Origin of the sequence: Novosphingobium chloroacetimidivorans (assembly GCF_014204535.1) — a bacterium.
Lineage (GTDB): Bacteria > Pseudomonadota > Alphaproteobacteria > Sphingomonadales > Sphingomonadaceae > Novosphingobium > Novosphingobium chloroacetimidivorans.
In genome coordinates, this window is the sequence record NZ_JACHLR010000008.1 from 56,936 (window position 1) to 171,679 (window position 114,744).

104 protein-coding genes and 2 riboswitches (2 of these 106 only partly in view) are annotated in these 114,744 nt (G+C 65.6%); of the genes, 44 read left to right on the forward strand and 60 right to left on the reverse strand.

The window, feature by feature from the left end:
• The 14 genes from HNO88_RS10550 to HNO88_RS10615 all read right to left on the reverse strand — a co-directional run.
• A protein-coding gene (locus tag HNO88_RS10550) for a hypothetical protein (RefSeq protein WP_184244878.1) crosses the window boundary here: on the reverse strand, nt 1-418 show its 5' portion. Its footprint begins 17 nt before the window's first position; 418 of the gene's 435 nt are visible here — the first part of the coding sequence; the start codon lies at nt 416-418; its stop codon lies off the left edge, out of view.
• A 75-nt stretch (nt 419-493) separates the two neighbouring features.
• Entirely contained in the window at nt 494-952 is a 459-nt protein-coding gene (locus tag HNO88_RS10555) for an endonuclease domain-containing protein (protein WP_184244880.1), read from the reverse strand.
• 99 nt (nt 953-1,051) lie between these two features.
• On the reverse strand, nt 1,052-1,366 hold the full coding sequence (locus tag HNO88_RS10560) for a hypothetical protein (protein WP_184244881.1): 315 nt from the start codon (nt 1,364-1,366) through the stop codon (nt 1,052-1,054).
• Nucleotides 1,367-1,426: 60 nt separating this feature from the next.
• A complete protein-coding gene (locus tag HNO88_RS10565; protein ID WP_184244883.1) occupies nt 1,427-1,693 on the reverse strand; it encodes a hypothetical protein in 267 nt (88 codons plus the stop codon).
• A gap of 90 nt (nt 1,694-1,783) precedes the next feature.
• On the reverse strand, nt 1,784-2,563 hold the full coding sequence (locus tag HNO88_RS10570) for a DUF6683 family protein (RefSeq protein WP_184244885.1): 780 nt from the start codon (nt 2,561-2,563) through the stop codon (nt 1,784-1,786).
• An 80-nt stretch (nt 2,564-2,643) separates the two neighbouring features.
• Nucleotides 2,644-3,246, reverse strand: a complete 603-nt coding sequence (locus HNO88_RS10575) for a hypothetical protein (protein ID WP_184244887.1) — start codon at nt 3,244-3,246, stop codon at nt 2,644-2,646.
• 175 nt (nt 3,247-3,421) lie between these two features.
• Nucleotides 3,422-3,781 carry a helix-turn-helix transcriptional regulator gene (locus HNO88_RS10580; RefSeq protein WP_184244894.1) on the reverse strand — a complete coding sequence of 120 codons (360 nt, stop codon included), beginning with the start codon at nt 3,779-3,781 and terminating at the stop codon, nt 3,422-3,424.
• On the reverse strand, nt 3,778-4,563 hold the full coding sequence (gene sctT, locus HNO88_RS10585; protein WP_312857051.1) for a type III secretion system export apparatus subunit SctT: 786 nt from the start codon (nt 4,561-4,563) through the stop codon (nt 3,778-3,780). Before sctT ends, HNO88_RS10580 begins: the two co-directional genes overlap by 4 nt.
• 1 nt (nt 4,564) lies before the next feature.
• On the reverse strand, nt 4,565-4,834 hold the full coding sequence (sctS, locus tag HNO88_RS10590) for a type III secretion system export apparatus subunit SctS (RefSeq protein WP_184244896.1): 270 nt from the start codon (nt 4,832-4,834) through the stop codon (nt 4,565-4,567).
• Nucleotides 4,835-5,002: 168 nt separating this feature from the next.
• Entirely contained in the window at nt 5,003-5,653 is a 651-nt protein-coding gene (sctR, locus tag HNO88_RS10595; RefSeq protein ID WP_184244898.1) for a type III secretion system export apparatus subunit SctR, read from the reverse strand.
• A 4-nt stretch (nt 5,654-5,657) separates the two neighbouring features.
• Complete coding sequence (locus HNO88_RS10600) at nt 5,658-5,984, reverse strand: FliM/FliN family flagellar motor switch protein (RefSeq protein WP_184244900.1); 327 nt, start codon at nt 5,982-5,984, stop codon at nt 5,658-5,660.
• Between the two features lie 3 nt (nt 5,985-5,987).
• Entirely contained in the window at nt 5,988-6,638 is a 651-nt protein-coding gene (locus tag HNO88_RS10605) for a hypothetical protein (RefSeq protein ID WP_184244902.1), read from the reverse strand.
• The gene (locus tag HNO88_RS10610) at nt 6,635-6,967 is read right to left on the reverse strand and encodes a FliO/MopB family protein (protein WP_184244904.1); all 333 of its coding nucleotides are present in this window, start codon (nt 6,965-6,967) and stop codon (nt 6,635-6,637) included. The genes HNO88_RS10605 and HNO88_RS10610 overlap by 4 nt, the downstream gene beginning before the upstream one ends.
• Before the next feature lie 30 nt (nt 6,968-6,997).
• Entirely contained in the window at nt 6,998-8,125 is a 1,128-nt protein-coding gene (locus HNO88_RS10615; protein WP_184244906.1) for an EscU/YscU/HrcU family type III secretion system export apparatus switch protein, read from the reverse strand.
• Nucleotides 8,126-8,847: 722 nt separating this feature from the next.
• Between HNO88_RS10615 and HNO88_RS10620 the strand changes: the two genes are divergently transcribed.
• From HNO88_RS10620 to HNO88_RS10675, 12 genes are read left to right on the forward strand one after another with little or no spacing between them, the layout of a single operon-like run.
• On the forward strand, nt 8,848-9,393 hold the full coding sequence (locus HNO88_RS10620; RefSeq protein WP_184244908.1) for a lytic transglycosylase domain-containing protein: 546 nt from the start codon (nt 8,848-8,850) through the stop codon (nt 9,391-9,393).
• Nucleotides 9,390-11,360 (forward strand): flagellar biosynthesis protein FlhA, encoded by a 1,971-nt coding sequence (locus tag HNO88_RS10625; protein ID WP_246381546.1) that lies wholly within the window; start codon nt 9,390-9,392, stop codon nt 11,358-11,360. The genes HNO88_RS10620 and HNO88_RS10625 overlap by 4 nt, the downstream gene beginning before the upstream one ends.
• Nucleotides 11,357-13,195, forward strand: a complete 1,839-nt coding sequence (sctC, locus tag HNO88_RS10630) for a type III secretion system outer membrane ring subunit SctC (RefSeq protein ID WP_184244910.1) — start codon at nt 11,357-11,359, stop codon at nt 13,193-13,195. The genes HNO88_RS10625 and sctC overlap by 4 nt, the downstream gene beginning before the upstream one ends.
• Nucleotides 13,195-14,364: a SctD/MshK family protein gene (locus HNO88_RS10635; protein ID WP_184244912.1), complete on the forward strand. Its 1,170-nt coding sequence runs from the start codon at nt 13,195-13,197 to the stop codon at nt 14,362-14,364. The genes sctC and HNO88_RS10635 overlap by 1 nt, the downstream gene beginning before the upstream one ends.
• 41 nt (nt 14,365-14,405) lie before the next feature.
• The gene (locus HNO88_RS10640) at nt 14,406-14,711 is read left to right on the forward strand and encodes a hypothetical protein (RefSeq protein WP_184244914.1); all 306 of its coding nucleotides are present in this window, start codon (nt 14,406-14,408) and stop codon (nt 14,709-14,711) included.
• A gap of 2 nt (nt 14,712-14,713) precedes the next feature.
• Nucleotides 14,714-15,112, forward strand: coding sequence for an EscF/YscF/HrpA family type III secretion system needle major subunit (locus HNO88_RS10645; RefSeq protein ID WP_184244916.1), 399 nt, complete (start codon nt 14,714-14,716; stop codon nt 15,110-15,112).
• 5 nt (nt 15,113-15,117) lie between these two features.
• Nucleotides 15,118-15,876 (forward strand): type III secretion system inner membrane ring lipoprotein SctJ, encoded by a 759-nt coding sequence (sctJ, locus tag HNO88_RS10650; RefSeq protein ID WP_184244918.1) that lies wholly within the window; start codon nt 15,118-15,120, stop codon nt 15,874-15,876.
• A complete protein-coding gene (locus tag HNO88_RS10655) occupies nt 15,873-16,367 on the forward strand; it encodes a hypothetical protein (RefSeq protein WP_184244919.1) in 495 nt (164 codons plus the stop codon). The genes sctJ and HNO88_RS10655 overlap by 4 nt, the downstream gene beginning before the upstream one ends.
• Nucleotides 16,364-16,969, forward strand: coding sequence for a FliH/SctL family protein (locus HNO88_RS10660; protein WP_184244921.1), 606 nt, complete (start codon nt 16,364-16,366; stop codon nt 16,967-16,969). The genes HNO88_RS10655 and HNO88_RS10660 overlap by 4 nt, the downstream gene beginning before the upstream one ends.
• Nucleotides 16,959-18,269, forward strand: a complete 1,311-nt coding sequence (locus tag HNO88_RS10665; RefSeq protein ID WP_184244923.1) for a FliI/YscN family ATPase — start codon at nt 16,959-16,961, stop codon at nt 18,267-18,269. Before HNO88_RS10660 ends, HNO88_RS10665 begins: the two co-directional genes overlap by 11 nt.
• Nucleotides 18,269-18,736, forward strand: a complete 468-nt coding sequence (locus HNO88_RS10670; RefSeq protein WP_184244924.1) for a hypothetical protein — start codon at nt 18,269-18,271, stop codon at nt 18,734-18,736. Before HNO88_RS10665 ends, HNO88_RS10670 begins: the two co-directional genes overlap by 1 nt.
• On the forward strand, nt 18,730-19,353 hold the full coding sequence (locus HNO88_RS10675) for a hypothetical protein (RefSeq protein ID WP_184244926.1): 624 nt from the start codon (nt 18,730-18,732) through the stop codon (nt 19,351-19,353). Before HNO88_RS10670 ends, HNO88_RS10675 begins: the two co-directional genes overlap by 7 nt.
• A gap of 334 nt (nt 19,354-19,687) precedes the next feature.
• On the opposite strand, the gene HNO88_RS22020 is transcribed toward HNO88_RS10675, so the two are convergent.
• Nucleotides 19,688-20,440: a TetR/AcrR family transcriptional regulator gene (locus tag HNO88_RS22020; protein ID WP_221419952.1), complete on the reverse strand. Its 753-nt coding sequence runs from the start codon at nt 20,438-20,440 to the stop codon at nt 19,688-19,690.
• A 172-nt stretch (nt 20,441-20,612) separates the two neighbouring features.
• Between HNO88_RS22020 and HNO88_RS10685 the strand changes: the two genes are divergently transcribed.
• The 3 genes from HNO88_RS10685 to HNO88_RS10695 are packed head-to-tail and all read left to right on the forward strand — an operon-like array spanning nt 20,613 to nt 23,320.
• On the forward strand, nt 20,613-21,365 hold the full coding sequence (locus HNO88_RS10685; protein ID WP_184244930.1) for an SDR family NAD(P)-dependent oxidoreductase: 753 nt from the start codon (nt 20,613-20,615) through the stop codon (nt 21,363-21,365).
• Nucleotides 21,366-21,422: 57 nt separating this feature from the next.
• Nucleotides 21,423-22,460, forward strand: coding sequence for an NAD(P)H-dependent amine dehydrogenase family protein (locus tag HNO88_RS10690; RefSeq protein ID WP_312857052.1), 1,038 nt, complete (start codon nt 21,423-21,425; stop codon nt 22,458-22,460).
• Between the two features lie 47 nt (nt 22,461-22,507).
• Nucleotides 22,508-23,320 (forward strand): SDR family NAD(P)-dependent oxidoreductase, encoded by an 813-nt coding sequence (locus tag HNO88_RS10695; RefSeq protein WP_184244934.1) that lies wholly within the window; start codon nt 22,508-22,510, stop codon nt 23,318-23,320.
• Between the two features lie 48 nt (nt 23,321-23,368).
• Here the strand turns inward: HNO88_RS10695 and HNO88_RS10700 are convergent, their stop codons facing one another.
• Nucleotides 23,369-24,040, reverse strand: a complete 672-nt coding sequence (locus HNO88_RS10700) for a TetR/AcrR family transcriptional regulator (RefSeq protein WP_184244936.1) — start codon at nt 24,038-24,040, stop codon at nt 23,369-23,371.
• 151 nt (nt 24,041-24,191) lie between these two features.
• The gene (locus HNO88_RS10705) at nt 24,192-25,736 is read right to left on the reverse strand and encodes a cytochrome P450 (RefSeq protein WP_184244938.1); all 1,545 of its coding nucleotides are present in this window, start codon (nt 25,734-25,736) and stop codon (nt 24,192-24,194) included.
• A gap of 107 nt (nt 25,737-25,843) precedes the next feature.
• Here HNO88_RS10705 and HNO88_RS10710 point away from each other — a divergent pair, with 107 nt between their 5' ends.
• On the forward strand, nt 25,844-27,316 hold the full coding sequence (locus HNO88_RS10710; RefSeq protein ID WP_184244940.1) for a CoA transferase: 1,473 nt from the start codon (nt 25,844-25,846) through the stop codon (nt 27,314-27,316).
• On the opposite strand, the gene HNO88_RS10715 is transcribed toward HNO88_RS10710, so the two are convergent.
• The 6 genes from HNO88_RS10715 to HNO88_RS10740 form a co-directional block, all read right to left on the reverse strand.
• Entirely contained in the window at nt 27,313-28,290 is a 978-nt protein-coding gene (locus HNO88_RS10715) for an alpha/beta hydrolase (protein WP_184244942.1), read from the reverse strand. The genes HNO88_RS10710 and HNO88_RS10715 overlap by 4 nt on opposite strands.
• 82 nt (nt 28,291-28,372) lie before the next feature.
• A complete protein-coding gene (locus HNO88_RS10720; protein WP_184244944.1) occupies nt 28,373-29,158 on the reverse strand; it encodes an SDR family oxidoreductase in 786 nt (261 codons plus the stop codon).
• A 31-nt stretch (nt 29,159-29,189) separates the two neighbouring features.
• Nucleotides 29,190-29,957 (reverse strand): SDR family NAD(P)-dependent oxidoreductase, encoded by a 768-nt coding sequence (locus HNO88_RS10725; RefSeq protein ID WP_184244946.1) that lies wholly within the window; start codon nt 29,955-29,957, stop codon nt 29,190-29,192.
• Nucleotides 29,954-30,784, reverse strand: a complete 831-nt coding sequence (locus HNO88_RS10730; RefSeq protein ID WP_184244948.1) for an NAD(P)-dependent oxidoreductase — start codon at nt 30,782-30,784, stop codon at nt 29,954-29,956. Before HNO88_RS10730 ends, HNO88_RS10725 begins: the two co-directional genes overlap by 4 nt.
• A 33-nt stretch (nt 30,785-30,817) precedes the next feature.
• The gene (locus HNO88_RS10735) at nt 30,818-31,600 is read right to left on the reverse strand and encodes a carboxymuconolactone decarboxylase family protein (protein ID WP_184244950.1); all 783 of its coding nucleotides are present in this window, start codon (nt 31,598-31,600) and stop codon (nt 30,818-30,820) included.
• A 25-nt stretch (nt 31,601-31,625) separates the two neighbouring features.
• A complete protein-coding gene (locus HNO88_RS10740; RefSeq protein ID WP_184244952.1) occupies nt 31,626-33,098 on the reverse strand; it encodes an aldehyde dehydrogenase family protein in 1,473 nt (490 codons plus the stop codon).
• Between the two features lie 159 nt (nt 33,099-33,257).
• Here HNO88_RS10740 and HNO88_RS10745 point away from each other — a divergent pair, with 159 nt between their 5' ends.
• The gene (locus HNO88_RS10745) at nt 33,258-33,965 is read left to right on the forward strand and encodes a FadR/GntR family transcriptional regulator (RefSeq protein ID WP_184244954.1); all 708 of its coding nucleotides are present in this window, start codon (nt 33,258-33,260) and stop codon (nt 33,963-33,965) included.
• Between the two features lie 116 nt (nt 33,966-34,081).
• On the opposite strand, the gene HNO88_RS10750 is transcribed toward HNO88_RS10745, so the two are convergent.
• The 5 genes from HNO88_RS10750 to HNO88_RS10770 form a co-directional block, all read right to left on the reverse strand.
• Nucleotides 34,082-36,499, reverse strand: coding sequence for a TonB-dependent receptor (locus tag HNO88_RS10750; protein ID WP_246381550.1), 2,418 nt, complete (start codon nt 36,497-36,499; stop codon nt 34,082-34,084).
• Nucleotides 36,500-36,978: 479 nt separating this feature from the next.
• Complete coding sequence (locus HNO88_RS10755) at nt 36,979-37,764, reverse strand: DeoR/GlpR family DNA-binding transcription regulator (RefSeq protein WP_184244958.1); 786 nt, start codon at nt 37,762-37,764, stop codon at nt 36,979-36,981.
• Nucleotides 37,765-37,782: 18 nt separating this feature from the next.
• Nucleotides 37,783-39,027, reverse strand: coding sequence for an MFS transporter (locus tag HNO88_RS10760; RefSeq protein ID WP_184244960.1), 1,245 nt, complete (start codon nt 39,025-39,027; stop codon nt 37,783-37,785).
• Nucleotides 39,024-40,178 carry an FMN-dependent L-lactate dehydrogenase LldD gene (gene lldD / locus HNO88_RS10765; RefSeq protein WP_184244962.1) on the reverse strand — a complete coding sequence of 385 codons (1,155 nt, stop codon included), beginning with the start codon at nt 40,176-40,178 and terminating at the stop codon, nt 39,024-39,026. Before lldD ends, HNO88_RS10760 begins: the two co-directional genes overlap by 4 nt.
• On the reverse strand, nt 40,175-41,593 hold the full coding sequence (locus HNO88_RS10770) for an FGGY-family carbohydrate kinase (RefSeq protein ID WP_184244964.1): 1,419 nt from the start codon (nt 41,591-41,593) through the stop codon (nt 40,175-40,177). Before HNO88_RS10770 ends, lldD begins: the two co-directional genes overlap by 4 nt.
• Nucleotides 41,594-41,690: 97 nt before the next feature.
• Between HNO88_RS10770 and HNO88_RS10775 the strand changes: the two genes are divergently transcribed.
• From HNO88_RS10775 to HNO88_RS10790, 4 genes are all read left to right on the forward strand, one after another.
• Nucleotides 41,691-43,811: a bifunctional rhamnulose-1-phosphate aldolase/short-chain dehydrogenase gene (locus HNO88_RS10775; RefSeq protein WP_184244966.1), complete on the forward strand. Its 2,121-nt coding sequence runs from the start codon at nt 41,691-41,693 to the stop codon at nt 43,809-43,811.
• A 104-nt stretch (nt 43,812-43,915) separates the two neighbouring features.
• Nucleotides 43,916-45,205: an L-rhamnose catabolism isomerase gene (gene rhaI, locus HNO88_RS10780; RefSeq protein ID WP_184244968.1), complete on the forward strand. Its 1,290-nt coding sequence runs from the start codon at nt 43,916-43,918 to the stop codon at nt 45,203-45,205.
• A gap of 102 nt (nt 45,206-45,307) precedes the next feature.
• Nucleotides 45,308-46,177, forward strand: a complete 870-nt coding sequence (locus HNO88_RS10785; protein ID WP_184244970.1) for a 2-dehydro-3-deoxygalactonokinase — start codon at nt 45,308-45,310, stop codon at nt 46,175-46,177.
• Nucleotides 46,174-46,809: a 2-dehydro-3-deoxy-6-phosphogalactonate aldolase gene (locus HNO88_RS10790; RefSeq protein ID WP_184244972.1), complete on the forward strand. Its 636-nt coding sequence runs from the start codon at nt 46,174-46,176 to the stop codon at nt 46,807-46,809. Before HNO88_RS10785 ends, HNO88_RS10790 begins: the two co-directional genes overlap by 4 nt.
• A 112-nt stretch (nt 46,810-46,921) precedes the next feature.
• On the opposite strand, the gene HNO88_RS10795 is transcribed toward HNO88_RS10790, so the two are convergent.
• From HNO88_RS10795 to HNO88_RS10810, 4 genes are all read right to left on the reverse strand, one after another.
• Nucleotides 46,922-47,401 (reverse strand): VOC family protein, encoded by a 480-nt coding sequence (locus HNO88_RS10795; RefSeq protein WP_184244974.1) that lies wholly within the window; start codon nt 47,399-47,401, stop codon nt 46,922-46,924.
• A gap of 154 nt (nt 47,402-47,555) precedes the next feature.
• Nucleotides 47,556-48,374: an SDR family NAD(P)-dependent oxidoreductase gene (locus tag HNO88_RS10800; RefSeq protein ID WP_184244976.1), complete on the reverse strand. Its 819-nt coding sequence runs from the start codon at nt 48,372-48,374 to the stop codon at nt 47,556-47,558.
• A gap of 57 nt (nt 48,375-48,431) precedes the next feature.
• Entirely contained in the window at nt 48,432-48,752 is a 321-nt protein-coding gene (locus tag HNO88_RS10805; RefSeq protein WP_184244977.1) for a 2Fe-2S iron-sulfur cluster-binding protein, read from the reverse strand.
• Between the two features lie 27 nt (nt 48,753-48,779).
• A complete protein-coding gene (locus HNO88_RS10810) occupies nt 48,780-50,021 on the reverse strand; it encodes a cytochrome P450 (protein WP_184244979.1) in 1,242 nt (413 codons plus the stop codon).
• A gap of 247 nt (nt 50,022-50,268) precedes the next feature.
• Between HNO88_RS10810 and HNO88_RS10815 the strand changes: the two genes are divergently transcribed.
• Nucleotides 50,269-50,802: a TetR/AcrR family transcriptional regulator gene (locus tag HNO88_RS10815; RefSeq protein ID WP_184244981.1), complete on the forward strand. Its 534-nt coding sequence runs from the start codon at nt 50,269-50,271 to the stop codon at nt 50,800-50,802.
• A 5-nt stretch (nt 50,803-50,807) separates the two neighbouring features.
• Here HNO88_RS10815 and HNO88_RS10820 read toward each other — a convergent pair whose 3' ends face one another.
• Nucleotides 50,808-54,218 (reverse strand): glycosyl hydrolase, encoded by a 3,411-nt coding sequence (locus tag HNO88_RS10820; protein ID WP_312857053.1) that lies wholly within the window; start codon nt 54,216-54,218, stop codon nt 50,808-50,810.
• Nucleotides 54,219-54,791: 573 nt separating this feature from the next.
• On the opposite strand from HNO88_RS10820, the gene HNO88_RS22025 reads away from it, so the two are divergent.
• Both HNO88_RS22025 and HNO88_RS10825 read left to right on the forward strand, forming a co-directional pair.
• The gene (locus HNO88_RS22025) at nt 54,792-55,019 is read left to right on the forward strand and encodes a hypothetical protein (RefSeq protein ID WP_221419954.1); all 228 of its coding nucleotides are present in this window, start codon (nt 54,792-54,794) and stop codon (nt 55,017-55,019) included.
• 183 nt (nt 55,020-55,202) lie between these two features.
• Nucleotides 55,203-57,761, forward strand: coding sequence for a TonB-dependent receptor (locus tag HNO88_RS10825; protein ID WP_184244984.1), 2,559 nt, complete (start codon nt 55,203-55,205; stop codon nt 57,759-57,761).
• A 608-nt stretch (nt 57,762-58,369) separates the two neighbouring features.
• Here HNO88_RS10825 and HNO88_RS10830 read toward each other — a convergent pair.
• Nucleotides 58,370-60,934 (reverse strand): beta-glucosidase, encoded by a 2,565-nt coding sequence (locus HNO88_RS10830; RefSeq protein ID WP_221419955.1) that lies wholly within the window; start codon nt 60,932-60,934, stop codon nt 58,370-58,372.
• A gap of 308 nt (nt 60,935-61,242) precedes the next feature.
• On the opposite strand from HNO88_RS10830, the gene HNO88_RS10835 reads away from it, so the two are divergent.
• A complete protein-coding gene (locus tag HNO88_RS10835; protein WP_246381555.1) occupies nt 61,243-61,572 on the forward strand; it encodes a hypothetical protein in 330 nt (109 codons plus the stop codon).
• Between the two features lie 38 nt (nt 61,573-61,610).
• Here the strand turns inward: HNO88_RS10835 and HNO88_RS10840 are convergent, their stop codons facing one another.
• Genes HNO88_RS10840 through HNO88_RS10850 form a run of 3 tightly spaced genes read right to left on the reverse strand, consistent with a single transcriptional unit; the run spans nt 61,611 to nt 65,186 of the window.
• A complete protein-coding gene (locus HNO88_RS10840) occupies nt 61,611-63,026 on the reverse strand; it encodes a mannitol dehydrogenase family protein (RefSeq protein ID WP_221419956.1) in 1,416 nt (471 codons plus the stop codon).
• 17 nt (nt 63,027-63,043) lie between these two features.
• A complete protein-coding gene (gene uxaC / locus HNO88_RS10845; protein ID WP_184244988.1) occupies nt 63,044-64,444 on the reverse strand; it encodes a glucuronate isomerase in 1,401 nt (466 codons plus the stop codon).
• Nucleotides 64,445-64,448: 4 nt separating this feature from the next.
• Nucleotides 64,449-65,186 (reverse strand): FadR/GntR family transcriptional regulator, encoded by a 738-nt coding sequence (locus tag HNO88_RS10850; protein ID WP_184244990.1) that lies wholly within the window; start codon nt 65,184-65,186, stop codon nt 64,449-64,451.
• A 126-nt stretch (nt 65,187-65,312) separates the two neighbouring features.
• On the opposite strand from HNO88_RS10850, the gene manD reads away from it, so the two are divergent.
• Nucleotides 65,313-66,521: a D-mannonate dehydratase ManD gene (manD, locus tag HNO88_RS10855; protein ID WP_184244992.1), complete on the forward strand. Its 1,209-nt coding sequence runs from the start codon at nt 65,313-65,315 to the stop codon at nt 66,519-66,521.
• 12 nt (nt 66,522-66,533) lie between these two features.
• A complete protein-coding gene (locus HNO88_RS10860; RefSeq protein ID WP_246381557.1) occupies nt 66,534-67,442 on the forward strand; it encodes a sugar kinase in 909 nt (302 codons plus the stop codon).
• A gap of 39 nt (nt 67,443-67,481) precedes the next feature.
• Here HNO88_RS10860 and HNO88_RS10865 read toward each other — a convergent pair whose 3' ends face one another.
• A complete protein-coding gene (locus tag HNO88_RS10865) occupies nt 67,482-69,005 on the reverse strand; it encodes a GH39 family glycosyl hydrolase (protein WP_184244994.1) in 1,524 nt (507 codons plus the stop codon).
• Complete coding sequence (locus HNO88_RS10870; protein ID WP_184244996.1) at nt 68,998-70,263, reverse strand: MFS transporter; 1,266 nt, start codon at nt 70,261-70,263, stop codon at nt 68,998-69,000. The genes HNO88_RS10865 and HNO88_RS10870 overlap by 8 nt, the downstream gene beginning before the upstream one ends.
• Before the next feature lie 408 nt (nt 70,264-70,671).
• On the opposite strand from HNO88_RS10870, the gene HNO88_RS10875 reads away from it, so the two are divergent.
• The gene (locus tag HNO88_RS10875) at nt 70,672-72,018 is read left to right on the forward strand and encodes an ABC1 kinase family protein (protein WP_184244998.1); all 1,347 of its coding nucleotides are present in this window, start codon (nt 70,672-70,674) and stop codon (nt 72,016-72,018) included.
• 69 nt (nt 72,019-72,087) lie between these two features.
• Here the strand turns inward: HNO88_RS10875 and HNO88_RS10880 are convergent, their stop codons facing one another.
• Nucleotides 72,088-73,446, reverse strand: a complete 1,359-nt coding sequence (locus HNO88_RS10880; RefSeq protein WP_184245000.1) for a DUF6683 family protein — start codon at nt 73,444-73,446, stop codon at nt 72,088-72,090.
• Between the two features lie 325 nt (nt 73,447-73,771).
• Here HNO88_RS10880 and HNO88_RS10885 point away from each other — a divergent pair, with 325 nt between their 5' ends.
• From HNO88_RS10885 to HNO88_RS10920, 8 genes are all read left to right on the forward strand, one after another.
• The gene (locus tag HNO88_RS10885; protein WP_184245002.1) at nt 73,772-74,743 is read left to right on the forward strand and encodes a hypothetical protein; all 972 of its coding nucleotides are present in this window, start codon (nt 73,772-73,774) and stop codon (nt 74,741-74,743) included.
• The gene (locus HNO88_RS10890) at nt 74,740-75,222 is read left to right on the forward strand and encodes a hypothetical protein (protein WP_184245004.1); all 483 of its coding nucleotides are present in this window, start codon (nt 74,740-74,742) and stop codon (nt 75,220-75,222) included. The genes HNO88_RS10885 and HNO88_RS10890 overlap by 4 nt, the downstream gene beginning before the upstream one ends.
• 54 nt (nt 75,223-75,276) lie before the next feature.
• Nucleotides 75,277-76,365, forward strand: coding sequence for a DUF11 domain-containing protein (locus HNO88_RS10895; RefSeq protein WP_184245006.1), 1,089 nt, complete (start codon nt 75,277-75,279; stop codon nt 76,363-76,365).
• 63 nt (nt 76,366-76,428) lie between these two features.
• Complete coding sequence (locus HNO88_RS10900; protein WP_312857054.1) at nt 76,429-81,453, forward strand: carboxypeptidase-like regulatory domain-containing protein; 5,025 nt, start codon at nt 76,429-76,431, stop codon at nt 81,451-81,453.
• A gap of 8 nt (nt 81,454-81,461) precedes the next feature.
• The gene (locus HNO88_RS10905; RefSeq protein ID WP_184245008.1) at nt 81,462-82,487 is read left to right on the forward strand and encodes a spore coat protein U domain-containing protein; all 1,026 of its coding nucleotides are present in this window, start codon (nt 81,462-81,464) and stop codon (nt 82,485-82,487) included.
• A 122-nt stretch (nt 82,488-82,609) separates the two neighbouring features.
• Complete coding sequence (locus HNO88_RS10910) at nt 82,610-82,879, forward strand: GlsB/YeaQ/YmgE family stress response membrane protein (RefSeq protein WP_184245010.1); 270 nt, start codon at nt 82,610-82,612, stop codon at nt 82,877-82,879.
• A 558-nt stretch (nt 82,880-83,437) separates the two neighbouring features.
• Complete coding sequence (locus tag HNO88_RS10915; protein ID WP_184245012.1) at nt 83,438-84,016, forward strand: ATP-dependent Clp protease proteolytic subunit; 579 nt, start codon at nt 83,438-83,440, stop codon at nt 84,014-84,016.
• Between the two features lie 125 nt (nt 84,017-84,141).
• Nucleotides 84,142-84,441: a hypothetical protein gene (locus tag HNO88_RS10920; protein ID WP_184245014.1), complete on the forward strand. Its 300-nt coding sequence runs from the start codon at nt 84,142-84,144 to the stop codon at nt 84,439-84,441.
• A gap of 2 nt (nt 84,442-84,443) precedes the next feature.
• On the opposite strand, the gene cobU is transcribed toward HNO88_RS10920, so the two are convergent.
• From cobU to HNO88_RS10965, 9 genes are read right to left on the reverse strand one after another with little or no spacing between them, the layout of a single operon-like run.
• A complete protein-coding gene (gene cobU / locus HNO88_RS10925) occupies nt 84,444-84,977 on the reverse strand; it encodes a bifunctional adenosylcobinamide kinase/adenosylcobinamide-phosphate guanylyltransferase (protein ID WP_184245016.1) in 534 nt (177 codons plus the stop codon).
• Nucleotides 84,977-86,434, reverse strand: coding sequence for a cobyric acid synthase (locus tag HNO88_RS10930; RefSeq protein WP_184245018.1), 1,458 nt, complete (start codon nt 86,432-86,434; stop codon nt 84,977-84,979). The genes cobU and HNO88_RS10930 overlap by 1 nt, the downstream gene beginning before the upstream one ends.
• The gene (gene cbiB / locus HNO88_RS10935) at nt 86,422-87,387 is read right to left on the reverse strand and encodes an adenosylcobinamide-phosphate synthase CbiB (RefSeq protein ID WP_184245019.1); all 966 of its coding nucleotides are present in this window, start codon (nt 87,385-87,387) and stop codon (nt 86,422-86,424) included. The genes HNO88_RS10930 and cbiB overlap by 13 nt, the downstream gene beginning before the upstream one ends.
• Complete coding sequence (locus HNO88_RS10940; RefSeq protein ID WP_184245021.1) at nt 87,380-88,345, reverse strand: threonine-phosphate decarboxylase; 966 nt, start codon at nt 88,343-88,345, stop codon at nt 87,380-87,382. Before HNO88_RS10940 ends, cbiB begins: the two co-directional genes overlap by 8 nt.
• Nucleotides 88,342-89,052, reverse strand: coding sequence for an adenosylcobinamide-GDP ribazoletransferase (locus HNO88_RS10945; RefSeq protein ID WP_184245023.1), 711 nt, complete (start codon nt 89,050-89,052; stop codon nt 88,342-88,344). Before HNO88_RS10945 ends, HNO88_RS10940 begins: the two co-directional genes overlap by 4 nt.
• Nucleotides 89,049-89,618, reverse strand: a complete 570-nt coding sequence (locus HNO88_RS10950) for a histidine phosphatase family protein (RefSeq protein ID WP_184245025.1) — start codon at nt 89,616-89,618, stop codon at nt 89,049-89,051. The genes HNO88_RS10945 and HNO88_RS10950 overlap by 4 nt, the downstream gene beginning before the upstream one ends.
• Nucleotides 89,615-90,631: a nicotinate-nucleotide--dimethylbenzimidazole phosphoribosyltransferase gene (gene cobT, locus HNO88_RS10955; RefSeq protein ID WP_184245027.1), complete on the reverse strand. Its 1,017-nt coding sequence runs from the start codon at nt 90,629-90,631 to the stop codon at nt 89,615-89,617. Before cobT ends, HNO88_RS10950 begins: the two co-directional genes overlap by 4 nt.
• Nucleotides 90,628-91,035, reverse strand: coding sequence for a DUF1636 domain-containing protein (locus HNO88_RS10960; protein WP_184245029.1), 408 nt, complete (start codon nt 91,033-91,035; stop codon nt 90,628-90,630). Before HNO88_RS10960 ends, cobT begins: the two co-directional genes overlap by 4 nt.
• Nucleotides 91,036-92,958 carry a TonB-dependent receptor plug domain-containing protein gene (locus HNO88_RS10965; RefSeq protein ID WP_246381559.1) on the reverse strand — a complete coding sequence of 641 codons (1,923 nt, stop codon included), beginning with the start codon at nt 92,956-92,958 and terminating at the stop codon, nt 91,036-91,038. It abuts the gene before it with no gap.
• Nucleotides 92,959-93,170: 212 nt separating this feature from the next.
• Nucleotides 93,171-93,361: riboswitch (cobalamin riboswitch) on the reverse strand.
• A gap of 207 nt (nt 93,362-93,568) precedes the next feature.
• Nucleotides 93,569-93,776: riboswitch (cobalamin riboswitch) on the forward strand.
• A gap of 234 nt (nt 93,777-94,010) precedes the next feature.
• Between HNO88_RS10965 and HNO88_RS10970 the strand changes: the two genes are divergently transcribed.
• The 5 genes from HNO88_RS10970 to paoC all read left to right on the forward strand — a co-directional run bounded on the left by HNO88_RS10970 (nt 94,011) and on the right by paoC (nt 100,248).
• On the forward strand, nt 94,011-94,598 hold the full coding sequence (locus HNO88_RS10970; protein WP_184245033.1) for a hypothetical protein: 588 nt from the start codon (nt 94,011-94,013) through the stop codon (nt 94,596-94,598).
• Between the two features lie 179 nt (nt 94,599-94,777).
• Nucleotides 94,778-96,070, forward strand: a complete 1,293-nt coding sequence (locus tag HNO88_RS10975; RefSeq protein WP_184245035.1) for a cobyrinic acid a,c-diamide synthase CobB — start codon at nt 94,778-94,780, stop codon at nt 96,068-96,070.
• Between the two features lie 379 nt (nt 96,071-96,449).
• On the forward strand, nt 96,450-97,085 hold the full coding sequence (gene paoA, locus HNO88_RS10980) for an aldehyde dehydrogenase iron-sulfur subunit PaoA (protein WP_184245037.1): 636 nt from the start codon (nt 96,450-96,452) through the stop codon (nt 97,083-97,085).
• The gene (locus HNO88_RS10985; RefSeq protein WP_184245039.1) at nt 97,082-98,032 is read left to right on the forward strand and encodes an FAD binding domain-containing protein; all 951 of its coding nucleotides are present in this window, start codon (nt 97,082-97,084) and stop codon (nt 98,030-98,032) included. The genes paoA and HNO88_RS10985 overlap by 4 nt, the downstream gene beginning before the upstream one ends.
• Entirely contained in the window at nt 98,029-100,248 is a 2,220-nt protein-coding gene (paoC, locus tag HNO88_RS10990) for an aldehyde oxidoreductase molybdenum-binding subunit PaoC (protein ID WP_184245041.1), read from the forward strand. Before HNO88_RS10985 ends, paoC begins: the two co-directional genes overlap by 4 nt.
• 42 nt (nt 100,249-100,290) lie before the next feature.
• On the opposite strand, the gene epsC is transcribed toward paoC, so the two are convergent.
• A complete protein-coding gene (epsC, locus tag HNO88_RS10995; protein ID WP_184245043.1) occupies nt 100,291-101,280 on the reverse strand; it encodes a serine O-acetyltransferase EpsC in 990 nt (329 codons plus the stop codon).
• Between the two features lie 226 nt (nt 101,281-101,506).
• Here epsC and HNO88_RS11000 point away from each other — a divergent pair, with 226 nt between their 5' ends.
• Nucleotides 101,507-102,151 carry a TetR/AcrR family transcriptional regulator gene (locus HNO88_RS11000; RefSeq protein ID WP_184245045.1) on the forward strand — a complete coding sequence of 215 codons (645 nt, stop codon included), beginning with the start codon at nt 101,507-101,509 and terminating at the stop codon, nt 102,149-102,151.
• Nucleotides 102,152-102,209: 58 nt separating this feature from the next.
• A complete protein-coding gene (locus HNO88_RS11005; RefSeq protein WP_184245047.1) occupies nt 102,210-102,914 on the forward strand; it encodes a glutamine amidotransferase in 705 nt (234 codons plus the stop codon).
• A gap of 3 nt (nt 102,915-102,917) precedes the next feature.
• Here the strand turns inward: HNO88_RS11005 and HNO88_RS11010 are convergent, their stop codons facing one another.
• From HNO88_RS11010 to HNO88_RS11040, 7 genes are all read right to left on the reverse strand, one after another.
• Entirely contained in the window at nt 102,918-103,667 is a 750-nt protein-coding gene (locus HNO88_RS11010; protein WP_184245049.1) for an ABC transporter ATP-binding protein, read from the reverse strand.
• Between the two features lie 8 nt (nt 103,668-103,675).
• Nucleotides 103,676-104,581: an ABC transporter permease gene (locus HNO88_RS11015; protein ID WP_221419959.1), complete on the reverse strand. Its 906-nt coding sequence runs from the start codon at nt 104,579-104,581 to the stop codon at nt 103,676-103,678.
• Between the two features lie 54 nt (nt 104,582-104,635).
• Nucleotides 104,636-105,712 (reverse strand): ABC transporter substrate-binding protein, encoded by a 1,077-nt coding sequence (locus HNO88_RS11020; RefSeq protein ID WP_184245051.1) that lies wholly within the window; start codon nt 105,710-105,712, stop codon nt 104,636-104,638.
• A gap of 236 nt (nt 105,713-105,948) precedes the next feature.
• Nucleotides 105,949-106,392, reverse strand: coding sequence for an RrF2 family transcriptional regulator (locus HNO88_RS11025; RefSeq protein ID WP_184245053.1), 444 nt, complete (start codon nt 106,390-106,392; stop codon nt 105,949-105,951).
• 137 nt (nt 106,393-106,529) lie between these two features.
• Nucleotides 106,530-106,946, reverse strand: a complete 417-nt coding sequence (locus tag HNO88_RS11030) for a rhodanese-like domain-containing protein (RefSeq protein ID WP_184245055.1) — start codon at nt 106,944-106,946, stop codon at nt 106,530-106,532.
• Nucleotides 106,947-107,292: 346 nt separating this feature from the next.
• Nucleotides 107,293-108,291, reverse strand: a complete 999-nt coding sequence (locus HNO88_RS11035; protein ID WP_184245057.1) for a TauD/TfdA dioxygenase family protein — start codon at nt 108,289-108,291, stop codon at nt 107,293-107,295.
• Between the two features lie 33 nt (nt 108,292-108,324).
• Nucleotides 108,325-109,689 (reverse strand): LLM class flavin-dependent oxidoreductase, encoded by a 1,365-nt coding sequence (locus HNO88_RS11040; protein WP_184245059.1) that lies wholly within the window; start codon nt 109,687-109,689, stop codon nt 108,325-108,327.
• A gap of 377 nt (nt 109,690-110,066) precedes the next feature.
• Between HNO88_RS11040 and HNO88_RS11045 the strand changes: the two genes are divergently transcribed.
• Nucleotides 110,067-112,484: a TonB-dependent receptor gene (locus HNO88_RS11045; RefSeq protein ID WP_246381593.1), complete on the forward strand. Its 2,418-nt coding sequence runs from the start codon at nt 110,067-110,069 to the stop codon at nt 112,482-112,484.
• 59 nt (nt 112,485-112,543) lie between these two features.
• Here HNO88_RS11045 and HNO88_RS11050 read toward each other — a convergent pair whose 3' ends face one another.
• The 3 genes from HNO88_RS11050 to HNO88_RS22850 all read right to left on the reverse strand — a co-directional run.
• A complete protein-coding gene (locus HNO88_RS11050; RefSeq protein WP_184245063.1) occupies nt 112,544-113,593 on the reverse strand; it encodes an NAD(P)H-dependent amine dehydrogenase family protein in 1,050 nt (349 codons plus the stop codon).
• Between the two features lie 118 nt (nt 113,594-113,711).
• Complete coding sequence (locus tag HNO88_RS11055; RefSeq protein ID WP_184245065.1) at nt 113,712-114,596, reverse strand: hypothetical protein; 885 nt, start codon at nt 114,594-114,596, stop codon at nt 113,712-113,714.
• Nucleotides 114,593-114,744 carry the end of an isopenicillin N synthase family dioxygenase gene (locus tag HNO88_RS22850; protein ID WP_312857055.1) on the reverse strand. 868 nt of this gene lie beyond the right edge of the window, so the window shows 152 of its 1,020 coding nt (coding positions 869-1,020); its start codon lies off the right edge, out of view — the gene reads right to left on this strand; it ends in the stop codon at nt 114,593-114,595. The genes HNO88_RS11055 and HNO88_RS22850 overlap by 4 nt, the downstream gene beginning before the upstream one ends.

Consider the following 114,744-nt stretch of genomic DNA (forward strand, 5'->3'; position numbering starts at 1 on the left):
TGTGCGACGCAAGGTCTTCGAAGCCTTGCGCGAGCGTGCTCGCATCGGCGGGAAGCGCGGCGTCGCCGAGCGCGACAAGCGCGGCATCGAGGCGATCGAGGGTGCGGCCATCGGCGAGCGAGGCCATGTCCGAAGCGAGCGCACCGGCGAGGGCGCCAAGGCCGCGTTCGAGCTCCAGCGTCTGCAACGGCGTCGCGCCGAGCTGGCCGCCGAGCGCCTCGGCCCAATCGCCGATCGGGTAGGGCTGGCCAGCGATGCCCGGCCCTTGCGCAGCGGCTTGCAGGAACTGGTCGCCCAGCCGGCCGAGCACCTCGAACGCGACCGCCTTGGCTGTAGCCCCCACCAGCGCGCCGGACGAAGCGATGCCGGTCGCGGCGATGGGGTTGATGGCGGAGAGGGAAAGGCGCTCGATGCTCATGGTCGGTATCCGTTGGTTCGACCAGGATAAGAGCACAGCCGCAGCGGCAGCGCGCTCCGCGATCCGATTAGGCGGCTAGTCGGATCGATTAGAGAGCCTATCCAGTTCCTCCCCGAGCTCGTCTCGGGGAGGGGGACCGCCCCGCACTGCGGGGTGGTGGAGGGGCAATCGCGCAACGCAGGCGGCAAGAACCCCGGTTATCGCGCCCTCCAAGTCGCCAAGCACATCCCGCGCCGCGATCCGCAAGGTTGCGATTCCGGCGCGCGCAAACCACGCGTCGCGAGCAGCGTCGCGTTGCGGGCGATCGCCATAGTCATGCGCACCACCGTCCACCTCTATCGCCAGCCTCGCATCCGCGCAGTAGAAGTCGAGGATATAGGCCCCGCTGGGATGCTGCCGACGGAACTTCAGCCCCTGAGGACGCTTGCGTAGTTCCTGCCAGAGCAGCACTTCAGGGAGCGACAGGGTCCTGCGGTGTTTTCGCGCTTTCGGGATCGCGCCGCAATGCGGCTTCGGCGCCTGGTCCTTCAGCATCGCTCGATTTCCCCCTCCACCACCCGCTACGCGTGCGGTCCCCCTCCCCGAGACAAGCTCGGGGAGGATCAGAAGGAGGACCGCTCAGCCGGCGGAGAGTCAGTACCCGTTCTGCTCGCAGAGCCGCAGCATGCGGCCAAGATCGGGAAGGTCGCGCCCTTCAGCCGCCCAGCCGCGGATACGTCTGCACGAAGAACGTGCCTGCGCGCGCGACTGCGAGGTGCCGCTGGTGGCGACCCGGCTGCGCGCGCGGGGACGGGAGGAGGCACGCGATCCTTCGCGGCCGGCTTCGGCGATGGCGCTGCCCATGGCTTCGGACTGGATCATCGAGCCCCAGTCCACTTGCGCGGACGCGGGGGTGAACGGAGCCGTGGTCACGAGGGCGGCTGCTGCGAGCAATGGGATGGTGCGCATCGATCGATCTCCAGCGCTGAGGCGCGGACCGCGTCGTCGGGCCGCTTCATCGGGAGCTTATCACCACGAATTGTCGCGGCTTTGTGAACCTAGGCCGAGTGTGTCGTCGCGCAGCAATTCGTCAAGCGGAGAGGGGGTTCCGATCAGGCGGTCGAGCGTTCCTTCGCGACGAGTGGAGGGCGAAGGCCGCCCCGCATCGCGCACGACGTCACCCGAATCGTGCACCTGCTGCACGGCACGGTCGCTGTCCGCCGCGTGCGGGCTCATGTTCGTGACCCCGACACCGAGGTTCACGACCGGGACGTTGACGCCGAGATAGAACAGCATGGGTCTTCCTCCAGTTGCAATGGCAGCATGGCCGCTTCGCCGGGCGCCAGCCATAATCGCTTCGACTATGCGGCCATGGCTGCGGGCCGGTCAGCCCTTCTTGCGGAAGCCGGCCTCGGTGAGCTCGATCGTCGTCGGGTCCATCGTAAAGATGCGCACGCCGCCCTTGCGGGCAAGCTGGGCCGCGCGCGCGGCGGTGGCCTCGTCGCCCTTCTGCACTGCCGTCTCATGCACGCCGGACATCGCCATGCCCTGGACGACCAGCATCTCGCCGAATTCCTGCCGCAGCGCATCGGTGGCAAGCTGGTCCGCCACGCCGGCATAGGCATTCGCGGCCTGGCGGCGGACGCCCGCGACCTGGGCTCGCGTGAACATCTCGCGATAGTCGTTCGCCACGCCCCATTGCGCCAGCATGTAGAACGCGAAGGCATCGACGGCATCGTTCGCGCGCAGTCCCATCGATGGCGCCATGCTTCCATACCGCTTCACCGCCTCGCCCGAGAGGACGAGCTTGCGCATATCCGCGCCCGCGGCCGCATCCTGCTTGGCGGCAGCATCGCCCATGATCTGCGCGAGCTTCTGCCGCACGGCGGGGCTGGGCGTATATCGGCCAGATACCTCGGCCATGGCCGGAGTTGTACCGGGCCCGGTCTGCGCCGCGAAACTTTGGGCAAGACCCGACATCAGCGAGGTACCCGTGCTGCCAGCCGGACGGTGTGCGCGCGATCCGCCGCCGCGTGATGCGTCTTCGATGGCGCTGTTCATCGCCTCGGTCTGGATCATGCCGCTCCAGTCTACCTGGGCATGGGCCGAACTCACGCCGGCGACAATCGACGCGCCCAGCATCAGGATCTTGAAGGCTTTGGTCACTGTCTGTCCTCCTTGGTGAAAACGCGAGAAGCCGCCCCGGGGGTGATCCCCGGAGCGGCGTTCCCTTGGCTTTGCAGCGGTTACTGCTTGCGAGCACCCGAAGCGAGCGCTTCGCCGATGGCCTTGATGACCGTGTTGGCCGAGCTGAAGAACTGCGAGAATTCCTGCGACTTCGCGCCGAACAGCAGGTTCTGCGACGACTTGTTCTCGCCTTCGCCCAGCGTGCGGCTCAGATCCTCGAGCTCGCCGGCGAGCTTGTCGGAGGTTTCGCCAAGCGTGGCGGCGAGCGCCATCAGCCAGCTCTGGCCGCCGGTCGCACGGGCTTCCTTGGCGTCCTTGCCTTCGGCCAGCGAGGTAGCGGCCTCGTTGACGTAGTCGGCGAGCTGACGCTCCACGTCGCCCTTCTCGGTCGGCGAGGCGCCGTAGAAGTCACCGAGCTGATCGACGGCTTCGGTCAGGTTGAGCTTGGCGCCCTGCGCATCGCCGATCGAGCCGGCGAACACGCCCTGGGCAAGGTCGATGGTCGACTGGGGCAGACCCAGCTTCTCGCCGACCGATTGGAGAATCTGCTGGCCGACGCTCGAGGCGAGCTGCGTCAGGAGCTGCGAGGCGATGCCGCCCAGCGGGCCGAGCGCGGTGGTGGCGAGGATGCTGATCGGGTTGAAGCCGCCGATGCCGAACATAACTGTGTCTCCTTGGCGATTGCGAACCCTGGATCTCACCAGAGGTTCTTTGAGAAAACGAGCCGACGTCCGAACAGGGGGGCGACATCGACAACGACTGTATGGCGCATCCCGAATTCCGCCGCCCTCACCGATCCGACTAGCGGCCTAGTCGGATCGCTTAGGGAGGAGGGCATCATGTCAGCGGGTGGAAGAGCAGGCCGGCGAGCGCGTTCAGTTCGCGCACCCCATCGAGCTGCAGCTTGCCGCACATGTTGTTCAGGTGGACGCGGACGGTGTTCTCGCTGATCGCCAGCAAGGTCGCGATGTCGGCATTGGCGCGGCCCCAGCCGAGGAACCGCAGCACCGCGACCTCTGTCTTCGTCAGCGATCCGATCGTGCCGGAGTGGCGCGCGGGGATGCGCGAGCGCGGGATGCGGAACTCGCCCAGCACCTGCTCCTCGCCCGCGGCCTCGTCGGCCTTGCGCAGCAGCCGCATCAGTTCACGGACGCGGGCCTCGTCCTCGGGCATCTCGCCTGGCGTGTCTGAAGTCATCGTGCGAGCGCTCCAATGACGCGGCGCACGATCGTGTCGCGAGACGCGAGTTCCTGCACCACGGCCTGCGCGAATAGCGGCAGCAGCATGACCAGCAGCAGCGTCGCCGCCCAATTCTTGATCGAGAGCGAGAGCGAGAACACGTTCAGCTGCTGGGCGAAGCGGTTGAGCAGTCCCAGCCCCGCGTCGATGACATAGAGGAACACCAGCACCGGCGCCGAGAACAGCGCGATCAGCGCCATCAGGCGACCGAACTCGTTCTCGAAAACGGCAAGGCCGCGAGCGTCGAGGCTGGGCCAGTCGGCGGTCATCGGCCAGATCGCGAAGCTTTCCATCACCGTTCCGACAAGCAGGATGATGCCGCCCGCCGCGGCGAAGATGACATTGGCGAGACGGCCGAGCAGCGCGCCGTTGAGCGAGGTCATGTTGCCGCCCAGCGGCTCGAGAACCTGGCCGATTGTTGCACCGATCTTGGCGTCGATCACTTCGCCCGCCGCCTCCATGGCCCACAGGATGGTGCCGAAGAAGAAGCCGATCACCAGCCCCGTGGCCGCTTCCTTGAGCAGCAGCCTCGCCCAGCCGAATGCGCCCAGTGCGGCGGGGTCGATCGGCGGGTGCGAGTAATAGACCAGCCCGCCCAGCACCAGGATCACGCTGTTGCGCACCATCGCCGGGATCGTCTGTTGCGCAAAGATCGGCACCAGCACGAAGGCCGCGCCGAACCGCGCCGAGCACAGCGCGATCAGCAGCGCGCCGTCCATCCAGGATCCGGTCTGCTCCACCTCAGCGATGCACCATCGCCGGGAAGCCGGTGAAGATCCGGTCCGTGTACTGGTAGAGACTGCCGCCTACCAGCGAGGCGGTGACGAACAGCGTCGCCACGATCGCAAAAAATTTGAGCGTGAACTGCAGCGTCTGCTCCTGCAACTGCGTCGCCGCCTGCACCACCGCCACCAGCAGGCCGACGGCGGATGCGGCGATGATCGGTGGCGCGGAGAGCAGCAGCACCAGCCACAAGGCCTCGGTGGTGATGCCGACGATGTCCTGGTTCATGGGGCGGTCCTCATGTTGCTCGGCTTCATTCTGGTTCCCGCTTCGTCATCCCCGCGGAGGCCGGGATCCATCTCCTGACCTCGCGTCAAAGGGACCACCTGGAGATGGATTCCCGCGTTCGCGGGAATGACGAAAAAGGGATGTGCGAGACGCCACGTGTGCTGCGGATCACGTATAACTCAGCACCAACCCGTGACTGAGCTTCACCCAACCATCCACCAGCACGAACAACAGCAGCTTGAACGGCAGCGATATCGTCACGGGACTGAGCATCATCATGCCCATCGCCAGCAGGATGTTCGATATGACCAGGTCGATTACCAGGAACGGCAGGAAGATCAGGAACCCGATCTGAAAGGCGACGGTCAGCTCGCGGACCACGAAGGCCGGGATCACCACCACGAAGTCGTTGGCCGAAGCTGCCGGCGTGCCCGATTTCGCCGCCACCTTGGCCTGCACGCGTTGCAGGAACTGGCGCTCGTCCGGGTCGCTGTGGTCGACCAGGAACTTGCGCAAGGGTTCCTTGGCGCGGTCGGCGGAGGTGAAAAGCTCCGCGGTCTGCGCCGGAATGCCTTGCGCGCCTGAAGCCGCCTGCATCTGCTGCACGGTGGGGTACATGACATAAAGCGACAGGATCAGCGCCAGCCCGTTGAGGACGATGTTGGGCGGGACCTGCTGCAGGCCCAGGGCATTGCGCACCAGGCTGAGCACGACGACGATCTTGGTGAAGGAGGTCACCATCACCGCGAAGAACGGCGCCAGCGCCAGCAGGATGACGACGACGAGGGCGGAACCGGGGGAGAAGCTGGCAAGATCCATCGCGTCAGCCCTCCTCGGGTCCGATGAGCACGCCGTAGCCCGGCCCCACGTTCACCAGCGTGCCGCGCGCGATCGTGCGCCCTCCGGCGACGACGCGAACCGGGATCGGTCCCTCGCTGGCGTCGAGCGGCAGGACGGCGCCTTCACGCAGCGCTTGCAAGCGATTGAGCGGCACGTGCATGGTTTCGAGCTCCAGCGTCAGCGCGACGCTGAAGCCGCTGTCCTGGCCAGGGCGGACTGAGGTTTGGGCCTCGCCGGGACTGGTTTCGGGCGAGGTGTCGGGCGCGTGCTCCGCTGCCTCGCGGGGATCGCTGATGAACGCATCGGTCATGGCTTACTCCTGGATGGAGAGTGGGGTGAAGCGGCGCGCGGCCGGTTCGAACAGGCCGGCGATCGCTGGCCGATCGAGAAAGCGGATGGCGCCCGTGAGCGGCGCTTCGCCAAGCAGCAGGACGTCCCCCTCCGCCAGCTGCGCCGCTTCCATTGGCGCGAGGCGCGGCCCCGAAAGCGTGAGCTGCGCGGAGATGGGCACGTCCTCGATCAGCTGCGGCGCGAGCGGCGCCGGTGTCACGATCAGGCGCATGTCGCGCGGAATGGCGAGATGGATGCGATCGCTTGCGTCGCCTGTCTCCACGCATAGCCAGAGCGAGCCTGCCCCGGGTGAACCGTCGCCGATAGTCTCGGGCTCGAGTTCAACGTCCAGCGCCCATTCGATGGCGCGCAGCAGGGGCTCGGCCGCTTCCAGGCACTCGGCTGCGCGCACGCCATCGTCGGCGCGCAGATGGAGCGGCTGGCCCCCCAGGCGCTCGATCGCGAAGGCCAGTGCGTCGCGGCAGGTAAACCAGCTCACCCGAGGGGGCAGGGTGCGTATGGTGGCGCAAAGCAGGGCGCCGCCCGCTTCGATCCCGTTCAGCGCGGCGAGGAGGTCGCTGCGAAGCTGCGCCTCGGCAGGCTCCAAGTAGGGCAGCCCGGTGAGCGCGCTCATGCCGGATCTCCCGGATAGGGCCGCAGCGGCGGGCGCATGTCGCGCGCAACGGGTGCATCGTCGGGCCATCGCGCAAGCAGGGTGATCGAGCCGCTGGTGACGCCCACCAGCATGACCTCGCCTTGCGCTTCGATCAGCGCGACACGCTCGTTCTGGCCGAGCGGCATGGCGCGCAAGAAGCGGATCGGCTCGCCGCCTTCCTCGCCGCGCGACTGGAACTTGTCCTGCCAGGTGCGCAGCAGCTTGATCGCACCCCAGGCCAGCGCCAGCACCAGGACCAGCGCGAAGACGACCGCCAGCAAGCTGGAGAATACCGCGCCGAAGCTCATGTCCCGTTCTCCGTCATGCCCTGTTCTCCATCATTCCGCGTCCTCCCGTTCGCGCGGCGCCTTGCCGTCGCGTGCTTGCTTCGCCCACAGGATGATTTCGGCGATCGCGTCGAAGTGTTCCTGCGGCACCAGTTCGTTCACGCCCGAGGTCGACCAGATCGTCCGAGCCAGCGGCACGTTGCGCACGATCGGCACGCCTTCCTCTTCCGCCCGCGCCCGCATCGCGGCAGCGAGCGGGCCTTCGCCCTTGGCCGCGATCACCGGCACCGGGCACTCGGCCGGATCGTAGTCGAGCGCGATGGCGAGGTGGGTCGGGTTGGTCAGCAGCACGTTGGCGGTTCCCGCTGCGGCAACCGCGTTCTGGTTCGCCCACTCCTCATGCATCTGCTTACGCTGACCCTTGAGCATCGGGTCGCCCTCGTTGTCCTTGTGCTCCTGGCGGATGTCGCGTCGGCTCATCATCAGCTTCTTGATGAAGCGCTGCTGCGTCCACACGCGGTCCGCGAAGGCGACGAGCAGAAACACGCCGAAGGTGCCCGCGATCAGCTGCATCGTCAGCGACTGCATGAGGTCGAACGAGGCGGCGGCAACGGAGGGCCCGATGGATGTCAGCGGGCTCCACCCGGCCGCGCCCAGGATCTCGGCATACCTGTCCATGGCCCCGGCCATGACCACGCCGGTGATGGCTAAAATCAGCAGGGCCTTGAACAGCGTCTTCAGCAGCTCGAACAAGTTGTCGAGGCTGAACATCTTCTGGATGCCGGCGACCGGGTTCAGCTTGTCGAGGCCCGGCTTCAGCTTCTCGGTCGTCAGCATCGCGCCGACCTGGAAGAACTCGCCCGCCAGGCCCACGAGCGCGGCGGGGATCAGCGTGAGCGCGCCGGCGAGCAGCACCAGCCACAGGCCGCTCCAGCCCAGCGCCGTCGCGGTGCTCTCGAACGAGCCCTGGGTCGCGCCGGTCAGCGCGTCCTGCAGGTATCCCGCGATCCGCCCGCCGATGAAGCCGGTGCCGGCGAGCGCCAGCACGAACCACGCGACCATGCCGATCGCGCTGGACAAGTCCTTGGATTTGGCGACGTCGCCCTTCTTGCGGGCGTCCAGCAGCCGCTTGGCTGTCGGCTTCTCCGTCTTGTCACCACCATCATTCTTCTCGGCCATTCCAGACTCCAGAGCCGGCAGGATGCCGACGCAGAAATGGCGATGAGGACGTTGCGAGCGTCACCAACATGGGATGGTGAGCGGCGCCAGTAGAAGGAGCGGGCGACTCCGAATGCGGCCTTTATAAGGTTGCGGAGACATATCAAGTCAAGTGTCAATAATCGGTTCGATGATTCTTCGTCGGATTGTGCACGAATGCACACTTAAGGGCCGTAAGTGGATAGATTTCCGACACAATCCTTTCGCTAAACTGACATGGTTCCTGTCGTTTCGCCAACTCGTCGCATCAAACGGCTCGTCTTGTCGCTAAGATGTTTCCAGGCGGCAACAGTCACGACAGACCTCGGCTCGTCGCAAATATCCCGGCGACACAATAATCAGAAAACATCCATGGCAATGAAGACGCAGTAGAAGGTCGGGCGACCTGTCTAGGTGGGTACTTGTGATTGTACGGAGGGTATAGGATGCGTGCTCAGCCACGTTTGACTGGTTCAACAAGGCTTATGGCTGGTTCGATATTCTGCGTCGCCACCATGGCACCGTCAGGATATGCGAAAGATGACGATCGTCAGCCTGCGCGTATCGCCTGTCCGGTCGACGTGCAGATGCGTGTCGGCAATCCGAACACATTGCAGCGATTTGAGTCTTTAAGCGACTGTACTGCCTATGTCGTTCCGACGACGGGGACAACAGCGTCGCAGCCTATTCCCGACAGTACGGCCGTGGTGCGCATCATCGGCGTCAAGGAGAAGTCCGGCACCGACAAGAAGGCGGGCGCCCGGACGCGCACGCCCAAGGTGTCGCAGATCAGGTCCCCTGCGGCGCGGCAGGCTTACGACCGCGAGATCCGGACCGTGGCCGCCAGCTACAAGATTGATCCCCTGTTCCTGCATGCCCTGGTCGATGCGGAGTCCGGCTATCGCCCGACCGCCCGCTCGCGGGTCGGCGCCCTGGGGCTGATGCAGATCATGCCCGCGACCGGGGCCGGGCTCGGCGTGACTACGACCGCGCTGCTCAACCCCGCGACCAATCTCGACGCGGGCGCGCGCCACCTCAAGCAGTTGCAGAAGCGCTATGGCCAGAACTTCGACCTGATCCTGAGTGCCTACAACGCCGGCGCCGGCGCGGTGCAGCGCTACGGCAACAGGATCCCGCCCTTCGCCGAGACGCAGGCCTACGTGGTCAAGGTCATGAACCGCTACACGTCGCTGCGCTCGGCACGCACCGGCCTTCCACTGGCCGGCATCCAGATGGCGGCCGGCCGTTGAAGCTGCGAGCGGCCCTGTCCGGCCTGCCGGCGGCGGGTGCGTTGCGCTTCGCCGACGTGATGCTCGTCGGCGTGGTGATGGCGGTGGTCGGCCTGCTGATCCTGCCGCTGCCCACGCTGGTGCTCGACATCCTCATCGCCATCAACATCACGCTGGGCGTGCTGCTGCTGCTGAGCACGCTCTATGTCGCCAAGCCTCTCGACTTCTCGACATTCCCCACTGTGCTGCTGTTGAGCACGCTGTTCCGCTTGTCGCTGTCGATCGCCACCACGCGCATGATCCTGACGCAGGCCGAGGCAGGGCACATCGTCCACCAGTTCGGCATGATGGTGGCTGGCGGTAACCTGATCGTCGGGCTGGTGGTGTTCCTCATCATCACCGTGGTGCAGTTCATCGTCATTTCCAAGGGCGCCGAGCGCGTCGCCGAAGTGGCAGCCCGGTTCAGCCTCGACGCCATGCCCGGCAAGCAGCTTTCGATCGACAGTGACTTGCGCTCCGGCCTGATCGGCAAGGACGAGGCCCGGTCGCGCCGCCGTACGCTGGAGCTGGAAAGCAAGCTTCACGGCAGCCTCGATGGCGCGATGAAGTTCGTGAAGGGCGATGCCATCGCCTCGATCATCATCGTTCTGGTCAACCTGATCGGCGGCCTGGGCATGGGTGTCCTTTCGCACGGCATGTCCGCCGGCGAGGCGATCGAGACCTATTCGATCCTGACCATCGGCGACGGCCTGGTGGCGCAGCTGCCGGCGCTGCTCGCAGCGATGGCGGCCGGTCTGCTGGTCACCCGCACGACCGACGAGGAGAACGATCGCGATCTGGCGCCGGCGATCGCGCGCCAGATCGCCAGCAAGCCGCGGGTCCTGTTCACCGCAGCGGGACTTTGCACGCTGATCGGCTTCATCCCGGGCTTCCCGACCCTGGTGTTCCTGGGCATAGCCGCCGCGCTCGGCTTCAGCGGCGCCCTGCGCACGCCTGTCAGCAAAGCCTGGATCGATGGCAAGTTCGCGCGCTTCGATACCCGCATCGAGGCCGTGCCCGAGCGGGTGGCGATCGCGCCCGAGCCGCTCGGCCCGGTGCGTCCGCTGGTAATCGAGATCGCGCGCCATCCGCTGCCGGCAGATGAGATGCACCGCCTGCGCACCGCCGTCGGCGCCATGCTGCAGCGCCTGCAGCACCGCATCGGCCTGCCGTTGCCGGCCGCCGAGATCGTCCACGTGCCTTCGCAGGACAGCGCGAGCGTCTGGGCGCTCTACCTCTACGACGCGCCGGCCGGCTCCGGACGCATCGACGGCGACGATCTGGAGCACGCGGTGTGCGAGCCCGTCGAGGCGATCCTGCGGCGCAACTTGGGGCAGTTCCTCGGGCTGCAGGAAGTCACCGCGATGCTCAACGCGCTGGGCGTCGACTATCCCGATGTCGTCAAGGAAGCGGTGCGCGCGGTCTCCGCCGCGAAGATCGCCGAAGTGCTTCGTCTTCTTGCCGAGGAGGAAGTGTCCTTGCGCAACATGCGCGACGTGCTCGAAGCCATCGCCGAGGCCGGCCAGTCAGATCGCAACGCGCTGCCGATCGCCGACCGCACTCGCCTGGCGATGAAGCGCTACCTGAGTCCGCCGCTCTGCGTGAACGGACGGATGAAGGTGCTGATCATCGGCCTGACCCTCGAACACTTCCTGCGCGACAACGTGCGCCAGCTCGACGGTATCGGCCGCCTGGCGATGAACCCGGAGCATGCCCGCACGCTGATCGACATGATCCGGCGCGAAGTGAACACCAGCCACGCGCGCGCCGTCGTGGTGGCGCAGGATTTGCGGCGGCCGCTGCGCCGCCTGCTGGGCCCGGACTTGTTCGAAGTGCCCGTGCTCTCGTTCAACGAACTATCGCCTTCGATCCCGCTCGATGTCGTCGGGCAGCTCGATCGAACCCCCTTAGCCGTGGAGGATGAATCGCGAATGGAAGCTGCCGAATGACGCTTGCCCACATCCGTTCCGCCCTGGCCGCGACGGCAACCGTCGCCGCCGTGATGGCCCCGCAAACCGGGTTCGCCGCCGAGCCCCCGTTTTCCGCCGCGAACGTCAATCTCGTTGCGCGCGACCAGGAGATCGGCGAATTCCTCAACCGGTTCTTCGCGGCGGCCGGCGTGCCGGTCAACGTCGATCCCGGAGTGCGCGGCAAGATCAATGGCCAGTTCTCCGGCTCCCCGGCCGAGACCTGGCGCAAGCTGACGGAGGCGTTCAACCTTGTCGGCTATTTCGATGGCTCGGTCGTCACCGTCTACGCCGCGTCGCAAGTGCAGAGCCGGCCGATCACCGTCCCTACCGGCCGTGCCGCCGACGTGATCGCCAATGCCCGGCGCGCCGGTCTCGACGACGCGCACAACAACAGTCGCGCCACGAGTTCCGAGATGATCATGGCCACGGGGGTGCCGCGCTACCTCGACCAGGTGCAGCAGCTTGCCGGCGCCATCCAGCGGCCGAGCGGATCGCCGCTGCGCAATGCCGCGATCTCGCCCACGCCGATGCGCGCGCCCGGACGCGCAGAGTACGAGCCGCCGGCGATCGAGCCCTACGAGCTTCGGGTGTTCTACCTGCGCTATGCCCGCGCGGACGATACGCCGCTCAACGCCGGCGGACGTGAGATCCGCGTGCCCGGCGTCGGTGCCACGCTCTCGCGCATCATGGGTGACGGCGGGCCGGTCGCGGGCGGTGTTGCTGCCGGATACGGCGACAAGGTCGTCCGCCAGTCGCAGCCGCGCTTGCTGGGTCGAGGCCTCGACGCCGTGGCGCCCAATCCCAACCAGGCGACGCCCTATGACGACGAGTACCTCGGCCTGCCGCCGGTCGCCGCGGCCGCGCCGATCGTCGATGCGCCCAAGGCGACGGGCGGCGGCCCGCGCATTGCCATCGATCCTTCGCTCAACGCCATCGTCGTGCGCGACCGGCCCGAGAACATGTCCGCTTACGAGGGCCTGGTCCAGGCGCTCGACGTCAGGCCGCAGATCGTCGAACTGGAAGCCACGATCATCGACATCAACGTCGACAAGCTGCGCGAGATCGGGATCAACTGGCGCTTGCAGAGCGAGGGCTTCAGCTCGCTGTTCGGCAGCGACATCGTGCGCCGAACCGGCGTGCCCAACACCGACATCCTCAACAACGGCGCGATCAATCGCGGGCTGTCGCTGGGCGGGATCATCGGCTCCAACAACGAGTTCATCGGCCGCATCCAGGCGCTGGCGGAGAAGGGCGCCGCCCGCATCGTCTCGCGCCCGCAGCTGGTCACGCTGTCCAACGTGGAAGCGGTGTTCGACCGCACCCGGACCTTCTACGTGCGCGTGGCGGGCGACCGCCAGGTGGACTTGTTCAACGTGACCGCCGGCACGGTGCTCCGGGTCAACCCGCATGTGCTGAACGACGATGGCAAGGTGCGGATGCGCATGGTCATTGGCGTCGAGGATGGCTCGGTCACCAACAATGAGGTGGACGACATTCCGGTCGTCGATCGCTCCAGCGTCAACACCCAGACCCTGATCAACGAAGGCGAAGGCGTGCTGCTGGGCGGCATGACAGTGAACGCGGACTACGATTCCGAAAGCGGCATCCCGTTCCTCAAGGACATTCCGGTGGTCGGCAATCTGTTCAAGTCGCAGAGCAAGCGCCGCCAGCACATCGAGCGCCTGTTCCTGATCACGCCGCGTCTGGTCCGGCTGGACGATGCGGCAAGCCCGGCCTCGGCCAGTGGCGTCAACTTCGGGGTCGAGCGCGCAACCAGCGCGCCCAAGAACGCCCGCCCGTCCGGAGTGCAGTGATGGCCACGCTGGCTGCCGAGAAGTTCGCCTTCCAGGAACCCGTCGCGCCGGCCCGCACGGCCCATGTTCTGCGGATCGTCGACGGCCGCCTCGCGGGCAAGGAATTCTCGCTCGAGGCCGGACAGCGCGTCTGCATCGGCCATGCGCTCGCCAACGACGTCGTCCTGCGCGGCTCGGGCACGCGCAACACGGTGGTCGAGCTGCGCTTGCAGGGCGATGTGGCGCATTTGCGCGTGCTGGGCGGCAGTGCCGAACTGCTCGGCCGCTCGCTGGCGGAGGGAGATGACGCGCAGCTTCCCGCATACCTGCCATTCCGGATCGGCGAGTTCGTCCTTGCGCACGGAGCCAGCGGATCGGCGCGGTGGGACGGCGCGGTGCAAGTCGCCGCCTCGCCGTGCCTCACGCCGGTTTCGCCGCTGCCGGCACCGAACCTGGGCGACCGCCTGGTGCGGGTCGGGCGCGAACAGATCGCCGCGCTGCAGGGTCGCTTCGATACCACCCGGCTGGCGATCGTCGCCGTGTCGGTCGTGCTTTTGGGCGGGGCCGCGCTGACACTCAGCCAGTCGATCACCGCCAGTCGCACCGATCCGGTCGGTTTCGAGGAGCGGCTCGCGGCCGAGAACCTTCCCGACCTCAAGGTCACCCGCAACGCCGCCGGCGGCCTGATCGTCAGCGGCGTGGTGGCCGGCGAGGCGCAGATGACGAAGCTCCAGGCGCTTGTCGCCGATGCCGGGGTTCCGGTCGCGCTCGACGTCACGCCCACCGCCGCGCTTGCCGCCGCCGTCTCCGACGTTCTCGAGGCGCAAGGCGTGCCCGGCAAGGCGGAGCCGATGCCAGGCGATACCCATGGTGTGCTGGTGGCAGCGCCCTTCATGCCGCAGGACCGTCAGCAGGACTTGCGCGAGGTGCTCCAGCGCGACGTGCCCGGGCTCACCCACGTGACCTTCCGGATCGACGACAGCCGCGGCGGCAATCCGCTGCAGGCGTTCTTCGGCACCGGCGCGACCGGCATCGCCACACTGGTCGAGAACCCCGCGCACATCGTCACCGCCGATGGCACCCGGTGGTTCCCGGGCGCGGTGCTGCCCACCGGCCATCGGTTGGTCTCGGTCGGCGCGGACACGGTCCGCCTCGAAAAGGACGGCCGCATGGAGGACGTCCACCTCTGATTTCCGCCAGCCCCAGCAAGTACCCCGAAGGAGAAGTCCCCATGAACATCAACGCCGATACAAGCGCTCTTGCGGCCACCCCGCTCACCGGCAACCGCATGCAGCGCGACAGCAATGCCTCTTCCAGCTGGTTCGAGGCTTTCGCGCAGGCCTGGGGCAAGGCCCTCGACAACCAGGCCGCGGTCATCGAACAGCGCTCCGATACCTTGGGAGACGGTGGCGACAACCCCAGCGCCATCACCCAGCTGACGGCGGAATCGCTCAAGATGAGCTTCCTGTCGAACAGCTCGCACAGCTCGCTCGACAGTGTCGGCAAGGCGCTCGAAACCATGGCGCGCAAGGGCTGATCATGGCCATCGAAAGCATCGCGGCGGCTTCGGCCGCCGCGTCCGCCGCTCCGCCGCCGCGCTCGGTCGATCTCGGATCGGCCGTGCCGCAGCAGCCGACGCCGCAGATGGCGGGGCAGTTCGACAATGCACTGGCCCAGTCGGGTGCGGTCGCACCAGCGGGCGAAGTGCCGGCCGCGATCAAGACCATGCTGTCGCAGCTCGACAAGGTGAACGGCGAGGCCAAGTCGGTCACCGACTACGCCAAGACCGCCGAGGCCTCGGGCGGCGAACTCACTCCGGGCGAAGTCGTCCAGCTGACGATGCGCTGCCAGGAGTTCATGTTCCACTGCCAGCTCACGTCCAACATCGCCAACCGCAGCTCGGACGGCATCCAGCAGTTGTTCAAGCAACAGGGCTGACCATCATGCGCGCATTCCGCCTCGCCTTCCGCCGCCTCGGGCTCGTGCTCGCGGTGCTCGCCATGCCTCTCGCGCTTGCCGGGTGCGGGGAGCAGGACCTCTACAGCAAGCTGTCCGAAAGCGAGGCGAACGAAATGGTCGCCGCGCTGGGCCAGGCCGACATCGCCGCCAGCAAACGCGAGGCGGGCAAGGAAGGTTGGAGCGTCGCGGTGGATCAGGAACAGTTCCCCCGCGCCGTCGACGTTCTGCGCGCCAAGGGCCTGCCGCGTGACAAGTACGCCTCGCTCGGCCAGATCTTCGAGAAGAAGGGCTTCGTCTCCTCTCCCATCGAAGAGCGCGCGCGGCTGAACTACGGCTTGTCGCAGGAGTTGAGCCACACCGTCAGCGAGATCGACGGGGTGGTGGAAGCGCGCGTGCACCTGGCGATCCCCGAAGCCGATCCCCTGTCCGACAAGGTAAAGCCCTCGTCAGCGGCGGTCTTCGTGAAGTACCAGCCCGGCTTCGACCTGCGCGGCGAAACTGGCGCGATCAAGGCGCTGCTGACCAACAGCGTCGAGGGGCTCGCCTACGATCGCGTCTCGGTGGTCATGGTCGCCAGCCAGGCGGCGGCGCAGGACACGGCGATGTCGCTGTCGAACACCGGCTCGTTCGCGACTGCCGGGATCCTGGGCGCGCTGGGGCTGGGCGGTCTGGCCGCGGTGTTCCTGCGCGGCCGCAAGCTGCAGCCGCGCCGACACTCCAACCTTCCGGAGCCGGCCGAATGAAGGGTGCCGCCGCGCGGGCGCGGCTGGCGAGTGCCGCTGGCCTCGCCCGCTCGCTCGACCTTGCACCGACGCGGGCGCGCCGCCTTGCCGGAGCCTCTGCGCAAATCCGGCTGTCGCTCGCCGAGCTGGGCAGCTGGCCGCAATGGCCGCGCGAGCCCGAGGCGGAGCAGCGGCGCATCTTTGCCGTCACTGCCCTGCGTGCCAGCGACGACGCGCTGCGCACGGTGATCTCGGGCGACACCTTGCGCGCGTACGCCGCCCAGATCGGTGAAGCGCTGCTTGAAGACGTGCTCGCGAAGCCGGGGCAGGGCGCTGCGCCCTTGCCTCCTCCCGCCATGCTGGCCGCCGCCGGGCAGGCGACCGCGCACAAGGCCTTGCCACCCCGGTTGGCGGAGCGCCTTGGCGCATCGGGCCTGCACGACCGCGAAGCCGCGCGCCACGTGGCGGAGGCCGAAGCGCTCGTACGCATGGCACCGGAACCTGCGGCATGACCTTCTACCTTGTCCACCGGGACAGCCAGGCGCTTGTCGCCACCGACCGTCCGCTGCTCAAGGCGCGAGAGGCGGATCGGCTCACACAGGCCGCGGCCTTGCTCTCTCGGGCAGAAGCGCTCCAGGCCCAGTCGCACCAGCGCTGCGAGGCTGCCGAGCACGAGGCTTTCCGGAAAGGCCATGCCGAGGGTCTGGAAGAAGGACGACGCGCCTTCCTTGCCGCCGTCGCGGACCTGACCGAGCAGGTCGAGACCTGGCGTCAGACGCAGGAGCGCGAGGTCGGAGCTCTTGCCTTGGCAGCGCTGCGGCGGATGGTCGACGACATTGGCGACGAGGCAATGATGGCCGGCATTGCACGCCGCGCGGTCGCTGCGGTGGCCAGCGGATCGGACGTGCAAGTCCACGTTGCGCCCGAACTGGTCGAGGCGGTCGGCGATGCCTTCGCCGATGAGGAGACCTTGCGCGCCGTCGCCATCCGCCCCGACCCAAACCTCACCGCGCATCAATGCCGCGTCGTGACCGGAGAGGGGCGGATCATCGCCGACCTTTCGGTGCAATTGGCCGAGATCGAGAAGCGCTGGAGCCTGGCCCATGTCGATTGAATCGCAAGTCAGCGTCCTGTTCGGCCAGCTCGACGAAGCGCCGCCCTTCGAGCAGCGCGGCCGCGTCAAGGCGGCGGTCGGCACTGCGATCCGCGTGGGCGGCATCACCGCGCGCGTCGGCCAGACTTGCGCCTTGCTCGACCGTTCGGGCGAACCGAGCCTCTACGCCGAGGTGGTGGGCCTGGTCGATGGCGAGGTTTTGCTCGCCCCCATGGGGGACTTGCGCGGGCTTTCCAGCGAAACCGAGGTGACGGTCCGGGTCGGCGAGGATCATGTGCCGGTGGCGGAATCGCTGCTCGGCCGTGTCGTCGATTCGCGCATGCGTCCGCTCGACTTCGGCGAGCCGATTGCGGGCGATGCGCATCAGCCGCTCCATGCGCCTGCGCCCAATCCGATGGCGCGACAGCGGATCGAACACCAGGTGCAGACCGGCGTGCGCGCGATCGACGGCTTGCTGCCGATCGGCCGAGGCCAGCGCATGGGCGTCTTCGCTGCGGCCGGCGGGGGCAAGTCGACGCTTCTGGCGACGCTCGCTCGCCACTCCCAAGCCGACGTGATTGTGATCGCGCTGATCGGCGAACGCGGGCGCGAGGTGCGCGAGTTCGTCGAGGATACGCTCGGCCCCGAGGGCTTGGCGCGCTCGGTGGTGATCGTCGCCACTTCGGACCGCCCGGCGCTCGAACGCGCGCGCGCCGCGCATGCCGCCACCGCCGTCGCCGAGGGGTTCCGCCGCGCCGGCAAGCACGTGATGCTGCTGATGGATTCGGTCACCCGCTTCAGCCGCGCCTTGCGCGAGATCGGGCTGTCGGCCGGCGAGCCCCCAGTACGGCGCGGTTATCCACCCTCTGTGTTCGCCGAGTTGCCACGTCTGTTCGAGCGCGCCGGTTCCGACGAGCATGGCGCGATCACCGGCATCTACACCGTGCTGCTCGAAGACGAGGAAGATGATCCGATCGGCGAGGAAGTGCGCTCGCTGCTGGATGGACACATCTATCTGTCACGCAAGCTGGCCGCCAAGGGGCACTATCCCGCCATCGACGTGCTCGCCAGCCAAAGCCGCTTGCTGGGGCAGCTCACCACGCCGGAGCAACGCCGCGCCGCGATCGGGCTGCGAACCAGCCTGGCCAAGCTCGACGAGATGGAGCTGATCGTGCAACTCGGCGAGTACAAGCCCGGCCACGATGCCGCCGCCGATCGCGCCATGGCGGCGCGCGATGGCATCGAGAGTTTCCTGCGCCAATCCAGCGGCGAACATACGCCGCTGGGCACCACCCAAGCCCTGTTGAGAGGATTTGACTGATGGGACAATCGGCAGAGCAGTTCGTTCCGATCATTGGCATCCGCCGCCGCGAGCGCGACCGTCGCGAAACCCAGGCCCGGAATGCCCACGAGGCGTTCGACCATGCAGAGCGCGCGCTTGAGGAGGCTCGGCGCGCGGTCGAGAGCGCTTGCCGCAGCTGCGAGGCCGCCGAGCGCGCCCGCGCTGCAGCGCCCTGCGACGCACTCGTGGCGGACTACCTGCGGGCCGAGCAGCAGAAGCTCGCAACCTGCAAGCAGGATGCAGCCCTGCGCGCCGACGCCCTGCATGGCCTCCGGCGCGATCTGGCCGCGGCTCAGCACGAACGCCAGCGCGCGCAAGTTCGTCTCGATGTGCTCGAAAGCGAGCACGCCACGGCCCAGAGCCGCGAGCGGCGTCGCAGCGAGCGCAAACGCGAGGGCGCCTTGCCGACCGCGCTGCCGATCGCACTGGCGGGTTCGCCGTGCTGAACGCCGCTGCCGCGAGCGCGCCGCAGCGTTCGGCCGGCGCCGCGCCTGCGCGGCCCGACCGTCTGGCTCCAAAGCAGGATCACGGGAGCGAAGCGGCAGAGGCCTTCCGCGACAAGCTGCAGGCGCTCGGCAAGGATAAGGCCGAGGGTCCGCGCACCTTGCGCAAGCGCGAGATGCACAAGCCAGACGAGCTTGCACTTGCCGCACCGCCAATGGAGGCGACGACCCACCATCTCGCACGGGGTCAGCAGGACGGGCGGGCGGTTGCCGAAGCGAGCGTCGCCCCGTCGCCGCAGCCGCTCGGACACCATGCCGAGGGCGCGGTCGCGGACATGGGCGCGCGCTCCGGCGATCCCGCCAGCGCATCCCTGACGGCACGGTTCGCCGAGCGCCTGGGTCTGCCGTCCCACACAGCGGGCGAGACGCACGTGCAACTCGATTCCTCGCGTTATGGGGTGAGCAACGTCACCATGTCCGGTCGGTCGGAAGAGGGAATGTCCCTCCTTTATGACGGCGGGTCAGCCGATGGAAACGGGAGGCAGCACGACGAGGAAGCGCTTCGGCAGCGGCTGGAGGCGAGGGGATTGAAGGTGGCAGGGATCCATCGCAAGTCGTAGCCGCCTGCGTCGCGGGTGATCGACGATCCTCGATCTATCATCTCGCTTGGGGAGGGGCGCTCGGTCCGCTCTGAAAACGCACTGCTGTGAGATAGATCACTTAGTTTAGACCCGGATCTATCCAGACCTTGCACGTCGAGATCGGGGATGATCCAAGCAGAGCGCGCCTTCAAACGTCTTGGACCGCCACTGACACCCCGTGTGTGCGGTTGCACGCGGTGGAGATGCGACGCGCGCAGTTCCGCATGCCAGGATGGCGCGCATGATAACGATCTCTGGCCGGCGGCTATCTTCACGATCGAGGGCTTCGGGCTCGTCTCGCCGGTGACGTGAACTATGCTTCGTAAATCTCTCGCAACGCTGGTCGGAGCGTCAGCCGATCGAGAAGGGAGACGATGGCTGCCTCAGGCGGAGCATCGCTCTGGCTTAGCCACCAGGACAGGATCTCGAAGGTACCGTTGACACTCCACGCGGCACAGTGATCGGATGGTAGCTCAGGTTGAAGATACTCCGCGATGTCCCGGCTTCGGGATAGTGCGCGTGCCGCCATTTCCTTTTGAACGACGCTTTTGACGTGCGTGGTGAGCAGTATCTGCCACAGCTTTGGATTTTCCATGATCATTTCGATGATCGCGCCGCTCGACGAAGGCGGATCTGCAAGCGCAAACCGTCCCAGCACCAAATCCACCAGGCGCTCGATCGGGCGATCTATGATGCCCTGAAGGACATCCGTGAGCGATCGGAAGTGTCGATAGAATGTGGCCCTGCTTACGCCTGCCTCGCCAATCAGTCGGTTCACGGTGATATGCTGCGGCTCTATCGTCTCGAGTAGCGACAGATACGCTCTTTGCAGATCGACGATGACATATTCACGCCTCGTGTCGACATCGGAAGCCGTTTTGTAAATTGCTTGTCTCCAATCTCGTTTATCTGGGGCCGAACAGCGCGGAAGCAGGGATGACGAGCGCATCCGACTTGACCGGCGCAATGCCACTCCGCCTGGATCGACAACGCGACGCGCAATCGATTTGTATCTCTCTTTTGCCTTCGCGTTTCCGATCTCGGTCCAAGCATGACGTTGGCCCACGCCCGGCCCGGCAAGTCTTGCGAGCCTGCATCCACTGTGGTTGACTGCACTCCGTTTGAACGACTATGCGAGTTGTGATCGCATAGATGCTTAGCAACGTCGAGGCGCGTCGATAGGAAGTCGCTCGATCTGGTCTCGACGGGGCCAGAGGATGCAAACTAGGTGGATGATGATGAGCACGGATCGGGTAGTTGTTGTCACGGGCGGCGCATCTGGGATCGGCTTGGGGGTCGTCGAGCGGTTCGCAGCCAACGGTCACCCGGTCGCGATGCTGGACGTCCAGGATGCTGCGCTTAAAACCGAGAGCGAGCGGCTGAGGAGCCAGGGCTTCCAGGTCCTGTCCTACAAGGTCGACGTCTCGAGCCGTGAACAGGTCGAAGCGGCATACGCGTCCGTTCGCGAGCAGCTCGGGCCGATCGCCATCGTCGTTGCCAACGCGGGTATTTCGGAAGGCATCGCCTTCGCCGATGTCAGCGTGTCCACGTGGCAGCGGATGATCGACATCAACCTGACCGGTGTTTTCCACACCGTCCAGGCCGCCCTGCCGGACATGGTTGCGGCCAAGTGGGGACGGATCATCACCATCTCGTCGCACGCGGCGCAGTCAGGCGCGGCCGACCGAGCCCACTACTCGGCAGCCAAGGCCGGTGTGATCGGCCTGACCCGGGGATTGGCGCGTGAGTACGCGGCCCAAGGCATCACCGTGAACACGATCCCGCCTTCGGTGGTGGCGACGCCCATGGCGGAGCAGGGCATCCAGCTGGGAACCTTCCCGCCGCTTGAGGTCATCGCGCAGCATATCCCGATCCCGCGGCCAGGCACGCCAGAGGACATCGCGGCGGCCTGCGAGTATCTCGCATCCGATGGCGCCAGTTACGTGACCGGCGTCGTTCTTCCCGTGAATGGTGGCATGTTCATCGGCTAACCGCTGCTATCAAGCCATAACAAAGCAAAAGTCTGGAGAGGTATGATGAATCAGCACGTGGGCGAGCCCCTTCGCGTCGTTCAATGGGCAACCGGAACTGTCGGTGCCGCCGCAATGCGGGCGGTCATCGATCATCCCGAACTCGAACTCGTAGGCGCAAAGGTCTATTCCGAGAGCAAGGAAGGCCGGGATATCGGCGAGCTGTGCGGTCGTCCGCCGCTCGGCATCAAGGCGACACGCGACTTGCAGGCGATCATCGCGCTCAAGCCGGACTGCGTGCTGTACATGCCCGAAAGCACGATCCTGGACGACGTCTGCGCGCTGCTAGAGGCCGGCATCAATATCTCGACCACTCGGGCCGAGTTCTTCTTCGCCGATCGCATGGACCCGGCCGTGCGTGAGCGCGTCGAGGCTGCTTGCAAGGCGGGCAACAGCTCGATCCATGCATCCGGCAGCAGCCCCGGCTTCATCACCGAGGCACTGCCGATCGCGGTGCTGTCGTTGTCCCGGAGATTGGACCTGCTGGTAATCGACGAGTTCGCCAACTGCGTGGACGGCTGCTCGGAGGAGATGCTCGTGGGGATCATGGGCTTCGGAGAGGCTCCGGAAGTCTTCGCCAAGCGTGTGCACGAGGACCGTGATGAGGTCTTCAAGCATTCGCTGGCGGCTCTCGCCGCAGGGCTCAAGATCGATCTCGAGGACGACTTCGATTTCGAGACCGAGGTCGCTCTAGCAACCGAAGACACCAAGCTACACACGAGCACCATTCCGGCCGGCTCCGTAGCCGGGCAGCGGGTGACGGTAACCGGAAAGCGCAACGGCGAGCCGATCATGCGCTTTCGCTCGAACTGGTTCGTCACGACGGCGCTCGAGCCGCGCTGGGACGTGCTGCCGGACGGTTGGCGGGTGAACATCCATGGTGACACGCCGGTGCAGCTCGACATCAGCTTCCCAATGCCGATCGAGGAACGCCAGGCGACGCTGCCGAACCTGACGGCGCACCGTCCGGTGAACTCCGTCCCGTATATCTGCGCCGCAGGTCCCGGGCTGCTCACCACGGCGCAGTTGCCGCAGGTCGTGCCCAATCTCGGATAAGCTCGCCCGCATCGCGCTACCCCATCAATGATCGAAGGAGGCCCGCAGTGGCTGTAAAAGACGTAGCTTCGCATACACTGCAACAGCTGATCTCGCTTGAGGGGCGCGGTGCGGTCGTCACCGGTGCAGCCTGGGGGCTGGGCCGTGCCACCGCCAGGCGCCTGGCCGAAGCGGGGGCATCGGTCCTGATCGCCGATCTCGATCAGGAGAAGGCCGCTGCGACAGCGCAGGAACTGGCGCAGGAATACGGCGCCAAGGTCCTGTCGATAGCGATGGACGCCAGCGATCCCGCCGCGATCACAGCCGCGGCGGACTTTGCCCTGAGCGAGTTCGGCAAGCTCGACATCTGGGTCAACAACGCCGGCGTGCCGTCGCACGTCCCCTTGCTCGATCTCACCGACGAAGAGTTCGACAAAGTGCAAGCGATCAACCTTCGCGGCACGTTCGTCGGTGCGCGTGAGGCGGCCAGGAGGATGATTGCCGCGGGACATGGGGGTGTGATCGTCAACGTGGCGTCGCTGGCGGGCCTCGCCGGCATCTCGACGGGCCAGACCGCCTACGTCGGTTCCAAGCACGGGGTCGTCGGGCTGACACGGCAGATGTCGATCGAACTGGCCCCGCACGACATTCGCGTGATGGGCGTCGCTCCGGGTGTTTCGCTGACGGAGAAGACCATGTTCCTCGCGGATTGGGACGAGGAAACCGCGCGAAAGAGCGGCATCCCCGGGATCGGCGGCAGCCGCCTTGGCCGCCATGGTGTCGCGGACGATATCGCGCGGTCCATCCTGTTCTGCGCTTCGGACATGTCGATGTTCATGACCGGTTCCACCCTGGTTCTGGATGGCGGCATTCTCGCCTGAATGGGTCAAGGCAGCTCGTGGCGGCCGAAACCGCTGCGAGCTGAGACCTCAGGCCGCGCGCGGCGGCGTAGAGGCGATGTTGTCGACCAGTTGGTACAGCATGTGGGCGATTTCTTCGCTGCTGTAAGCGTGCTCGTCCTGCGCCAGCCACCACGATATCGTCTCGATGATGAGCATGGTGCTGCAAGTCACCGCGAGTTCTTCCGGTATCCAGCTCTTCGCGCCGGTATGTCTGATGGCGACATCCATTGATAGACGCAGATACTCCTCTCGCATTGCCAGCCTCGCGCCGCCGTTCAGCAGCGCCTTCCACAACGAGCGGTGACTGCTGACGTATTCACATAGCGCCAAGTTGCCTTCCAGGCTCAAGCCCGCAGGCAGCGAGATCGCCACCAGACGATTGATCTCCTCTGCCGCAACCTTGTCGAGCAGGGACTCTTTGTCGGCATGATGGCGGAAGAAGGTCGCGTTGTGGACGCCCGCTTCTCTGGCGATCTCCCGCACGGTGATCTGGTCGAAATCCTTGCGCTCGAGCAACCGGAGCAAGGCTTTGCGCAAGGCTGTCGCGCTGCGGATCTGGCGGGGATCCCGGGCGCTCTGGGCATAGAGGCGCCGCACCCGGTGCGAGGCGCCGTGCTCTACGTCCGCCGCGTCGACCTTCCTCGTTACGAGTAGATCATCCACCAGATCTCGCGCCCGCGTCTTACCTTCGATGCCCATCACCGCTTAGATGTACAAGCTCACGAATTAGTCAAACACAAGATGCGTGTAGTCTGGTGGGCGAAGCGCCATGAAACGATGTCAGCTGGTCCAGAACAGTCGCGACAAGGGGGAAGCGCAGCGGAGCCGCGCTTCCCCCTTGTTATGCGTCTCAGGCGTGGGACAGCGATGCCAGGTCGGCGTCTACCGCATCGAGTATCTCAGTGGTGAGCTGTCCCGGAGCGAACGCCTGGATGGCCCGAAGCGTCATGCCGGACGCCATGGCAAGCTGCTTGTCGCTGCTCATGCCGGGAAGGTGCTTGTCGAGGACGGCCTTGGCGGCGTCGTTCGCAAGCAAGTCGCCGATCTTGGTCTCCTGCGTCGACAGCGCCTTGGCGGGCGCTGCGGCCGGCGCGGCCTCAGGCTCTACCGGCTTGAAGTTCGCGGAGGGCGTCAGCTTCACCTGCAATTCGGACAGGCCGCGGATGATGAAGCTCGGCTCGAAGTCGAGATCGCGCTGACCCTTGGGGCCGTGCTTGTTCTCGTCGATCTCGATGTTGCTGGTGTGCTCCAGGAACTTCTCCAGGATCACGCGAACCTCGACGCGGGCGAGGGGGGCGCCGGCGCAGGTGTGGGCGCTGCGTCCGAAGGCGACATGCTCCTTGATGCGCGGGCGCTTCAGCACAAACGCGTTGGGATCTTCCCAGCGGCGTGGGTCACGATTGGCTGCCGCGATCGCCAGAAGGATCTTGGTGCCGGCGGGAACCTCCAGGTCGCCGACCTTGGTGTCTCGGCGGGCGAGGCGGGCCGTCTGCTTGGTCGAACCTTCCAGTCGCAGCACTTCCTCGATCAGTGCAGGCACGAGCGAGGGATCCGCACGAAGCTCTTCCTGCAAACCGGGCACGTCGACGATATAGCGCATGGCGTTACCCAGCAGCTTGGCGCTGGTATCCTGACCCGCGCCGAACATGAACATGCCCAGCTTCACGATGTCGGTGGGTTCCGGCTTGGTGCCATCCGGATACGTGCCCTGGACCAGCTCGGTCAGCACGTCATCGCGCGGATTGGCGACGCGATCGAACACGTAACCGGCAAAGTACGATCCCATGATCGCGAACGGATGGTTCTCCTCGTCGAGAGCCATGTCGCCCTCGAGGTTGCCCGGGCAAGGCGCTTGGGCAATGACGTCCATGAACTTCTGCCGATCTTCCATCGGAACGCCGAGAAGGTCAGCGATGACCATGGTCACGAACGGGGTTGCGATCTCCTTGACCAGATCGATCTGCCCCTTGGCAACCGCCTTGCGCACCATGCGGTCGGCAAAGTCGTCGAAGAAGGCTTCGTTCGCCTTCAGACGCGAAGGCGTGAACAGCGTGTTGACCAGCGCGCGCATGTTGGTGTGCGGCTTGTCATCGAGGTTCACCAGCAGGTCGCCGCCGTGAAAGTCGAGACGGTGAGCCTCGATCTGGTCGGTGATGTCCGAGCCTTCCGGGGTGAAGGGAAGCGGAAGCGCCGCGCCCTGCAGGCCGATGATGGCGGAGAAATCATTGGTGTTGCGCATGATCTCCAGCGTCTCGGCAAAGCCAGTGACGACGAGATAATCGCGACCTTCCGGCTGGTAGATTGGGCCATGCTCGCGCACGGCTTCGAACCATGCATACGGGTCTTTCAGGACCTCGTAGTCGGTGAAATAGTCGCGGTTCACGAGCTCGTTCATTGATGGTAGGCCTTCTCTATGCGATAGTATGTCGCTTAAATCCCGCGCCTCCAAACGTCAAGTCGATGGCGGCCCGAGGATGAAAACGAGTGGGTGGGAGAGCGCCGATGGACCTGACGTTGAAGCTGCGACAGGCTTACGCCAACAGGATCGCGCATGCCGGCTTCGATCTGAGAGCGGCGCTCGACGAGGTGCTCGGCGCGGCCGCGCTGCACGTGGACGATGCGGGAGGCACGGTGACCCACGTCGGGGCCGACCCCGTCATCGCAAGTCCGATGCGCATCGGGGGAGCGGCAACGATTGCGCTTCTCGGCAAGTCGATCGCGGCGGCCGCTCTGCACCGCTGGCGGGGTGGTCCGGGCCAGGACATCTCCGTCGATCTACGGCCGACGCCACACCGTCTCTGCCCTTTCTATGACGGCAAATGGGAATTGCTCGGCCGCTTTCCCGCGGTCCCCACGGTGGAAACGGGCAACGTCCTGGGCGCCACCCTGTTCCGGACGCGTGACAACCGCTGGGTGCTGCCGCAGGCGATGTACCCCGGCCTCCGTTTGCGGGCGCAGAAGCTGCTGGGAGTGCCGCTCACCTATGAGCCGGTGGCAGAGGCGATCGGCCAGTGGGACGCACTTGCGCTGGAGCAGGCTGGCGAAGAGGCGGGGCTCGTCTTGCCGATGGTCCGCAGTCTTCCGGAGTTTTTGGCCGAGGATCAGTACCAGGATGTGCTGGCCGAGATGCCCTTGATCGAGATCAGCCGGATCGGCGATGCGCCGTGCGAGCCACTGCTGCCCTTGGGCGAGCAGCCGTTCTCCGGGTATCGCGCGCTCGGTATGGGCCATGTCATTGCCGGGGCGGGGCTTGGCCGCTCGCTCGCGCTCCACGGCGCGGATGTGCTCAACTTGTGGAAGCTGGGCGAGGCCGAGCTTGAGCCGATCTATGCCAGCGCGAATGTCGGCCTGCGATCGTCCTGGATCGTACCGCGCCACGATCGCGCCCGGATCGTCGACCTGCTGCGCGACGCCGATATCTTCTTCCACAACCGGCGTCCCGCGTTCCTGCGTGAGGCCGGTCTGACGCCCGAAGACGTCGCCCGCGAACGGCCCGGCATCATCTACGTCTCGGTTTCCCTGCACGGCCTGACCGGGCCATGGGTGCAGCGGCCGGGGTTCGACCAGTCCGCTGGCGCGGTGACCGGCTTCCTGGCGCTTCAGGGCTCGGACGAGGCGCCGGAACTACCTCCGATCGGCGTGGTCAACGATTACCTGACGGCATGGCTCGCGCAGATTGGCATCGTCGCGGCCTTGCGCAGACGGGCCGAGGAAGGGGGTTCCTATCACGTCCATGTCTCTTTGACGCGGGTTGCGCTGTGGATACTCTCCCTCGGCATCTTCGACCGCGAGTGGGCGCTACGCACCGCAGGATCATCGCCCGAACACGAGTACCGCGATCCCGAAACCTTCCGCGCCCAGACACCCATGGGGATCTACCAGGGAGTGACCGATCAGGTCTCCATGTCCCTCACGCCCGGGCGCTACGATCCGGTCCTGGTACCGCGCGGATCGTCAGACCTGCAGTGGCTTTAGCCGCGGTTGGCGCTCGCCATGCGGAAGGCGCGGGCCAGTGCCTGGGTGCGCAGCTGTTCGATCTGCTGCACTTGCGGAGTGCCCGATGCGAGCGAGAAGCCATGGTAGGCACCGGGGATGACGTGAAGCTCCACCGGCACCCCCGCAAGCGCCAGGCGCCGCGTCCATTCGAGACTCTCGTCCAAAAGCAGGTCCAGCGCCCCGACCGTGATGAAGGTCGGCGCCAGCCCGGCGAGGTCGGTGGCTCTGGCGGGTACCGCCGCGGCCGGCACATCAGGTCCGCCCGCGTCCTGCCCCAGCAGCGCGCTCCAGCCGAAGCGGTTCGTTTCTGCCTTCCAGACGAACTGGCCGCAATGCGGATGAGGCTCACCGGTCACACCCGTGCGATCGTCCAGCATGGGCGCGTCAAGCACCTGAAGCCGGATATCGGGCCCGCCTTGATCGCGCGCGTGGAGCGCGAGCGCGACGGCATGACCTCCGCCGGCACTCTCGCCCGCTACCGCGATGCGGGAGGGGTCGACGCCGATCTGCGCGGCATTGTCGTGCAGCCAGCACAGGGCCGCGTAGCAGTCGTGGAGTGCACCCGGCCAAGCCACCTCGGGCGCCAGGCGGTACTCCACCGAGACGACGAGAGCGCCAAGCTCGAGTGCCATTGCCCGGTTTGCGACATCGTTTAGTTCGGGCGTTCCGAGAACGAAGCCGCCGCCGTGGATGTGCAAGACAGCCGGCCTTGGCTCTGTCGTATCGCCGGGCGGCGAGTAGAGCAGCACCCGCACGTCCGGGCTGTCCGCACCCCCCGGCACGAAGCGCTCCTCGCGGTCTACGGACGCGAGTGGCCCCTCCGGAGGCGGCACCACTAGTCCGCGAAGGGGCTGGCGGTAAGCCTCCAGACCCTGGCTGAAGTCCAGCGGAGGGAAGGACGACAGGGCCTGTCGCAATTCGGGGGCGACGGCGTCGAGAGGTGATTTGGTCATCGCTTGTCCCCGTTTGATGGACGCCGAGCGTCTCAGGCGCCCGCCCGTTCCTCTCGCCGCGCTGCCCTTCTCGGGGCGAGGATCAGGGACGCATGACCCATCCACCGTCGACATGGATGGTCTGGCCAGAGATCCAGGCGCCAGCTTCGGAGCACAGCAGCAAGGCGGTGCCGACGAGCTCTTCAGGCGCACCGCGGGCGCGAAGGGCGCAGGTCATGTTGAGGAACTGGATGAACGGCGAATCATCCGGCACCAGCATCTTGCCGGCATCCGACGTCACGTTGCCCGGAGCGATCGCATTGCAGGTGATCTTGTCCTTGCCGAACTGCTTGGCGAGCGTCGTCGTCAGGCCGACCAGCGCCAGCTTGGAGATGCCGTAAAGGCCGGTGGCCGGGAACGCTCCGCCCGAGGTCTGGTTGATGATGCGGCCACCGCCACGCTCACGCATGGAAGGGATTACTGCGCGGGCGCAGAGCAGGGCGCCGTTGAGATTGACCGCGAAAGCCTTGTTCCACGCTTCCAGGCTGATCGTCTCGCAATTGTCGTAGCTGATGTCGACCATCAGGGCTGCGTTGTTGATCAGGATGTCGACACCGCCGAATTCGGCAGTTGCCGCCTTGCCCATCGCCAGCGTCGAAGCCTCGTCGGCGACATCGACCTGGACACCCAGGGCCTTGCCGCCGCTTGCCTTGATCTCGTCGGCCACGGCTTGCGCTCCGTCTCCGTTGAGATCGGCAACGACGATCGCCGCTCCGGCGGCAGCAAGGCCCATCGCATAGGCGCGGCCGATCGAATTGCCCCGGCCGCCGGCGCCGGTGATCACGGCCACTTTGCCGTCCAGGCGGAATTGATCGAGTGAGAAGGTCATTGTTGGTTCCTTAAGCGGGATGATAGGCGGATCAGCCGGCGGTGATGCCGGCATCGATCGAGATGCAGGCGCCGTGGAAGCCGCGGCCCGCATCGGAGGCGAGCAGGACGATCATGTCGGCCACGTCCTCGGTCTCGACCGTGCCGCGCATGCCTGAGAAGCGCTTGAGCAGTTCGAAGTCGCAGTTCTCGGGCGGGACGAAGTTGGTCGCGATGTTCGTGATCATGCCACCGGGAGCCACCGCATTGATGCGGATCGGCTTCTTCTGGAATTCCATGGCCATCGCCTTGGTCATGCCCACGATCCCCCACTTGCTGGCGCAATAGGCAGCGGCATAGGCCTCGCCGATGTAGCTTGCGGAAGACGCCACGTTCACGATGGCGCCATTGTTCTCCAGCAAGTGCGGGATGGCTGCCTGCGAGAGGATGAAGGGCGCCATCAGGTTGACGTCGATGGTGCGCTGCAGCTGAGCCAGCGGCATGTCCGGCGTGTTCGCAAGATAGATGAGGCCCGCGACGTTGCAGAGCGCGTCGAGGCGCCCGAACTTCTGCACGGCAGCATCGACGACCGCCTGGCAAGCGGCAGGATCGGACAGGTCGGCGACTTGCGTCGCGACTTTTTCGGTCCCGATGCCAAGCAGCGAAGCCGTCTCGGCAAGCGCCTCCTCGTTGACGTCGACAAGGAACACGCTGGCGCCGACTGACGCAAGCTTCAACGCGGTCGTGCGGCCAAGGCCCGACGCGGCGCCGGTGACCAGCGCTGCCTTGCCTTGGAGATCGGTGTTCTGGAAAATGGTCATCGATCGGTCTTCCTGGTAGCGCCCGTGGCGTCGAGGAATGGAAGGGCGGCCGTTGCCAGCGCGTTCGCGCCTGCGTCCGGGCCCAGCATGGAGCCGAGGAGTTCGACATCCTTGAGCAGCAACTTCGCGCCATGCGCGAATGCGTCGGGCGTCGGCAGCCGCGCGAAGACCTCGAAGCCGAAGCTGCGGCCGCTCGAATGCTTGATCAGGTCGCTCAGCGCGGCGCGGTCGACGCCGACCTTATCGGCGATGTCGAGCGCACTGAACGCAAGACCCATGTTGGCGGCCATCAGCGAGTTGTTGATGATCTTTGCCTGCTGGGCCGACCCGGCGGGACCAAGATGCACGATCTTGCTGCCGAAAGTCTGCAGTACGGGAAGGGCGTGCTCGAAGGTTTCGGGCGTGCCGCCGCACATGACCGTCAACGTTCCCGCCGACGCAGCCGGCGAGCCGCCGCTGACCGGCGCATCCAGGAACTGGATCCCCGCCTCCGCGCAGCGACGGGCCAGATCCTCGCACGTCGAGGGCAGGATGGTGGAGTGGATCACGAGCACGCTACCCGCCGCGAGCGCGGGGATAAGCTTGCTGCAGACATCTTCGACGCCGGCATCGTCAACCACGCAGACACCGACATAGTCGCAAGTCTTCGCCAGGTCCTCGACGGACTGGGCCAGAACCGCGCCCTTGCCGACCAGATCCTGAGCGGACTCGGGCCGCCTGGCCCAGACTGTCAGGGAGTGACCTGCCAGCAGCATCCGCTCGGCGATCGGTGCACCCTGCGATCCCAGGCCGATGAAGCCGGTTCGTCTTTGCTTGATTTCAGCCATGTCCCGGCATGCCCCCGTTCGCTGGATCGCGGATCAGCCGTGCCATGGCAGTCCCTTCTTCACTTTCTCGATCATCTCCAGGATGACCATTTGCATGCGCGAGGCCTTGGGCCAGCCAGCGTGCGTGCCATACTGCAGCACGAACTCGAGCATCTCTTCCGGCTGGCAGTTGCCGCTCGCCATCGCGGCGTGGATGTGGCTGCGGATCGGGATCTCCGCACCGGATTCGCAAACGCCGACGAGGGTGATCCACCGGCGCGAAGCCTCATCCAGGCCACGGCGGCACCACATCTCGCCGAAGACGAAGTTGTTGATGCCTTCCAGGTAGGGGGTGTTGGGCGGTCCCGGCGGGAAGGTCATGACCTTGTCGAATTCGTTGTGACCGTTGCGGCTGCGGACTTCGGGGTCCCAGGCTTCGGCACGGATGGGCGGCACTTCGGCCGGCGGCAGCCCGAGCTCAGCCGCGACCCGGCTCACTGAGCGGTCCAGGCGCCCGCCGTTGCCCCAGCCAGCATATACCGCCAAGTGGAGAGCGGCCTCCCGCAACTCGGCAAGCGAGATGTGCTTGCCGACAAGGGCACCGCGCACGAAATCGTCGATGCGGCTGTCCTCGAAGTTGCAGGTCACCGCCGTGGCGATGGCGACGAGGAACCGTGGGCGACGCGGCAGGCCGGGCCGTGACCACACTTCGGCGTAGACGAAGTCCCGCCATGATTCCTCCAGCAACGTCGAAGGTTCGTTCGCTGTTCGCGCAGTGACTTCGGCTTCAGTCGCAAGGCCTCTGGCCGTGCGATCCTCAGGGGTCAGCATAGTCATTGTCTCTCTCCCGGTCGGCCGTTGTTCAGCCGTTTAGATTGACCCACACATTGCGCACTTGCTGGAATTCGCGAAGACCCTCGATACCGCCGAGCCGGCCGTGACCGGAATGCTTCATGCCGCCGAACGGAACGCAAGGCGTCATCGCCTCGCCACTTCCGTTCACCTGCACCTGGCCCGCTTGCATCTGGTTCGCGACCCGGTGCGCGCGCGCGAGATTGGTGGTGTGGATGTAGGCTCCCAGACCGTAGTCGGTGCCGTTGGCAAGCGCGATCGCCTCCTCCTCGCTGTCAAAGGGAGTGATGGCCAGAACCGGCCCGAACACTTCCTGCTGCGCGAGTTCGGTGCCGTGTTCGACATCGGCCAGGACAGTGATGGGATAGTAGTAACCCTCGGCATGATCGCCGCCAAGGCGCTCACCGCCGGTAAGGACGCGACCGCCGAGTGACGCCGCTTTCTGCACCATGCCGTGGATGCGGTTGAGCGAAGTCTCCGAGATGATGGGGCCCATGAAGGTGTCCATCTGGAATGGATCGCCGATCTTCACGTGGGCCGACATCGCGGTGACCATCTGGATGTAGGGCTCATAGATCGACCGCTCGACCAGCAGTCGCGTGCCGTTGACGCAGCCCTGGCCGTGCGCACTGACCGCACCGGAAAGACCGCGCTTCGCCGCATCCTGCAAGTTCGCGTCGGCGAACACCAGCACCGCCGACTTGCCGCCCAGTTCGAGGCCGACCGGCTTGAGCGTCTCGGCCGCGCTTGCCAGGATCTTGCGCGCGGTGGCACCGCTGCCGATGAACTCGATCTTGTCGATGCCGGGATGCGACACCATCGCCTCACCCACTTCGGGGCCGCCGGTGACGAGGTTCACGACGCCGGCGGGAAAGCCTGCCGCCTGGACATGTTCCATCAGCTTCATGATCGACCATGGCGCCAGTTCCGGCGCCTTGAGGACGATGCAGTTGCCGACCGCGAGGGCGGGCGCCATCACCATCGTCGCCGCGAACAGCGGGCCATTCCACGGCACGATGATGCCGATCGTGCCGAACGGCTCGTATGCGACGTAGTCGTGAGCCGGCCCACCCCAGGTAGAGACGGTACGGCCGTCGATCTTGTCGGCCCAGCCACCATAGTACCGGAACTTCTGCGCGGCATCGGCGCTCATGTGTCCGCCGGCGATCAGGATCGATCCGTTCTCGGCGGTGAGCAGCGGCGACATCGCGCTCGCCTCGGCCTCGATGATGGCGGCGAGCCGGAACATCAGGTCGCGACGCTTGTCTCCGGGGAGGGCGCGCCATGCCGGCTGCGCGGCCTTGGCCGCCGCGACCGCACGATCGACATCCTCGGCGCTCGCGCCGCGAAACTCGCGAGTGACCTTGCCGGTGGCGGGATAGACGTGCGCGAAAGTCTCGCCGTTGCCTGCACTGGCGCGGCTGTCGCCGATGACGAGCGAGTGTTCCGGGAATTGCGAGATGTCGGGGTGCTGGAAGCCCATCTCATTCTCTCCTGTATGGCGCGCTGAACGCGCTTTCTTGCAATCTTGGCCCAGAGCCTAGTTGACCTTGAGACATGCAGTCAATTGACTTGATTTGCGCCATCACGGCGTGGAATAGCTCTCCTACGAGCAATTATGTGCATGTAATAAGGAGCAGGCATGCCCCGCGATCGAACGTCTGCCTCTACCCGCAACCTGGTGGCGAAAACCACCGACATCCTTCGCGAGCGCATCTTCGCGGCGGAGCCGGGAGCACTCATCGGATCCCTTCACGAGCTGGCACGCTCGCTCGACGTCGGCATCGTCACGCTGCAGCAGGTGGCCCGGGTGCTCGAGCACGAAGGCCTGCTGGAGGTGCGGCGAGGACCCGGAGGAGGCTATTTCGGAGCGCGCCCGGACGAGGCGGCGCTCGAACGGGCGCTTCACTCCTACATGCGGCTGAACCCGGCGACTTTCGAAGAGGCGCTGGACATGACCTCGTTGCTGTTCAACGAGTTGGCGACGGCCGCTGCATCGTGTCGGGATGAAGCTCTGCGCGAGGAGTTGCGGGTCCTGTCGACGCGATTGCCTGTGGGCGCGAGCCAGGAAATCGCGACGTTCGAAGTCGAGTTTCAGGAACTGCTGTTCCGCATGGTCCGCAGACCGCTCTTCGAGATGCTGACGCGCGTCACCCTGCAGTACTCGACATCGCAAGAGGGTAGGCGTATCCATCGATACGGCAATGGCCTGACGCACTGGAGCGAGGGTCGGGCCCGTATCATTAACGCCATCCTGGCAAACGATCCCGAACTGACCAAATTCGAGGCAAACCGCCAGAACCGTGCAATGGTTCTGGCGCATCTGCATGGCGCTCGTGGAGAGGCATGACGGATCGGTGATCTCGACCAAGTCATGACCACCGCGAGCCTCTCGTGCGACTGTCAGACGCGTGACGAGCGCCCGAGGGGAGCCGTCGGCTTCCCTCGGGATCACGTGCGATGTTCCTATTCGCCGAATTTCACTCGCAGGCGGAGGCCGTACATCCGCGGCTGACCCAGGATCAGGCCTTCGGCTCCCGTCGAGGGATACGAATAGCTGATATAGACCGGGTACTTTTCATTGAACGCGTTGGTGATGAAGGCCGATGCATCGATCGGGCTTCCCGCGACGTTGTTCCAGTTGAGGTTGAAGTTGACGATCTGATTGGACGGCAGCACGCCGAGCGGAGACTGTTCGAAGGTCACCTGCTTCGAGGTGTAGACATAGGTCGCACTCAGCGCGATCTTGCCGATGCTGTCGTCCAGCGGCAGCGTGTAGGATGGCGTGACGATCACCTTGTGCTTCGGCGATTGGGGCAGCACACCACCGACGCGGGCTCCTGACGAGGCCGGCAGATAACCCGGGAAAACCGGTGCCGAGTAGGACTTCAGCTTGGTGTCGAGGTAGGTGTAGCCCACGGCGAGTCCGAGACCGTCGCGATTGATGGCAGTATCGACCTCGATACCCTGTATCCGCGACTTTCCTGCGTTCACGATCGCCTGAGAAGGTGAGGCCGTGTTGCCCGGGATCGTCAGGTCCGGGAAGAGATTCGCAGTGAGCTGCTGGTTCGAGAAGTCGTTATAGAAGGCCGCGAGATTGAAGTAGCCGTTCACCGCGCCGCGGAAAGAGGCCTTGGCGCCCAACTCGTACGAATCGACTTTCTCCGGTCCCCAGGAGATCGGCGTGGTGTTCGATGCGTTCACGTTGCCCTGGCGATATCCCCGCGCGTACTTGGCGTAGAACAGCAGGTCCGAGTTCGGCTTGTAGTCGACATCGATCAGCCATGTCGGCTTGTTGGAACTTTGCGTGATCCGCTGGAGGCAGCTTTCGCCGCCGGGAGCCGGCCGCGTGGGATCGACGGCGCAGACGAACGCAGGGGCGTTTGGCGCGAAGAAGAGCGCTTGACGCGTCCCGCCTTCACCCACGACCTTGTCCATCGTGTAACGCAGGCCGCCCGTGACCGAGAACTGATCGGTGAACTTGTAGGTAGCCTGTCCGAAGAAACCGGCATTGCGATAGCGGTAGCGCGTCAGCGAGTTCTGGATCAGGCCGGGGATGATCCCTGCCGGCAGGCCGAGGCCATTGATCGGGTTACACTGATAAGCCGCGACATTGGTGCAGCTCAGCGACGAATAGGTCGCCCCGACATCATAGGTGATCGGCGAGACGGCACCCTGGAACGGATCGGAAGGTCCACTCTTCTCGTAATACCCGCCCAGCACGTATGTCAGCGTGCCGTCTGTCGTGCGGCCCTGAAGTTGCAACTCCTCGGTAGCCGTCCACTGAGCGATACCGGCGTACGTGGGATCGTCGTAGAGGCCGACCCAGGTGAAGGGCTGGCCTGCATAAGGGTTCGGCGTGCCGAACGGAGTGGTCGCCGGGGCGGTCAGATTGTCTGAGGCGATGTTGAAGGCCTGCGACTGGCGAAATTCCTGGTAGCTGGCCGTGTTCTTGATCGTCACGTTGTCGCTGACGTTCCATGTGGTCGTGTTCGACACGCCCCACTGGTCGATCTCGAGGAACGGGTTGGGGTGGTTGGTGTCCACGTCCCAATAGCCGTCGCCACGCGCTTGCGCACGCTGGAGAGTCTGGCAATTGAGCGGCGCGAGGTATGTGGCCGTGCCGGGGGCCGGCTGAAGGTTGTTGCCGCAGCCGGCGACCAGCGCCACGCGGCTGGCGATGCCGTTGGTCTTGGAATGGCTGTAGCGGGCAAGCGTGTAGCTCTCGAGGTCGGGCGTCAGCTCGGCCAGGACACCCAGGCGCACCGCCCAGTAGTCGACATCCGCAAAGTCGCTGGCGCCGATACCGCTGCGGTTCTTGAGGTAGCCGTCGCGCTTCATCCGGTCGAAGCCGGCGCGTACCTTGAACGTGTCGCTCAGCGGGACGTTGATGACGCCCTGCACACGGTACATGTCATAGTTGCCGTAAGAGCCCTCGACATAACCTTCGAGATTGCTCGTCGGGCGTTGCGGGGTGATCAACACGGCGCCGCCCGTGGTGTTGCGGCCGAACAGCGTGCCTTGGGGACCCTTGAGGACCTGAACGTTCTGCAGGTCGAAGAACTGGCCGACACCGGCGCCGTTGCCACCCGGCGTACCACCTTGTGCACGCGGCCCGATCACGTCGGCGAAGTAGATCGCCACGGACGGAGAGGTGAAGCTTTCCTGAGTGAAGCCGCGAATGGCGAACGTGGCCGTCTCCTCGCCGTAGCGCGAGTTTGCTGACAGCGACGGAGTATAGGTGGCGAGATCGGCGCCCGATACGACGTTGCGATTGCTGATCTGTTCCTGGTTGAAGACCGAGATCGAGATCGGAACGTCTTGCAGGCGCTCCTCGGTACGGCGAGCGGTCACGACGATATCACCGCCGGCGCTCTGAGCCATAGCCGGAACTGCCCATGCAACCGATGTCGTCACGAACAGCGTGAGCCTGATTGGCATACGAGTCACTTAAACCCTCTCCTTGAACATGATTGTCGGACCAACGCCATGGATCGCAGCTGCCCCGGGCAGCTACGAGCAACAACGCCGCGACCTATGCGATTGCCAGTCTCATAGTCAGGTGCACGGAGGCGCGTCAACGTCTCTGCGGCGAGAAACGCTGCGGCGTCATTTTCGCGTTGGCAGCCGCTTCAAGCCTGCGTCGAACAACCGCCCGAAGGCCTCAACAAACGCTTTAGCACGTGCTCAATCCGTCCGACTCCCGCCTCCTCGGAGCAGGTCGCCAACATGAACGAAGGCGGCCGACGCCTGCACCATCAGCCGCCCAAATCTGGTGAGTCGGTTGCGTCAGCACTTGCAGTGCGCGGCTTGCTAACGTCGAGGAGGCAGCCGGTGAGGGCACTTGCCTGACGCGTCGATCGCTAGGCAGCGATCATGAGCCGGATGCCGGCCGATCGCACGAGCTCCCTGCTTGCCTCGTCGATGTCGGCGTCCGTGATCAAGACGTCGACCTCTGCCAGGCCGCAGACGATCGCACCCGAACTTCGGCGGAACTTGCTGCTGTCGACCAGCAGTATGACTTCCTCCGCGCGATCGATCAGCCGTCGCTCGGCCGCTACCAGGATGACGTCGGGCTGCATCACGCCGCGCGAACCGACCGCGGCCGAACCCATGAACAGCTTGGGAGCGTGGAAGGCGGGCATCGAATCCTCGCCGGCGGGTGCAAGGATGATGTTCTGCTCGCGGAAGACCGATCCCGAGGGCAGCAGGATCCGGGTGCTTGCCTGGGGCAGCAAGGCATCGACGATGTGGAGCGAGTTGGTGAGCACCTGCAAGTTCAGGCCGGCCAGGTGAGGGCACATCTGCAACGTCGTGGTGCCGCCGTCGATCATGATGCCCTCGCCGGGGCGGCACAACGAGGCGGCCATCTTGCCGATCGCCTGCTTGCGCGCAAGGTTCTGCGCAAGTGACAGGGAGAAGGGCGTCCCGGCGAGGCTCCCAGGATCGGTCTTGTCGGGGCTGTCCGCTGCGACGAGCTTGGCGCCTCCGTGAACGCGCAGGATGCGGCCACGTTCTTCAAGGCGGGTCAGGTCGCGCCGGATCGTGGCGGGGGAAGCATCGAGGCTTCCCTCCAGATCGCGGTAGGACACGAAGCCGCTTTGACCCATGGCATCCAGGATCAGGCGTTCACGTTCCTCGGCATGCATGGTGCTGGCGATACCCCCTTAGGCCGCGCGCTGTTCGGCCTCGAGCTGTTCGAGCGACTTGCCTTGGTTCCGCGGCGCCCAGAAAGCACCGACCAGGCCACTCACTACCAGGAACCCGGTAAGTATCCACGCCAGGTTCGTAAAGCCCGTCGCATTGAGCATCGGCACAAAGAAGCTGAAGATGCCCAGCGCAATCCGGACGACGGCAAAGCAGACGCCTTGAGCAGTCGCCCGCAGCGCGGTCGGGAACTGCTCCGAGCTCCAGAGCTGGAAAAAGCTTTGCGCGCCGAAGCCGCCGCCGAACTGCAGCAGGAACACATGGAGCAAGGCGATCGGGATCGTCAGCGGGAACAGCGCCAGAAGCGCCATGCCGATCACCTGGATCACGGCCGAAACGATGAACAGCGTGCGCTGGTTGACCTTGTCCGACAGCCGCATGAAGACGAAGTAGATCGAGACCATGCCGACGAAGAACGACACCGCCTGGATCGCGACCGACTGCGCCTGCGTGGCGGCTCCCACGGTGCGCAGGATGTAGGGGAAGAAGAAGCCGTTCGTGCCCGACCACAGGTTCCAGAAGCCATACATGCCAACGAGACCGAGGATCGATGTGAGATAGCGGCCGCGGAAAAGCTCCGAGACTTTCAGACGCGGCGCGTCGGAGCGCTGCGACTCTTCCCAGCGCCTGGATTCATGCATCTTGCTGCGCAACAGCGTCAGCCCGAGCGCGATCACGAGGAGGTGTGCGAAGACCAGGCGTGCGCCAAGGATGCCCAGTGACGTCAGCGCAAGACTCATCAGCAGGACGACGACCGGCCCCAGATACCAAAGCACCTGAGCGACACCGGAATGCTTGCCGCGGGCATCGTCAGGCGCCTGCTCCGCGATCAGCGACCAGCTGGCCGGAATGTCCGCACCCACGGCAAGGCCGACGATCAGGAAGCCGGTGACGATCATCCAGGGCGCCACCGCGAATACAAGCAGCGACATGCCCGCCGCGTAGAGCAGCATGTCCCACTGGTAGATCTTCTTGCGGCCGATCTTGTCGCACAACCAGCCGCCGACGAGCGCGCCCACACCGGCGCCGATTGCATTGGGGCCGAAGGCGGCAATCAGGCCGACCGAGGAATTCGTGAGGTGGTAGCTCTCCTGCCATAGCGCCAGCGCGGCCGACCCGGCCACGATCGACCCGGCATCGATGTAGTTCGCCAGCCCCGCAAGGATGGTATCGCGCCAGTTCTGTTGTTTGCCGCCCGCACTCATCGCCCGATTTCCCCCGCGAGAATTGTTCTATCTATGTCTTCGATCCTGGCCGTGCCGGTGAGCGCCATGGCAACGCGCATCTCCGCCTCAATCAACTTGAGCAGCTTGGCGATACCGGCTTCACCCCCCGCTGCGAGGGCCCAGGCCCAGGCACGGCCGAGCAGGACACCCTTCGCGCCGAGTGCCAGCATGCGCACGACGTCCAGGCCCGAGCGGATGCCGCCGTCCGCCAGAACGGTAAGCCGATCCCCCACCACATCGGCGATCGGGGGCAGCGCGCGCGCGCTCGAGAGGACGCCGTCCAGCTGTCGACCGCCATGGTTCGACACCACCACGCCATCGGCGCCGAGTTCCGCTGCCTCGCGCGCGTCCTCGGGATCGAGGATCCCCTTGATGATCAGCGGGCCCTTCCACTCGGCGCGGATGAAATCGAGATCGCGCCAGTTGATGGTCGGATCGAAGTTATTGCGCATCCAGGCGAAGAAGTCCTCTATCCCCGTCTTTCCCTGCAGCACCGGGGCGACGTTGCCCAGGGTGTGCGGGCGACCGCGCAAGCCGACGTCCCATGCCCAGGCCGGCTTCGAGGCCGCTTGTGCGAAGCGCCACAGCGCGCCCTTCAGGCCGCTCGATCCGGCAAGACCGGTATGGTAATCGCGATAGCGGCTGCCGGGTACGGGCATGTCCACCGTGAACACCAAGGTCGAGCATCCCGCCTCGCGCGCCTGTGCGAGCAGTTCCTTCATGAACGCACGGTCGCGGATCATGTATAGCTGGAACCAGAAGGGCTTCTGCGCCGCGCGCGCGACTTCGCCGATCGGACAGGCTCCCACGGTCGACAACGTGAACGGCACGCCGGCTTGCTCCGCAGCGCGCACTGCCTGCGCCTCGCCGCGCCGGGCGTTCAGGCCTGCGAGCCCAATCGGCGCGAGCGCGAGAGGCATCGCCATGGTCTGGCCGAACAGCGTGGTCGACAGATCGATCTGCGACACGTCCCGCAGCACGCGCTGCCGCAAGGGCAGCCCGGCCAGGTCGGACACGTTGCGGCGAAGCGTCTCCTCTGCGTAGGAGCCGCCGTCGATGTACTCGAACAGGAAACGCGGCAGCCTTCGGCGAGCGGCCTCCCGAAAGTCGGGGACAGAGGCGATGATCATGCGGTGACCCGCTCCACCTGTTGCTGCCACTTGGCGCGATAGGCGGCAAGGTCGCCTTCCAGCGACGCGACCCGGCGCAGCCCGCCCTTGGCTTCCAGCAGCGAATTGACGAGCCGCAGCGCTCCGAAAGAGACATCGTTGTGCGCGTTGGCGACAAACACCTGCGTGTCGGGCCTCAGCGCGGCAAGCGCCCGTACGAACACATCGGCCTCGGCAAAGCGTCCTTCGATCAGCAACCGCTCCTTCGAGCCAATGAGGTCGAGGCAGGTATCGGCAACCAAGGCGGCGTAAAGGCATATTCCGGCGCGGCGGGCGTGCCAGTCATCGGCCCAATCGTCGGGCGTGCCGATCCAGCGAGCCTCGCCATCGGGGAAGGGGCCGAAACCGGGGGCGAGCGTCGGCAGCATCATCGTGCCGCGCTCCAGCAAGGCCGGAACCGCGGCGAGCAGCTTGGGCTGGTCGGGTTTGATGTCGACGCGCCGGGTGTCGAATTCGATCACAGTCTCGATCTCGCGCCCGCCCATGAAGCGGGCCGAAGGCACCGGCCAGCCATGCGCGCTGACGTTCACCAGGGTGTCGCGCGCTTCCGGCAGGGTTCCGGCGGTGAGGCTTTCCTGTGCAAGCCGCATGGCCACGAACCAGGTTCCGGTGGAGAGAATCGTCGCTTCCTTGCGGGCGATCTCCATGAAGCCCTGTGCGGCCAGCAGCGCCGCATTGGAATCGTGCAGTCCTGCCAGCACCCGGACCGTTTCGGGCAAGCCGGTTACCCGCGCAAGATCCGGGCGAAGCATACCGACGATCTCACTGGCAGGCACCACCGGCGCGAACTTTCTCGCCCAACCCATGCGCTCCGCCAAGGGCGAGAAGCTCGCACGTGACGGGTTCCACAGATCGGTATGGCAGCCCAGGCTGGTCACTTCGCTGACGGCGCGGCCGCTCAGGAACCAGCTCCAGTACTGCGCCCATGGCAGCAGCGTTGCGCGGGCCATTTCTGCCTGGTGAAGGCGTTCGAGCCAGAACAGCTGCGCCCCCAGATTGAGCCCGTCGGGCAGGGCGGGGGAGCCAGTGACGGCGAACGGATCGCGCTCGTCGCGGTACGCTGCCATGACATCCGATGGGATCGGCTGCTCGTAGTCGAGCGGCGCGAAGGCCAGATGATCTCCGTCCAGAGCGACGACGCCGGCGCCATGCGCCACGGGGATGATCATCTCGATCGGTTCGGCCGCGTAGCTTGCCAGCGCGTCTTGCAGCCAGGTGCCCGTTCCGGCGACATCCAGCCGGCGGACGCCGTCCTGCACGATCGACTGATTGCTGCGGACCTTGCGGTCGAGCAGCCGCCCGTCGCGGTTCCAGAGGGTCACCTTGCTGAGCGTCTTGCCCACATCGACGACGATGTATGATCCCGTTCCTGCCATGCTCTCCGAAGCTTCGTCACTAAATTCGCGATTGGTTATGATCGATTAGTATCGAAAGCGATTGAACATTGAAAGCGCGAATGTTACCTCGCGGCTCATGAACACCACCGTCGCACCCCCCCGCAGCGCCGCCATTCCCTTCGCCGTTCCAGCGAGTCGCTGGGACGATCAGGTGGCGGCAACGCTCTCGCCTCCCGAGTTGCTGCTCTATCGCTCCAATCTTCTCGGCTCGGACCTGACCGTCACCAACTTTGGTGGCGGCAACACCTCGGCAAAGCTGCCGGGTGTGGATCCGCTGACCGGCGAAACGGTGGAAGTGCTCTGGGTCAAGGGTTCGGGCGGCGACATCGGCTCGATGAAGCTGGACGGCTTCGCGACACTGTACCAAGACAAGCTGCTCGCCCTGGCCGCTCACTACGAGGGCCCCGAGGACGATGACAAGATGGTCGGCTACCTGCCGCACTGCACGTTCAACCTCAATGGTCGCGCGGCCTCGATCGACACGCCGCTGCATTCGCTTCTTCCGTTCGCCCATGTCGATCATGTCCATCCCGACGCGATCATCGCGCTTGCGGCAAGCTCGGGCGGCGAGGCGGCAACGCAGGCGATCTGGGGCGATCGCATCGGCTGGCTTCCCTGGAAGCGGCCGGGCTATACTCTTGGCGTCATGCTGCGCGACTATGTCGCTGCGAACCCGCAGGTCGAAGGCGTGATGCTTGCCGGCCACGGCATCATCTGCTGGGCCGACGATGCCAAGGCCTGCTACGAGCACACGGTACGTCTGATCGCCGATGCCGCCGGCTACTTAAACGACAAGCTTGCCGCGGGCCCGTCCTTCGGCGGCGAGGTCCACGGCGCTTTGTCGCCGGAGATGCGCGCTGCCGCTGCCGCCGATCTCATGCCGCGCCTGCGCGGTCTGATGACGGGCGCGCGTCGCAAGGTCGGCCATTTTTCGGACGACGCCGAGGCGCTGGAGTTCACCAATTCGGCGCAGTTCGAGCGGTTGGCAGCGCTCGGCACCTCGTGTCCCGACCACTTCCTGCGCACCAAGATCGCACCGCTGACGCTCGATCCCGCACGCCTGGCCGACGATGCCTATCTCGCGCAGAAGATCGACGACTATCGCGCGATGTACGAGGCTTATTACGAGCGGTGCAAGCGTCCTAATTCGCCGGCGATGCGCGATCCCAACCCGATCGTGGTGCTGGTGCCCGGCATCGGGCGCATGACCTTCGCGGCGGACAAGACCACGGCGCGGCTTGCCGGCGAGTTCTATGGCAACGCGATCAACGTGATGCGTGGGGCCGAGGCGATCGGCGACTACATCGCGCTGGACGAGCAGGAAGCGTTCGATATCGAGTACTGGCTGCTCGAAGAGGCCAAGCTGCAACGCATGCCTGCGCCCAAGCCCCTGGTCGGCCGCATCGCGCTGGTCACCGGTGGAGCCGGCGGCATCGGCGCGGCGACCGCGGCACGCCTCATGGCGGATGGTGCCTGCGTGATGCTGGCCGATCGCGATGCCGGTTCGGTCGGCGAGGTCGAAAGCGGTTTCGCCAAGCAGTTCGGCAAGGATGTGGTCAAGTCGGTCGTGTGCGACGTGACGGACGAGGCGCAGGTCGCCGCGGCCGTGGCGGCCACCGCGCGTGAGTTCGGGGGGCTCGACGTCATCGTCGCCAACGCCGGCATCGCGTCGTCCGCGCCGATCGAGGAAACCACCATCGAGTTGTGGAACCGCAACTACGACGTTCTGGCACAAGGCTATTTCCTCACCGCGCGTGCGGCCTGGCCGCTGCTCAAGGGCATGGCAGCGCAAGGCGGCACCAGCGTGGTGTTCATCGGCTCCAAGAACGGCGTCGCCGCCGCGACCAACGCAAGCGCCTATGCCTCGGCCAAGGCAGCCGCCAATCATCTGGCGCGCTGCCTGGCGCTCGAGGGCGCGCCGCACGGCATCCGCGTCAACGTCGTCAATCCGGATGCCGTGATCCGCGGCAGCCGCATCTGGGACGGCGATTGGCGCAAGGAGCGCGCCAGCGCCCACGGCATCGACTCCGGCAAGGAGCTGGAGGAGCACTACCGCCAGCGCTCCATGTTGAAGCGCGACGTGCTGCCGTCGGATATCGCGGAAGCCGTGTACTTCTTCGCAGGCGACCAGTCCGCCAAGTCGACCGGCAACATGCTCAACGTTGACGCGGGCAACGCACAGGCTTTCACGCGGTAGGGGAACCGCGTGTCAAGCTCGGGTCGGGGGGTGAGTCAAGGCGCTCCCCGACCCGGCATCAGCAAGCCTCGCCCCGGTGCGAGCGTACGATACGGACCAGAACAATGACAAAACCGATTTCAGATGAACTGATCGCCGAAGCCAATGCTCGCGAGCTGGTGGCGCTGGAAGAGGACTATACCGCGCTGGGCCGCAAGCTCGCGCGCACCGGCATCGACATCGACCGGGTGAAGGATCGGATCGCCGGCTTCTCGGTCGCGGTTCCGAGCTGGGGCGCCGGCCGTGGCGGCACGCGCTTCGCCAAGTTCCCGATCCCGGGTGAACCGACCAACATCCACGAAAAGCTGGAAGACTGCGCCGTCATCAACCAGCTGTCGCGCCTGACGCCGCGCGTGTCCCCGCATTTCCCCTGGGACAAGGTGAGCGACTACAAGGCACTGCGCGAGGAAGCGGCCGATCTCGGCCTGGGGTTCGATGCCGTGAACTCGAACACCTTCCAGGACCAGCCCGGGCAGGCGCAGACTTATGCCACCGGATCGCTGTCCTCGACCGTGGAGGCAACCCGGGCGCAGGCCGTCGAGCACAACATCGAGTGCATCGAGATCGGCCGTCAGCTGGGTTCCACCGACCTGACCGTCTGGGTGGGCGATGGCACCAACTTCCCCGGCCAGCAGGATTTTGCCCGCAGCCTGGACCGCTATCTCGAGGCGGCGAGCGAGGTCTATTCCGCTCTGCCGGATGACTGGCGCATGTTGCTCGAACACAAGATGTTCGAGCCTGCCTTCTACTCGACCGTGATCAACGACTGGGGTTCCTCGATCCTCGCCGCGCAGGAGCTTGGTCCCAAGGCCAAGTGCCTCGTCGACCTTGGCCATCATGCGCCGAACGTGAACATCGAGCAGATCGTGGCGCGGCTCCATCGCTTCGGAAAGTTGGGCGGCTTCCACTTCAACGACAGCAAGTATGGCGACGACGACCTCGATTCCGGCTCGATCAATCCGCACCAGCTCTTCCTGGTGTTTAACGAACTGGTCGAGGCCGAGCTGAACCCGCGCGAGGGCTTCAAGCCCAGCTACATGATCGATCAGTCGCACAACGTGACCGATCCGATCGAATCGATGCTGTCCTCGGCCGAAGCGATCGGCCAGTGCTTCGCCAAGGCGCTGCTGGTCGACCGCGATGCGCTTCATGCCGCGCAGGAAGCCAACGACACGATGATGGCGTTCCAGGCCTTGCGCCGCGCCTACAACGTCGACGTCGCGCCCATTCTGGCCAAGGCGCGAGTGGAGGCGGGCGGGGCCATCGATGTCCTGGCGACTTATCGCGCAAGCCGCTGGCGCGACCGCAAGGCGCAGGAGCGCAAGGCGGTTGGCCTGGGGGCAGGCATCGTCTGATCGTCACCGCATGTCGTGCGACAGCCATCGGCACTCGCAAACGCGTTGCTGGCGCTTCGACGGTGAAGGGTATGCGGTTTTGCAAAGCCTGGCGGTGATCTTGTGAGCGACGCTTTCATCGCGGTCGATTGGGGGACAACCAATCGCCGGGCCTACCACATCGACAATGGGCACGTAGTATCCTCGGAACGGGACGAGATGGGGGTGCTCTCGGTGCCTCCCGGCGGCTTTCCCGCTCAAGTGGCTGCCTTGCGTGACCGGTTCGGCAGCCTGCCCGTGCTCATGGCAGGAATGGTGGGATCGAACCGCGGCTGGTACGATGCGGGCTATGTCGCGTGCCCGGCGACGATCGAGATCCTGGCGGCGGCGGTGGTGGAGTCCGAGCCCGGCGTATCGATCGTCCCGGGCGTTAGCGTCGACACGTCGAGCCGGGTGGACGTCATGCGGGGCGAGGAAGTGCAGTTGCTGGGGGCCGTGGCCGCCGGACTTGCGCCGATGGATGCGATGATCTGCCAGCCGGGTACGCACAACAAGTGGGCTACGCTGCAGCAAGGTGCCCTGATCGATTTCACGACCGCCATGACGGGCGAGATGTTCGCCGTGCTCAAAGCCCACGCCCTGATCGGCAGCGAGATGGGCGGCGAGGTCGATGCCGACGCATCGTTCGATGCAGGCGTTGCCGCCAGCGCCGACGAGGATCTGCTTGCCGCGCTCTTCGGAGTGCGTGCAGCATCCGTGCTGGGAAGGCGCAAGCCGGGCGAGGCCGCCGCCTATGTCAGCGGTCTGTTGATCGGTAGCGACTGTCGCGCGCGTCTCCGTCAGTCGCGACAGACGGTGCATCTTCTTGCTGACGGCCTGCTCTCGCGCCTCTACACCGCCGCGATCACCAGTGTTGGCGGACAAGCCGTGGTCGTCGACAGCCATGCCTCGTTCGTTGCGGGCATCACTCGAATCAGAGACCTCATGCGATGACCGATTTCGCCTCCGCCTTCGCCGCCCTGCCGCTCGTGGCCATTCTTCGGGGTATTCGCCCCGACGAGGTCGACGCAGCGGGCGACGCCCTGGTCGAGGCGGGCTTCACGCTCATCGAAGTTCCGCTCAATTCACCCGAGCCGCTGGTCAGCATTGAGCGTCTGGCGCGCAGGCTGGGCGACGTCGCGATCGTGGGCGGGGGCACGGTGCTGAGCGTGGAGCAGGTCGCCGACGTGCAGGGCGCGGGCGGCACCCTGATCGTTTCGCCCAACACCAACGTCTCCGTGATCGGCGAGAGCGCCGCACGGGGCCTTGTCTCCCTGCCGGGCTACTTCACGCCGAGCGAGGCGTTCGCGGCGCTGGCCGCAGGCGCGAGCGGCCTGAAGCTGTTCCCGGCCGAGGCTGCATCGCCGGCCGTGGTGAAGGCCCAGCGCGCCGTTCTTCCCAAGGACGTTCCCCTGCTCGTGGTCGGTGGCGTCACGCCCGACACGATGCGGCCCTGGCGCGTGGCAGGGGCCAACGGCTACGGCCTTGGCTCGGCGCTCTACACGGCCGGGATCACCGCGCAGGAGATCTCCACCAGAGCGCGCGCCTTCATCGCCGCCTGGAAGGAGTTGGCTGCGTCAGAATGATCAAGCTCTGCTCTTTCGCGCATTGATCAGCCGTTCCTCCTCGCCATGGCTCGGAGGAGGAGCGTCGCGGGCATGAGCTGGTCTTTCCACGAGCCTCGGGCACATCATCGAGTCACGCGGCGGCGGGCCAGCCCATCAAGGCCCAACCGTCCGGACTCGCTGCCACGAATTCGAGGTAGTGGCCGATACGGCCCCTGGCATCGATGAAGGCCGACGTTATGCCGTTGCCGCCCGTCTCGAACACGATCGGCAACCCGAGTTGCTCGATCTCCCGACGCATGGCCTGCGGATCGTCGCGTCGTACCGCGACGTGGTGGAAGCGCGGCGTCGCATCGTCGGGATCCACCGGCAGGACGGCGGTATAGGTACCGACGTGTCCGGCCACTGGCTGGATGAATTCGACCTGCAGCAAACCGTTCCAGGCCGTCGCGACACGGACCTGCATGGTTCTCTCGCCCTCTGGCGTGGCGAGTGGCAGTTCCACATCCAGCGTCGCGAATTTGGCGCTGCCAAGAAGCGGCGTCGTGGCGGCGATCGCTCTGTCGAGATCATGGGTGACGTAGCCCATCTGGAAGAAGCCGCTCAGAGTCATTCGCCGTGTCCTCTAGTCATAGTTCAGGTGTTGGTTTGGCTCACGCGGGGCCGATGTTCAGGGGACATGGCACACACCGGATCGACGATCCTGCATGCTAGCCTTGGGAGGCCGTTCATCGGTAGGGTCGTGAGCCAGCGACGATCCACCCCGCTCAGATCGTCTCGCCGGCGTCCGCCAGGAGCGTGCTGCCGGTCATGAATATGGACATGTCCGAGGCACAGAACAGCACGGCACGGGCGATGTCGTCAGGCACTCCGACCCGCCCCAGCCGGCTGTTCGCGATCGCGGGAATGTCTGCGGCGGTGTTCGCGCGGTCGGGGTTTTGGGATGCAGCGATCTGGTTGCCTTCAGTGACGCAGTAAGTCGGTGCGACGCCAAGCACGCGAATACCGTGAGGCGCGAGTTCAAGCGCCATCTGCTTGGTAAGGCCGCAGACCGCGTGTTTCGAGCTGACATAGGCGGAGAGCCCTGGCGCAACGCCCCGGAAGCCGGCGGTCGAGACGATGTTGACGATGACACCGCCGTGCCCCGCAGCCATCATGCGCACGGATGCCTCGCGCGAGCCGACGAACACGCCGCGCGTATTGATGTCGAGCACTTGATCCCATACCTGGTCGGTCATCTCGGCAACACGCAAGCTGGGAAAGATGCCGGCGTTGTTCACCCAGATGTCGAGCGATCCGTAAGTGCTCACGGCCAGATCCGCGGCAGCCCGGACGGATGCGGTGTCCGCAACATCCATGAAGATACCGGTCGCCCGGCGCTGCCCGCGGGCAACGATGTCGGCGGCGGCAGCGCGGGCAAGTTCGAGGTCGATGTCGGCGACCAAGACCGCTGCTCCTGCCTCGGCGAGCCGCAGCGCGATCGCCTTGCCGAGCCCCCGTCCAGCGCCGGTCACGACAGCGGTGCGGCCGGCGAGCGAAACGAGATCGCTGATCGACCTGTCGGTCACGTCCGCGACGGCAAACATCGGCAATCTCCCCCTGATCTTTGGACTCGAGAAATTCCTCGAAGTTGCAGGCGCCGGTCAGAACTGGCTCTTCGGAACGGCCACTCTGACGCCGGTGAGATCGTCGGCCAGTGTGATCTGGCAGCACAGCCTCTCGCCGTCCTGCCGCTCCTCATGCATTTCGAGCATGTCGAGCTCCAGCTCGCTCGCAGTGCCGGTCCGGGCCCGCCATTCAGGCGCGACGAAGACCCGGCAGGTTCCGCACGAACAATTCCCGCCGCAGTCGGCCACGATACCGCGAATACCCGAGGCCTGCGCTGCTTCCATCATCGACTGGCCGGGTGCCGCATCGATCGTCTCTTCGCTTCCGTCCGGCTGGACGAACGTCACTTTCACCATGAGTGTGTCCCCGCTCGCTCGCGGCCCTCAGGCCGGCTCTGGCGTCTTGTCGGTGGGAGTGAAGGCAATCGGCAGCCCCTTGAGGCCCCAGGCGCCGGGGTAGGGGCGCCAGCCGTATTCGCCCGCCAGCTGGGGATCGTGCAGACGTTGGGCGATCTGATGGAGGGCTTCCTGCAATTGCGCCCGGGCGATATGCTGGCCGAGACACATGTGCTTGCCCAGGCTGAACGGGATCGGGCGAGTGGCCGGGTCGATCTCACGATCCGGATCGAAGGTGTCCGCATCCTCGAACGCGGTCTCGTCCCGCCCGGAAATGTTCAGGGTGAACCAGATCATCGTGTCCTTGGGGATGAGCACGTCGCGATAAACGACGTCCTGATCCGTGAAGCGCGGCACCGAGCCTGGATTGAACAGTCGCAGGCTTTCGTCGAGGACCTTGCGGCAGTACTCGTGATCACGCGCGCAACGCTCGTAGAGGTCGGGCCGGTCGAGCAGCAGTCGCAGGGTGTAAGTGAGAACGTTCTTCGACGTGTCGTACCCGGCGACGAAGAAGAAGATCACAAGGTCTTGCAGCTGGCGCTCAGGCACGTTGCCTTCGTCGCCGGTTTCGATGAGCAGATCCAGCAAGTCGCCCCGCGTGCCCTTGTCAGGGCTGGCGCGACGTTCGGCGATGATGCGCTGGACCAGCCGCTCGAGCCGCTCGTACCCTTCGTGGATTTCCGGAATGCGGCTCTTGTCCATGCTGAAAGCCAGGCCCAGCGTCTCGAGGCTGGACCGGATACCCGGGATCTCCTCGACCGGCGCTCCGACGAGAGTGAACATGATGGTGATCGGGAAGTTGGCCGCGAACTCTTCGAAGTCGAACCGTTCCCTGGGAGCCCACTCGTCCAGCATGCGGGTGATGGTCTCGCGCATCATCGGCCGCAACTGATTGGCGAAGCGCGGGGTAAATTTCCTGGCGAACGTCGTGCGCAGGGCGGCGTGTTGTTCTGGAGGCAGGGAGATCAGCTGCTCTTCGGTGAAACGGCCCCAGGGCGTGCCGCGCGCCCCCATGATCTCGACAATGCCGTCATAGGCCGGGCGGAATTTATCGTCCTGGGACAGCAGGTCGCGGATCGCCTGATAGTCATGCACCCAATAGCCGATGTCCGAAGCGGCGATCCAGGGGTTCGTCTTGCGCGCTTCCCGAAAGTGGCTGACCGGATCGGCGGCGAAGGCCGCGTCCTCGACTGCGAGATGCGGCAGGTTCAGCTGCGCTAGAGTCTGCATGATCCTCTCCTCCACGGCGCGTTGACCGTGTCTTTTGCTTGTCGTCACCTTCGGCCTTGCACCGCAGGTGACCCGCTGACCACTTGGTTAGCATCGAGCGCAAACCGCCGTCAACACGGTTCAGCCGTTGCAAGCGGGCTTGTGCAGCGGAGCGCCGCGGCGGAAAGGAGCTGACGGGCAGGCACGGGAGAACGGCATGGCGGCAAATCGGAGAATGGGGCTGGAGAGCTCCGCAACACGATCGCTATTGATCGACGCCGTCGAGACGGTGATGATGGAACAGGGCTATGCGGCCCTGTCGGCGCGCAGCATCGCCGAGGCGGCCGGCCTCAAGCACCAACTGGTGTTCTACTACTTTCCCAACATGGATGACCTGTTGCTGGCCGCCTATCGCAAGCGGATCGATCAGGTGAGCGGCCGGATCGACGAAGCACTGCAATCGGATCGACCGCTTCAGGCTCTTTGGGAGGTCCACTCAGAACCATCCCAGGCAGCGCTGACGGTCGAGTACATGGCGCTCGCCAACCACAACGCGGCCATCCGTGCGGAGACGGTTGCATTCGGCGAACGCATCCGGCGCGAAGGGCTGGCGCGAGTAGGCGCCGCCCTGCGTACCGATGATGAAGCGGCCGGTGTCCTCAACCCGTTTGCGCTCACCATGGTGATTTCCTGCGTCGGAGCCATCCTGGGGATGGAAACGTCCCTTGGCATAACCGGCGGTCACAGCGAGACGCGGGCACTCGTTCAATGGTGCCTCGACCAGTTGCAGGCGCGCGATTGAAGGCCCTATGGGGTCGCGATGCCTTGTAACGACACCGGACCGATCAGACCGGAGCGACGCAACGGAGCCTTGGCGGTGTAAGTCGGCGAGGCGGTCCAAGTGACTTTCTCCGCCCCGGGCTGTCTGTCGCCGATCATGCGGTTGACCCACAGGTTCGCGACGCGGATCTCCAGCTTGTTGCGCCCCGGCTTCGCCAAGGCCGCGATATCGACGCGATAGGGCGCATGCCACGCATATCCGGCTGGCTGCCCGTTGAGCTTGACCTCGGCCACTTCCCTCGCCTCGCCCAGGTTGAGCCAGAGCGGCTGCCCGCGCTTCCAACCTCGCGGCGTGGTGAAAGTGTTGGTGTAAGTGGCGATACCCGAGAAGTACTTGATGGCAGGGTCCGTGTTCTCGTCGAGGGGCGCGAGTTTGGCGAACCGCGCCTGTGCGGGTGCGCCTCGGCCGCTCTGGAAACGGACCGTCCACGGTGTCTCGATGCGGCCGATCTCGACAGGGGCGACCTTCTTGATCGCTAGTGCCGGGGCGTTGGCCGGCTTGCGGAACACGACATGCACGGCCTCGTCCGCCGCGAGCGACAGGGGGACGATCGTCTCGCCGCCTTCGCTGCGATAGCTGAGTGGTTCCGAGGTGCCGGTTTCGGGATGCCACAGCTCGGGCACGCGGCCGCTGACCCGGAAGTGCGCCGAGAAGGTTTCTGCGCGGTCCTTTCGGTTCGACAGGAAGTAGCTATCGCCATCGGCCAGCCGGCGGTGCACAAACAGCACCTGGGTGTCTGCCTGTCCGCCCTCGATGCGGAAGTCCGGCTTCACTCCGGCCTGAACCAGCGCGGCTTCGATGTCGTTGGAGGCGATGACCTGCCCGCGCCCGATGTGGGCGACACCACCGGCCGGCCACAGCTTTTCCGTCAGCGCCGAGAACTCGTCCGCGGTGCCTGCCAGGCTGGGGTTCGTTGATGGCTTGAGGCCGACGATCGTCGCGCCACCTTCCGCGAGCGCGGCGATCCTGCGCAGCACCGGCAAGGTCATGTGACGCGACGTGCCGCCCAGATAAAGCACCCGGTATCGCGCACCGCCAGGGGTCACAAGGTCCGCGCCATCGTTGGTCAAGATCTGGGTCAGCGCGTCCGCGTTGATGAAGTCATAGGCGACGGAGCGTGGCGCGTCGGCCACTTCCTTGTCCTGGTAAAGCGCCGAAAGCGGCGCCTCCTCGCCGTAGAAGTAGGCGACATCGGCGACGTTCTTGCCCTGCTGCAGCATGAAGGAGTTCCGGGCGATGTAGTCCACCCACGGACGCGCCAGTTCCGCCCAGCTTTCGTTGCGGTTGAAATACTGACCGAAGATCGAGAGCGCCAAGCCAGGTTGCTTGTCGTCGACCGGCACGTGAACCGATGTGTGCACGACCGGACGATTGATGCCCGTCGCGAACTCTAGGTCGACGATCCGCTTGAGATCGGCCGGGCCATGAGCCCAAGGTGCCAGCAGCGAGGTCATGGACTCCGCCGCCACTGCGGCCCTGCCGTACAAATGCCCCACCGAGGCGGCACCCTTCATGTCGGCGATGTAGGCAGGGCGAGGGCCGCTCTTGCGTGGATACGTCCACAAGGCGCCCATGGGCACATCTGCATGGGCCCGCATCGCCAGGTCGTCCCCAAGCGACGGTCGGCCGTTCTCGAGTGCCTCGCCATAGACCGTGAGCCCGTTCTCATGCGCGACTTGTGCCAGCGTGCCGTAGTGTTCGCTCGCCAGGAGGTCGGCCAGCGTGCGCCGGAAATCGTAGAGGAACTGGTCGCTGCGCGCGCGCGAGCCGATGATCGTGCCGGTGAGCGCGGGCAGCCATGGAAGCGGATCGTAGCCGCGCAGGCGTCGGAACTGCTCCACAAGACGGGGCGTCCAATTGGAAGCCCCGACCTCGATGCTGTCGGTCAGCAGCGCGTTCAGGCCATGCCGGCCGACCAACTCGGCGCCGGCGGCGTCCTTGAACATGCCTATGTAGTGATCGAGGTACCTGCGGACCGCCGGACCGTCGTACTTGTCCACTTCCAGGCCGGTCGCCTCCAGCGTTGCCGGATGGTTCATGGTGCCCACCAGCGAGGAACCGAGGCGCAGGACCGTCCAGCGGCCAGGTGGCGGCGTCCAGTCCAGGGTGCCGTCGGGCTTGAGGCGGCCGGTCAGATCGATGACCTGTGCGGGGGCGATGCCCGGGCCATCGGGTACGTCCCGACTGAGGGCATAATAATCGGGGACGACTGCGAAGCCGGCCTTGGCTTCGAAGCGATCGACGCTGTCCTTCGCCGACAGCCGCAGATCGGCCACCAGTAGCGGCTTGGGCTTCAACATGCTGGCGCCGGCGCCGGCCATCACCGCCAGGTCGACCCCCGGTGCCGGAGGTGCGAAGCTGAGCGCTCCACTCGGCGCGCGTTCGAAGACGATCCGGAAGTGCCGCGCGGTCACCGCGGGGAAGCTCACCGTCGTCGGGACAAGCTGCGTCGGCAGCGTCGCGACGCGGCTCCATGTGCTCCCGTCCGCGCTGCTTTCGAGCTCGGGCAGCATGGAGCCACCGAAGAACAGGTTGCCCGTGCCCGGCATGAACACCGACGCGGAGCGGATCGTCTGCGGCTTGGCATAAGTGACCTGGAGCACCGGCGATCCGCTCGTGGGCCTGGCGATCTCGATGGCGCTTTCGAGACTGTCGTCCGTCAGCGCGGAGCCATCGAGCGGCTTGCCGGCGCCATCGGCGTAAACCGGGATGGCTGCCGTCGAGGGCGTCCGACCTCGACCACTCATCTCAGGCACCGCGAGCAGGGCCACGTCTGTGTAAGTCGGCGCGGGAAGCGGCAGCGCCTCGCCTCCGCTCAATTCCCGTCCGCCCGTGGTATCGGCCTTGAGGGAGAGGTACGGCCCGGTGACCGAAGGCGGCTGCGCGATCTTGCCGCGGAAGGGCCTGCCGCCTTGCAGCGCCGTTTCGCTCCACACCAGCTTCTTCAGCGCGTCCTGCGGGGGCACCCATGGGCCGCCCGTTTCGGAATAGCCCGGCGACGACGCCACGGCCAATTCGAGGTCGAGCCTGTGCGCTTCCTGTGCGGCGAAGCGAAACGCGTCCTTCCACTCTGGCGACATATAGACGAGCCGCTTGTCCACGATCTGCGGCGTCTTGAGGTTGGCATCGAAGGCCTGCGCGCCGCCGATGCCGACGCGCTTCATCCACGCGAGATCCTTGGTGATCCCGTCCTTGGTGATGTTCCCGTTCATCCAGTGCCACCAGACGCGTGGACGCGCAGAACTCGGCGGGTCGCGGAACTGCGCTTCGAGCGTCGGCTGCGCGGCGGACGTTGGACTGTCTGACCCGCCGGCGCTCGCCACGGATTGCGCATGCAAGGGTGGCGCGGTGAGCGCGGTGGCGATGGCGAGCGACACGCGAAGGCGCCTCAGGGGCGGGTTCTTGATCAATATCCTATCCTCGTCTGTCGAACGGCACCTGGCGGCGCGCAAAGAGGGGGCGGTGGCGAGTGCTTTCCAACCCATGCGACCGCCTGGTCGTCACGGTCGCGACCGAGCCGATCGACGCCTGCGACCGTCTCGCAGTGCCTCCTCGCGCGCACCGACGCAAACTCATGCCTCCACTCCCGAACACGTGCTCCTGACTGCGGCGATCACTATGCGACCACCGGACTCCACACGCAAGACGATTGGCCTGACCGAAGCGCACGGAAGCATAATTCAGGACGCAGCCATCCTTTCGTAGCAGGAGAGTACCGGTGTCGGGATGGATTTGCCCAGCTTGCTTGTAGATCTCATGTTCTGCATGGGCATGGCTCTCTACGGGATGCCGCGTATCGACGCGCTGCGCTCGCGCGGTCACCCGAGTGCTCTCTCGTCGAAGATCTAACCGGACAGGCGCAAGAAGGTGATTCACAATCCGGCTGTGACGGCGTTGGAGTGGCGACAGAGGCGCCAGGCAATGCGCGTCTGGCTGGCACCGAGTGGATCATGGTCGACCTGGTCACTGCCATGTGCGGCAATGAAGGCAGCACACTCCTGCACGTTTCCGACATCACCTCGCCACACGACACACGTGGCGCGACGATGGACGAGCGCACCACCGATCCGCGCATCTCTTCCGAGCTGCTATCTCAGCTGGGAACCCGATGCGGACGCGCATGCCAGCTCGATAGTCCGTTCGCGAGAGGCTATGTTGTGCAGAAGCCGGTAAGATAGCTTCAGCGTCGGCAGCGTTCTATTCTGGCGCAGCGTGTCCGTCAGGAAAACAGATTATGGGGCGCAAGGCAAATTGACGGCCCGTCCATATGGCGCTAGCAGACTGGTATGGCCAATAATTGGCGCTGGTTTGACGGCTCCGACAATCACGAGAGCATGTCGGAATAAATGGGGGATCCGGATATGAGGAAGGTTTACAACCGTTTGCTGCTTGCGTCGGTCGCAAGCGCATGGCTAGGCTATGCGCCCGCGCCGGCAATGGCTCAGGAAACCGTCGAGACGGGTGCCGAAGCAGACATCTCCGCCGATAACTCGATCATCGTCACGGCCCGCCGACGCGGTGAGGCGCTTCAGGACGTGCCGCAGACGATCAACGCGGTGACCAGCGAAACCATCCAGAAGCTGCGCCTCAACAACGCTGCTGACCTGACGCAAGTCGTTCCGGGTATCGGTATCGAGGGCGGCACCTCGACCGCCGGTGCATTCGGTTCCAGCTCGTCGATCCGTGGCGTTCCGACCTTCCAGGTTTCCAACGCCAACCCGGTCGTGCAGTTCTACCTGAACGACGCTCCGACCGGCGTGGGCCTTGGCGCGACGCAGGCATTGTTCGATATCGGCCAGGTCGAGGTCCTCAAGGGGCCCCAAGGCACCTTGCGCGGGCGCTCCGCTCCCACTGGCGCGATCACCATCACGACCCGGCGTCCCGATCTCAGCGAGGCCGGCGGCTACGCCAGCTTGAGCGGCACCGACCGGGGCAATGTCAACTTCCAGGGCGGCGTCGGCGTGCCGCTGATCACGGACGTGCTTGCGGTCCGCATCGCTGGCTCGCTCGACCACAATCGCGCCAATGCCGTGACCAGCGCCAGCATCCCGATCGATCCGTTCACGCGGACCGAGGCGGTGCGCGGGTCGATCCTGTTCCAACCCAACGAAGATCTGACGATTTCCTTGGTCGGCCAGAAGCTCTGGTCCAAGACACGCACCTTCACGCAGGTTGTCGGCTTGGGCAATGGCCTGAACGGACCGGCGATCGATGGCGACGACCGACTGGCGATCACGGATCGCCCGAACAACGGCAAGATCGAGCAGTCCATGATCATCGGGCAAATCGATTGGACGATCGGCGCCTCGAAGCTGAGCTACGTAGGTTCGTACCGCAAGGGCTCGCAGGTTTCCATCTCGCCTCAGGACGTGGCGAATGTCGTGCGCGGGGGGGAGTATTTCCAGACCGCCACCAACAGCGACAAGGGGCATTCGCACGAGCTTCGTCTCAGTTCGCAAGAGCGTATTTTCGGCATGTTCGACTACGTCGTGGGTGGGTTCTACTCGCGCCGTCCTTCGGTCTCGGACGTCAACGCGCCGGCACGCTTGCTGAGCGGCTCCTTCGGCGCTCCCGGTACCGCGCCGCGCGCTGGGGATCCGGTCCGGCGCTACCTGCTGCAAACCGCCATCAATCTCGATGCGGTCGAAAGCGAGCGTTCGGTGTTCGGTAACATCACCGCGCACTTGGGAGAGAAAACCGAACTCTCGGTCGGCGGACGCTACATCGACTTCAAGCGCCACGATGCTTTCACCATCGACCTGTTGCCTGCGTTCAACGCGATCGCCAATCCGACCCGTGGCCTTCTGCCATGCGCAGCTTTGGGCGCCCTGAGCCCGGCGCTTGCTGGGGCGGTGGCGAGCCCCGTCTATCCGGGTGCTTGCGATATCACCATTCCCGGTGCGTCGCTGCAAGACCTCGATCGACGCGCTCGCTACAAGCCGTTCGTTTACAACGTCTCGCTCTCGCACAAGTTCACGCCGGACTTCATGGTCTACGGCAATATCGGCACCGCATTCCGAAGTGCCGGTCCGCGCATCGGCTTGACCAGCCTGCTGTCGTGCTGCACGCAAGCGGGCGGACGGGATCTGGGTTCGATCGAGGACCTGGTGTTCCAGAACGACGAGCGTTCCACCACTTACGAAGCGGGCTTCAAGGCCAGCTTGCTCGATCGTCGCGTCCGTCTGAACGTCGCCGTCTTCAAGCAGGACTTCGATAACTTCTTCTACTACACGCAGCCGGTGCAGTTCCTGAGCGTGACCGATGCGGCCAATCCGGGGACGAGCACCATCAGTTCGGCCGAATTCACGACCGGCGCGGACGCTACTGTGAAGGGCATCGATGTCGAAGCCAACGTGAAGATCACGTCGCGGTGGGACGTCAACCTCGGCTTTACGTGGTCCAAGGCGAACCTCAAGAACGCAGTCGTGCCTTGCAACGACAGCAACTTCGACGGGACGCCCGACAACGGCGTGGCCACCGTGCAAGGTTTCATCAACGCCGGACGGCTTGTCGCCCGCTGCGAATCCAACGGATCGATCTCGCGCAGCGCGCGCTGGAACCTGACCGTTCAGTCGGAATACGTCGCACCGATCTCGGATCGTCTCGAAGGCTTCGTACGTGGTAGCTTCAACTACTACCCGGACAATCCATACGCGAGCGATGCCGTGGTCATCGACAAGTATGGCTTGCTCAACATGTTCTTGGGTGTGCGCGGCGACGACGGCAGCTGGGAAGTGTCGGCTTTCGCCAACAACCTCCTGAACACGAAGCAGATCACGTCGTTCAACGCGGTGGCTCCGGTCTCCGCAGCGAGCGCCAACAGCTTCTTCCCGCAGCCGGCGTCCGGTTACAACCAGGTGGGCTACACCCCGCAGCGTGAGTTCGGTCTCCTCGTGCGCTACGCATTCGGAGCGCGCTAGAACCAACACCCGAGCGTAAACAAAATGAAGGCCGGCTACGCACCTTGCGTGGCCGGCCTTTCTTGTGCTGGATGCTGCACGAGACGGGCGAAAGCCATCGGGATGAGCTAACGGGCGTGAGCAGGCAGCACAGCGCGCTCAGCTAGGCTATGGTTCAGTATTGCTGGATCGGGTGCGGCATCCGCAGGCTTGACCCTGCGTTCAGCGTGAGGGCGCTTGATGCAAGGTCCGGCGCGGGCTTCGCATCCACGCAACTCGAGTAAGCTCCAGAGGAGCGGTTACTCCCCCACCAAACGCTGAAAAGTGAAGCGAAGCCGGCAATCACGGCGTCTGGTCTACCGGACCGACCACCGATCTATGTGGGTACCGGGCAGAGCGGTTCTTCAAGGCCGATCGAGCACGGCGGGACCAGGTCACTAACCGCTTCACGCCCCTGCGGCCTTCACCGAGCATACTCTCATGGAAGGTTGCGCAAGGGCGCGGACGGTTGCCGCAAGGACGTGAGTGGATCAACCGCTAGAGCGGTTTCAAGTTGACCATTTACGGTCAATGGCGCGGAAAATGCGGCATCCAAAACCTAGAGCGTCTTCGCTCAATGTGAGGACGCTCTAGAAGGCGATCGAGCCTGCGAGTTGCAGATCATCTTCCGATGAGGACGTGCCGACCCAGATCTTGTGAGATCCCGGGACCGCGACCCAGCTCTTGCGCGCTTCGCTCCATACCTCGAAGGGATGGTTGCTGGCCTTCGGGTCGAGGCGGACGGTGACCGAGCGGCTGGCGCCTGGCTTCAGCTCGGCGCGTCCGAAGCCGACGAGGCGGCGGGGCGGTTGCTTTGCGCCGAGCGTCGAGGCTTCTGCGGGAAGCTGGACATAGACCTGCAGGACTTGCGCGCCCGCCCGCTTGCCGCGGTTGGTGAGCTTGGTGGTGACGGTCCACCCTGTCGACGGTCCGCCGCGTGAAAGTTTTGGCTTACCGACGGCGAAGTCGGTGTAGCTGAGGCCGTGGCCGAACGGGAACGCCACGCAAGGATTGATCCCGCCGACGACGGCGCAACGGCCGCTCACATTGGCATCGTACCAACGATAGCCGATGTGCAGCTTCTCGGCATAGTCGACCGTCTGATCCTTCGAGGCGCCTGCGGTGGTGCCCGGGAACTGCACGGCGTCGATCGCATCAAGGAAACCGGTGCCCTCGTAGGGAATCGTCACCGGCAGCTTGCCCGACGGGTTCGTGCGCCCGAACAGGACATCGGCCACGATGTTGCCGTCCTCTTGTCCCGGGAACCAGGTCTCGAGAATGGCGGGTCCCGTCTTCCCGACCAGCTTCCGTGGCAGGGACGGGCCAGCGTTGTCCTTCAGCACCAGGACCGTCTTCCCGGCCATCGATCGGCCAGTCGCCGTCTGCGCAGCCAGGATGCGGTCGACCATCGCCACGGTGCCGCTGTTCTGTGCCGGATTGGTCTTCGGATCGTTGGTGGCGATGAGGTTCGGCTTGGCGGCATACCAGTCGAGGCTGCTTCCGGCCGCGGCGCTGGCTGCCAGGACCTTGCCATTGCCGCTGGTGAAAGTGGCCCGGTCCGCACCTTCCTCGGAGATCGTGCCGGCCATGATCACGACGCTGTCGGCCTTCGCGATCTCCTGCAAGGCCGCGTCGAAGGTGGTCTGCGCGCCATCGATGGAGGCCGAGCTGTTGGCGTCGTCTACCAGGACAAGGCGGACCTTGGCGTCGGCATTGCCGAGTTCGCCAAGAGCCTTGCGCAATCCCTCGGCAGGAGTGACCGTGTAGTTCGGTACCACGTCGGAGCTTCCCCCGCCGGCTCCGAGCGGCTGGCCCGTCAGGGCGCCGCCGGCAACTGCCTGTTGCGCGTAGACTTGCGTTGCCTTGCCGACGAGGACGATGGACTTCACATCGCTCGCAATCGGCAGCGCGCCGTTGTTCTGCAGAAGCACGGCCGATCGACTGCCGATCTCGCGCGCGACCTTGCCGCCGGCTGCGAAGTCGATCGGTTGCTGGCGCAGCTTGCGGTCGAAGATGCCGGCCTTGAACATCTGCGTGTAGCGGCGCAGCAGCGCGCGATCGATGTCGGCGACTTGGATCTGCCCGGCCGCGAGCGCCTTGGTCAGCTTGTCCTTCGACCACAGCTGCGGCAGCGGCATCTCGTGGTCCATGCCCGCGGTGAGGGTGGGGACGGTGCTTTTCATCGCGAAGAAATCGGACTGAACGTACCCCGTGAAGCCCCAGTCCTTGCGCAGGACATCGGTCAGCAGCGCCTTGTTCTCGCACGAAGACACGCCGTTCACGTAGTTGTAGGCGCACATCACCGCGCCGACCTTCGCAGTCTTGATCGCCATCTCGAACGGCAGGAGATAGATTTCGCGCAGCGTCTGCTGGTCGATCGTTTCGCGGATCGTCTGGCGGTTCGTCTCTTGCTCGTTCGCGATGTAGTGCTTGGCCATCGCGATCAGACCCGCATCCTGGATGGCGCCGATCTCAGCCACCGCCATCGAACCGGACAGGAACGGGTCCTCGCCGAAATATTCGAAATTGCGCCCGGCGATCGGCAGGCGCGCGATGTTGACGCCGGGTGCCTCGAAGACATGAAGCGCCAGGTCGTTCATCTCGCGCGCGATGCGCTTGCCGAATAGCGCCGCGACCTGGGGATCGAACGAGGCCGCCACGCCGATGGCGGATGGCATTGCCGTCGCCTGTGCCGAGCTCGGGTGGGTGTAGGCGACGTACTTCGCATAAGGGCTCGGATCGTCCTTGACCTTATCGTAAACGCTGCGCGCGACGCAGTCGTTCTGGCCGACGCCGACAGGGCCGTTGCTGATGCGGAACGTCGGAATGGCGAGATCCGCGATGCCGGAAACGTGGCGCGCGCCAAAGCATTCGGGAAGCTCCGGCAGCAGCTCGGGCGCGGCACCGGTCAGCTGCTGCATCTTCTGATCCAGCGTGAGGGCCGCAAGAAGCAGCCTGGCTCTGCGGTCGGCCAGCGCTTCACGAGCGGCGTCCTCGCGGGCAGAATTCTGACGAGCGACCAGCGACTGGTCCATCCACGGCAGTGGCGATCCAGGCGTCGCCGCGATGCCCGGAGTGGCGCCGAATGCCGACAACAAGGCCAGCGCGCTCACGGCACGGGGAAGGCCCTTCAGTCGTCCTTGAGCTCGCAGCATCTCTCATCCCTTTTTTGGCCTGACCAACGACCGCGCGGACTTAACGATGGCGTGCAAGCCCCGTCAAGCACGTCTGTTCCTTAGGCCAACCTTTCCCGTCGCTTGACCAATTTATCGGGGGTGATATGCGTCACCCTAGCGCTGAGGAGCGTTCCGAGTTGCAGTTCAGATAGAGTTCACGCGATCGTGGGCATTTGTCGCCCCTCGGAAATCGAGGTTTTTTGGTCGGGCAGGGCGCCTTGACTGGCATGATCAGCCTCGGCTGCGACGCTGTTTGTACCCATGTACTCAATGGAAAGAAGACAGAGATGAAGATCCGCAAGAATGCCGCTTTCGCCGTACTCGGCGCGATGCTCGTCACGATCACGGCAAGCCCCGTCTTGGCTGAAACCGCCAAGTCCGCCGCGACTGCGGCTGCAAAGTACAACACCACCGATACGACGATCGGCGCTCTGATGGACGATCCCGCCAGCAAGGCCGTGCTCGTCAAGCATGTGCCCGGCATGGCGAACAATCCACAGATGGACATGGCTCGCTCGATGACGCTTCGGCAAGTGCAGGGCTACGCCAGCGACATGCTGACCGACGACGTTCTGGCGGCGATCGACAAGGATCTGGCGGCGCTCCCCGCCAAGTGACGGGCAAGCGGCCTCGGTTCTTCAGGGCCGGGGCGCCGCTACTTATCCGATGCCTGATTGAGCGACGTCAAGTGAGGGCTAAGGCTGCCCGGATGCGTCAGGCTTTTAGCCGCGATGCTCCGCTCGATCTCGCCACAGTCATACGCATCGGGCGTCCACTCGGATGCCAGCACGCCCGATCGTCCGAATACCGCGCCAACAATCCCAGACATTCCTGCCTCGCTCCAGAGCCGGGCGAGCGTCCCGGCCAGCGGATCGTCGACTGGTCCATTGTCCCCGCGCACGTGGCTTAGCCAGGCGCCGAGGGCGGTCAGGATGGCGGGGCACCTGCGACCTTCTACCGATGCAGCCGCCAACGTCTCCAGCCAACGCTGGGGTATCTTCTGGCTGCCATCCATCGCGATCTGCGCAAGACGATGGTTCAGTGCCGAGTTGGCGAAGCGCAGGAGCAGTGAGTCGGCATAGCCGCTCAGGTCTTGCCCAGGCGCGGCTGCCACGGTCGGTGCGGCCTCCCGGCGCATCAGTTCCTCCACCAGCGGACGAATGGCAGGATCGCCGATCGCCTCGTGGACGAACGTGTGTCCGCGACGCAGGCCCAGGTAGGCGAGCGCGGAGTGCGCGCCGTTGAGCAACCGCAGCTTCGCGCTTTCATATGGGGCCACGTCTGCCACCATCTGAGCGCCGACCACGTCCCAGCGTGGCCGTCCGGCTGCAAAGCGATCCTCGACAACCCACTGCGTGAAGGGTTCGGTGAACACCGCCGCTTCGTCGCTCACTCCGATGCGGGCTGCGAGCGCGGCGCGGTCATCGGCGGTCGTCGCCGGGACGATGCGGTCGACCATGGTCGAAGGGCAAGTGCAGGCGTCCTCGAACCACTGCAGCAGTTCGGGGCGTTCCTGAGCGAGATATTCGGTCATCAGCTGCTGCAGCTGCAGGCCGTTCGCCGCCAGGTTGTCACAGCTCATCAGCGTGAGGCCGGGCTGACCAGCGTTGCGCCGGCGCTCGAGAGCTTCGGCCACGAGCGGGTAGAAGCCGCCAGCCGCAAGATCGAAGTCCAGCCTGCCATCCGCTTTCCGGGCGTATCCCTTCTCGGTCACGGTGAGGCTGACGATCCGCGTCCCGGGCGCGGCGAGTGCAGCGAAGACGTCCTCCCGTTGCCGGGGCGCGACGAGCACGTTGCGTATGGACCCGATCACGCGGTTGCGCTCGCCTGCGCCGTCGCGTTCGGTGACCGTGAACAGCCCATTCTGCGGGTTCATCTGATCGGCAACGTCGCCCGAGCGTAGCGAAACGCCGGTAATCGCCCAATCGCAATCGCCGCGGTCTAGCGCCAGATCGGTATACCAGGCCTGATGGGCGCGATGGAACGCGCCGATTCCGAGGTGCACGATACCGACCGCCTGCGCATCGCGGTCATAGGCAAACCGTTCGGCGCTGCCTGCCAGAATGCTCAAAGTTTCGGAACTCAGCCTCACAGTCGATAGGCTTTCTTTGCGAGGTCGTAGGACAGCGCCGTGGCGAGCTCTGCCGCTTCCCAATCCTCGATCCGATGCTCCATCACCAGTTCGGCAAGGAACCCACAGTCGATCCGCCGCGCGACATCGTGGCGAGCAGGGATAGACAGAAAGGCGCGCGTATCGTCGTTGAAGCCCACCGTGTTGTAGAAGCCCGCAGTCTCGGTGGTCATCCGGCGGAACCGGCGCATGCCCTCCGGACTGTCATGGAACCACCAGGCCGGGCCCAGCTTCAGGCATGGGTAATGCCCGGCAAGGGGCGCCAGTTCGCGCGCGTATGTGCTCTCGTCCAAGGTGAACAGGATGATCGACAAGTCGCGCTCGTTCCCGAAGCGTGCGAGCAGAGGCTGCAGGGCAGTCACGTACTCGGTGCGAACCGGTATGTCGGCGCCCTTGTCGCGACCAAGGCGCGCGAACAGCTCACGATTGTGGTTGCGGTAGCTGCCGGGATGGATCTGCATCACGAGCCCGTCGTCCAGGCTCATCGCCGCCATCTCGGTCAGCATCTGGGCGCGGAAGAGCTCGGCATCCTGGGGCGATACCTCGTCCGCCAGAACGCGGGAGAACAACGCGCGTGCCTCGTCCACCGGCAGATCGGCGGTACGTGCGGTGGGATGGCCATGATCGGTGCTGGTGGCGCCCATCTGCGCGAAGAAGGCTCGCCGCTGGCGGTGCGCGGCAAGGTAGCCTGACCAGGTGTGGCAATCCTCGTCCGTCAGTCCGGCCAAGCGGTCCAGGTTGTCGCGAAAGCCTTCGAACTCCGGATCTATGACGGGATCGGGGCGATAAGCGGTGATGACGCGGCCGCTCCAACCGCTCTGGCGGATCGTGTTATGATGCTCCAGCGTATCGACCGGGCTCTCGGTGGTGGCAATCACATCAATGTTGAAGCGCTCGAACAGCGTGCGCGGCCTGAACGCCTCGGTCGCGAGCGCATCGGTGATGGTGTCGTAGTAAAGGTCCGCCGTTTCGTCGCTCAGGCGCACCTTCATGCCGAAGACCTCCGCGAAGACCCAGTCGAGCCACATGCGCGAAGGCGTGCCGCGGAACAGGTGATAGTTCTGCGCCAGGATCCGCCACGATCGCCGCGGGTCCGCGCCGCTCCCGCCGATGCCCAGGTCCTCCAGCTGCACGCCTTGCGAGTACAGCATCCGGAACAGATAGTGGTCGGGCCGCAACAGCAGCGCGGTCGCATCCTGGAAGAGGTCGTTCGATGCGAACCAGGCCGGATCGGTATGCCCGTGGGGGCTGATGATCGGCAGGTCAGCTACGGTTGCGTAAAGCTGGCGGGCCAAGGCACGGGTCGGCCCGTCGGCCGGCAACAGCCGGTCGGGATGCAGTTCAAGTGCTGTCGTCATGATCTCAGCCCGTCGCTCTCATATACCGTGATCGCTTTGCCTGCACTTCGGCGCGCGCGGCCTTGAGCGCGCGCTCCTCAGTGGCGAACAGCAGGCTTTCGAGAACGGCGGACAAGTGGTTGCGCATGGCCGCCCTCGCGGCGGCAGGATCGCGCTGGCGCAGTGCCTCAAGGACCGCAGTGTGCTCGTCCACGACGGGCTTCACGTTCGCGGTGCGGGCTTTCTCGTGCAGCAGAGCCGCTTCTGGCGAGTTGTGGCGCAAGTACCAGAGCCGCTCGATTGTCTCGTAGACCGCCTGGTTGCGGGTTGCCCGACCGATCGCCAGGTGAAAGGCATGGTCGGCCTTGTCGGTACCTCCCGGATCCTGGTTCTCGCGAGCGATCTCCGCGACCAGCGCCTCGATCTCGGCAATCTCCTCGTCGGTAATCTGCGCCGCTGCCAGGGCAGCCGCCTCGCTCTCGAACAGGAAACGCGCCTCCGTCAGTTCGAAGGCCGATACGTCGAAGCCGGTGGCCGGCTCATGATCCGGCAGACGCACGACGTACGTGCCCGATCCCAGACGTACCTCGACAAGCCCGCGCACTTCGAGCGCGATGGTCGCCTCGCGCACCGTTGGGCGACTGACACCGTAGGCGAGCGCCAGCTCGCGCTCGGCGGGCAGGCGCGAGCCGACGGGGTACTGTCCGCTCGCGAGCTCATCCACCAGCTTGCGCGCCAGGTCCTGATACAGGCGCTCGCTCATTGTCTCAAAACTCCCGCAGATGAAGGCTTGCCTTTAACTGGCCTGACCAATAAGCTGACCGGTAGATGGCAGCCGTCACGATGGCCGTCAATACATGGCGATCCAGCTGAGGGAAAACACAATAAGATGAAGATCGAGCGGGCGAGGGTCATCGTCACGTGCCCAGGGCGCAATTTCGTCACGCTGAAAATCGAGACGGACCAGGGCGTTTACGGGATCGGCGATGCGACGCTGAACGGCCGTGAACTTGCGGTTGTCTCGTACCTCGAAGAGCATGTCATTCCGTGCCTGATCGGCAGCGATCCGCGACGGATCGAGGACATCTGGCAGTTCCTCTATCGTGGTGCTTACTGGCGCCGCGGGCCCGTGACCATGCGGGCGATCGCGGCGGTCGACGTCGCGCTGTGGGACATCAAGGCCAAGATGGCGGGCATGCCGCTGTACCAGCTGCTCGGCGGCCGCAGCCGCGATGGCGTCATGGTCTACGGTCACGCCAGCGGCGAGGACATCGAGGCCACGGTCGATGCGGTGGGGCACTACATCGACATGGGCTACAAGGCCATTCGCGCGCAGACCGGCGTTCCAGGCGTGAAGGATGCCTATGGCGTCGGACGCGGCAAGCTCTACTATGAGCCGGCGGACGCGGCGCTGCCCTCCGTCACGGGTTGGGACACGAGCAAGGCCCTCAACTACGTTCCCAAGCTCTTCGCCAAGCTGCGCGACACTTACGGGTTCGACCATCACCTTCTGCACGACGGCCATCACCGGTATACCCCGATCGAGGCGGCTACCCTCGGCAAGCGGCTGGAGCCTTTCCAGCTGTTCTGGCTGGAGGACTGCACCCCGGCGGAGAACCAGGAGGCGTTCCGCCTCGTGCGCCAGCACACCACGACGCCGCTGGCTGTGGGTGAGATCTTCAACACGATCTGGGACGCCAAGGACCTGATCGAGAACCAGCTGATCGACTACATCCGCGCAACGATCGTCGGGGCCGGCGGGGTGACGCACTTGCGCCGTATCGCCGACCTTGCCAGCCTCTATCAGGTCCGCACCGGCTGCCACGGCGCCACAGACTTGTCGCCGGTGACCATGGGTACCGCGCTGCACTTTGACACCTGGGTGCCGAACTTCGGCGTGCAGGAATACATGCGCCACTCCGAGGAGACCGATGCGGTCTTCCCGCACGATTATCACTTCGCCGATGGTCTCCTGTACTGCGGCGAGACACCGGGGCACGGCGTGGACATCGACGAGGACCTTGCCGCCAAGTACCCCTACAAGCGCGCCTACCTGCCCGTTGCACGGCTGGAAGACGGCACGATGTGGAACTGGTGAGGCGGCCGCGAGATGGTCGGTAAGCGCATCACCATCGTAGGTGAGGGCATGCTCGAGCTCGCGCCGCGGGCTCGAGGCGGTTGGGACCTCGGCCACGGCGGGGATACGCTGAATTCCGCCATCCACCTGGCGAGGCTCGGCGGCGACGTGGCGTTTGCCAGCGCGCTCGGCACCGATGCGTTCAGTGCTCGCTTGCGTGCCGGTTGGGAGGCCGAGGGCCTGGATTGCTCGCTGTTGCTCAGCGATCCAACCCGTGAGCCAGGGCTTTACGCGATCCAGGTCGACGAAGCCGGTGAACGCAGCTTTGCCTACTGGCGAGGACAGAGTGCCGCGCGCCGCCTGTTCGAGCTGCCGGAGAGTGGCCGGTTGGCGGCGGCTGCGGCGCGCAGCGACCTGCTGTACTTCTCGCTCATCACGCTCGCGATCCTGCCGGAGAGTGGTCGCCGGATGCTGCTCGACATTGCAAGCCAGGTTCGTGCGGCAGGAGGGCGCGTCGCGTTCGACGGCAACTATCGGCCGCGGCTGTGGGCTTCGCGCGAGGAGGCCATGGCAACGCGCGACGAGGCCATCGCCCACGCGGACATCGGCCTACCCACTTACGACGACGAAGCGCAGCTTTCGGGCGAGCGTGACGCGGACGCAGTGGCGGCGCATTGGTCGGGTCTGGGATGCGGCGAGGTCGTCGTGAAGCAAGGTGGCGACGGCTGCCGCTTGCCCGACGGATCGTGGTCGGTCCCACCCAAGGTGCTGGCACCTGTCGACACGAGTGGTGCGGGCGACGCGTTCAATGCTGCCTACCTCCAGGCTCGTCTGGATGGCTCCAGCCCGGATGTGGCGGCTGAGCAGGGGCATCGGCTTGCCGGATGGGTCATCACCCGCTTCGGCGCCATCCCTCCCCGGGACGACGAAGCTCCCTACTGACGCACGCGCGATCAGGCAGGAAGCCGTCGTCGCGCCGGCTCAGTCGAACTCGACCAGCGCCAAGCCTTCAGGAGGCAGCACGAGGCTCAAGGTCGACTGGCGGCTCAGCCTCAGGCGTTCCGAGACGGGTTGCGAGGCGCGGCGCAATGCCGCGATCTGATCCGGCTTGGGATACTGCGGCGATCCCATCGCGCGCCATGCCGGCAGGGGCGAGCCGCGCTCCCAATCGACATAGCTGACAGTGACGGGCTTGCCGGCGCTGACGCCGCTGAAGGTGAGATCAATGGTCTTGGTCTCGCCCCGTACGTTGCGGTCCGCCGTCATCCCCGGGATGCCGCCGGGCTGGGCGACCTCGGCAAGGTTCCATACCAGCACCGATGTCTTGCCCTGGGCCGTTCGCGACGCGAGCGCGGGGCCCTTGGCGGCGAGGCGCTGCATGCCAAGTCGGTGCAGCAGTCGATAGGTGTTGAAGGACGGGCGCGCGATGCCGCTGATCATCATCGGCCACCCCATGCTGCCTTCCTTGAGCATGTAGTTGTCGACGCCTAGCTCTTCGTACATGCCGCTCAGCGTCCATTGTGACAGGCCTGCGCAGTGTTGCATCGTATTGGCGATCGTATGCACGATCATGGCCGGGCTGTCGGAAGACCACTCGGACAGCCAGAGCGGCTTGTTCGCCAAAGGACCGCTGTCGATGAGCCGGCGGGCCTGGGCGATGGCATCGGGGATGACGTCGTTGATCGAACGCGTGGGGCCGTCGCCGAAGACCTCCTTCTGGTTGTCGCCCGCGTAGACGTGGGTGGCGACGAAATCGACCGGCACATTGTTGGCCGAGGACCAGGCGGCGAAGTCGCCCAGCCAGGCCGTCTTCGACGTCGCTGGCCCGCCGACCTTCAGGCGCGGATCGACCGACTTGATCGCTGTCGCCGCCGCCTTGTACATATCAAAGTAGCGCTGTTTGTCGCCGCTCCAGAAGAAGGCGAGATTGGGCTCGTTCCACACCTCGAACGGCCACTCGCGAACGGCCTCGATGCCATAGCGATCGACGAGCGCGGCGGTGAAGCCTTTGATGAACGCGCCGTATTCGACATCGGACTTCGGTGGCGTGATGTTGGCGTTATAGAAGCCGAAGGTGCGGGTGCCCGATGCGAGGCGCGAGGGCATGAATCCGAGTTCGATGAATGGCGCGACCTTGTTGGCGATCAGGCCATCGTAGACGCGGAACAGGTTGAGCCAGTTGGGGCCGGTGTCCTTGCGCTGCATCGCCATGATGTCGCGACCGAAGACGCCGAGCTCGTCGTTGAAGATGCCGTGGAAGCGCACGCGCTTGAAGCCGGCTTCGGCGACGCCCCGGCGCAAGTCGTCGCGCCACTCTTCGCGCAGTGTGATCGCCGCGCGGTCCGATCCGACGCATTCTTCCCAGACGTGGGGAAGATCTCCGATCCGCTCGCGTGTGTTGACCTCAACGGCAACGCGGGCCATCGTCGCGGCGGAGGCGCCTCGCGCCGAAGCCAAGGCCGCACCCGCCGCGGTCGTGGCAAGAAAAGTCCGACGATCAAACATGCTTTGGCTCCTTGGAGCTGCGTTGGACGAGAAGCGACCAGAGGGCCGCCGCCGCGATGAGGTCGAGCATGGCAAGCGCCACGAACAACGGATTGTAGCCGAACCGGTCGGCGCTTTGGCCGATGATGAAGGTGAACATCATGCCGCCCACCCATGCGACCGTTCCGGCCATGCCGCTCGCCGTCGCCACCGTACGGTTGTCGAAGAGGTCGGAGCACAAGGTGATAAGCGCTCCATTCAGCATCTGGTGCGCAAATCCGCCGACGCAGAACAGGGCGATGGCGACGGCCGGCGAGGTGGCGAAGCCGATGCAGGCGGGCCCGATCATGCAGATCGCACCTACCGTCATCGTCACCTTGCGCGATGCGATCATGCCAACCCCGCGACGCATCAGTGCCGGAGGCAAGAGGCCGGCGGCCAGCGACCCCGCATCGGCAGCCAGGAAGGGCAGCCATGCCCATAGCGCGATGCTTTTGAGGTCGAGCTTCCATACCGCCACGAGATAGAGCGGTATGAAGAAGTTGAATGTCTGCCACGCCGGCTCCGCCAGGAAGCGGGGTAGCGCGATCGACCAGAACACGCGCGACCGCAGCACCTCCTTGCGGCTTGCCGGTTGCGCCGGCGCATCCTGGTCAGAACGTCCTGCCTCGATCTTGGCTTTCTCGGCGGCGGAGAGGCGTGGATGGTCCTCGGGCGCTCGGTATCCGAACCACCACAAGGCCGCCCAGACCAGGCTCAGCAGCCCGGTGACGAAGAAAGCCGACTGCCAGCCCCATTGCAGGATGCAGAAGACGACAAGGGGCGGGGCGACCATGTTGCCCACGCTGGTGCCCATCTGGAATGCGCTGGTCGCGAGAGGGCGTTCGCTGGCTGGAAACCATTCCGCCACCGTCTTCGTCCCTGCGGGAATGGCGGCGGCCTCGGTCGCGCCCAGCATCCCCCGGAAGAACGCCATGCTCTGCCATCCGGTCGCCAGTCCATGCGCCATGTTGGATACCGACCAGCCGACCGCGAACAGGAAAAAGCCAAGCCGGTTGCCCAGGGCGTCGAGAATGGCGCCGGCCACGCTCTGCATGATGGTGTAGGATGCCTGGAAAGCGAGAATAATCCAGCTGTACTGTTCCGTGTTCATCGAGAACTCGGCCTTCAAGCTGGGCGCTGCCACGGACAGTGTCGACCGGGCGAGATAGTTCAGGATGGTGCCAAGCGTGACTAGGCCGATGATCCACCAGCGTAGATTTCGGATCGTTTTCTTCACGCCAAGCTTCCGCGATCTGATCTATGCAGGACTAACGAATTCAAAGCACTGATCCTGCGGCCGAGTACGGGCTCTGCTGTTCTCGGACTTGCGTCGCTAGCACCAGGCGCCCTCCCATGCGCACCCTTTTGTGCGTCATCGTCGACCCTATGGGTGGGACTTCGGGCTGTCAACACGGGGCTGACCAATCTGGACAGGCCAATCCTTAGCTTCTTCGACAATAGCTTGGAACCGACGTTCTCGGAGGTCGGCATCGGCGAGGCGATCCGGTAGAGTTGAACGCGCTGTAAGTTGGAAGCTCGGGTTCGCCGCCAAGTCTTACCGACGCTCCGAGCCGTGTTGCATCTACCCTCAGGGGCGAAGCGGCGGCCTTGTGGAACCTCCGGCCCTGCATTCGGCTATGTCGGCATGACGGACAGTAGAGATCCCAGGTCACGTGCGGTGCCTAGCGGGCGTTTGGCGCGCCTCGGCAGTTTCGGGCGGCTCGCCGGCGGAGTGGCCGGCGGTATCATGGTGGAAGGTGCCAGGAGGCTGGTCCAAGGCGAGCGGCCGCGGCTTGGCGACCTGATCCTGACGCCAGCCAATGCTGCCCGATTGGCCGATCGCCTGGCCCACCTGCGCGGCGCGGCGATGAAGCTGGGGCAGATGATCTCGATGGATGCGGGCGACGTGCTGCCGGCCGAGCTCTCCACCATCCTCGCGCGCTTGCGCGACCAAGCGCAGCGCATGCCGCCGGCTCAGCTCGACCGCGTGCTCAAGCGTGAGTGGGGGGCCGACTGGCGCCGGCGGTTCCAACGTTTCGAGGCGACGCCGATCGCGGCCGCATCGATTGGCCAGGTCCACCGGGCGACACTGCCCGACGGGCGTGTGCTGGCGATCAAGGTCCAATACCCCGGCGTGGCGGACAGCATCGATGCCGATGTCGATAATGTCGCGACCTTGCTCCGTCTCTCCAATCTGCTGCCCGCGACTATCGACCTGTCGCCGCTGCTCGCCGAGGCCAAGCGCCAGCTGGTGGAGGAGACGGACTATCTGCGGGAAGGGCGCGAGTTGCAGCGCTTTGGGGCGCTGCTCGCAGGCGATCGGCGCTATGTCGTGCCCGAGCTGGAAGAGGCCCTCACGACATCGCGCGTGCTGGCGATGAGCTTCGTCGAGGGCAGTGCGATCGAGACACTGGGCGAAGCGCCGCAGGACGATCGCGATGCGGCGATGACGTCGCTGATCGAGCTCGTCCTGCGCGAGCTGTTCGTGTTCGGCGTCATGCAAACCGATCCGAATTTCGCCAACTATCGCTGGCAGCCCGAGGCGAAGAGGCTGGTGCTGCTGGACTTCGGCGCCGCACGACCCGTCGCCCCAGACACCGCGGACGCTTACCGGGCGCTGCTCGAGGCGGGCCTCGCGCGCGATCTGGACCGGGTGCGTGAAACCGCGGTGACCGCCGGCTTCATCGGCCAAGGTGCCGTCGCTGCGCACCGACCGGCGCTGGACCGGATCATCGTCGCCATCGACGCTGCCATGAACCGACCCGGTCCCTTCGACTTTGGCGACCGCGCCTTCGTACCGGTAGTGCGCCAGGAGGCCGAGCGCCTTCTCGCCGACAAGGGCGCCTGGCACGTTCCGCCCGCAGAAACCTTGTTCGTGCAGCGCAAGGTGAGCGGCACCGCGCTTCTTGCGGCACGGCTGAAGGCGCGCGTCCCGGTTCGCGAGCTGGCCGCGAGCGCAATCGCCTCGGAAGGCCCGTCTTCAAGTGTGTGAGCGCGCAATGGCATGTCGAGGTTTACCCACAGTTGCTGTCGGTCGATCCGAAACCGCTGCGGGGCGGCTCTAATCCATGACGACGTAGACACGGTCGCCGATGAACATCATGTCCGTATCGAGCGCGGGAGGATTATGGTGCGAGCCGAAGGCGAAGAACTTGCGTTCGGTTCGTCCGTCCGCCTGGGTCATGGTGATGGTATAGTTCTTGATCCGGTAACGGCCGGCGCTGGCGTTCTTGCCGTGGACGCTGACGCCCACCCCGGTCGATGCGCCGGTGTTCAGCCCGCCCCTGCTGCCTTTTCGGCCGAAGCTGCCATCGGCCGCAAAGGAGATGTCGGTGCGACCGCCAACGATCACGTCGCCGCCCAGCGCGGTATTGCCACCGCCTGACACGCGCGAGTACGTGGCGGCGAGCTTGCCGCCGCTTGCCTCCGCGGGAAAGGCCTTGAAGAACTGGCCGTCCTGCAACGCGACCGGGTCCGACTTGCCGTCCTTGTCGTCATCGTCGATCAGGGTGAAGCGCGTGCCCGCCTTCTGCCACTTGCCGAAGCGGCCCGGCTTTCTCGCGTGCTCGGCGGCCAGATCCACGTCCTCCAGCGCCGCGTCGTCGACAGCGTAGTAGGTACCGTCGCGGAACAGCACGAGCGGCTCGAAGTCCTGCACCATCATCCCGCCCACGCCGGAGATGAAGGCAGAGCGGAAATAGACGCCTTCGACTTTCGTCCAGTTCTCCGCGTGAGCCGGTGCGGCACCTGATGGCATGAGCGCTGGATTACGGGCTGCCGGAGTGGCGCTTGCGGCGCTCTTGGGCTTGAAGCCCTGGGGGGTGAGGGTGACCGCGCGCAAGTCGGTCTTGAGCAACTGCTGCGCCTCGCCGGCGATCGTGTCGCTCATCTGCTGGCGCTGGCCGGCAGGCTGCTTGGCGACGGCCTGCATGCGCGCATCGACCAGCAGGCCCTGGATAAGCATGGTGTCGGCCACATCCTGCTTCTGTGCGTCGGTCATCTGCGCAAGGCGGGCGTCGCTGGCGAGCACCCCGGCGATCTGGCGGCGTGCACCCTGGACCAGAGCCCGATCGGGCTGGCTGCCGATCACGCCGTTTGCAGCTTCCCAGGCATTCACCCAGTAGATCGTCGTCATGTCCGCCATGTCATCAGGGTCGAGGCCTACGGTCTTCAGCTGCGGAGCGATCTGGGCGACGATGTCCTGACTGAAGGCTTTCTGCAGCGCATCGGCCATGGCGGGATTCTGCGCGCGTGTGGCCGCGATCAGCTGCTGCTCCTTGGCTTCGAGCAGCGCCGGGTCACGGCTGAAGTGCGTGGGCGAGGGCGCCTGCGCCGCCACGCTTGCCGGCAGCGCCAGCACTCCGGCGAGCGGAAGGAGGCTGAGGACCAGCGGCGCGCTGAAGGCATTTCGGACGTTCAACGGCGTATCTCCTCGGCTGCCACGTGGAGGAACAGGTGATTATGCCACCGTGCTTGCGGGCGAACCGATCTGCGACGAACCGTGCCCGGATGCAGGTAAAGAAGCCGGGCGCACCGCTCAAGACAACCGGCAGGTCGAAAACTTCGTGCAGCGATCCGCGGGCTTTGCAGCTAATCCAGTCATGCATCTCCGCGGCATGAGAGCAACTAAGTAGTTATGCTAAGTCATTAGACTTTAGTCTAAAAACGCCGCATTTACCGCGCCCCGCTGCACATCATTAACCGTGCTCCCGTCATCTGGTCTTAACCAGCAGGGGTGCGAATTGGTGGCGAGCAAGACAGTCAGTAGCAAGCAGGAGACATGGCTCGGCGCCCTGGCCGCTGCCTTGCTGTCGCTGCCCGTGCCGCACGCCCAAGCGGCAACGCTCGCAGGTACAGCCGTGTCCAACACGGCCTCCGCCTCGTACCAGATGGAAGGCGCAAGCGGCTCCACGACCTCGAACACCGTGGCTACCGAAGTCGACGAGATCCTGGATATCACCCTGCGCAACACCGGGACTGAGACGGTGCGGCTCGATGGCCGCGATGCAGCGACTTTCGCGATACCCTTCGTGTTGACGAACACCGGCAATGGCGACGAGGCCTTCCAATTGGAAGCCGCCGATCCAAGCCAGGAAGTCGCCCCGACGGTCGCAATCGATGTCGACGGAAACGGGGCGTACGACCCTGCCGTCGACATCACCCTTTCCGGTCAGCCCACTCCGCTGCTGGCACCTGGCGCGCAGCTCAATCTGCTGCTGCGGTTCGCCCGATTGCCGACCGGCGCGGGCGGGGCGACGATCACGGCGCGCGCGGAGACGGGCAGCGGAGCGCCGGGCACGTTCTTCGCCGGCAAAGGCGACCGCGGCAGCGATGCCGTGGTCGGTCGCACCCGTGCGGAAGCGACGCTGCCGATCGCTTATGGCGTCGGCTCCGGCGGATCGGTGGCGCAGCTGATCAAGTCCCAGACGGTGCGTGCGCCCGATGGAACCGCCGCGCCCGTCTCTGGCGCGGTCGTCACTTATCGCCTGGCGCTGACCGCCGGCGGGGGGACGGTCCTGTCCGACGCCGAAATCGTCGACCCCATTCCGGTCGGCACGGCCTTCGTGCCCGGTTCCATCCAGATCGAGGACATCGCCGTCAGCGACGTCGCCGATGCCGACGCCGCCTTTTTCGACGGCGCGGCCATACACATCGCCCTGGGCGAGATCAGCCAACCCACGACCCGCGTCGTGACCTTCCAGGTGACCATCTTATGATCAAGATCCATTCCCTTGCGATCGGGAGCAGTGCGCTGGCTGCTCTTGCGAGCATCGTCATCCTTGCGCCCGCGCAAGCCAAGACTACCGGCGTGACGCTGACCAACAGCGTCCTGGTGCAACACAAGAGCGCCGCGGCCGATGGCACAACGCGCATCACGCTGGTGCCGGCCAACCACGTCGTTCCCGGCGATCGCGTCGTCTTTCGTACCGTATACAAGAACCACCTGGCCCAGCCGGTCAGCGGCATGGTCGTCAGCAACCCGGTGCCCGCGAACATTTCCTACCATGGTCCGGCTGAGGGCTCACCCGCTCCCGAGGTGTCGATCGACGGCGCGCACTTCGCCCCGCTTGCCGCGCTGACCGTCGCCGGGCGACCGGCGCGCGCCGATCAGGTCCGCGCCGTGCGGTGGCTGGTGCACGGCCAGGTGCCTGCGGGAGCAGCGGCTCGGTACTCGTACGAGGCATCGGTCAAATAACGAAGTCGACATCAACTCAGCACGAACCCTCCAACTCATCGGAACCATCGAGATATGCGCAACATCGTCATCAAATCCGCGCTGCTGTGCGGCAGTGCAACGCTCGCGGCTTGGTCGGGCACCGCGCAGGCTGCCGGCACGGAAGCGGGCACCAGCATCCCCAACCAGGCCAGCGTCAGCTACTCGGTCGGCGGCACGCAGCAGAGCGTCGATTCCAACGTGGCCACCTTCGTGGTCGACAAGAAGGTCAACCTGACCGTCACCGGCGGCGTGATCACGCAAACGGCCATCGGTACGAATGACCAGGTGACGGCGTTCCAGGTGACCAATCTCACCAACGCCACGCAGGACTTCCACCTGACCCCCGATCAGCAGAACCTGTCGATCCCGATCCTGGGCGCGGACAACTTCGACATGTCCAACTTGCGGGTCTTCGTCGACGTGAACGGCAACGGCACGTACGAAGCCGGCATCGACACCGCGACCTATATCGACGAGCTGCGTCCGGATACCTCGGTAACGGTCTTCCTGGTCGGCAACGTGCCGAACGTGCCGGGCGAGGACATCGCCATCGTTTCGCTCTCCGCACAAGCGGCCGCGGGTGGGCAGGCAGGTACCGAGGGTACGACGCTGGTCGCCACTTCTCTGCTGCAGGCGGATTCTCCCTCGACCATGGACATCGTGTTTGCCGACGCAAGCGGCACGTTTGACCTGGCGCGCGACGGTATCGGTCGAGCATTCAACGCCTACAAGATCGGCACCGCTGCCGTTTCGATGACGAAAACGGCGCGCGTCATATCCGATCCCATCAATCTCCTGGTCAATCCCCGCGCCATTCCCGGTGCAGTGGTGGAATACTGCCTGACGGTCAGCAATGCCGGTCCGGGGATCGCCACGTCCGTCAGCGTCACCGACCAGCTGCCGGCCGGCACCACCTACATTCCGAACTCGCTGGCCGTCGGCGGCGTCGGGTCCGGCGGACATTGCGTGTTGAACGGTACAACCGAAGACGACGACACCACCGGCACGGACGAGTCCGACCTTTATGGCGGTTCGTTCAACGGCAGTGTCGTGCGCGGCGACATCCCGAGCCTGGCGGTGGGCGTATCGCTCACGGCCGCATTCCGCGTCACCGTCAACTGACCTCGCCGCAGCGCTGAAGACCAACTCCGGCGGGCAGGGTGCTCGCCGGAGCAGGGGAAAGTCGTGCTCCAACTCCGTCGCATCCTGTGCCAAGCCGCAGCCCTGCTGGGTTTGACGAGCATCATCGCCGCGCCTGCGGATGCACAGACGCGCGTGGAGAACACGGCTGTGTTCAGGTACCGCGTGCCGACGAGTGCGGAGGTGAAGACGATCGCGTCCAACACCACGACGCTGGATGTTGTACCGGTGGGCCGCCGTGCCAAGCGCCCGACGAAGCTGAGCTTCCGCCGCATCGATCCGACTTATACTTTCGGCGAGGACTTGAAGGACGCCTGCGTCTCGGGATCGCCGCCGACCTTCAAGACGTTCGCGGTGAACCAGCAGGAAGTCGACAGTGCAGCTCCGCTCGGGTCGCTCGATATTGCCAAGGCCTATGTCATCGTCCTCGAGAATGAAGGCGGCAATCGGGATCCCGCTGTTCGCGAGACCGCCTGGATCATGGCCACGGCGCATACGACCAATCGCGTGATCCTGACCGAGACCGGCCCGGACACAGGCGTGTTCGCCGGCGCGGTTCCGGGTCTGGCAGAGATCGAGCGGACCGAACTTGTCGACAGCCCGTGCAACTTCCACTTCGAACTCGCACGCGTTTTCACGCTGAGCTTTTCCGAAGACGAGCACAGTCTGGCTTCGTCCAGCTCCATGCTGATCGACCCGCTTGGTTTCGTCTTCGACAGCACTACCGGCGCGATTATCGAGGGGGCGCGCGTCAGTGTGGTCGAGGACGCCACCGGGCTGCCGGCGACCGTCATCGGGGACGATGGCGTCAGTGCCTATCCATCGACATTGCTGACGGGGTCGCGCGTCAAGGACTCGAGCGGGTTCGAGTACCAGTTGGAGCGTGGACAGTTTCGGTTCCCGTTGATGAACGCGGGGGCTTATCGCCTCATTGTCACCCCGCCCCCCGGATACCGCGGACCATCGACCGCGACCGCTCAGCAGCTTGCATCCTACAACGGCCCGAATGGGCGCTATCACATCAGCGATGCCTCGTTCAGCCGCAGGTTCGTGCTCGACTCTCCCGAGCCGCTGAGCGTGGACATCCCGCTCGACCCCGATCTCAGCAGCGAGCTTCTGCTCGACAAGACCGCATCGGCCCGCGCCGCTTCGCCCGGCGATCTTGTCGAGTACCGACTGCGGCTGACCAACCGCGATGCAAGACGCACGCTGCCGGCTTCCACGATCCGGGACAGCCTGCCGCCGGGCCTGCGTTATCGCCGCGGCAGCACACGCGGCACGGTCGAACCTCGGATCTCAAGTGACGGCTCCAAGCTGACCTTCACGGCCGGCGCCCTTGCCGGTGCAGCCACGCTCGACATCCGCTACGTCGTCGAAGTGAGCCCCGGCGCACGCCAGGGCGAAGCCGTCAACCGCGCGCAAGCCTTCTCGGGCGGGGCGACGAGCAACGAGGCGATCGCCGCGATCCGTATCAAGCCGCTGCTGTTCAGCGATGCGGCGACGCTTGTCGGCCGCGTGACCGAAGGCGATTGCGGCGATCCGTTGCGCGACCGCAAGGGCGTGGCGGGCGTGCGCATCATGCTGGAGGATGGCGCTCAGACCGTCACCGATCGCGACGGACTGTACCACTTCGAAGGCGTGAAGGCCGGAACGCACGTCGTCCAGCTTGACCGCCACAGCATCGCCGCGACGCATGAGCCGGTCGCTTGCGACCGCGACACGCGCCAGGCCGGCAGTGCGATCTCGCGCTTCGTCGAGGCGAGCGGGGGAAGCCTGCCCCGCGTCGACTTCCAGCTTCGTCGGACAGGGGCGGTCGCTGCGGACAAGGATGCTCTGCCGATCACCCTAATGAGCGACGCCGACGCCGCCGGCGGTGGTCGCGAGTGGCTGCAGGAGGCGACGCCCGGTGTCGACTGGCTGTTCCCCGCGATGGACCACAACCCGCGCGCCCCGGCGCAGCGCGTGGTCGTAAAGCACAAGCCCGGGCAACGCATCGCGCTGCAGGTGAACGGCCATGCGGTCGATCCCGTCACCTTCGATGGCACCAGCGCCGACGAGGCGCGGGGCGTCGCGGTGTCGGTCTGGACCGGCGTTCCACTTGGCCCGCGCGACAACCTGCTCGAAGCGCGCGTGCTCGAAGCCGATGGCAGCCTTGCCACCACGCTGACCCGCATCGTCCACTTCGCCACCGAGCCGGTGCGCGCAGAGTACGTGGCCGAGCAGTCGCGCCTGATCGCCGACGGCTTGTCGCGCCCGCTTGTCGCAGTGCGAGTGACCGACCGTGACGGCAAGCCGGTCCGCGCCGGCACCACGATCGGCTTTCGCGTCGACCAGCCCTACGAGGCGGCGATCGAGAGCGACGTTCAGGCGCAGCGCCAGCTCGCCGGCCTGGACGGCGCGCCCGCTTTCGCCCGCGTGGCGGGTGACCAGGGCCTGGCGTTCCTTGCTCTGGCACCGACGATGCAGGCCGGCGCCGTCAAGATCACCACGCTGCTGGACGAAAGCGGCAAGACGAAGGAAGTGCCGATCGCCTCCTGGCTGACCGCCGCGGCGCAAGGCTGGACGGTCGTCGGCTTCGGCAAGGGCACGCTGGGATACGATACGCTGCGTACCCACGCCTCGGCCCTGAACACCACGGGCAAGCACGAGGTGGTGACCGACGGCGAGCTGCGCTTCTACGCCAAGGGGCGGATCAAGGGTAGCTGGCTGCTGACGATGGCCTATGACAGCGACCGCAAATACGATCCCGACCGCGGCCTGCTCGGCACCATCGATCCCGACCGCTACTACACCGTCTACGGCGACGGCTCGCGCCAGATCTTCGACGCGGCGACCACCCGCAAGCTCTACCTGCGCCTGGAGCGCCAGGAGTTCCGCGCCCTGTTCGGCGACTTCGAAACCGGCATGACCGAGACCAACCTGATGCGCTACAATCGCACCCTCAACGGCGTTCGCGCCGAATACCACGGCAACCGTGTGACTTTCACCGGCTTCGCGGCCGAGAACCGCCAGGTTTACGGTCGTGACGAGATCCAGGGCAACGGCCTATCCGGTCCCTATCGCCTGAGCGGCGAAGGCATCGTGCCCAACAGCGACAAGGTGCGGCTGGAGACGCGCGATCGCTACCGCTCGGAACGGATCGTCGGCACCCAGCAGCTGACCCGCCACATCGATTACGACATCGACCCCGATGCCGGCACGCTGCGCTTCCGCGAACCGGTGCTGAGCCGAGATGCAGACCTGAACCCGATCTTCATCGTCGCCGAGTACGAGACGGCACTAGGTCGCTCCAGGTCCAAGGTCATGGGCGCCCGCGCCGCGGTGCGCGTGGCCGAGAACCGCGTCGAAGTGGGCGCGAGCGTGCTGCGGGATGAGAGCGCGCCTGCCGCGACTGTCGCGGGTGTCGACCTCAAGGCCAGGCTGGGCAGGGGCACCGAAGTGCACGCCGAAGCGGCCACGGGCGGTCGCCGCGGCTTCTCGCAGGATCGTGCCTTCGAAGCGGAAGTTATCCACCAGAGCCGTGACCTCGATGCCAGCGCCTACATCCGCCAGCAGGACAGCGGCTTCGGTCTCGGCCAGCAGAACGGCGTGGAAGCGGGCACGCGCAAGATCGGCGTGGATGGCAAGGTGCGCTTTACCGATCGCCTGTCGCTTGCCGGCTCGGCCTGGCACCAGACCAATCTGGAAGATGCCGGGCGCCGCATCGCCGCCGATGCGCGCCTTGAGTATCGCACCCGCACCGGCACCGTCTACGCCGGCGCGCAGATCGCCTCGGACACCGGCATCGGTGGTCAGAAGCGCGATTCCCGGCTGCTGACCCTTGGTGGAAGCCAGCGCCCGTTCGGCCAGGATCTTGAGATTTTCGGCGAAACCCAGCTTGCCCTCGGCGGCAAGGACGAGAGCATCGATTTTCCGGTACGTCATAAGCTTGGCGTGGCGTATCAGGTGAAGCAGGGCGTGCGCCTGATCGCCGAGCACGAGATCGCCGCCAGCGACGTGAAGGCGCACCAGACCCGCCTGGGCTTCAATGTCGCGCCATGGTCAGGCGGCAAGCTGTTGGGCTCCGTGGCGCAGGAAGCGATCGGCGAGAACGGCGCGCGCACTTTCGCGCAATACGGGCTTAACCAGTCTGTCCCGCTGGGCAAGCACTGGACGGTGGACGCGACCGTCGACGCCACCACCACCGTCAGTGGCACGCTTGCACCCGATGGCGTGATCAACCCGCTGCATCCGCGTGCGATCGGCGGCATGCTCGACCGCGATGGCGGCGATGGTGATCACCGGGCCTTCACACTTGGCGCCACGTATCGCCGCGAGACCTGGAGCTGGAACGGTCGCGCCGAGTATCGCCGGGGCTCGCGTTCGAACCGCTGGGGCGTGACCACCAGCGCGTTGCGCAGCCTGGGCGAGGGCAAGACCCTCGCTGCGGGCCTGCGTGCCTACGAGGTCACGGAGCGCGACGGCGGGGTCGCGGCCTTTCTCTCGGCCGACGTCGCACTCGCCTTGCGGCCACTCGACAGCCGCTGGTCGGTCCTGGAACGGCTGGAACTTCGCCGCGAGCGGGCAGACGCAGATGTGCGGTCGAGCAATCTCGTGGGTTCAATCAATGCGATCGGCGGCGGGCAGATCTCGACCCGCCTCGTCAACAACCTGGCGGTCAACTACCGCACCGGCGCCGAAGGCGATGGTCATGGGTGGGAGGCGAGTTTCTACCATGGTGCCAAGTACGTTATCGGCCGCTTCGGTGACGACGGCTATACCGGCTTCATCGACGTGATCGGCTTCGACTTGCGCCGCGATCTTGGCCCGCGCTTCGACATCGGCATCCAGGCCAGCCGCCAGCACAGCTGGTCGAGCCACGCGACCAGCTATAGCCTGGGGCCGTCGCTCGGCTTCTCGCCCGGCAACGGGGTCTGGATGAGCGCCGGCTATAACCTGCGCGGCTTCCACGATCGTGACTTCGCGGAAGCGCGCTATACGCGGCAGGGACCGTTCGTGACGATGCGGATGAAGTTCGATCAGCTATCGTTGAGCGCGGCAGCGCGGCAGATCATGGGAGCAGCCAAGTGAGCCGGACCATGTCCCGCGTTTTAGCGCTGCTGCTCGCCACCTTGCTCGCCTTCAGCGCCGGGTCGGCACAGGCGTGCACCGCGACACCCTCGCTCGCGACGGATTTCGGCACATTCTCGGCTCAGTCGGTCAAGCAGGCGGCCATCCCTTCGCAGTTCAGTCGAGCGGGCCTGACCTGTCCGACCAGCGCCATCGTCCTCCTCGGCATCAACTACATACGCGCCAAGTTCCAGAGCAAGAACGGCATGAAGCTGATGAACGGGACGAACGCCATCGCCTATGCCGCGTCGGCCGATCCCGGTGGCGCCGCCGCGTTCACGCAGAACGGCACGATCGACTACATGCAGAACAACCTGCTGAACGTGCTCGGCTTGCTAGGTGGCAGCAACGCGGATCTGCCCATCTACGTGAAGCCGTCGGGTGGCGCGCTGCCTCCGCCGGGCATCTACACCGACCGGATCACGATGACCTGGAACTGGTACTTGTGTCCGGGCGTCAACGCGCTGCTGATCTGCCTGGGCACTCCGGTTCAGGGTACCAACGTGATCACGGTCGTCGAAGTGACCATGACCGTCGGCGCCAAATCGGTCCTGCTCACTACCAGTACCGGCACGACTTGGGACCCAGTGAACGGCACCAGCAATCCCAAGGCGCTTCCCGGCGGCAAGCGCCGCATGATCGTCGGCGTGACCAACCCGGACCTGGTGCCGGTGGACAGCAACACGCTTTGGCTCAACCTGGCCGTCCCCAGCGGGACCTCAGTCGCGCTGGATGGCGATGGTACCGGGACGGGCTCGTTCCTGCTCTTCACCGATGGCACGCCGGCCTCGACCCTTGCCTTGAGCTACACCGCGCCCGGCAGCACTACGGACGACGTCGATTTCTCGTCAGATAGTGGGGCAAGCTGGAACTATGTACCGGTCCAAGGTGACTCCGTCTCGCAAGCAGCGGTGACGAATGTCCGCGTGCGGCCCAAGGGCGGGATGGCAGCGGGTTCTCGCTTCAGTCTTTCCGTTGCCCTGAAAACGAAATGAGGCTGCAAAAACCTCTTACAGCAATGTGGGTGAGCGCGTGCGCGGATTTCACGTGATTTACCTTGTGGAACCTGCGGGCATGCTGGGCAGTTTAATCCTCACTAAGTCTAGGGAGAACTGCTGTGACACTCATCCTCGCAATCATCGTCGGCGGCATCATCGGCTGGCTCGCCAGCATCATCATGCGCCGTGATGCTCAACAAGGTATCATTCTGAACATCGTCGTCGGGATTGTCGGTGCGGTGCTGGCCGGCTTCCTGCTCAACCCGCTGATCGGCGGCGGCAACATCATGAACGGTGACTTCAGCCTCAGCTCGCTGCTGGTGTCGCTGCTTGGCGCTGTGATCCTGCTGGCGATCGTGAACCTGTTTACCCGCCGTTCGGTGCGGTAACTCCAGAGGCCGGCGCCGGGAGCAGGTTCGTCCTGCTCGTGGCGTCAGGTCGCTGTACCGGAACGGGCGTGTTGCCAGAACGGCGGCACGCCCGTTTTTCGTTGCATGTGCTGCGTGCGCGTTTTCGAACGTTCAAGAGTGTAAATGCGAAGGGCCGCCCCTTGCGAGGCGGCCCTTCCATTGTCCTGCATGACGCAGCAGCTCAGTCGAGCCGTGCCCCCGGGACGGAGGCCGAACTCATCTGATCCGCTGCGCGCGGCATATGACAATGAGACATCAGACCACCTCCTTTCCGTTGTTGAACGATGCATAGGAGGTGGGCGGGCAGCAGAGTGCTTTCAAGATGCAAGTGGCTGTTCCGGAACATTATCTCGGCTTGCGCGCAGGCGGCGGCCGCTTGGGCTGCCGTCCTGCTCGCTCATCCGGTGAGCAGTCATCTCACACAATCGTCTTGATCCACTTCAATCGTTCACGATTTCAAGGAACGCTGCGCCTCCTGGCGCATTTTCGCGACTGCCGACCGGCACACCACTCCGCCAAACTATAAGGACGCGATCGATGTCAGACCCGGCCGGCACCCAGCTGGAGGCCAAGAACTTCGTCAACCCCGCGATTTTGCTGTCCGGATCCGTCGATTACCAGATGTACGCTGACTTTCGGCAGCAATTGAGCAACGCCCCGCAGTCGGGCCTCATCGTTGTGGAGCTGACGACCTTGGGCGGCGATCCGGAAGTCGCGCGGATCATGGGCGAAGACGTGCGCTTTCACAGCGAGGTCATGCCGGAATGCCGCTTCGTGTTCCTCGGCAAGGCGGCGGTCTATTCGGCCGGGACCACGTTCATGAGCTTCTTCGCGTCCGAGAACCGCTATCTCACACGCGGCACGCGGCTGATGATCCACGAGCGCAAGATGAGCACGCAGTTGAACGTCGAAGGTCCGTTGACGACATGCATCGCAGGACTGCAGGCCACGCTCAACGAGATCAACGAGTCCATCGCGATCCAGAACGAAGGCTTCCAGAACCTGATCCGGAACTCCAGCGTCACCATGGAAGAGGTGCTCGAGAAAGCTCCTGCCAACTGGTACGTGGAAGCACGCGAGGCCCTCGACTGTGGCCTCATCGCGGGCATTATCTGACCCGGTCGCGCGCTGGTCCGGACTCCTGTTTTTCTATGGTAATCAGGGAATTGACCTAAGTGTGTTCAGGAACCTTCGCCGCGTAGCGTGGTTGTAGCTGCAAGGACGAAGAGGAGCCTGAGACCATGCACGCCGTGACGGACGCCGATCGGGAAGCCGCCGAGGAACTGCGGGTGCTGCTGGCCGAGGTGTCGGGCTTCTGGCATACGCATGGAGACACCGGTCCGATCTGCATGGCGCTTGCCCGCCATCGCGAGCTTGCGGAGCGTCGTTTGCTGGAGAACATGGAGCAGCCGGCTCAGCGTCCCTCGGTAATATCCGTGCTCCAGCCCGCCCGCGAACCCGCCGTGGGCGTGAGAGAAGCGCCACTCCGGCGTCAGGTGCGCTCCGTCGCCATCGACCGCCACGCGGTCGCGGCGGGCTAAATTCAACGCTGCATCGCCGATGGCTCGGCGCATTTGAGTTGCAGCGGCAAACCGGCGGTGACCAGGACGACCTCACCAGCCACCGAGGCCAATTGCTGGTGCAGCCAGCCCGCATGATCGCGAAACCGTCGCGCGAGTGCGTTCATGGGGACGATACCGCCACCCACTTCGTTTGAGACGATCGTCAGCGGCGCTGAGCATACCCGAATCGCGGCCATCAAATCTGCCGTTGCCGCGGCGATGTCCGCATCGGCATGCATCAGGTTCGAGAGCCACAAGGTCATGCAATCGATCAGAATGGCTTCGCACTCGCGGCTGGCGTGCTCGATGGCGTCGCACAGCGCGATTGGCGCCTCGTAGGCCGTCCAGCGCGGCCCTCTATCGGCGCGATGGCGCGCGATGCGATCGGCCAACTCGTCGTCTTGGGCCTGCGCCGTCGCGATGAAGGCGAGCTTGCCGGGCAGCACCTCGACGCGCTGCTGCGCATACCGGCTCTTGCCAGAGCGTGCGCCGCCGATGACGAAGAGTGATCGCATCAGCCAGCTTGCCTCGCCAGAGCAATCAGTGCGTCGATGTCCAGGCACTCCTCCAGATTGCATGCCAGTTCATCGAGCGCTTCGTCCACGATGCGGTGGTGATCGTTCGCGTCGCTCGCCGCACCGATCCGGCTCAGCAAGGCGCGCCTCAATTCGCCCGAGGCCAACAAGCCGTGGCAGTAGGTCCCCACCACAAGCCCATCAGCGGTAATCGTGCCGTCACGTCGCCCGCCGTCGAGCGCTGCGAAGGACGGTGCCTGCGCGGGAAGAACCGTCGTACCCATATGCATCTCGTACCCGTCGAAGGCCGCGCCGAGTGCCATGCCGGTCACACGCTGCAGCGTCTTGCGCTCACCCAGCACGGTTTCTCCATCCAGCAAGGCGAGCCCCCGAACGCTGCTCGGCACACCTTCGATGCCCAGCGGATCGGAGATCGTCTGCCCCAGCATCTGGTACCCGGCGCAGATCCCCAGGATCATGCCACCGCGCCGATGGTGCGACAGGATGTCGATGTCCCACCCTTGCGCCCGCACGAAGTGCATGTCGGCGATCGTGGCCTTGGAGCCGGGCAGCACGATCAGCGCTGCTTCGGCAGGGATGGCCTGGCCGGGTGGCACCATGACGAGGTCGACTTCGGGCTCGGCCTTCAGCGGGTCGAGGTCGTCGAAGTTGGCGATGCGCGGCAGCATCGGGCAGGCGACGACGATCCGTCCGCTGTTGCGCCGCAGGCCGCGATCGAGCACCACCGCGTCTTCGCTGGGCAGGCGAGCGATGGCGGATAGCCAGGGCACCAGTCCGAAACCGCGCCAGCCGGTGCGCTGTTCTATGGCGGCATAGCCATCGGTGAAGAGGGCCGGATCGCCCCGGAACTTGTTGACGATGAAGCCGTGGATCATGGCTGCGTCTTCCGGATCGACGACGGCGCGGGTGCCGACCAGCGAGGCGATCACTCCACCCCGATCGATGTCGCCGACCAGCACGACCGGCACTTGTGCGGCCCGCGCAAAGCCCATGTTGGCGATGTCGCCCTCGCGCAAGTTGATCTCGGCCGGCGAGCCGGCACCCTCGACCACCACGATATCGCACCGGGTCCGCAACCGCTCCCAGCTTTGCAGCACGTCGGCCAGGAGGTTGCGGCGGCCTTCGCGGAAGTTGGCCGAACCCAGCGTGCCGCGCACCTGGCCGTGGACGATCAACTGGGAGGTGCGATCCGCTTGCGGCTTGAGCAGGACGGGGTTCATGTCGGTATGCGGCTCGACCCGCGCGGCCAGAGCCTGCAGCGCCTGCGCGCGCCCGATCTCGCCGCCATCGACGGTGACCGCCGCGTTGTTCGACATGTTCTGTGGCTTGAACGGGAGGACACTCAGGCCGCGATTAGCGAGCGCGCGGCACAAGCCGGCGACCAGCACCGACTTGCCGACGTCCGAGCCGGTCCCCTGCAGCATCACGGCAGCCATTTGACATCTCCTGTCACGATTGGGGCCGCCACGATCGAGGCCGTCGCGAACCAGGCCAGGCCGCACGCGCGAACGAAGATGTGGCGCGCTCGCCGCATCGCACCAAGGTCCGCCTCGACACCATCGCCGATCCACGGCTTGTCGGCCAGCACATCGTCGTAAAGCAAGGGGCCGGCCAGGCGCACGTTCAGCGCTCCGGCCATGGCTGCCTCGGGCCAGCCGGCGTTGGGTGAGGCATGCCGGGCGTGGTCGCCCCAGAGCGTGCGCCAGCCGCCTGCGCCAGCCAGACAGATCAGCGCTCCCGACAGGCGAGCCGGCACCAGGTTTGCCACGTCGTCGATGCGCGCGGCAGCCCAGCCATAGGCACGCAGCGACTCTTCGGGGTGGCCGATGAGGCTGTCCGCGGTGTTGATCGCCTTGTAGGCCCACGCACCCGGAAGCCCAACCACGAGGAGCCAGAACAGCGGCGCGATGACGCCGTCGCAGAAGCTTTCGGCCAGGCTCTCGATGGCTGCGCGGGCGATGCCGGGTTCGTCCAGCCCTGCCGTGTCGCGCCCGACGATCATGCTGACGGCCGCGCGCGCAGCCGGCAGGTCATGGTGCGCCAGCGCGTGCTCGATCGGGCGATAGTGGTCGAACAAGCTACGCTGTGCGAGCGCTGGCCAAGCGGCCAGAGCCACCAACGGCCAAGCCCAGCGGCCGGCGAGTTGACGGATCCCGCACTCCAGCAGCATGGCGGCGGCGGCGCTGAACGCGACCAGGATCGCCACGGACGCGAGGCCGAGCAGCCTGCGCGTTCGCGTGCTGTTGCCCGGCTTGTTCCATCGCTTCTCCAGGCACCCGATGACGCGAGCGAATGCGCCCACGGGATGGCCGATCCGTCGGTACAGCCTTGCCGGCCAGCCCAGCGCGGCGTCGATCGCCAGCGCGACGAGGGCAATGGGTTCAGCCACGAGCAAGCGCTCTATCCAGCCTTGCGAGGGCATCCGTGCCGCCGGGCAAGCCGAAGCGGAGAAGGCATGGCTGATCGGCGAACGGGCGCGTGAGGATTTGTTGCCGGGCCAGCGCGGTGAACAGTTCCTGCGCGTTCGGCGTCTCCACCAGCCTGAACAGCGGACAGGCGCCCCGCGCGTGGAGGCCGTGCCGCTCCAGCATCGCGTCGAGGTTGTCTGCTGTCGTCGTTAGCAACGCCCGGGTGCGTGCGATCCAGGCGTCATCCCCGTAGGCCGGCGTACCGAAGCTCAGCGCCGCGGCGCACACCGGCCACTCGCCCTGCAAGCGGCGCGTTTCGTCGAGCACCTGCCCTGGAGCCAGGACGAAGCCGAGCCGCACGCCGGCGAGGCCAAAGAACTTGCCGAAGGATCGGGTGACGATCAGCCGGCGCCCGTCCGTGACAAGGTCGGCCACGCTCCGGTCCGGTGCGCAGTCGACGAAGGCTTCGTCGACAATGAGCCAGCCGCCTCTCTCTTCCTGCTGCGCCAGCGCGGCCATCAGGTCCTGCCGGGACGTGAGCGCACCATCGGGATTGTTGGGATTGCCAATCACGAGCACACTCGCCTCGCGATCGGCTGCGCCCGGCCTGAAAGCGTCGATGTGCGTGCTGTAGCAAGGCCGGCGGTGCTCGCCCGGCAAGCGCAGGATGTGACCCAGTGCCCGCAAGCCCGCTTCGCTGCCCGGCACGGCTAGGCAAAGTTGGGGGGCTACACCGAAGTGGCGCGCAGCCGTCCGCTCGAGTTCTGCCAGAGCGGAAGGATCGGGCAGGGCTTGCCAGTCTATGGTGGCGTTCGCAGGCGGCGACCACGCATCCGGGTTGATGCCGGTCGACAGATCCAGCCAGTCCCCCGGCGCACCACCGAATCGCGCGCGTGCATCGGACAGGCGTCCGCCGTGATGCGTGTGCATCGAGGTCATGCCGCGAACGCCAGCGCGGCAAGCATGGCGGTTTCCACCAGCTCGATCCCGGCGCCATGACCATCACCCGAGATGCCGCCGATCCGCTGGCGCAACCACCACCCCCACAGCGCGAAGGCTGGCAGCGCCAAGAGGGAGGCGGGCGCCAGGGCGGCTCCCATGGCTCCCAGAACGAGCAGCCAGGAGCCGGCGGCGCTCCAACTCGCACCGGCGCCGAACGTGCTGCCCAGGCCCTGGTGCAAGGGTGGCAGGGTCAGCGTCCAGAGCAGGGGACCGACCCGGGCGGTCGTGGGGATCAGGATCAGCGGCAGGAGCGGCCCCTCGAGCGCAAGGCGGCACAGCACCAGCTTGGAAACGAGTTGCAATGCGATGGCGACCACGCCGAAGCTGCCGATGTGAGGGTCGGCGAGGACCGTGGAAATGCGGCTGCGGTCACCGTGCGCAGCGCCAGCGGCGTCGGCGATGTCGCCCAGCCCGTCGAGGTGCAGCGCGCCCGTGATCGCCACCCAGGCCAGCAGTGCGAGCAGGGCGCCGGCCCAGGAGTCACTTTGCAGGCCGATCCACCCGGCCGCAGCCACGCAGGCGCCGATAACGATGCCGGCTGCTGGAAACCATCGGATCGCCGCAGCCATGTGACGCGGCTCTGCGGCGAATTGCGGCAGGGGCAGGCGCGTCATGAACTGGAGGGCAAGAACGAGCGCCTTCATGCTGCCGGTCCGTGCAACGCGATGACTTGCCCCGACCCATCCGGCCAGATGCGCACGGTCAAAAGTGCGCGGTAGGGCAGGTCGATTGCCCAGACGCCGCGATGATCGAGGCCGGTCAGCGCCGACACGGCGGCGCGCATCGCCCCCGCATGGGTGACGACGAGAGTCTGGCTGGCAAGTGTCTCAAGTGCGGCGGCTATTCGCGCTCGCAGGCAGGACCAACGCTCGCCGCCCGGCGGAGCATGGGCTTCCGGGTCGGCCCAGAAGCGCTGGAGAGCTTCCCTGTCGACATCTTCGGGCACAAGCCCGTCCCAGGCCCCGAAGTCCAACTCGCGCCAGCGTGGATCGAGGGTGAGCGGCAAGTCCAGCCGCTGGGCGAGCGTGGCCGCCTGATGTGCCGCGCGGCTGAGGTCCGAGGTGACGATCTCCGTCAGCGGCAGCGCGCAGGCGAGCGCAAGCATGCGCGGGCAGTCCGCGGTCATCGCGGGCTCGTCGCTGTGGCCGAGGAGCAACCCGGTGCGCGCCGGCGGGCCATGGCGCAGGAGATGGAGGATGCGTTCGCTCACCCGGCTCTCGCCACGGCGGCTTGCGCGAAAGTGGCCATGCGATCGTGGGTCGCCAATGCTGCACGGACGAGCGGCACGGCAAGTGCAGCACCGCTGCCTTCGCCCAGACGCATGTCGAGACGTAGCAGGGGTTCCAGTCCAAGGCAGTCCAGCAGCAGCTGGTGCGCCGCTTCGGCCGAACAATGGGCGGCGAGGCAGTGCCAGGTGAACTGCGGATGCTGCGCAGCAATCGGGGCGATCGCGGCGCAAGTGATGAAGCCGTCGAGCAGAACGGGAATCCGCCTCAGCCGGGCTGCGAGCATGGCTCCGGCCATGGCCGCGATCTCCCGCCCGCCGAGCCGGCGCAGCATCTCGAACGGATCGGAACAATGTGGCCGATGCAGAGCCAGAGCCTGGTCGACGGCATCGATCTTGCGCGCAAGTCCTGCGCCATCCACGCCCGTGCCCTGGCCGCACCATTGCGCCGCATCGCCCCCGAAGGCTGCGGCACACAGGGCGGCAGCGGGCGTGGTACTGCCGATACCCATCTCGCCGACGACGAGCAGCTGCGTGTCGGAAGACACCACTGCCGCGCCGGCGTTGAGCGCATCGAGGCACTCGGCCTCGCTCATGGCCGCCTCGCTCGCGATGTCGCCGGTGGGGCGATCGAGATCGAGGGGAACGATCGTCAGCTTCGCGCCGGCCGCCTGCGACAACACATTGATCGCCGCGCCGCCGCTCCGGAAATTGTCGACCATCTGCGCCGTGACCTCGGCAGGGAAGGCGCTGACGCCTCTGGCCGCTACGCCATGGTTGCCCGCGAACACGGTGGCGCACACGCGATCGAGCTTCGGTCTGGGATCGTCCTGCCAGCCCGCCATGAAGACGGCGATCTCCTCCAGCCGTCCGAGCGAACCGGCAGGCTTGGTGAGTTCCGCCTGCCGCTCTCGCGCGGCGCGCGCTGCCGCATCGGATGCAATCGGCATGTTCGAGATCGCATGGAGGAACGCGGAGCGGTCGGCGAAGGCAATCATGTGCACAGGTATCCATCCGGAGGCGTGCGCACGATGAAGTGGCCCTTCACGCCCTCGGGCCATTCGGCGTAGCGCACCACGCCTTCCTCGCTGGCGGCATGGCGGGACGCGTAAGTGAGAATGGCCTGGGCCGAGGCCCGGTCGGGCACGAAGTCGCCCAGCACGTAGCCGACCTTGCCCGGAGCGCGAATGTGCACCGAGCAATGGCGCTGGCACGAGAACAGGCAGGGCATTTCCTGCACCGCAACACCGGCAAGCTCCGGCTCCTCCGCCTGCACCGCGCGCATCGCGGTTGCAAGCAGCGCGCCGCCGCGCTGCCCGCCTTCGTCCTCGCGCGCTTCGGCCGAGAAGCGGCAAGTGGAGCAGACCACGACGGCCGCTCCGGGTTCGACCGGTTCCAGCATCTAGAAGCGGCTCCTCACCCCGAAGTAGATCGTCCGGCCCAGCGAGCCGTAGCCGCTGGTGGTCTGGTAATCCTCATCGGCTACGTTCTCGACGCGTGCCTGGAGCGTCAGCGCCTCGGCCACGCGCCATTGCGCGCGCAAGTCTATGAGCCAGTAATCATCCAGCACTTCGGTAGTGCTGGCGCTGTTGAAGGTCTTGCCCGAATACCGCGCGGCGACGCTGGCACGCAGGCCCGCCGGAAGCTCCACTCCGCCCTCCACGTTGGCCAGGTGGCGCGGTACGCGGGCGAGCTGGCGACCGTAGAACGCGGCGTTGTCGCTGCGGTCCTCGGCCTTGATCCAGCTGTAGTTGCCCTCGACGAACAGCACGTTCCAGCGCGCCGAGCCGGTCAGTTCCAGGCCGCGGGCGCGTGCCTCCTTGACGTTGGCGTAGTAGCCGATGCGGCTGGTGGTGGTGCCGGGCACGAAGCACGCTGCGGGCAGCGTACCCCGGGTCGGGCAGTTGGCGAAGTCGATCAGGTTGTCGGTATCGCGCTGGAACCACGCGGCCGAGGCACGCAAGATCTGGCCGAAGCGGTGCTCGGCGCCGACTTCCCATCCCTTCGCCTTTTCGGGCGCGAGGTCGGGTGTGCCGTAGAGGCTGAACAGCTGATAGAGCGACGGTGCCTTGTAGCCCTCGTCGTAGCTGGCGCGCAGTACGGTCGCGCCCTGGTTGGGCGTGTAGGCCGCGCCGGCGCTGAACACGGTGTTGCCGCCGAAGCGTGACTGGTGGTCGTAGCGCGCACCGGCATTCAGCGTCAGCCCGGTCAGCGGGGTCACGCGGGCCTGTCCGTAGATGCTGTCCGTGTCGGCCTTGGTCGGCGTCAGCGTGTAGGGCGTCAGCGTGTTGGCGGGCGAGGCGGTGGTCATCCGCTGCTCCTCGCGCTCGGCGCCGAACACGAGGTCCAGCATCTCGGCGGCGTGGTAAGTGCCCTGGTACTCGTAGCGGCGGACGCGGCCATGCGCATCGAAGTTGATCTGGCGGATGCGGCGTGCGGGATCGAAGTTCTGCCGGTCGGTCTCGGTCTGCAGCACGGCCAGGCGGTTGACCAGCTTGCCGTCGAGCAGCGCGAAGTTGAGCCCGGCGTAGGCGGACCACTCCTCGGTGGTGCCATAGACGCGGCTGTCCCCGCTGGTGCCGTCGAACTCGTTGCGAGCGTCGGCCCAGTAGCCGCGCAAGTCGAGACTGACGTTGGGTGCCAGGCGCACGGTGGCGGTGCCGCTCGCGGCCTGTCGGGTGAAGCCGTCGTCCTCGGTGCCGTTCGCGCGCGCCGAGATGCCGTCGGTGGTGAAAGTCGAGCCGGCGACGCGCCAGTCCACGCGCTCGCTGGTGCCGCCGATGCCGGCGCGGGCGGAAACCGTCTCGTGCGTGCCGGCCTCGATGGCCATGCTGCCCTCGAGCGGCTTCTCGGGCTTGCGGGTCGAGACGTTGACGACGCCTCCGATCGCATCGCTGCCCCACAGGATCGACTGTGGCCCGCGCAGGATCTCGATCCGCTCGATATCGTCGAGCATCAGGTTGGAGAAGGCGTAGCCGCCGGCAGTGGACGAGGGATCCGCAAGGCGCATGCCGTCGATGACCATGACGGTCTGGCCCGCATCGGCGCCGCGGATGCGCAGCGAGGTGGCGGTGCCGTAGCCACCGTTGCGCGAGAGGCTGATGCCGGGTGTGCGCAGGAGGATGTCGCCGACCGCGATCGGCTGGGCCTTCACGATCGCTTCTTCGTCCAGCACCGTGACACTTGAGGAATTGCGAGCTTGTGCGACCGGCGTGCGAAATGCGGTGACGACGATGCTCTGGTCTGGAGCCTCGTCAGCGAGGGCAGGGGAGGCGGCAAGGGTCGAAAGTGCCGACAGGACGGCGAGTGGTACGGTACGGGGCAAGACGTGTGTCCCTTCTTGCAAACGGCTTCGGACCCGGCCGGTCGATCCGTTGCAAGAAGGCGTGCGCGCGAGAGCCGACGCAGCAAGGCGAGGGCACGACATGACGCCTCCTTGCGCGGGATCACCCGGCAAGGCGGTTGCTGTCGTTGCGCGAGGGATGACCCTTGCCGAAAGGCAAGGGACCTCGAACACCCGGTGCACCCTGCCCGGATGAAGAACGACTGCGTCAGGCAGGTCTCCTGGCTTGCGGGTCAGCGCCGTTCCGGCCGCCTTCTCAGGACTGATGGTCCCAATGGCATAGTGGCCGGATGGCTCGCCGCTTACAGTTGCAGGGGCAGCCCAGGGCTTTCACCCGAGTTCCCTTTTGATCCCCTCGCGGGGAACCTGTCGCGGCGCGGCCGATACTGTGCGTATGAGGCGAGTGCAAGAGTGGTTGTATGCTCCTCCTTCACGTCATCCCCCCGTTGGGCCGGGATCCCGCTTCCTTCTTGATCTCAAGCGAGGCAACCGAAGAAGCGGGGCGCCGAATCAAGACCGAGGCGACGAGTTCGGTTTGTCGGTGTCGATGACGCCATGAGCAGCCCGCTTGCAGCGCCGCGCGACTTCGCTTATCCCCTCGCTTGTATCGGGTGCTCGAGAGAGCTTAATCGGGAAGTCCGGGCTGGCGCCTGCAAAGCGCCACAAGCCGGCACTGCTCCCGCAACTGTAACCGGTGAGCGCATCGCCACTATGCCATTGGGGGCTCGTCCCTCGAGAAGGCGGCGACCAGCGCGTTCGATCCGGCAAGTCAGGAAACCGGCCCGATGCCGTCGTTTCTCTGCGCGGGCGGGATGTACCGGGCGGACGAGGGGCTCGCATGTGCGGGCAGGACCCTTGACGGACGACATCCGTGTGTCGCGTCGAAGGGGAGCGTAAAGTCATGTCGAACCACTGACCTTCCGGAGGCGAAGCTTCGTTCGTCCCGGCTCGCATGCTATCGCACCCTTTCGCGTGATCGGCCCGGCGCCTTGCAGCCGCGTCGCCTTTCAACGATCCCAAACGGAGTCCTCCTCATGGACCGTCGTCTTTCGCTGACATCGCCCCGCTTCGACCTTCTCGCCTTCGCACTCCTTGCCGCGGTCATGCTCGTCACCCGCACCCATTCGCTCAGCCATGTCGTGCATCTCCCCGACACCAGCCTCGCGAGCTTCTTCGTGCTTGGCTACCTCGTGCGTCGCGTCGCAGCCTTTGCCGGCCTGTTCGCACTCGGGTTCGTGATCGACGTGTGGCGGATCTACGTCCTGGGCGGCTCGGGCTTCTGCTTCACGCCCGCTTACTGGATGCTCCTGCCTGCCTACGGCACGATGTGGCTTGCCGGTCGCATGGTCGCGGAGCGCCTCGGCGAGCGTCTGTCGGCGCTGCTGCCCGCTGCCGTCGTGCTGCTGGTAGCGACCTTCGTCTCCAACCTGTTCTCCAGCGGGGGCTTCTACTTCCTGGGTGGTCGCTACCCAGACCCGACGCTGGCCGAGTTCCTGCCGCGCTTGCAGAAGTACTTTCCCGGCACGCTGCTCGCCACGTTGCTGTGGTCGGGCGTCGGCGCTGCGGCGTACATCGCGCTGCTCGTCGCCCGCCCCGAACTGCGCCGGGTCTCGGCACGGTGATCGAGGAAGCTCGCGAAGAGGGATGCCGCCGCGCGGAGCCGGACAAAGGGCCTGCTGAGCCCGCCGACTGCGGCAATCAGCGCGCGCACGGTGGCCTTGTTCCAAGTCGACAAGGGCGGCCGAAGCTTGGGTGAGCGCGCCTCGCACGCAGGTGTGAAAGACCCATTCGGGATCGACCTGTGAGCAGTGCAGCCTCTTGCGCGGCTTTCATGATCTCGGCGCCGGCATCCGGGCAGGGCAAGACGACGGTTACCGCCGCGCTCGCCCGCTTGCATCGCGATGCCGACCGTCGGGTCCGCGTGTTCAAGTGCGGGCCCGACTTCCTCGATCCCATGATCCTGGAGCAGGCCAGCGGTGCGCCGGTCTGCCAGCTCGACTTGTTCATGGTCGGCGATGCGGAGTGCCGCCGCTTGCTGCATGAGGCAGCCTGCGAGGCGGACCTGATTTTGGTCGAAGGTGTCATGGGTCTGTTCGATGGCGAACCTTCCGCCGCCGACCTCGCGGTTCGCTTCGGGTTGCCGGTCCTCGCGGTGATCGATGCGTCCGCCATGGCGCAGACGTTTGGCGCGATGGTCCAGGGACTGGCGACATACCGGACCGAGTTGCATCTCGCCGCGGTGCTTGCCAATCGCGTCGGCAGCGCGAGGCATGCTGCCATGCTGGAGGCGAGTGTGCCGACAGATGTACAATGGCTTGGCGCCTTGCCGCGCGATGCGGAGGCGGCGCTCCCCGAACGTCACCTGGGCCTGGTACAGGCGAGCGAAGTTGATGACATCGACGCGCGGATCGCCAGGTCGGCAGCAGCGCTGCCACCAGGCGCGAACTGGCTGCCGCCTCCGGTCCGCTTCGATCCTCCGATGGCTTCGGAACCTCTCGCGCGGCTGTTGCAGGGCACCCGCATCGCCGTTGCGCGCGACGCGGCGTTCGGCTTCATCTATCCGGCGAACCTGGCATGGCTGCGCGACATGGGGGCGGAGCCTTGCTTCTTCTCGCCGCTGCACGATGCGGACCTGCCCGCGTGCGAGGCCCTGTGGCTTCCCGGAGGCTACCCCGAGCTGCACCTCCAGGCGCTGGCCGACAACCGGTCAATGATCGCTGCGATCCGGGAACATCACCAGGCAGGTAAGCCGATCCTGGCCGAGTGCGGCGGTATGCTCTACGCTCTAGACGAGCTGGACGACGGTCAAGGTCGGCGCGTCCCGCTTGCCGGGCTGCTTCCGGGCGTGGCGACGATGCAGCCGCGCCTCGCCGCGCTGGGGCTGCAGCAAGCCTCCATGCCGAAGGGCATCTTGCGCGGGCATACCTTTCACTACTCGAAGCTGGAAACGCCTGTCGCGGCAACCTGGCAAGCCGTGAGGCCGGATGGCCGACCGGGCGAGGGGATCTACCGGCAGGGTGCGCTCACCGCGACGTACATGCACCTCTACTTCGCGTCCGCCCCCCGCGCCGTCGCCGAGATCTTCGGCCGCTGAGACGTCACGCCCGGAGGCTTCGCAGCTGGGGGAGGTAAAACGTCTCTGCCCGCCATCGCTTTTTTCCACCTTGCCAACGGGCTGAGGCGGCGATCAACACGCTGTTGAAGAAGCGTGGGATTGTCGACGCGGTTTGCTGCACCTAACTACGGCCTGTCCGAAAAATTCATGGCGATCTTGCGGACGCATCACAGAAGGCCGCCGATGGGCTCCGCTCCGACCCATTGCCGGAGCTCCTGCCCGAAGGGGCACTCATGCTGCCGCAACCGTGCCAGGCGTGAGCCGCTTTCTCGCTGAACGAGATTCCAAGGCACTTCATCGTGTCTGCCGAGTTTGTCTCATGCCGCGACCGGGATCGCGGCTGCCGAAGGAATACGTAATGCCCGAATTGCCTGAATTCGAAACATCGCGCCGCGGTGTGCTCGCGGTCGGTGCCGGGGGAGCAGTGGTCGCGTCCACCCCGGCGATCGCCGCCCCATCGGCCGTAACCCGCGGCGCGGTGCCAAGCTCGCAAGTCGCATTTCGGGTGAACGGCAAGGCTCAGGCGCTGAGGCTCGATCCGCGCACCACCTTGCTCGATGCCCTGCGCGAGCATCTGCATCTCACCGGCACCAAGAAGGGCTGCGACCATGGGCAATGCGGCGCCTGCACGGTGATCGTGAACGGCCAGCGGATCAACTCGTGCCTCAGCCTCGCGCTCCAGCATGAAGGCGACGAGATCACCACCATCGAAGGCCTGGGAACTCCGGATAACCTCCACCCCATGCAGGCTGCCTTCGTGAAGCACGATGGCTTCCAGTGCGGCTACTGCACGCCTGGCCAGATCTGCTCGGCCGTGGGCGTCCTCGACGAGATCCGGCAGGGCATTCCCAGCCACGTGCAGGCGGATATTTCCCAGGCACCACAAGTGACGAACATGGAATTGCGTGAGCGCATGAGCGGCAACATCTGCCGCTGTGGTGCTTACTCGAACATCGCCGAGGCTATGGCCGAAGTCGCAGGAGCCAAGGCATGAAGGCTTTCACGTACGAGCGCGCGAAGGATCCGGTCGCCGCTGCACGCGCCGCGGCCAGGCCGGGCGCCAAGTTCCTGGCCGGTGGCACCAATTTGCTCGACTTGATGAAGATCGAGATCGAGGCGCCCACGCACCTGATCGACGTGCAGGACCTGGGTTTCGACAAGATCGAGCCCACGCCGGACGGCGGCCTGCGCATCGGCGCTCTGGTCACCAACACCGCCATGGCGGCCGATCAGCGCGTGCGGCGCGACTATCCGCTGCTCACCCGAGCGACAGTCGCGGGCGCAAGCGGACAACTGCGCAACAAGGCGACCACGGCGGGCAATCTGCTCCAGCGCACGCGATGCCCTTATTTCTACGACCCGAACATGCCGTGCAACAAGCGCAAGCCGGGTTCGGGCTGCGGCGCGCTGGGCGGATACTCGCGCCAACTTGCGGTCGTCGGCTCCAGCGAGGCTTGCATCGCCACGCACCCGTCCGACATGGCGGTCGCCATGCGCGCGCTCGATGCCGTGGTCGAGACGGTGAACCCGCAAGGCCGGACGCGTGCGATCCCCATCGCCGAGTTCCACCGCCTGCCCGGCGACACACCGCATATCGAGACGACACTGACCGCGGGCGAATTGATCACTGCCGTGACCTTGCCCAAGCCGATCGGTGGCACGCAGATCTACGAGAAGGTGCGTGACCGCGCGTCCTATGCCTTCGCCGTCGTCTCGGTCGCCGCGGTGATCCAGAGCGATGGCAGTGGCCGAGTGGCCGTGGGCGGCGTTGCCCACAAGCCCTGGCGGGTCGACGCTGCCGATGCTGCGATGTCGCGCGGCGCGAAGGCCGCGGCCGGCGAGCTGCTGGCAGGCGCGAAGCCGACACAGGACAATGCATTCAAAATCCCGCTCGTCGAAAGAACGCTGGCGGGCGTCATGGCACAGGCGAGGGCCGCATGAAGTTCGAGACACCCGCACAGACCAATCCCATCGATCGCCTGAAGGTCGTTGGGCAAGCGCACGATCGCATCGACGGGCCGCTCAAGACCAGCGGCCTGGCGACGTACGCCTACGAGCACCATCGTGAGGTGCCGAACGTCGCCTACGGCTATGTCGTGGGTTCGGCGGTCGGCAAGGGGCGCATCAAGTCGCTAGGGCTGGACGAAGCGCGGCGCGCGCCCGGCGTAGTGACGATCGTGACTGCGCAGGACGCGGGCCCACTCGGCAAGGGCGACAGGAACACCGCCAAGCTGCTGGGTGGCCCCGAAGTCGATCACTACCACCAGGCAGTCGCCGTCGTCGTGGCGGAAACCTTCGAACAGGCGCGTGCCGCCGCCGCGCTGGTCCGTGTCGACTACGAGCGCGGCGACGGGCGCTTCGATCTCGACGAGCTGCTGAAGACGGCGCCGCTGACCGGCGGCGACAGCCAGGAGGGCAGCGGGTCTTCGCCCGAGCACCGTGTGGGCAAGTTCGAGGAGGCGTTTGGCGCAGCGCCGGTCAAGTTGGACCAGCGCTACACCACGCCCGATCAGAGCCACGCGATGATGGAGCCGCACGCCACGATCGCGGCATGGCAGGGTGACGAGCTGACGCTCTGGACCTCGAACCAGATGATTGCCTGGAACAAGGCGGACATGGCCAAGACGCTCGGCATCCCCAAGGAGAAGGTGCGCCTCATCTCGCCCTACGTCGGCGGCGGCTTTGGCGGCAAGCTGTTCCTGCGCGCCGACGCCTTGATGGCGGCTCTCGCGGCGAGGGCCGCGAAGCGGCCGGTCAAGCTGGCGCTGCAGCGTCCTTTGATGGCCAACAACACCACGCACCGCCCGGCAACGCGCCAGCGCGTGCGGATTGGGGCGACCAAGGACGGCACGATCACCGCGATCGCGCATGAGAGCGGATCGGGCGACCTCGAGAACGGCGGCCCGGAAACGGCGGTGAACCAGACCGAACTGCTCTATGCCGGCGCCAATCGGCTGACCTCGATGCGGCTGGCCGTGCTCGATCTGCCGGAAGGGAACGCGATGCGCGCGCCCGGCGAGGCGCCGGGCATGATGGCGCTAGAAATTGCGATCGACGAGATGGCCGAGCAGCTCGGCATGGATCCCATCGCGTTTCGCATCAAGAACGACACGCAGGTCGATCCCAAGACGCCGACGCGCAAGTTCTCCGAGCGCAACCTCATCCGCTGCATGCAGGAAGGCGCAGAGCGTTTCGGCTGGGACAAGCGCCGCGCCAAGCCCGCGCAGGTTCGCGATGGGCGCTGGCTGGTCGGCATGGGCGTGGCCGCGGCCTTCCGCAACCATGTTTCCCGGCCGTCCGGCGCGAGAGTGCGATTGGGCCGCGACGGTGTCGTGACCGTCGAAAGCGACATGACCGACATCGGCACGGGCAGCTACACCATCATGGCACAGACGGCTGCCGAGATGATGGGCCTGCCGCTCGACAAGGTGGTCGTGAAGCTGGGTGACTCGAGCTTCCCGGCCTCGGCCGGCTCGGGCGGACAATGGGGTGCGGCGAATGCGACTTCGGGTGTCTATGCGGCTTGCGTCAAGCTGCGCGAGGCGGTCGCCCAGCGCCTTGGCTTCAACGCGGCCGATGTCGCCTTCGAGGACGGCCAGGTCAGGAGTGGCAATCGGGCATTGCCGCTGACGCAGGCTGCACAAGACGGCGAGCTGCTGGGCGAAGACAGGATCGAGTTCGGCAAGCTGGGCAAGACCTTTCAGCAGTCCACCTTCGGCGCTCACTTCGTGGAAGTCGGTGTCGACGCCTACACCGGTGTCACGCGGGTACGTCGCATGCTGGCGGTCTGTGCAGCGGGGCGCATCCTCAACCCGCAGACCGCACGCAGTCAGGTGATCGGTGCCATGACCATGGGGGTCGGCGGCGCGCTGATGGAGGAACTGGCGGTCGACACCCGCTTCGGTTTCTTCGTCAACCACGATCTTGCCGGTTACGAAGTGCCGGTGCACGCCGACATCCCGCACCAGGAGGTCATCTTCCTGGACGAAGCGGATGCCACGGCCAATCCGCTGAAAGCCAAGGGCGTGGGAGAACTGGGCCTGTGCGGCGTCGGCGCGGCAGTGGCGAATGCGATCTACAACGCAACCGGCGTGCGCGTGCGCGACTATCCGATCACGCTGGAGAAGCACCTGGAGCGCTTGCCCTCTATCGCCTGAGCGGCTGGCTTGCTTCAAGCATGTCGTCCCCCGCCTGGCTGGTCAGGCGGGGGCCTCGTCCTCGGAACTGGGGCGAATGACCAGGTTCTGCTCGCGCGCCTGGTAGACGCGGCTGAACGGCGGCACGTCATGCGTCAGCCAGACATTGCCGCCGATCTCGGACCCCGCGCCGATCGTCACCCGGCCCAGGATCGTGGCGCCCGCGTAGATCACCACGTTGTTCTCGATCACCGGATGGCGCGGCAGCGACTTGATCAGGGCGCCCGTGGGCCCGAGCGGGAAGTTCTTCGCACCCAAAGTCACGCCTTGGTAGATGCGCACGTTGTCGCCCAGGATCGCCGTCTCGCCAATGACGACCCCGGTGCCGTGATCGATGAAGAACCCTTCGCCGATCTGCGCGCCGGGATGGATGTCGATCCCGGTCTGCCCATGCGAGATCTCCGAAATGATCCGCGCCACCAGCGGCGCGCCCAGCAGGTGCAGCTTGTGCGCGAGCCGATGGTGGATGATCGCCAGCAGGCCCGGAAAGCAGATCAGCACTTCGTCGAGGCTACGGGCGGAGGGATCGCCGCGGAACGCCGCCTCGATATCGATGTCGAGCAACCGGCGGATCTCCGGCAGCTCGCGCCCCAAGGCCAGCACGATCTGCGTCGCGCGGTCATCGTTGATGTCGCGGCCATCGTCCGGGCTGGAGTAAGTCAGCTCCAGCCGCACTTGCGCCTGCAGGCGGCTGAAGGCGATCTGCAGCGTCTGCGTGACGAATGTGTCCTCGTTGTGGAGGCGAACGAAGTCAGGGCCCAGACGCAGCGGAAAGAGCGCGCCGCACAGCTCCTCGACCACTTTGGCCAGGCGCACGCGCGAAGGAAAGCTCTCCACGCCATACTCGGCATGCTGGGCGTTGACGGTGCGCCACTTGCGCCGGATCTCCGCTAGTTGGCCGACGATCCCTTGTACGTTCCATAAGTCCGCCTCGGCCTGGGCGGATGCGTCTGCCGGCAACGGCGCACTGGATCGATCGGGCAGGTTCTCCATACGGCTTATCCTCGGTGGCTCGGCCGTGCGCGGAGTGGCTGGCTCTCTTCCACGTAGTGTCCTTGATGTTCGTGACTGACCTGTCGGCGCGGCGACGCGCTCCGGTACATCGTAGTGCGACCGGAGGCGTGGCGTCTAAATACCCCACTAATATTATAGACATTACTCGTCAACCCGCCGACCAGGCCGCTTTGCCCCGGCGAAGAGTTCCGCGTAAGGATTTCGTGTGAGCGAGGAAAGTTCCAACACGAAGCCGCGCCGGCGGACGAGGCGCAGCAGCGCGCAGCTGCGCGATCTGATCCTGACGTCTGCGCGTGCAGAATTCAGAGACGCCGGCTACTCGGGCGCGACCACCGCCGCCATCGCACGGGGCGCGGGAGTCACCGAGACGCAGCTGTTCCGGATGTTCGAATCCAAGGCGGCGTTGTTTCGCGCTGCGGTCTTCGAGCCGCTCGACGATGCGTTCGCGATCTTCAACGATACCCGCTTTCAGATGGCGCACCCGGGTAAGCACAATTCGCTCCCCGACACCCAGGCCTACATCGCCGACCTGATGACGTTCATCGAGACCAACCGTGAGATGCTGGTGCCGCTGCTGGCGGCGCAACTCGTCGACGGTGGGCAAGTGGAGGGGGTGGCTGGCGTGGCCGGCCTGCGCACCTATTTCGATCTGGGTTCCGAACACCTGGCGCGCAACACGCAGGACCTGTCCAAGCAGCGCTCAGACACGATCGTGCGGGTTTCGTTCGCGGCGGTGCTGGCCGTGGTGTTGTTTCGCGACTGGCTGTTCCCGGCGCATAGCGGTGACGAGGCGGAGATGTCGGCCGCCCTGGCGGACTTCTTCGTGAACGGCCTGGGCGGCAGCCGCTGACATGGTGCAAGCCCGTCGGACTGCTGGACCGCTCGGGACAGGTCGGTAAGGAGGCCCGATGACTCACAAGACCGCGCTCATCATCCGCCACGTGCCTTACGAGGGCGTCGCCGCCTATCGCGAGCCGATTGAGTCCGCCGGCTATCGTGTCGACCGTATCGACGTGAGCGATCCGGTGTTCGCCAGCCTTGACCTGACGCGCCATGATCTGGTGATCATGATGGGTGGACCGATGGGCGTCTATGAGCAGGATAACTATCCCTGGATCGCGACGCAGATCGAGCGGCTGGCCGAGCGTCTCGCGGCTGACCGGCCGACGCTGGGCGTGTGCCTCGGCGCGCAGATGATGGCGGCGGCGATGGGGGCTGAGGTCTATCCCGGCCCCGCCAAGGAGGTCGGCTTCCACCCGATCAGGGTGCATGACCATGCCCTTGCCAGCCCGCTGCGCCACCTGGTCGGCGTTCCCGTGCTGCACTGGCATGGCGATACGTTCACGTTGCCCGAGGGCGTCGAGCTGCTCGCCTCCAGCCACGTGTACAAGCACCAGGCCTTCCGACGCGGGCCGAACATCCTGGCGCTGCAGTTCCATGCCGAGATGGGTCTGGATCCCCGCTTCAACGACTGGATCGAGCAGTGGCCGGAGTCCGTCATAGAGGCCGGCCACGACGAAGCCAGCATGCGCGCTGCTCATGACCGGCTTGGCCCCGCGGCCGTCGCCGCGGGTCAGGCGATGATCGCCGAGTGGCTCAAGGGGCTCGCCTGATCCTCAGTGCGCCGCGTCCACCGCTTCGGGCGCGAGCGCACGACCATCGTGGCCGACGCCGAGATGCCGCAGCAAGAGGCGGCGTGTGGCGGCGGTGTGCTCCAGCTGCTCGATGTCATCGTCATGATGCGCGTTCGGCAGATCGGCCACGATAACGCCTTGATCGAGGACGATGATCCGATCGGCGAGCGCAATCGCCTCGTCCACGTCATGGGTGACGAGCAGCACCGCCGGATTGTGGATGCTCACCAGCCGCTTGACCAGCCCGTGCATCTTGATCCGGGTCAGTGCGTCCAGGGCGCCGAATGGCTCGTCGGCCAGCAGCAGTTCGGGGTCGCGCACCAGCGAGCGGGCGAGGGCGACCCGCTGCTGCTCGCCGCCGGAGAGTTCGTGCGGCCAGGCGGTTTCGCGGCCGGCGAGACCCACTTCCGCCAGTGCTTTCAACCCGCGCTCCCGGGCATCCGATCCGCGCAGGCCGAGAATGACGTTGTCGATCAGGCGGCGCCAGGGGAGCAGTCGCGAGTCCTGGAACACCACCGAGATGCGCTCCGGCACGAACAAGTCCCCACTTCCGGTGGCCTCGTGGTCGAGGTCGGCGATCGCCCGCAAAAGGGTGCTCTTGCCCGATCCGCTACGGCCAAGAAGCGCGATGAACTCGCCCGGCGCGATGTCGAGATCGAGCCCATTGAGCACGCCCTTGACAGTGAAGCGTCTAACGAGGTTTCTGACGCGCACGATCGGGCCGGTGTGCATGGTCCCGCTCATTGGCCGAGCGTCCGACGCCAGGAAAGCACCTTCCTCTCGACGAGGCGCACGGCGAAATCCGACGCTAGGCCGAGCACGGCATAGAGCAACAGGCCCACCAGCATGACGTCGGACTGCGCATAGTTGCGCGCCAGGTTGATCATGTAGCCAATGCCGCTCGTGGTGTTGATCTGCTCGACCACCACCAGGCTGACCCACGCGGCCATGACTCCGAAGCGCAGGCCCAGCATGATGCCCGGCAGGGCGCCCGGCAGCACGACGTGACGCAAGTATTCCAGATAGCTGATGCGCATCGTCTCGGCGAGTTCGACAAAGCGCAAGTCGATCCCGCGCAGGGCATTGTGGGTGTGGACGTAGATGGGCAGGAAGACGAAGACGCCGATCATCGTCACCTTCATGGTCTCGCCCACGCCGAACCACAGGATGAAGAAGGGGATCAAGGCCAGCGTAGGGATCGCCCGCTTAAGCTGGATGACGCTGTCGAACAAGTAGCCGCCGACCAGGCTGAGTCCGGAGAGAAAGGCCACAGCCACACCCAGCGTGGCGCCGAAGAACAGGCCCTGGGCTGCGCGCAAGGCGGAGACGAGCACGTTGTGGTGCAGGCGGCCGTCCTGCAGCAGGTCGATGCCTGTGGTCACTGCGACCCATGGGGCGGGCAGGATGCGGCTGTCGATGAAGCCGCTGGTGGAGCCTACCGCCCAGTAGGCCAGCAGCATTGCCGGACCCAGCAGCCAACCGTAAGTCCACGCCCTTGGCAGGCCGAGGCGGTACTTGCCTCGTTGCAGCGGGGGCACGGTCGGCATGGTCTCCAGCACCGGTCTGGGGCGGTGGTAGCCCAGTCCAGGTAGAGGGCCGGGGTGCTTGGGAAAGGGCGGGTGGAGCAGTTCTGCCGTGGATGCCATGATCGATGGTCCTTGCTCAGCCTTCGGAAGGTGCGGCGGAGGGAAGCGGGTGCACTATGACCGGCCGATCGCATCGGCGGCGACGCGCTCGAAGCGGCGGTCGAAGATGTCGGCGGCGGGGAAGGGCGTCTTGTCCATCTCGCGGGCCATGAAGTCGATCGTCTGCTGTTCCACGGTTATGGCCTGCGTCCAGTCACGCGGGATGTCGGACCGTCCGCTCTCGCGAATGATCAGGTCGGCATCGGCGCGGCTGAGGCCCTGGTCCTGGACATAGTAGAGTTCGGCCCATTCCTTGGGATGCGTGTCGATCCAGACTTGCGCAAGAGCCCAGAGCTTGACGTAGGCCTGGATGGCGGCAGCCTTGGCAGGGTCGCGCAAGGTTTCGGTCCGCACGTAGAGCACACTCGGATCGTCGCGGAAGCTGCCGTGGCCGATGACCTTCGCGCCGTCCGCGCCGTACTTCGACAAGTAGCGGCGTGCTTGCAGGCCGGCTCCGATCGGCGCGGCGTCGATCTGCCTGGCGGCGAGCGCGCCGATGTAGGTGTCCGTCGCGGCGGGAAGATCGACGAGCGTGACCTCCTCCTGCCGGATGCCTGCCTTGGCGAGCGTACTCAGCACGACGAAACCCTGCGCCTGGCCCGGGCTGTAGGCGATGCGCTTGCCCCGGAGGTCGGCCACGTCGTGGATCGAGCTGCCCGGCGCCGTGCCGATCGTGTAGAGCGGATAGCGCCAGGGTTCGGTGCGGAAGCGCCAGGCGACGATCTTTACCGGAATGCCCACCCACACGCCGTGGATCGGAGGGATGTTCGCGGCAGAGCCGATGTCGAGCGCCTTGGCCTGGAACGCCTCGGTCACGCCCGGGCCACCGGTGATCTGGGCGAACTGCACCTTGAACGGCAGTTCCTTCAACCAGCCGTTGCGTTCCAGCACCTTCTGCGTCAGCGGATCGCCCACGACGAGGGTGGTTCCGGCAGGCACCTTGTCTGGGATCGGCGCGTCGAGCGAGAGGCCGGCAGCCTGCGCCGCGTCACCGCGGAACAGATGCACTAACAGCGGAATGAACGCGAGCACGACCAAGGCAATCGAGATGATCGTTCCCAGGTCACGGCCACGTATCGATCGAAGCGCCACTCGAGACTCCTGTTTATCCTTTCATACTGAACTGATATGAATTGAATCGTCAAGCGCTGTTTGCAACAGCGGCGCGAAGCAGAAATAGGCTGCGATTGCTAGAGTCAGGAACTGGCGGTACGATCCACAAGGCGGGCTCGTACGTTGGGAAAACCTACGAGGATGCTATGAAAGCCAGCTCGCAATCCGGCACTCTGACGCTCAGGCCCTCGTGGCAGGCGAGGGCCCCGCAAGGCTCAGCCGTCGACTTGTGCCAGTCCGCTGGTGGCTTCCTCGCGCAAGGCGTCGGCGAGCGTGCGGTTGTCGAGGATGCTGGTGGTCTGTTCGCGCACTTCGGCGAAGAGTGCACGCAGCTGGCACAACTGCTCGTCGGTGCAGTCTTCGCAGCGTTGGTAGAAGTTACGGCTGACGCAAGGCAGCATCGCCAAGGGGCCGTCGGTGATGCGCACCACTTCGCCGAAGGTGATCAGGTCGGCCGGGCGTGCCAGCTGATAGCCGCCCATATTGCCGCGCGTGCTCTTGACCAGGCCGATCCGGCGCAAATCGGACATGATCGATTCCAGGAACTTGCGCGGAATCTTCTCTTGTTCGGAGATCAACGAGACCTGCCGCGTCGCTCCCTTGGCTCTGGCGATATTCAGAAGAGCCTTCAGCGCATACCGGCCGCGTTGGGAAAGCATGCGGAGTGGACACCTTGCAAGGTCTTGCACGCAACCGCTGGCGCGCCGACGACCGGATCGCGGCGGATATATGTCAAGCGCCAAGCCGTCGCAACCCGCAGAGCGCGTCCGGCAACGGAGCCCGCAAGGCGCACCCGTCAGGTCGGATGAGCGCCTGCATCGAAGCTGCCGCCGCGCTCCCAACCGGGCGGAAACCATGGCTCGCCAATGTCTTCGCGCCAGGCATGCAGGCCGCCGCGCACGTTGAAGACCCGCGTGTAGCCAAGGCTCTGCAGGCTCCACGTCGCCAGTGCGCCTCTGTTGCCTCCGGCGCAGTAGATCACCAGCGGATCGTCCTTGCTGTCCACCGCATCGGTGATCAGGTACTCGAGCCGGCCGCGGCTGAGGTGGAGAGCGCCACCAAGCGGTGGATTGCGCAGCAGTTCGTCCTCGTCGCGCACATCGATCAGCAATGCGCCTTCCGCGAGTTTGGCGCGGGCCTCGCCGGGTGAGATCTCGCGGATCCGGCGGCGCGCGCGGTCGGCGAGTTCGTGCAGGTCATGGTAGTCAGGCATCACGACCCTCCCGCTTGCAGGTCGCGAAAGGTGCGCGCGGCGGCATTGCGCATGCGGGCAGGTCGGTCGGTTCGTGCTTGTTCGCTTTCGTCATCGTTCGTCTCCCGGGTTCAGGAGCCACGAGACCTGGACGTTGTCGCCTGAGTTCGTGCATCGCATCCGAGCCGCGACCGGAGGCGAATGCCTCATGCCGCAGCTCGGTTGTTCTACCATAAAGGTAGACAAGAGCCAGGCTAGATCGACTGTTGCACGGCGTAGATCGGCTTTAGCGACCGCACGAGCTGCACGGCCACGCGGACACACAGCGCCGTGGTCCCCCTGCCGGCGAGCAAGGGGACCAGACCGATCATTGGTCGTCGAGCGTGTAGAACAAGTCGCCCGAGATCTGCTCCGAGACGTAGCCGTCCGGGCCTACCGGCGTGCTGGTGCCCACCGTAGTGCGGCGCACGATGCGCTCTTCCTCGAAGTGCTCCCAGTCGACCGGGCCCCAGTGGCTCGTCGCGCGGTTGTCCCAGACCACGATCGAGTTCGGGCTCCAGTTGAAGCGGGCCTGGATCTGCGCCTGGCCGGCAAGCTCGTTGCGCAAGTAGGTGAGCAGCGCCTCGCTTTCGCCCTCGCTGAAGCCGTCGATGTACTTGATGAAGCCGGGGCTCAGGAACAGCGACTTGTGGCCGGTCTCCGGGTGCACGCGCACCAATGGATGGCGCGAGAGGTAGGCGCCGGTCGGGCGGCCATCGTGGCGCGGCGGGGGCGGGTAGCCGCGGAAGGCATCATCGCGGCCATGCACGGCCTTGAGGTTCTCGATCACATCGCGGAACGCGGGCGAGAGGCTGTTGTACAGCGCCTCCAGGTTGACGAACAGCGTATCGCCGCCGGCCACTGGGCCTTCGAGGATGCGCAAAAAGGTGATGTCGCTGGGATTGGCGACGAAGGTGATGTCTGTGTGCCAGCCCCGGCCTTCCCGCGGACGACCGAAGGCGCGCAGGTGCTTCTTCTGGACGTCATCGAACACGCTGGGGCGGTCGCGCTGGACCGACTTCACGTTTTCCATGATCTGCACAGGCCCGCCGATGCGGCCGTTGGTGATCGGGTGCGCCGGAGTGACGCCGCCGAAGTAGCTGGAGAAGCGGATGTGCTGCTCGTCGGTGATCGGCTGATCGCGGAAGAACAGCACCTTGTAGCGCAGCAGCTTGCGCCGCAACTTGGCGACGGTCTGCTCGTCCAGTTCTTCGCGCAAGTCGATGCCGCTGACTTCGGCGCCGATCACGGGGGTAACTTGGGTGAACTTGAGATTGTCGATGGAGTTGACCGAGGTCTCCTCCCGTTCGAGCACATCTGTAGTCATGGTCTGCTCCTCTTCATCGTATTGGTACTGAAATCAGGCTGCGTCCTCACGGGCCTCGGCGGCGGCAAGCGCGTAGCTGTTGGCGGGACGCTCCAGGCCAAGGTTTTCCCGCAAGGTCGTGCCTTCGTATTCGGTGCGGAACAGGCCGCGGCGCTGCAGGATCGGCACGACCTGGTCGACGAAGTCGGCAAGGCAGTTGGGAAGGATCGGGGGCATGATGTTGAAGCCGTCGGCCGCGCCTTGCTCGAACCATAATTGGATCGCATCGGCGGTCTGCTCCGGCGTGCCGACGAAGACGCGATGGCCGCGTGCCGTCGCCAGAGTGCGGTAGAGTTCGAGCAAGGTCGGCTGCTCGCGCTCGACGTAGTCGGTGACGAGCTTGAGCCGGCTCTTGTTGCCGTTGGTCTCGGTGGGCAGCGGCGGCGCCGTGTCGTCGAGCGAATAGGCGCTGAGGTCGGCGCCCTGGTAGTGGCGCGTGAGGATGTTCCAGGCGGTGTCGGGATGGACGAGGGACTGGATCTCCTCGTAGTTCGCCTTGGCCTCGGCCTCGCTGCCGCCGAGCACGGGGAAGATGCCCGGCATGATCAGCAGTTGCTCCGGGCTGCGGCCGAAGCGCGGCAGGCGGCCTTTGACGTCGGCGTAGAACTCCTGTGCGTCCTCCAGTGTCAGGTTGGCGGTGAAGATCACCTCCGACGTGCGGGCGGCGAGATCGCGGCCAGCTTCGGACGCGCCGGCCTGCACGATCACCGGGTAGCCCTGCGGCGGCCGGCCGACGTTCAGCAGCCCACGGACGTTGAAGTGCGCGCCTTCGAATTCGATCGAATGCACCTTGTCCGGATCGACGTAGATGCCGCTGGCCTTGTCTCGGACGAAGGCATCGTCCTCGTACGTGTCCCAGAGCGCCTTGGTGATGGCCAGGAACTCCTCGGCGCGCTCGTAGCGGAGCGCGTGATCGGGGTGCCGGTCCAAACCGAAATTCGCCGCCACATCGGCGCCGGTGGTGACCACGTTCCACGCTGCGCGCCCGCCTGAGATCCAGTCGAGCGACGCGAACTTGCGCGCGAGGGTATAGGGATCCTCGTAAGTCGTGGAGGCGGTGGCGACGAACCCGACATGCTCTGTCACCTGGCTGAGCGCGGCCCAGAGCGTCACCGGCTCGAACTTGGCGCCTTGCGAGCTGCGCGCGAGGGCCTCGGGTTCGGCCTTGAGGCCCGCGCCGGGGCTGTCGGCGACGAAGACCATGTCGAGCTTGCCGCGCTCTGCCGTCTGCGCGAGCTCGCGATAGTGGGCGATGTTGAGCCCGGCGTCGGCCTGGGAGGCAGGGTGGCGCCAGGCGGCGGCGTGATGGCCGCTCGCCATCAGGAACGCGCCGAGGCGCAGCTTGCGGGATTGGGTCATGGGATCAGGAACCTCCTGGCGACGCGATGTCGTGCCTAGAGGTTTCATATCCTACTTAGTGAGTCAAGATTGATCGTGTGTGTGTTGATGGAGTAGCGGCGGCAGCGCTAAATGACGAAGCTTTTCAGTGTTATCCGATGTTTCCCATGGCGGCGCTCAGCGGATCGGGCGGCTGGCGCGACGGATAAGAAAATCTAGCCAAGCCCAAACCAGATTTAAACTACACCAACTCAGTAGGAATGAATATGCCTATTGTGACGACAACTTGAGGGGGAATGACCATGATCGCCGTATCGCAGCTTCGCCGAAGCCTCCATGTCGGAGCGGCGAGGCACGCCGTGATCGCCGGAACGGGACTGGCTTGCGCCGTGAGCATCATGAACCCGGTCAAGGCGGCCGAAAGCGAGGCGGAAATTGCGGCTGCGGCGGCGGCCGGCGAAGACGATGCCGGTGGCGAGGCGATCGTCGTCACGGCTCGCCATCGCGACGAGAAGCTGCAGGACGTTCCGCTCTCCATCAGCGCGCTGTCCGGGGATACCGTGCGCACCGAGAAGCTGGATCGACTGCAGGACTTCGCGCAGAAGATCCCGAACTTCAATCCCTACACGTCGAACCCACGCACTTCGGCGCTTTCGATCCGCGGCGTGGGCGGGATCAATGGCGGCAGCGATGGGTCGGAGTCCGGCGTAGGGCTGATCGTCGACAACGTGTTCTACACCTACGTCGGCTTCGCCTGGGGGCCCCTCTATGATGTCGCCGGACTCGAGGTCGCTCGCGGACCTCAGGGCACGCTGCTGGGCAAGAACACCACCGTAGGCGCGGTCATCGTGCGCAATGCGGCGCCCAGCTTCGATGCATCGAGCGAGCTGGAGGTGAGCGCGGGCAACTACAACAGCCTGCAAGTGCGAGGCTACACCACCGGCGCGCTGATCCCGGACAAGCTGGCCTACCGCGTAAGCTTCCTGCGCGACAAGCAGGACGGCTTCTTCCCCAACAACTGGCCTCCGATCAAAGACGACCGCCGCAGCACCGTCGACTTCCAGGACGTCAACCGCTGGGGCGTGCGCGGCCAGCTGCTATGGACGCCGACCGACACCATCTCCAGCCGGCTGATCGTCGACCACACGGAAACGCGCGAGTTCAACAACTACGGCGGCATCGTCGCCTCGCCGATCACGCGCTACAACAATGGCGCGCCCTATCGCACCTACGCGACCAAGCTGGCGCAGCTCTATGGCCTGACCAACCTCGACACCGACCCCTACACCGGGGAGTCGACCAATCCGTCGCAGCTGTCGTCCTATACCACGGGCGTGTCGAACGAGCTCAACATCGACCTGGGTGGTGTCGACCTGACGTCGGTGACTGCGTTCCGCAGCTTCCGGCTCTATCCGCGCAACAGCCAGGGCAGCTACGGGCTCTATCTCTACAGCCTGGGCTACGACAACGACAACAAGTTCTGGTCGCAGGAGATTCGGCTGGCATCGAAGCCGGGTGCGTTCTTCGACTGGCAGGTCGGCGCCTACGCGCTGAAGGACAAGCGCGATTCCAACAACCGAATCATCTTCGGCAAGGACGCGGCGGGGTTCTACGGAACCACTTTGCCGGCCTCGTTCACCGCGCGCGTGCCTATCACCATCAACCCCAATGTTCTGGACGGGCTCGAATACGACCAGCAGGGCCTCGCCAGCACCAAGAGCATCGCTGCCTTCGGCCAGGGGACCGTGCATATCGCACCCTGGTTCGACCTGACTGCCGGCGTGCGCTTCACCCATGAGACACGCAAGGGATCGAACACCGGCTTCTCGTTCAACAGCGCGCCGGGGCTGACCGCAGCCGAGATCGCCCAGCAGACCAACCTGCTGCGCAGCCTGTTCGGCGGCTACTTCACGCTGGCCGACAAGAAGAGCAACAACTCGTGGTCCTGGCTGGTGAACCCGAGCTTCAAGATTACGCCCGACCTGCTGCTCTACGGTTCGGTTGCGCGCGGCGTGAAATCGGGCGCGGTGAACACGGTGGCCGTGCCGGTCTACTCGGGCGCGACAGTGGTCGGAGCCACGCCTGTGATCACCGAGCCGGAAACCTCGCTGGACTTCGAGGCGGGCTTCAAGTCCAGCTGGTTCGCCAACCGTGTGACCTTGAACGTCAACGCCTACCAGAACACGATCAAGAACTACCAGGGCTCGATTACCGACACCTCGAGCTTCTTCGATGCGGCCGGGACGAATATCCCCAAGCTCTACCTCGGCAACATCGCCAAGGTGCGGCTGCGCGGGATCGAGCTCGAGGGCAACTGGCAGGTCGCGGAAGGCGTGCAGTTCCACACGGCGGCGGCGGTGCTGGAGGCCAAGTACCTGGACTACGTCAATTCGGGCGCGCCGGTGGATTACCAGTATGCGGGCGGGCCCAAGACGATCGATCTCTCCGGCCGCAAGATCCCCAACGTGCCGCCCTGGACCCTGAACTTCGGCGTCAACTTCGAGCGGCCGGTCGGCGCGGTGCAAGGCCAGGACGTGGCGGTGTTCGGTTTCGTCAATCAGGCGCTGACCGGCAAGACACGATTCAGCGACTCCGGTTCGGAGATCTGGCTGGGGCAGAAAAGCTATGGCCTCACCAATGCCAGCATCGGTGTCAAGCAGGTCGACGGGCGATTCACGCTCTCGCTATGGGTGAAGAACCTGTTCGACAAGAAGTACACCCAGAACAAGACGCTGGGCACCACCAACACCGTACCGACCTGGCTGCTGGGCGATCCGCGCACGTTCGGGGTGCGGGCCTCTTTCAAGATCGACTGAACTTGCCGGCGCGCTCACCTATACGAGGAGCGCGCCGGCAAGTTGCGGAAACGACGCGATCAGCCGCCGCGCAGCCTGCTCCACTGCGCGGCGGGCGCATGGGGCAGGCCGATATCGAGCAGGCCGAGCACGCCCGCGCGTGCGGCCTTGATCTGGTGCAGCGCGTTGACGGCGGGCAGGGCGGTCATCGTGTCCCACTCGTGATTGCCCCAGTGGCTGGGCGGCGTGTAGCGCACGCGGGTGTCCACGTTGGGCTCGCCCTCGATCAGAATGCGGTGCTGGTCGTCGTCGATGTCCCAGTTCTCGACCAGCTTGCGGGTCAGATACCAGACCACGGTGGCGGTGATCACGGTCTTGCCGCCGACCTTGCCGCGCCAGCCGCCACGCAGCGCAGCGTTGCTGCCCTTCTCCATGACGAACCAGCCGAGATCGACACGCTCGGCGGCGCTGGCGTATTCGATGAAGAACTCGACGTCGTCGAATTCGTAGCCCAGCGCCTCGCCCATGCGCACGGCGACGTCGCGGAACATGACCAGCCAGGTCTGCGCGGCCTTGCGTGTTTCGTCGGTCGCCTCGGGCTCACCCATGCCCAGGAAGCTCCAGGTTTCGACGGACTCGTAGACCGAGCAATCCGCCGACTCGATCAGCGTCAACGACTGCACGTCGCGGCACACTGCAGTTTGCGCCACGGCGATCGCGTTGATCCAGCCCGGGTTGATGCCGCTGATGTAAAGCGAGCTGTTGCCGCGCCGGCATGCGGCTTCCAAGCGCTCGCGCACCTCGCCCTGGATTCCGCCGACATGGAAGAACAAGTTGGTGCTGACGACGTCCGCGCCGCTCTCCAGCAGGCGCACCGTCTGGTCCACGTCGCCGGTGAAGGGCGTGTAGACCACGCTGTCGGGCTTGAGCGCGAGCAGGGCGTCGATGTCGTTGGTGGCGGTGATCCCCGTTTCCGGGCGCCCGCACAGAGTGCCGGCATCGACCCCCACCTTGTCCGGCGAGTGGGCGAACACACCGACCAGCTCCAGGCGCGGATCGTCGAGGATCGCTCGCAGTGCGAGCTTTCCGACCTTGCCGGTGTTCCACTGAATGACCTTCAGCCTATCCATGACGTCTCCCATCGTTCTTGCGGCCATGCGCTATTGTGGCTCACAGTGACGGAAACGGCGTCGAAGGCAATCGCCGTGGCGATATGGCTGGGGCAGAGTTGGCGCTTCGCTGGCTTGCTTACCGACAAGTCTCGGCATTGACGAGGAGGTGCTCGCTTTCGCGATCCATCCACACGCGAGCCTCTGGAGTGAGCGGCGACTGATTGCCGAATGCGCATGCCGGATCGTAGCAATCGACCGCGAAGCGCAGCAGCCAGGCTCGTCCGTCGATGATCCGAGGCAGAGTGACATCGCCATCGGGGGTAATCTCGAATTCCGGCCCGACGATCGCCTGACCGATCCGCTGATCCTGCGTGCTGAAGGTCACCAGCTCGCCGCCAAGCGCAACCGATACTTCGTAGCTCTCGACCTCGGCCGATGTCGTCAATCCCGCGGACACTGCCGCGTCGAGATCCTCGACATCAAGCAGGCGCGCCTGGATGCCTGGCTGTCGCGCGCGTGCGAAGGCGACGTGGTCGCCTGCGAGCACCAGCCCGCCGTCGAGCGAGATCCGCTCGCCCGTAGCCTCATCCACCATGTCGATCAGCCGCAGGCCAAGCAGCGGACCGATCGTCGCTTGCTGCCGCCAGTCCTCGACGTAAGCGCCCGAGGGAGCGAACTCCAACACGGCGTTCCCGATCGCGTGCAGCCGCGCCGGCTCCGGCCATTGATTGCGCGGCTGGTAGCTGCTCGCGATGTTCCACGATAGCAGCCCGGCCGCATCGTCCCACACGGTGTCGCCGATCCAGCCCTGGCGCTCGGCCACCCGAGTCCGGTCACCGTGCGGAAGGCGCAGATCAATGGTGAACCCGGCGGACTGGAACCAGTAGACGACCGTGCGCTCGTCCGTGACGCCGGTCGCGAACGTGATGCTCTTGCGGCGAAACACGCCGAGCAAGTGTGTGGGAAATGGTACGTCGGCGCGCTTGGGCGGCAGGCCCGCGCAAAGCTGCTGCAGGTTCAAGCGGCCTTCTCCGCGACCTTGGCCTCCGCCGATTTCAATCCGAAGCTGTCGAGCGCCATAGGCCGGTCAAGTACGAGCTCTCCGCTCGCGATACGGCGCTTGAGGTAGGCGAACGTCTGCGCGGTCTGGTTGAACAAGTGCTCGCCGC

Excerpts from the sequence above, each read along its gene's own strand:
- HNO88_RS10725 (WP_184244946.1), bottom strand. The coding sequence starts at position 29,957 with ATGACCATTTTCCAGAACACCGATCTCCAAGGCAAGGCAGCGCTGGTC.
- HNO88_RS10735 (WP_184244950.1), bottom strand. The coding sequence starts at position 31,600 with ATGACTATGCTGACCCCTGAGGATCGCACGGCCAGAGGCCTTGCGACT.
- rhaI (WP_184244968.1), top strand. The coding sequence starts at position 43,916 with ATGACAAAACCGATTTCAGATGAACTGATCGCCGAAGCCAATGCTCGC.
- HNO88_RS11040 (WP_184245059.1), bottom strand. The coding sequence starts at position 109,689 with ATGACCCAATCCCGCAAGCTGCGCCTCGGCGCGTTCCTGATGGCGAGC.
- HNO88_RS10755 (WP_184244958.1), bottom strand. The coding sequence starts at position 37,764 with ATGCATGCCGAGGAACGTGAACGCCTGATCCTGGATGCCATGGGTCAA.
- HNO88_RS10615 (WP_184244906.1), bottom strand. The coding sequence starts at position 8,125 with ATGGCCGAGAAGAATGATGGTGGTGACAAGACGGAGAAGCCGACAGCC.
- HNO88_RS10740 (WP_184244952.1), bottom strand. The coding sequence starts at position 33,098 with ATGGGCTTCCAGCACCCCGACATCTCGCAATTCCCGGAACACTCGCTC.
- HNO88_RS10860 (WP_246381557.1), top strand. The coding sequence starts at position 66,534 with ATGGTCGGTAAGCGCATCACCATCGTAGGTGAGGGCATGCTCGAGCTC.
- HNO88_RS10640 (WP_184244914.1), top strand. The coding sequence starts at position 14,406 with ATGAACATCAACGCCGATACAAGCGCTCTTGCGGCCACCCCGCTCACC.
- paoA (WP_184245037.1), top strand. The coding sequence starts at position 96,450 with ATGCCCGAATTGCCTGAATTCGAAACATCGCGCCGCGGTGTGCTCGCG.
- HNO88_RS10665 (WP_184244923.1), top strand. The coding sequence starts at position 16,959 with ATGTCGATTGAATCGCAAGTCAGCGTCCTGTTCGGCCAGCTCGACGAA.
- HNO88_RS10745 (WP_184244954.1), top strand. The coding sequence starts at position 33,258 with ATGCCCCGCGATCGAACGTCTGCCTCTACCCGCAACCTGGTGGCGAAA.
- HNO88_RS10700 (WP_184244936.1), bottom strand. The coding sequence starts at position 24,040 with ATGGGCATCGAAGGTAAGACGCGGGCGCGAGATCTGGTGGATGATCTA.
- lldD (WP_184244962.1), bottom strand. The coding sequence starts at position 40,178 with ATGATCATCGCCTCTGTCCCCGACTTTCGGGAGGCCGCTCGCCGAAGG.
- HNO88_RS10605 (WP_184244902.1), bottom strand. The coding sequence starts at position 6,638 with ATGAGCGCGCTCACCGGGCTGCCCTACTTGGAGCCTGCCGAGGCGCAG.
- HNO88_RS10850 (WP_184244990.1), bottom strand. The coding sequence starts at position 65,186 with ATGAGCGAGCGCCTGTATCAGGACCTGGCGCGCAAGCTGGTGGATGAG.
- HNO88_RS10560 (WP_184244881.1), bottom strand. The coding sequence starts at position 1,366 with ATGCGCACCATCCCATTGCTCGCAGCAGCCGCCCTCGTGACCACGGCT.
- HNO88_RS10565 (WP_184244883.1), bottom strand. The coding sequence starts at position 1,693 with ATGCTGTTCTATCTCGGCGTCAACGTCCCGGTCGTGAACCTCGGTGTC.
- cobT (WP_184245027.1), bottom strand. The coding sequence starts at position 90,631 with ATGATTGCCTTCGCCGACCGCTCCGCGTTCCTCCATGCGATCTCGAAC.
- HNO88_RS10985 (WP_184245039.1), top strand. The coding sequence starts at position 97,082 with ATGAAGGCTTTCACGTACGAGCGCGCGAAGGATCCGGTCGCCGCTGCA.
- epsC (WP_184245043.1), bottom strand. The coding sequence starts at position 101,280 with ATGGAGAACCTGCCCGATCGATCCAGTGCGCCGTTGCCGGCAGACGCA.
- HNO88_RS11050 (WP_184245063.1), bottom strand. The coding sequence starts at position 113,593 with ATGGATAGGCTGAAGGTCATTCAGTGGAACACCGGCAAGGTCGGAAAG.
- HNO88_RS11005 (WP_184245047.1), top strand. The coding sequence starts at position 102,210 with ATGACTCACAAGACCGCGCTCATCATCCGCCACGTGCCTTACGAGGGC.
- HNO88_RS11030 (WP_184245055.1), bottom strand. The coding sequence starts at position 106,946 with ATGCCTGACTACCATGACCTGCACGAACTCGCCGACCGCGCGCGCCGC.
- HNO88_RS10865 (WP_184244994.1), bottom strand. The coding sequence starts at position 69,005 with ATGTTTGATCGTCGGACTTTTCTTGCCACGACCGCGGCGGGTGCGGCC.
- HNO88_RS10555 (WP_184244880.1), bottom strand. The coding sequence starts at position 952 with ATGCTGAAGGACCAGGCGCCGAAGCCGCATTGCGGCGCGATCCCGAAA.
- uxaC (WP_184244988.1), bottom strand. The coding sequence starts at position 64,444 with ATGACGACAGCACTTGAACTGCATCCCGACCGGCTGTTGCCGGCCGAC.
- HNO88_RS10575 (WP_184244887.1), bottom strand. The coding sequence starts at position 3,246 with ATGTTCGGCATCGGCGGCTTCAACCCGATCAGCATCCTCGCCACCACC.
- sctS (WP_184244896.1), bottom strand. The coding sequence starts at position 4,834 with ATGAACCAGGACATCGTCGGCATCACCACCGAGGCCTTGTGGCTGGTG.
- HNO88_RS10715 (WP_184244942.1), bottom strand. The coding sequence starts at position 28,290 with ATGACCAAATCACCTCTCGACGCCGTCGCCCCCGAATTGCGACAGGCC.
- HNO88_RS10945 (WP_184245023.1), bottom strand. The coding sequence starts at position 89,052 with ATGAAGGCGCTCGTTCTTGCCCTCCAGTTCATGACGCGCCTGCCCCTG.
- HNO88_RS10960 (WP_184245029.1), bottom strand. The coding sequence starts at position 91,035 with ATGCTGGAACCGGTCGAACCCGGAGCGGCCGTCGTGGTCTGCTCCACT.
- HNO88_RS10635 (WP_184244912.1), top strand. The coding sequence starts at position 13,195 with ATGGCCACGCTGGCTGCCGAGAAGTTCGCCTTCCAGGAACCCGTCGCG.
- HNO88_RS10730 (WP_184244948.1), bottom strand. The coding sequence starts at position 30,784 with ATGGCTGAAATCAAGCAAAGACGAACCGGCTTCATCGGCCTGGGATCG.
- HNO88_RS10580 (WP_184244894.1), bottom strand. The coding sequence starts at position 3,781 with ATGACTTCAGACACGCCAGGCGAGATGCCCGAGGACGAGGCCCGCGTC.
- HNO88_RS10920 (WP_184245014.1), top strand. The coding sequence starts at position 84,142 with ATGCACGCCGTGACGGACGCCGATCGGGAAGCCGCCGAGGAACTGCGG.
- HNO88_RS10710 (WP_184244940.1), top strand. The coding sequence starts at position 25,844 with ATGGACCTGACGTTGAAGCTGCGACAGGCTTACGCCAACAGGATCGCG.
- HNO88_RS10790 (WP_184244972.1), top strand. The coding sequence starts at position 46,174 with ATGACCGATTTCGCCTCCGCCTTCGCCGCCCTGCCGCTCGTGGCCATT.
- HNO88_RS10970 (WP_184245033.1), top strand. The coding sequence starts at position 94,011 with ATGGACCGTCGTCTTTCGCTGACATCGCCCCGCTTCGACCTTCTCGCC.
- HNO88_RS10825 (WP_184244984.1), top strand. The coding sequence starts at position 55,203 with ATGAGGAAGGTTTACAACCGTTTGCTGCTTGCGTCGGTCGCAAGCGCA.
- sctC (WP_184244910.1), top strand. The coding sequence starts at position 11,357 with ATGACGCTTGCCCACATCCGTTCCGCCCTGGCCGCGACGGCAACCGTC.
- HNO88_RS10915 (WP_184245012.1), top strand. The coding sequence starts at position 83,438 with ATGTCAGACCCGGCCGGCACCCAGCTGGAGGCCAAGAACTTCGTCAAC.
- HNO88_RS10600 (WP_184244900.1), bottom strand. The coding sequence starts at position 5,984 with ATGACCGATGCGTTCATCAGCGATCCCCGCGAGGCAGCGGAGCACGCG.
- HNO88_RS10645 (WP_184244916.1), top strand. The coding sequence starts at position 14,714 with ATGGCCATCGAAAGCATCGCGGCGGCTTCGGCCGCCGCGTCCGCCGCT.
- sctR (WP_184244898.1), bottom strand. The coding sequence starts at position 5,653 with ATGGATCTTGCCAGCTTCTCCCCCGGTTCCGCCCTCGTCGTCGTCATC.
- HNO88_RS10610 (WP_184244904.1), bottom strand. The coding sequence starts at position 6,967 with ATGAGCTTCGGCGCGGTATTCTCCAGCTTGCTGGCGGTCGTCTTCGCG.
- HNO88_RS11045 (WP_246381593.1), top strand. The coding sequence starts at position 110,067 with ATGAACCCGGTCAAGGCGGCCGAAAGCGAGGCGGAAATTGCGGCTGCG.
- HNO88_RS10905 (WP_184245008.1), top strand. The coding sequence starts at position 81,462 with ATGTCCCGCGTTTTAGCGCTGCTGCTCGCCACCTTGCTCGCCTTCAGC.
- HNO88_RS10895 (WP_184245006.1), top strand. The coding sequence starts at position 75,277 with ATGCGCAACATCGTCATCAAATCCGCGCTGCTGTGCGGCAGTGCAACG.
- HNO88_RS10705 (WP_184244938.1), bottom strand. The coding sequence starts at position 25,736 with ATGAACGAGCTCGTGAACCGCGACTATTTCACCGACTACGAGGTCCTG.
- HNO88_RS10830 (WP_221419955.1), bottom strand. The coding sequence starts at position 60,934 with ATGCTGCGAGCTCAAGGACGACTGAAGGGCCTTCCCCGTGCCGTGAGC.
- HNO88_RS10655 (WP_184244919.1), top strand. The coding sequence starts at position 15,873 with ATGAAGGGTGCCGCCGCGCGGGCGCGGCTGGCGAGTGCCGCTGGCCTC.
- HNO88_RS11025 (WP_184245053.1), bottom strand. The coding sequence starts at position 106,392 with ATGCTTTCCCAACGCGGCCGGTATGCGCTGAAGGCTCTTCTGAATATC.
- HNO88_RS10930 (WP_184245018.1), bottom strand. The coding sequence starts at position 86,434 with ATGGCTGCCGTGATGCTGCAGGGGACCGGCTCGGACGTCGGCAAGTCG.
- HNO88_RS10835 (WP_246381555.1), top strand. The coding sequence starts at position 61,243 with ATGAAGATCCGCAAGAATGCCGCTTTCGCCGTACTCGGCGCGATGCTC.
- HNO88_RS22025 (WP_221419954.1), top strand. The coding sequence starts at position 54,792 with ATGGTCGACCTGGTCACTGCCATGTGCGGCAATGAAGGCAGCACACTC.
- HNO88_RS10760 (WP_184244960.1), bottom strand. The coding sequence starts at position 39,027 with ATGAGTGCGGGCGGCAAACAACAGAACTGGCGCGATACCATCCTTGCG.
- HNO88_RS10660 (WP_184244921.1), top strand. The coding sequence starts at position 16,364 with ATGACCTTCTACCTTGTCCACCGGGACAGCCAGGCGCTTGTCGCCACC.
- HNO88_RS10810 (WP_184244979.1), bottom strand. The coding sequence starts at position 50,021 with ATGCAGACTCTAGCGCAGCTGAACCTGCCGCATCTCGCAGTCGAGGAC.
- HNO88_RS10940 (WP_184245021.1), bottom strand. The coding sequence starts at position 88,345 with ATGACCTCGATGCACACGCATCACGGCGGACGCCTGTCCGATGCACGC.
- HNO88_RS11015 (WP_221419959.1), bottom strand. The coding sequence starts at position 104,581 with ATGGCATCCACGGCAGAACTGCTCCACCCGCCCTTTCCCAAGCACCCC.
- HNO88_RS10805 (WP_184244977.1), bottom strand. The coding sequence starts at position 48,752 with ATGGTGAAAGTGACGTTCGTCCAGCCGGACGGAAGCGAAGAGACGATC.
- HNO88_RS10875 (WP_184244998.1), top strand. The coding sequence starts at position 70,672 with ATGACGGACAGTAGAGATCCCAGGTCACGTGCGGTGCCTAGCGGGCGT.
- cobU (WP_184245016.1), bottom strand. The coding sequence starts at position 84,977 with ATGCGATCACTCTTCGTCATCGGCGGCGCACGCTCTGGCAAGAGCCGG.
- paoC (WP_184245041.1), top strand. The coding sequence starts at position 98,029 with ATGAAGTTCGAGACACCCGCACAGACCAATCCCATCGATCGCCTGAAG.
- HNO88_RS10890 (WP_184245004.1), top strand. The coding sequence starts at position 74,740 with ATGATCAAGATCCATTCCCTTGCGATCGGGAGCAGTGCGCTGGCTGCT.
- HNO88_RS10795 (WP_184244974.1), bottom strand. The coding sequence starts at position 47,401 with ATGACTCTGAGCGGCTTCTTCCAGATGGGCTACGTCACCCATGATCTC.
- HNO88_RS10720 (WP_184244944.1), bottom strand. The coding sequence starts at position 29,158 with ATGACCTTCTCACTCGATCAATTCCGCCTGGACGGCAAAGTGGCCGTG.
- HNO88_RS10775 (WP_184244966.1), top strand. The coding sequence starts at position 41,691 with ATGAACACCACCGTCGCACCCCCCCGCAGCGCCGCCATTCCCTTCGCC.
- HNO88_RS10685 (WP_184244930.1), top strand. The coding sequence starts at position 20,613 with ATGAGCACGGATCGGGTAGTTGTTGTCACGGGCGGCGCATCTGGGATC.
- HNO88_RS10800 (WP_184244976.1), bottom strand. The coding sequence starts at position 48,374 with ATGTTTGCCGTCGCGGACGTGACCGACAGGTCGATCAGCGATCTCGTT.
- HNO88_RS11035 (WP_184245057.1), bottom strand. The coding sequence starts at position 108,291 with ATGACTACAGATGTGCTCGAACGGGAGGAGACCTCGGTCAACTCCATC.
- sctJ (WP_184244918.1), top strand. The coding sequence starts at position 15,118 with ATGCGCGCATTCCGCCTCGCCTTCCGCCGCCTCGGGCTCGTGCTCGCG.
- HNO88_RS11010 (WP_184245049.1), bottom strand. The coding sequence starts at position 103,667 with ATGCACACCGGCCCGATCGTGCGCGTCAGAAACCTCGTTAGACGCTTC.
- HNO88_RS10750 (WP_246381550.1), bottom strand. The coding sequence starts at position 36,499 with ATGGCTCAGAGCGCCGGCGGTGATATCGTCGTGACCGCTCGCCGTACC.
- HNO88_RS10670 (WP_184244924.1), top strand. The coding sequence starts at position 18,269 with ATGGGACAATCGGCAGAGCAGTTCGTTCCGATCATTGGCATCCGCCGC.
- HNO88_RS10770 (WP_184244964.1), bottom strand. The coding sequence starts at position 41,593 with ATGGCAGGAACGGGATCATACATCGTCGTCGATGTGGGCAAGACGCTC.
- manD (WP_184244992.1), top strand. The coding sequence starts at position 65,313 with ATGAAGATCGAGCGGGCGAGGGTCATCGTCACGTGCCCAGGGCGCAAT.